We start from the raw sequence: 115,343 nt of genomic DNA, 5'->3' as shown, positions 1-115,343 counted from the left end.
GCCGCCAGGTGCCGGAGTCGCCCCGCTGGCTGCTCTCCCGGGGCCGGGTCGCGGAAGCCGAACAGGTCATCGCCCGGATCGAGAAGGACGTGGCGAGGTCGACCGGAGCCCCGCTCCCCGAGCCCGGCCCGGCGACGGCCGTCGAGACCTCCCGGGGCGGGCTGCGGGACCTCTTCACGGGCCGCTATCTGCGACGCACGGCCGTGGTGTCGGCGCTGTGGTTCGTCGCGTACTACGTCAACCACGGCATCGCCACCTGGCTGCCCTCGCTCTACACCAAGGAGTTCGGCCTCGATCTGCGCACCGCGCTCAACTACGCGCTGCTCAGCAACGTGACCGGCCTGATCGGCTGTCTGCTGGTCGCGCTCGTCATCGACCGGGTGGGACGCCGGGTGTCCCTGACCGTCGGTCTCGGCGGTGCGGCCGTCGCCCTGTTCTCGCTGGCCGTCTCCGGTGCCTCCTCCGGCGGCCAGGTGGCCGTGTGGGCCTCGGTCACGACGCTCTTCGTCTTCGCCACCAACGTCAGCCTCTACCTCTACACGCCCGAGCTCTACCCGACCCGCAGCCGCGCACGCGGGGCGTCGTTCGGCGGGGTGTGGAACCGGCTCGGAGTCATCCTGGGACCGATCGTGGTCGGCGCGATCATCAGCTCGGGCGCCGGTCTGACCATGGTCTTCACCCAGCTGGGCTGTGTGGCGGCGATGGGCGCGGTGATCGCCCTGTTCGCCGTGGAGACCAAGGGCAGGACGCTGGAGGAGCTCAACAGCTGACTCCTGCCCGTACGGCTCCGGCCGGGACCGCGTGACAGCGGTCCCGGCCGGAGCCACGGGGACGGAGGGAGCTCTCAGCCCCGGTCGTACGCGGAGATCAGCTCGCTGCACCGCTTCACATCGGCGGCCATCGCCACGAGCAGATCGTCGATCGAGTCGAACTTCAGCATGCCGCGTACGTACGCGAGGAAGTCCACGGCGACGTGCAGGCCGTACAGGTCGAGACCGACGCGGTCGATCGCGTACGCCTCCACCGTCCGCTCGGTGCCGTCGAACTGCGGGTTGGTGCCGACCGAGATCGCGGCGGGCATCGCCTCGCCGTCCACGTGCAGCCAGCCCGCGTACACGCCGTCGGCGGGGATCGCGGTGTGCGGCAGGGTCTCCACGTTCGCGGTGGGGAAGCCGAGTTCACGTCCCCGCTGCGCACCGCGGACGACGATGCCCTCGACACGGTGCGGACGGCCGAGGATCTCCGCAGCGCCGGCCACGTCGCCCTCGGCGACCAGGCGCCGGGTCAGGGTCGAGGAGAACGGTTCGCCGCCACCGGCCTCGCCGCGCACCCGCAGGTCGATGACCTCGACGCGGTAGTCGTAGGTGTCACCGAGCTCGGTGAGCAACTGCACGTTCCCGGCCGCCTTGTGGCCGAAGCGGAAGTTGGGGCCCTCGATGACCAGCTTGGCGTGCAGCTTGTCGACGAGCACCTTCACGATGAAGTCGGCCGGAGCGAGCTTCGAGAACTCGGTGGTGAACGGCAGGATCAGCACCGCGTCCACGCCGAGCTCGGCCATCAGTTCGGCACGGCGGTGATGCGGCGCGAGCAGCGGCGGGTGGCTGCCCGGCCGGACGACCTCGCTGGGGTGCGGGTCGAACGTCACGACGACCGACGGCACCCCCAGCTCGCGGGCACGCTCGACGGCCCGGCCGATGATCAGCTGGTGTCCGCGGTGCACCCCGTCATAGGAGCCGATGGTGACGACGCTGCGTCCCCAGTCCTGGGGGATGTCCTCCAAGCCACGCCAGCGCTGCACTCTGACCGCTCCTCGCCCGAACCTGTGTACGTGGGTTTGTCTCTTACGCAGGTCTAAGACTGCCATGCTCACGCCCTGCGGCCTGCATCGGCATGGTCATCGGGGCTCCCGGGGCGTCCCCGAACCCCTCCACCGTGTGCCGTGCGCTGGGGCCGATGGCCGCCGCCCACTCCTGCGGGGCGTCGGCCAGCCACGTGACGACCAGGGCGCCGAACCCGGGCACGTCCCGGGCGAGCGCGACCAGCAGCCGGTCGAACAGGCGGGCCCCCTCCGGGGTACGGAGCAGCAGCATCCCGGTGCGGTGCACCAGGGCCCGGGTGCGGACCGGCGGGCGCCCGGCGCAGCCGGTCGCGGCGGCCCGCAGCAGGGCCTCCAGCACGATCGGGTCCCGGCGGCCGCCGCCCTGCTCGAAGTCCAGGAGCACTTCCAGCAGGGTCTCCCGCAACGGCTGGGAGGCGGGGCTGCCGGGCGAGGCCAGGACCCCGGCGAGCGCGCCCCGGACCGGCGGGGACGCCGGACGGTCCCGGAGCAGCCCGGTCAGCAGGGGAAGGAGCAGCGCCCGGGCGGCGGGTCCGTGCTCCAGCCTGCGGTCGAGGTACGCGGCGGTGTGCGTGGTGTCCCCGGGGTGGCTGTCGACGTAGGCGCGGACCAGTCCGGCGGTGTGCAGCGCCAGCGCGGGGGCGTCGATCCCGGCGAGCGCGCGGAGCACCTGGCCCGCGCCGTCCCCGGGCTGTACGAGCCGCTCCCGGTACGCGGCCAGCACCGGCTCGGGATGGGTGGGCAGCGCGACGGCGAGCGCGGCGGCGGACACTTTCGGCCCGTCCGCGGCGAAGGCCCGGAGCGCCTGCGGCAGATAGCGGTCCCGGGTCTGCGGATCGGCCACGAGCAGGGCGAGCACGGGGCCGTGCAGATCGGTGTCGGCCGGGCGGGCCAGCAGCGCGAGCGCGGACCGGCGCAGCAGGGCGCGGTCCGTGTCCTCGGTCAGCTGCGGGGCGACGAGCGCTCCGTACGAAGCCGCGGCGATCCGGCGGGCCCGGCGGTCGTCGTCGCGCGACCACCGTTCGACGGCCCGGCAGAGCGCCGCCGGTTCGTCCTCGGCCAGCGCGGCGAGCAGTTCGTCGGCGCGGGGGTGGCCGGACGCGACGAGCGCGTCGGCCAGGTCGTCCACGGCCAGGTCCCGGCGGGCGTGGAGGAGCGCTTGCGCGGCCGCCGCGACGGTGGGCCGCGGCACGACGTCCGGCCCGGCCGCGAGCGGGCGCTCGTCGGTGAACCAGGCACACAGGAGCGGCTGGAGCGTACGCGGATGGGCGGCGAGCCGACGTGCCACGGCGTCCAGGAACCGCTCGCCGTCGCCGTCGGTCTCCGTTTCGGCGCGCGGTGGCCCGTCGGCGGGAACGAGACGCCGGAACAGATCCGTCCGGTCCGCCTCGGGCAGCCGGAGCCGCCGCCAGAACCACGGCCCGAACTCGGCGTACACCCCCCGTGCACCGCAGCCGCCTCCATCGACGGAACTGCGGACGATACGTCCGGCGAGCAGCCGGAGCACCCCGAGGTGCGGCCGGGCGTCGGGGACCCGCAGCAGCGTCTCGGCCAGCAGGTGCCCGGCCCACCAGCGCGCGTCGTGGAAGGGCACACCGGTGTCGCCTCCCACGGCATGGCCGGGCTCGGCAACACGGCCGGGCTCGGCAACACGGCCGGGCTCGGCGGCACGGCCGGGATGCGGCGACCGGTCGGTCCCCGTGGCGCGTCCGGCCGCGGCCGATCGGTCGGTGTCCGCGGCTCGTCCGGCCTCCGCCGCTCGACCGACCCGCGCGCTCCGTCCGGCCTCCGACGGCCCCCCAGGACCCGCCGCTCGCCCGGCACCCGCGGCCTGTCCGGCCTCCGCCGCTCCCCCGGCACCTGCGCCCTCCCCGTCCCCCGCCGCTCGCCCTGCCCCCGCGGCCTGTCCGGTCTCCCCCGCCGCCCGCCCTGCCCCCGCGGCCTGTCCGGTCTCCCCCGCCGCCCGCCCTGCCCCCGCGGCCTGTCCGGTCTCCCCCGCCGGCAGCCGGTCCAGCGCCTCGATCAGGTCGGCCAGCCGGTGGGCCAGTGCGGCCGGGCCCTGGCGGCGGCCCAGGAGGAGGAGTGCCTGGATCACCGGGCCGATCCGGTGGCGCGGCACGGGAAGGGTGTGGGGCCGCTCCGGCGCGGGCGCCTGAGGTGCGGCCGGCCCGCCCGGCCGGCGCGGATGCGGTACCCGGTCCCCGGCCTCCCCCGTCGCCGCGCCGGCTTCCGCGTCCGCATGCCACCGGTGCACCAGCGCCCGCAGCGCCGCGTCCAGGTCCAGATGCGCCCCCTGGACCCAGTCGCCCAGCTCCTCGTGGGCGAACCGGTAGCCCGCTCCCGCCGGGACCAGCAGGCCCTCCGTCAGCACCGCCGACGCCCAGCCCGTGCGCCACGGGAAGACCTCCTCGAACGCGGCCCGGTCCAGCTCCCCCTGCCCGGGCCCCAAGCAGCGCCGGGCCGCCTCGTGGACCTGGCCCGCCACCCTTGCCGCCAGCCGCCGCACCGCCGAGCCGTGCGGCGCGGGACGCCATTGGGCGGCGATCCGGACCGCGATGCGCAGGCACATGAGGTCCAGATGGGCGCCGAAGACCTCTTCGGTGCCGGGGCGCCCGGGGGCGTCGGCCGGCAGGGCCTGGCGTACTTCCGCGAGCAGCCGCAACGTGAGCGGATGGCGGTCGTGGCCGACGGCGAGCGCGTCGGGCGGAAGGCCGTACCGCTCCCTGGCCCGTTCGGCCTGGCCCACGGTCAGGTCACCGATGCGGACCGCCGAGGGCAGCCGCCTGGCGGGGCGGGCCGGGCGGTGCAGCGCGTCCGGCGGACAGAGCGCTCCCGCGGTCTCCCAGTGCTCGGGCCGGCAGGCGACGACCAGACGCGCCCCGTGCGCGCGCAGCCAGTCGACCGTGCCCGTCGTCCACCGGGCCAGCCGGTGGGCCAGGACGGGCGGCATCTCCTCGGGGCCGTCCAGCAGGACGAGCAGCGGGCTGCCCGCGTCCGCGGCCAGCCCGGCCACCCGCTCCGGGGTGGCGGCCGCCATGTCGCCCATGGCTCCGGCTGCGGTGACGATGCGCCCGGCCTGCCGGAGCGTGCGGGCGATCGCGTCGGCCACGGAGGTGTCGTCGGCCAGCAGATCGGCGCCGCGCAACCACAGCGTGGGCGCGGGCACCGGGCCCCGGGTCCGCCGGGCGGCGAGCGCGGCGAGTTCCGTGGTGCGGCCGGTGCCCGGCGCCCCGACCAGGCCGAGGACCACCGGGGCCCCCGCTCCGGCCCCGTCGCGGCCCGCCGCCGCGAAGTCGTCGAACTCCGCGAGGGCGTCGGGCCGTTCCACCGGGTCGGGCCAGGCGCACGGGCCGCCCGCGGAGCCGACCGACATGGCGGTGAGCTGGAGCGCCCCGGCCACGTTCAGATCGGTTCCGTATCCCGGTACCTCCGTCGCGTTGCGCCGCAGCAGCGCGCCCAGCGGGCCGTCCCGGTCCGGGCCGGCCAGCGGCACCGCGCAGCCGGCGGCTGCGTGCCCGGTGCGCAGGGCGGTGCCCAGGACCGCGAGGACAGCACCGCTGTCCGGGTCGAACACGGGCCCGCCCACGGCCGCGCCGCGGAGCCGGAGCGCATCGCTGCCGTCCGTACCGAGGGCCAGCTCCAGGGTCCGGCCGATCGTGTGGGTACGGCCGCCCGCGGTGTAGGCCGCCTCGGTCGCGCCCAGGACGCGTGCCTCGCGCAGGCCGTGCGCGGCGATCGTCACGTACGCGCCGGCGTCGATCCGCTCCCGCGGGGCGATCGGCAGGGGCGGCACGCCGAGCACGTCCGGTCCGCCGGTGGGCAGGAGCGCGAGGTCCAGTTCCGGCAGTGCGGTGATGTCCTGGGCCTCGACCCGGCAGCTGCGGCCGTCCGCGCCGTGCAGCTGGAGGTACGGGAGGCCGTCGACCGCCTCGTGACTCGTCACCACCGTGCCGCGGCCGTCCGCGACGAAGCCCGTCCCCCGCGGCCGGCCCGCCGGATCGCACAGTTGTACCAGCGTCGCCCGGTCCCCGCATCCCATGATCCGACGGTAGGGCGACGTGATCGGCACGCGGAGCAATCAAGGTGAAAGCGCCCCGTTTGCACCCCCGATTCACTCCGAGCGCCTGCCCGTTGGGGTGAATCAGAGGCGTTCGCCGGACAGAATCCGGTGGGGGTTGTGGAGCGGGCACAGGGGCCCTGCCCGCTCCACCACAGGGCCACGACGGGCCCCGGTTGTCAGGCGAAGACGGCGAGGCTCTTGGCCTTGCCCTTCTCCTCCTCGACGAGGACCAGGAACGTCCCGTCGGGTCCGAAGACCGCGACCGGACCCGGCGGATACGCGGGCATGTCGAGCCGTACGCCGTTGAGCAGCAGCTTGGCCCGCCGCTCATCGACGTCCCAGCGGGGGAACGCCGAGTCGGCGGCCTTGGCCACCGGCATCACGACGAGCTCCTCCTGGTGCTGGTCGAGCGTCCGCGCGGCGTCGAGGCCGTACGGGCCGACCCGGGTGCGCCGCAGAGCGGTCAGATGCCCGCCCACGCCGAGCCCGGCGCCGAGGTCGCGGGCGATGGCCCGGATGTACGTACCGGAGGAGCAGACCACCGAGACGACCAGGTCGACCACCGGGGTCCCGTCCTCGGCGACCGCCTCGCGTACGTCGTAGACGTGGAAGGACGAGATGGTCACCGGACGGGCCGGGATCTCGAACTCCTCGCCGCCGCGCACCCGCGCGTAGGACCGCTTGCCGTCGATCTTGATGGCGCTGACCTTGGACGGCACCTGCATGATGGCGCCGGTCAGGGCCGCGACCCCGGCGTCGATGCCCGCGCGTGAGACGCCGGAGGCGTCGGTGGACGAGGTGATCTCGCCCTCCGCGTCGTCCGTGACGGTGTCCTGGCCGAGCCGGATCGTACCGAGGTACTCCTTCTCGGTCAGCGCGAGATGGCCCAGGAGCTTGGTGGCCTTCTCGACGCCGAGCACGAGCACGCCGGTCGCCATCGGGTCCAGCGTGCCGGCGTGGCCGACCCGGCGGGTCCGGGCGATACCGCGCATCTTGGCGACGACGTCGTGCGAAGTGAAGCCGGACGGCTTGTCGACGATGACCAGGCCGTCCGGCGTTTTGTTCTGCGTCATGCGGAAGGTGAGTCCTCGTCCTCGTCCTCCGGCTTGCGGTACGGGTCCGCGTCGCCCGCGTACGTGGCGCCCGAGGACGCCTCGCGCACCTTGGCGTCGGAGGCCCGGGCGCGGTCGAGGAGGTCCTCGATCGCCTTGGCGTTCTCCGGCAGCGCGTCCGCCACGAAGGAGAGGGTGGGGGTGAACTTCGTCCCCGCCGCCGAGCCGACCGCGGAGCGCAGGATGCCCTTGGCGCTCTCCAGGCCCGCCGCGGCGCTCGCCCGCTCCTCGTCGTCGCCGTAGACCGTGTAGAAGACCGTGGCCTCCCGCAGGTCACCGGTGACGCGGGTGTCCGTGATGGTCACGTGTGTACCCAGACGGGGGTCCTTGATCCCACGCTGCAGTTTCTCGGCGACCACCTCCTGGATGAGGTCCGCCAGCTTCTTAGCCCGCGCGTTGTCGGCCACTGGTCCGTCTCCTTCTCACTTTGGACCCGGCCGGGACGGGGGCGGCGTCGCCCGCCCCACGATTCCCGGTCGGTCCTGCTCAATCGTCTTCGTCGCTGTGCAGCCGCCGTCGTACGGACAGCAGCTCCACTTCCGGCCGGCCGGCGACCATACGCTCGCACCGGTCGAGCACGTCTGTGAGGTGTCCGGTGTCCCCGGAGACCACGGCGAGGCCGATCTCGGCCCTGCGATGGAGGTCCTGACCGCCCGTCTCCGCCACGCTCACCGCGTACTTGCGCTGGAGCTCGGCAACGATCGGACGGACTATGGAGCGCTTCTCCTTCAGCGACCGTACGTCGCCGAGAAGCAGATCGAAGGACAGTGTCCCCACATACATGTATGTCCGGATGTCCCGCCGGTTCGGGTTCGCGCCCCGCCGTTGATTGGCAGGGACACAAGAACCGTACACGGAACGGCCGGGGCCGATCGACGGAAATACGTCCCGTCGACCGGCCCCGACTGTTGAGGTACGGGTCAGCCTCGCGGCTTCTCGCGCATCTCGTACGTCGCGATGACGTCGTCGATCTTGATGTCGTTGAAGTTTCCGAGGTTGATACCGCCCTCGAAGCCTTCGCGGATCTCGGTGACGTCGTCCTTGAAGCGGCGCAGACCGGAGATGTTGAGGTTCTCCGCGATGACCTTGCCATCGCGCAGCAGGCGCGCCTTGGTGTTGCGCTTGACCTCGCCGGACCGGACCAGCACACCGGCGATGTTGCCCAGCTTGGACGAGCGGAAGATCTCGCGGATCTCCGCCGTACCGAGCTCGACCTCTTCGTACTCCGGCTTGAGCATGCCCTTGAGGGCCGCTTCGATCTCTTCGATCGCCTGGTAGATGACCGAGTAGTACCGGACGTCCACACCTTCGCGGTCGGCCATCTGCGCGGCACGCCCTGCGGCGCGCACGTTGAAGCCGATCACGATGGCGTCGGAGCCGGTCGCCAGGTCGATGTCCGACTCGGTGACCGCACCCACACCGCGGTGCAGGACCCGGATGTCGACCTCTTCACCGACGTCGAGCTGGAGCAGCGAGGACTCGAGAGCCTCCACCGAACCGGACGCGTCGCCCTTGATGATGAGGTTGAGCTCCTGGACCAGACCGGCCTTGAGCGCCTCGTCCAGGTTCTCCAGGGAGAACCGGACACCCTTGCGGGCGAAGTTGGCGTTGCGCTCACGAGCGGCACGCTTCTCGGCGATCTGACGGGCCGTACGGTCCTCGTCGACCACCAGGAAGTTGTCGCCGGCACCCGGGACGTTGGTGAGACCCAGCACGAGGACGGGGGTCGAGGGACCCGCTTCCTCGACGTTCTCGCCCTTGTCGTCGAGCATCGCGCGGACTCGGCCGTACGCGTCGCCGACCACCATCGTGTCGCCGACCCGCAGCGTGCCTCGCTGGACCAGGACGGTCGCGACGGCACCGCGGCCGCGGTCGAGGTGGGACTCGATCGCAATACCCTGCGCGTCCTGCTCCGGGTTGGCCCGCAGGTCGAGCGAGGCGTCGGCGGTGAGGACGACGGCCTCCAGGAGAGCCTCGATGTTGAGGCCCTGCTTGGCGGAGATGTCGACGAACATCGTGTCGCCGCCGTACTCCTCGGCCACCAGACCGAACTCGGTGAGCTGACCGCGCACCTTGGTCGGGTCGGCGCCCTCGACGTCGATCTTGTTGACCGCGACCACGATCGGCACGTCGGCCGCCTTGGCGTGGTTCAGCGCCTCGATCGTCTGGGGCATCACACCGTCGTTCGCCGCCACCACGAGGATCGCGATGTCGGTGGACTTCGCACCACGTGCACGCATGGCGGTGAACGCCTCGTGACCCGGGGTGTCGATGAAGGTGATGCGGCGGTCCTCGCCGTTGACCTCGGCGCCGACCTGGTACGCACCGATGTGCTGCGTGATGCCGCCGGCCTCGCCCGCGATGACGTTCGTCTTGCGGATGGCGTCCAGCAGCCGGGTCTTACCGTGGTCGACGTGACCCATGACGGTCACGACCGGCGGACGGGAGACCAGGGCCTCTTCGCCGCCCTCGTCCTCGCCGAACTCGATGTCGAAGGACTCGAGCAGCTCGCGGTCCTCCTCCTCGGGGCTGACGATCTCGAGGACGAAGTTCATCTCGTCCGCGAGGAGCTTCAGCGTCTCGTCGGAGACGGACTGCGTGGCAGTGACCATCTCGCCGAGGTTCATCATCACGCCGACGAGCGACGCCGGGTTGGCGTTGATCTTCTCGGCGAAATCGGTGAGGGAGGCACCGCGCGACAGCCGGACGGCCTGTCCGTTGCCGCGAGGCAGCATGACGCCGCCCACCGACGGGGCCTGCATGGCCTCGTACTCCTGGCGCCTCTGCCGCTTCGACTTGCGACCACGACGCGCGGGACCGCCGGGGCGGCCGAAGGCGCCCTGTGTGCCACCACGGCCACCGGGGCCGCCGGGACGTCCACCGAAGCCGGGACGACCGCCGAAGCCGCCGCCACCACCGGGACGGCCTGCGCCGCCACCGCCACCGCCGCCACCGGGACGACCGGCGAAACCGCCGCCGCCGCCACCGGGACCGGCCGGACGGCCTGCGAAGCCGCCGCCACCGGGACGGCCTGCGCCGCCGCCGCCGGGACGACCGCCGCCGCCACCGGGACCACGGCCACCGCCGGGGCCACCACCGGGACGCGGGCCGGCAGCGGGACGCTGCGGCATCATGCCCGGGTTCGGACGGTTACCGCCGGCGCCGGGGGCGCCGCCGGGACGAGGAGCCTGCGGGCGCGGCATGCCGCCCGGAGTCGGACGTGCGCCGCCCTGACCCTGACCCTGCGGACGCGGGGCGCCACCGGGGCCGCCCTGCGGACGCGGGGCGCCGGGACGCTCCGAGCCGCCACCGGGGCGCGGGGCGCCGCCGGGACGGGGCGACTGCGGACGGGCCATGCCCGTCGAGCCACCGGAGGTGAAGGGGTTGTTGCCCGGACGGGGACCGGCCGGACGGGCGCCGCCGGGGCGCGGGGCGCCCTGGCCCGCGGGGCGTGCGGGACGCTCGGCGCCACGCTCTCCGCCGCGGCCGCCGTCACGCTGGCCACCGTCGCGCTGACCGCCGGCCGGAGCCGGACGGGAAGCGGCGGGACGGGGACCCGGGGTGGCACCCGCGGGACGCGGGGCCTGCTGCTGCGGTGCTGCCGGCTGCGCCGGAGCCGGAGCCGAGAACTCGGCCGCGGGCACCGGGGTGACCGGGGCGGCCTTCGGCGCGGGCTTGGGACCCGGACGCGGGCCCGCCGACGGCGCGGAGGGCGCAGCGGGGGTGGTGCTCGCCGGAGCCTCGGCAGCGGCCGGCTTGGGAGCCGGTGCGCCGGGCTTCGGGGCAGCGGGACGTGCCGCGGCGGCCGGGGAGGGCGCTGCGGGCTTCACAGGGGCGGCCTTACGGGGCGCGCCAGGCTTTGCAGCGGACTTGCCGGCGTTGCCGCCGGGCCCCTGCAGTGCGTCAGTCAACTTGCGTACAACCGGCGCCTCGATCGTCGAGGACGCCGAACGTACGAATTCACCGAGTTCTTGGAGCTTGGCCATGACGACCTTGCTCTCAACCCCGAACTCCTTGGCGAGTTCGTATACCCGGACCTTAGCCACTTCGCTCCTTTTAGGTCCGGGTTACCGCCGGACCGTCGCTACTTCATGGGCGTACTCATCGCGTACTCATCGAGTGCTCATCGCAATCTCGACCTACTTCCAACTCGCGAGGTACCTGACCGCACGGGGACCCGTGCCGTTCAATTTCTTACGGTGTCACCCGCTCGACGAACCGCTGCACCGCAGCGGGGTCGAACGGCCCCTTGGCCTTGAAGGCCCGAGGGAAGGCCCGGCGGCGAACCGCCAGGTCCAGACAGACGGAGGCGGGGTGTACGTATGCACCCCGGCCGGGCAGCGTACCGCGAGGATCAGGAACGCATGCGTCCCCGTCCACCACGATGCGCAGCAGCTCGCTCTTGGCCGCTCGCTCCCGGCATCCCACACAGGTTCGCTCGGGGCAAGCGCGGGCGTGCGTCCGGCCAGACACGTTTAAGTCTACCTCCCCGCATCGACCTCACCCCTTTGGGGCAAAAATCGAACGGATGTTGTCGTGATCTCAGCGGCGCGCCGACGAGATCTATTCCTTGTCGTCCTGTCGGGCCCGGTGCGGACGCGGTCCGTCCGGGCCCTCGGGACCGTCGTCGGGTCAGCGCCGCTCGGAGCGCTCCCGGGCCCGTTCGGCCCGCTCACGGTCCGCGACGTCGCGCTCGGCGTCGGTCTCGGTGTCCGGGCGGATGTCGATGCGCCAGCCCGTCAGACGTGCTGCCAGACGGGCGTTCTGCCCTTCCTTGCCGATCGCCAGCGACAGCTGGTAGTCGGGCACGGTGACCCGGGCGGAGCGCGCGCCGAGGTCAACGACCTCGACCTCGCTCACCCGTGCGGGGGACAGCGCGTTGGCGACCATCTCGGCCGGGTCGTCCGACCAGTCCACGATGTCGATCTTCTCGCCGTGCAGCTCGGCCATGACATTGCGCACACGGCCGCCCATCGGGCCGATGCAGGCGCCCTTGGCGTTCAGACCCGAGCGGGTGGAGCGGACGGCGATCTTGGAACGGTGGCCGGCCTCGCGGGCGATCGCGCAGATCTCGACGGAACCGTCGGCGATCTCCGGGACCTCCAGCGCGAAGAGCTTCTTCACCAGGTTGGGGTGGGTCCGCGACAGGGTCACGGACGGACCGCGGACACCCTTGGCGACGCGGACGACGTAGGTACGCAGCCGCAGGCCGTGGGTGTACTCCTCGCCCGGCACCTGCTCCTGCACCGGCAGGATGGCTTCCAGCTTGCCGATGTCGACCAGGACGTTCTTCGGGTCCTTGCCCTGCTGGACGACGCCGGTGACGACATCCCCCTCGTGACCCGCGTACTCGCCGAACGTCCGGTCGTCCTCGGCGTCGCGCAGACGCTGCAGGATGACCTGCTTGGCGGTGGTCGCGGCGATCCGGCCGAAGCCCGACGGGGTGTCGTCGAACTCCTTGGGCTCCTGGCCCTCCTCGAGGTCGGCCGGGTCCTCCTTGGCCCACACGGTCACGTGGCCGCGCTCGTCCAGCTCCACACGTGCCCTGCGGTGGCTGCCGTCCGTACGGTGGTACGCGATGAGGAGGGCCGACTCGATCGCCTCGACGAGCACGCCGAACGGGATCTCCTTGTCCTGCGCCAAGCCCTTCAGAAGCTTCACATCGATGTCCACGGCTACGCCTCCTCTTCCTTCTTGTCCTTGCGGTTGAATTCCAGCTCCACGCGCGCCTTGGCGATCTCGGCGAAGGCGATCCGGCGGGACGTGGGCTTGCGGCCCTTGACGCCCGGCACCTCGAGATCGAGGCCCTCTTCGTCGACCGCGAGGATGCGGGCCACGAACTCTTCGCCCTCGACCGGCGTCAGCCGGGCCAGGCGGCCCGTGGCACGTACGTAGTGGCGGTGCTCCGTCAGCGGGCGGTCGGCGCCGGGAGAGCTGACCTCCAGGACGTACTCGTCCTCGCCCATCACGTCGGTCTCGTCGAGCTCGGCGGAGATCGCGCGGCTCAGATCCGCACAGGCGTCGAGCTCCACGCCCTCCTCGGAGTCCACGATGATCCGCAGCACCCGGCGACGGCCGGCCCGGGACACTTCGATCTCTTCCAGATCCAGCTGCTCGGCGCTGACGAGCGGTTCGACCAGCCCGCGCAGCCTCTCGCTCTGGGTGGTGCTCATCCGGGTGACTCCTCGGCCGCGTGTGCTGTTGTGGGGATCGTCGCGTGTCTGGTCAAAGGGTATCCGGTCCCAAGGGGTGTTGCTGTCCGCCTGCCCCCGGGGCGCGGGTACGCTCGCCAACGCGTGATCACTTCCGGACAGATCCAGTCAAGACAGGTCCAGGCCCGAAGGAGAACAAGTGCGGCGCACGGGGACGACGCGCAGGGGCGCGCTGACCGCGACGGGAGCGATCGCCATGGGGGCGGTGCTGGCCGGATGCGGCAGCGGCGGGGACGACGAGAGCGCCGGACGCAAGGGTTCCGCACGGGCCGGCGCACGGACCGCGGCCGACCGCTCGTCGGCGGAGCGGGCGGAGACCTCCCTGCGGGCCCAGGCCCGCAGCGTGAGCGCCTCGCTGTTCGCCCAGTACGAGACCGTCGTGCGGACCCATCCGGCGACCGCGGCCGGACTCACTCCGCTGCGGGACGCCGTCCGCGCCCACCTCACGGCCCTCGGCCCCGGCGACTCGCTCGGCCTCGTCCGGACCCGGCCCGGCACCGGTGACGCCCGGGCGGCGGTCCGGGAGCTGGCCGCCGCGGAACGCCGGGCCTCGGTCTCGCACACCCAGGCGCTGATGAAGGCCCCGCCGGAACTGGCCCGGCTGCTCGCGTCGGTCGCGGCGGCGGCCTCGGCCCACGCCCATCTGCTGACCGAACTGGCCAAGGAGACGAAGGCATGAGCGAGGACGGGACGCTGGAGGCCGCGCAGGCGGCGCTGGCCGCCGAGCACGCGGCCGTGTACGGGTACGGGGTGGCCGGCGGCCGGGTCGCCGCGGACCGCCGCTCCGAGGCCACCGCCGCGCACCACGCCCACCGGGCGCGGCGCGACGCGCTGGTGCGCACGGTGCGCGACCTGGGCGGTGAGCCGGTGGCCGCGGGTCCCGCGTACGCTCTTCCGTTCGCGGTCCCGGACGCCGCCTCGGCGGTGCGCCTGGCCGCCGTGCTGGAGGACCGGGTGGCGGATGTCTACTCCGACCTCGTACGGGCCTCGGAGGGGCCGTTGCGCCGCTCGGCGGCGGACGCGCTGCGGGAGGCCGCGGTGCGCGCGGTCCGCTGGCGCGGCAGCGGCGTACCCTTTCCCGGGCTCGCCGAGCGGGCCGCGGACGGGTCCCGTACCGACGAGACGACCGGGGCCCGCGCGAAGGCCGGGTCCGACGCGCAGGCCACAACCGGCTCGACGCACTGAAGCAGGCTCTGAAAGGGAACACGGCACGTATGGGTTTTGAACCGCCGCAGCGTCTGGTGCGAGCGCTCGGCGAGTCGTACGGGGATACGGCCGCCGGGGACTGGCTCGCGGAGCTACCCGGGCTGACCGAGCGGGCGCTGGCCGCGGCCGGGCGGGAGCTGACCGTCGAACGGGTCGCCGCCCCGGGCGGGCGCAGCAGCCTGGTCCTGCTGGTACGGGACGCCGACGGCGAACCGGCCGCGCTGAAGCTCGCCCCCGCCGGGGCGGCCCCGGAGCTGGAGAGAGCGGCGCTGGCGCACTGGAACGGCTGGGGCGCGGTCACGCTGATCGCTGCCCCCGACGGGGCGGCTCCGCCGGAGACCACGGGTGGCGCGCTGCTGCTGGAACGGCTGCATCCCGAGGTGTCGCTGCGCTCGCTCCCGGAGGCGAAGGCGCTCCTGGAGGCGGCCGGCACCGTGCGGCGGCTCTGGGTCGAACCGCCACCGGAGCACGCCTTCGAGACGGTCGCGGGGCGGACGGGGCTCCGGATCGACGCGATGCGGGCCTCCGCGGCGGACGATCCCGCACTGGAGCCCCTGGTCTCGGCGGCCCTGGCCGCACGCGAGGAACTGGTCGCCCACTCCCCCGAGACCCTGTTGCTGCACGGCAACTTCCGGCAGAGCAAGGTGCTCTCGGGTGAACGCGCGCCCTGGCTGACGGTCGGCCCCGAGCCGGTGGTGGGCGAGCGGGCCTACGATCTGGCGCGGCTGGTGCGGGACCGGGTCGAGGACCTGATCGCCTCGCCCGGCGGTGCGATGACCGCCCGGCGCAGGATCAAGAAGCTCGCGGACGCCCTGGACGTGGACCGGGAGCGGCTGCACGGCTGGACGCTGTTCCGTGCGGTGGAGTCGGGCACCCGGGCGCTGGCGGCCGGGCGCCGCCAGGAGGGCGAAGTGACGCTGGAGTTCGCGGGCTGGCTGTAGCGGCTGTCCGGCGGATCACGGCCGGGGCCACGACGCCCGGCAACGGCGCCTCGCGGCACTGCCGGACCGACCGGATGGCTCCGCTGCCGGAACCGTCCGGCCTCTTACGACGCACCGCACCGGACGCCGCGCCCTGTCCTGGTCCGCCGGACAGCCCCGGGACCCCGCGCATGGCGAAGGGCCCCGGCACGGAGATCCGTGCCGGGGCCCTTCGCCATGCGGGCGGAGCGGTCAGCCCTGCTCGGTGAGGCGGGCGATCGCCTCGTCGACCGTGAGCTCCTCGCGCTCGCCGGTGCGGCGGTCCTTCAGTTCCAGGACGCCCTCGGCCGAGCGGCGGCCGGCGACCAGGATCTTCGGGACGCCGATGAGCTCGGAGTCGGTGAACTTGACGCCGGGCGAGATGCCCGGACGGTCGTCGACCAGGACGCGCAGGCCGGCGGCGTTCAGCTTCTCGGAGACGTCCAGGGCGAGCTCCGTCTGGAGCGCCTTGCCCGCGGCGACGACGTGCACATCGGCCGGGGCGATCTCGCGGGGCCAGCACAGGCCCTTGTCGTCGGCGGTCTGCTCGGCGAGTGCGGCCACCGCGCGGGAGACACCGATGCCGTACGAGCCCATCGTGACGCGGACGGGCTTGCCCTGCTGGCCGAGCACGTCGAGGGAGAAGATGTCGGCGTACTTGCGGCCGAGCTGGAAGATGTGGCCGATCTCGATGGCACGGTCCACCTGGAGACCGGCGCCGCACTTGGGGCAGGGGTCGCCCGCCTCGACGACGACGACATCGAGGTAGTCGGTGACCTCGAAGTCACGGCCGGCGACGACGTTCTTCGCGTGCTTGCCCTCCTTGTTGGCACCCGTGATCCACGCGGTACCGGCGGCGACGCGGGGGTCGGCGATGTAGCGGACCTTCTCCAGACCCTGCGGGCCGACGTAGCCGCGGACCAGGTCGGGGCGGCCCACGAAGTCCTCGGCGGTGACGAGCTCGACGACGGCCGGGGTGAGGTGCTCGCCGAGCTTGCCGAGGTCGACCTCGCGGTCACCGGGCACGCCCACGGCCACGATCTCGCCGTCGACCTTGACCAGCAGGTTCTTCAGGGTGGCGGAGGCCGGGACGCCGAGGTGGGCGGCGAGGGACTCGATGGTCGGGGTGTCGGGGGTGTCCAGCTCCTCGACGGGGCCGGTCGCCGAGCCGTCGACGGAGGTGGCGTTGAACGTCACGGCCTCGGTGTTGGCGGCGTAGTCGCAGTTCGGGCAGTCGACGAAGGTGTCCTCACCGGCGGGCGCGGGGGCCAGGAACTCCTCGGAGGCGGAGCCGCCCATGGCGCCGGAGACCGCGGAGACGATGCGGTGGTCGAGGCCGAGCCGCTCGAAGATCCGGATGTAGGCGCCGCGGTGCAGCTGGTACGCCTCGGCGAGACCCTCGTCGGTGGTGTCGAAGGAGTACGAGTCCTTCATCTGGAACTCGCGGCCGCGGAGCACACCGGCGCGGGGGCGCGCCTCGTCGCGGTACTTGGTCTGGATCTGGTACAGGATCACGGGCAGGTCCTTGTAGGACGAGCACATGTCCTTGACGACCTGGGTGAAGACCTCTTCGTGCGTCGGGCCGAGGAGGTAGTCGGCGCCCTTGCGGTCCTGGAGCCGGAACAGCAGGTCGCCGTACTCGTCGTACCGGCCGCTCGCCTCGTACGCCTCCTTGGGCAGGAGCGCGGGGAGCAGGACCTCCTGGCCGCCGATGGCGTCCATCTCCTCGCGGACGACGCGGGTGATGTTCTCCAGGACCTTCTTGCCGAGCGGCAGCCAGGACCAGATGCCGGCCGCGGTGCGGCGTACGTATCCGGCGCGGACGAGGAGCTTGTGGTTGAGCGTCTCGGCGTCCGCCGGGTCGTCGCGCAGTGTCTTGATCATCAATCGGGACATGCGCTGGACCTGGGCCATGATGAACTCCTGCTCGGAAGGGTGATGTGCAGGAGGTTAGCCGGGCGGCACCGGCGGGCGGAAATCGATTGCGTCAGGGATGCCCGGTGCGGAGCAGCGGAAGGGGCGCTCCCATGACCGCGTACGGCATGGGAGCACTGGGGAAATGCACCTGCCGGGCGAGGTCCCGGTAGCCGAGCGAACGGTACAGACCGCGCGCCGGGCTCTCCGTGTCGATGGCGGAGAGGATCGATCGGGGCTGGTCGACGGCGTCCGTGATGGTGGTGATGAGGCCGCGGCCGACGCCGCGGTTCTGGAACTCCGGGTGGACGTGGAGTTCGGTGATCACGAAGGAGTCGTCGAGCCAGCCCACCGAGCCGGTGGCCCGCAGATGGGGCTCGACGACGGTGGACCACCAGTGGCCGCGTTCGTTGGGCATGCCGTAGACGAACCCGACGAGGCCGCCGTCCGGGGTCAGGGCGCCGAGCGCGCGGGCGCAGGGATGGTCGAGGTGCCGGAGGACGATGTGGCGGCGCACTTCGATCTCTTCGGGGCCGAGTCCGAAGGCGACGGCCTGCACGGCGAGCGCCTCGTCCACGCGTGCGGCGAGATCGATCGGTCCGATCCGGACGCTGGGTGTGTGGGGGCCGCCCCCGGAAGCTGCTGCCATGAACCGACCCTACTGTCCATGGCGGGGTGCGGGGTACGGGCCGGCGGCGGGATCAGAACAGCACGCTCATGAACGCGCCGGTCTCACGGAAGCCGATGCGCCGGTACGCCTTGCGCGCGGGGGTGTTGTAGTCGTTCACGTACAGGCTGACGATCGGTGCGACGTCGGCCAGCGCGTACCGCAGGACGGCCGCCATGCCGGACTCGGAGTGGCCCAGGCCGCGGTACTCGGGGGCGACCCAGACTCCCTGGATCTGGCAGGCCTGTGCGGTGGTGGCGCCGATCTCCGCCTTGAAGACGACCTTGCCGTCGTCGATCCGGGCGAAGGAGCGGCCGGCGCCGATGAGCTCGGCGACGCGGGCCTGGTAGAGGAGTCCGCCGTCGCCGGCGAGCGGGGAGATGCCGACCTCTTCGGTGAACATGGCGACGCAGGCCGGCATGAGGACGTCCATCTCGTCCTTGCGGACGCGGCGGACCAGGGGGTCGGGGGCCACGTCGGCGGACGGGCTCTCGGTGACCATGAGCGGCTGGTTGGCCCGGACCTCGCGGGCGGGGCCCCAGCCCGGTTCGAGGAGCCGCCACAACAGTGCGGTGGGCTCGGACGGTCCCACGATCGAGGAGCAGCGCCGGCCGGCCCTGCGGGCGCGGTCGGCGAAGGCGCGGACGGCCTCGGGGGTGGCGCAGATGGGGACGAGGTTGGCTCCCGAGTAGCAGAGCGACCGCAGGTGGCCGTCGGCGTACCAGCCCCACATCTCGCCGCCCAGGCGCCAGGGGTCGAGGCCGGCGATCTGGACCCGGGAGGTCACGAAGGCGTTGGCTACGGGTTCGCTCTCCAGCACCGCGAGGGCGGCGCCGAGGTCGCTGGGTTCGAGGACCCGGGTGGTGGTCTGCGTCAACACGAGGGGGCCTCACCATGCGGTCTGCTGATTTCCGCACTGTACCCAAAGAGGCTGTGGCACGCCGCTCGTGGCCGTGAACAACCGCTGCGATCCCCGGTGACCTCGCTCACGGGCAGCGCCCCGCGCGGAGGGTTCCTCCGGCGGGGCGCTGTCGTGGAAGGCATGGGATCAGCTGATGGAGACCTCGGGCTCGCCGGAGGCGATGCCGTCCTTCTCCATCTGCTCGGCGATCTTGAGGGCTTCCTCGATGAGGGTCTCGACGATCTTCGACTCGGGCACGGTCTTGATGATCTCGCCCTTGACGAAGATCTGTCCCTTGCCGTTGCCCGAGGCGACGCCCAGGTCGGCCTCGCGGGCCTCGCCGGGGCCGTTGACGACACAGCCCATCACGGCGACGCGCAGCGGGACCTCCATGCCCTCGAGACCCGCGCTCACCTGGTCGGCCAGCTTGTACACGTCGACCTGCGCACGGCCGCACGACGGGCAGGACACGATCTCCAGCCGCCGCTGCTTCAGGTTCAGCGACTCCAGGATCTGGAGCCCGACCTTGACCTCCTCGGCCGGCGGTGCCGACAGCGAGACGCGGATCGTGTCGCCGATGCCCTCGCTCAGCAGGGCGCCGAAGGCGACGGCCGACTTGATGGTGCCCTGGAACGCCGGGCCGGCCTCGGTCACGCCGAGGTGCAGCGGGTAGTCGCACTGGGCGGCGAGCTGCCGGTAGGCGTTGACCATCACGACGGGGTCGTTGTGCTTGACGGAGATCTTGATGTCCCGGAAGCCGTGCTCCTCGAAGAGGGAGGCCTCCCACAGCGCCGACTCCACCAGCGCCTCGGGCGTCGCCTTGCCGTACTTCTTCAGCAGTCGCGCGTCCAGCGAACCGGCGTTCACGCCGATCCGGATCGGCGTGCCGGCGTCGTTCGCCGCCCGCGCGATCTCCTTGACCTTGTCGTCGAACTGCTTGATGTTCCCCGGGTTCACCCGCACCGCGGCGCAGCCGGCGTCGATCGCGGCGAACACGTACTTCGGCTGGAAGTGGATGTCGGCGATCACCGGGATCTGCGACTTCGAGGCGATCGTCGCCAGCGCGTCCGCGTCGTCCTGCGTCGGGCACGCCACGCGCACGATCTGGCAGCCCGAGGCCGTCAGCTCCGCGATCTGCTGGAGGGTCGCACCGATGTCCGACGTACGCGTCGTCGTCATCGACTGCACCGAGACCGGCGCGTCCCCACCGACCGCCACCGACCCGACCTGGATCTTGCGGCTGACCCGCCGTACGGCGAGCTGGGTCGGAACGGTGGGCATTCCGAGAGAAATCGCAGTCATGCGCTGAGCATCCCCAAGGTGTGGATCGAGGTCCCGAAGTCGGCGGGCTCCGGCCTTCGAGGTTACGGCACCGAGCACGGCGTGAAGCACACCGCGTCCGGGAACCCGGGCAAAATATGGGGTCCCGGACGCACCGTGCGCATCCGTCGTCACTCGGGGTACAGGCGTCCCCGGGACGGCCCGGTCAGGAGATCTTGACGGGGTTGACGACGTCGGCGACCAGGACGAGCAGGGTGAAGCAGATGAACACCCCGGCGACCACGTAGGCGACCGGCATCAGCTTGGCCACGTCGAACGGGCCGGGGTCGGGGCGCTTGAAGAGCCGCGCGGCGTTCCGTCGCAGGGCCTCCCACAGCGCTCCGGCGATGTGGCCGCCGTCGAGCGGCAGCAGCGGCAGCATGTTGAAGAGGAACAGCGAGAGGTTGAAGCCGGACAGCAGGAACAGCATCATCGCGATCTGGTTCTGCGCCGGCACGTCCAGGTTCATCACCTCGCCGCCGATCCTGGCCGCGCCGACGACGCCCACCGGGGAGTCGTCCGCGCGCTCGCCGTCCGAGAAGGCCGCGTCCCACAGGGCCGGGATCTTGGACGGCAGGGCGATGATCGAGTCCACGCCGTTCTCGATCATGTCGCCCATGCGGACGACGGAGTCGCCGAAGGAGAGCGGGACGATCTCGCTCTGGGCCGCGAAGCCGAGGTAGCCGGCGGAGACGTACTTCCCCGGGATCACCTCGCCGTCGGAGTCCTTCTTCAGCACGGCGTTCTTCTTGAGCACCGCGTGGAGCGTCTTCTCCTGCCCGTCGCGCCGGACCGTGATGGTGGCGGGGCCGATCGTGTCGCGGATCTTGTCGGAGAGGACGGACCACTCGTCGATCTTCTGGCCGTTGAACGCGACGATCTTGTCGCCCACCTTCAGGCCGGCGGCCTGCGCGGGCGAGACCGGGTCGGACTTCTCGCAGGTCTCCCGCTTCTCGCTCTGGGAGATCACGCACTTCTGGACGCCCGCGACCTCGGTCGTCTGGGTCTGGAAGCCGAAGGTCATGGCCACGCCGAGGAAGATCGCCACGGCCAGGATCAGGTTCATGAAGGGGCCGGCGAACATGACGATGACGCGCTTCCACGGCTTGCGCGTGTAGAAGAGGCGCTTCTCGTCGCCTTCCTCGAGTTCCTCGAAGGCGGCGGACCTGGCGTCCTCGATCATGCCGCGCCACGGCGAGGTGGAGCGGGCCTCCAGCCTCCCGTCCGGGCCCGGCGGGAACATCCCGATCATGCGGATGTAGCCGCCGGCCGGGATGGCCTTGATCCCGTACTCCGTGTCGCCCTTCTTCCGCGACCAGACGGTCGGGCCGAAGCCGACCATGTACTGGGGGACGCGGATGCCGAAGAGCTTCGCGGTCGACAGGTGGCCCAGCTCGTGCCAGGCGATGGAGAACAGCAGGCCGACGGCGAAGACGGCGATGCCGAGAATCGTCAGCAGGATCGTCGTCATACTCATGCGCGCGCCTCCGCGGTGGCCTTGGCCGAGAGTTCCCGGGCCCGGGTCCGCGCCCAGGCTTCCGCTTCAAGGACGTCCGCGACCGTGAGGGAAGTTCCCGTCGCGGGCGTTCCGTGTTCTTCCACCACCGCGGTGACCGTGTCCATGATGCCGTTGAACGCCAGCCGGCCGTCCAGGAACGCGTCCACGCACTCCTCGTTCGCCGCGTTGAACACCGCCGGGGCGGTGCCGCCGAGCGTGCCGACGTGCCGTGCGAGTCCGACGGACGGGAAGGCCTCCGTGTCGAGCGGGAAGAACTCCCACGTGGAGGCCTTCGTCCAGTCGAAGGCGGGCGCCGCGTCGGGGACGCGCTGCGGCCAGCCGAGGCCGATGGCGATCGGTCCGCGCATGTCGGGCGGGGTGGCCTGGGCGAGGGTGGAGCCGTCGGTGAACTCGACCATGGAGTGCACGTACGACTGGGGGTGGACCACGACCTCGATCCGGTCGAAGGGGATGTCGTAGAGGAGGTGCGCCTCGATGACCTCCAGCCCCTTGTTGACCAGGGTGGCCGAATTGACCGTGATGACGGGGCCCATGGCCCAGGTCGGGTGGTTGAGTGCCTGCTCGCGTGTGACGCCGGCGAGCTCGCTCCTGGTCCGTCCCCGGAACGGGCCTCCGGACGCGGTGACGACGAGCTTGCGGACATCGGCGCGCTTGCCGGCCGCGAGCGCCTGGAAGAGCGCGGCGTGCTCGGAGTCGACCGGGATGATCTGGCCGGGCGCGGCGAGCGCCTTGACGAGGGGGCCGCCGACGATCAGCGACTCCTTGTTGGCGAGCGCCAGCGTGCGGCCCGCCTTCAGCGCGGCCAGCGTGGGGGCGAGCCCGATCGAGCCGGTGATCCCGTTCAGCACGGTGTGGCAGTCGCTGCCGGCCAGCTGTGTGGCGGCGTCGGGTCCGGCCAGGATCTCGGGAGGCTGTTCCCCTGTTCCGTACTCCTTGCGCAGCGCCTCACGCAGCGCCGGTACCGCGTCGGGAGAGGCGACGGCGACCGTGCGCACCCTCAGCCGGCGCGCCTGCTCGGCGAGGAGGGCGACCCGGCCGCCCGCCGCGGAGAGCGCGGTGACGCGGAAGCGGTCGGGGTTGCGCAGCACCAGGTCGATGGCCTGGGTACCGATGGAACCGGTGGAGCCGAGGATGACGAGATCCCGGCGGCCTTCCACGGCATCGAAGACGAGGTGCGGGTCGGCGAGGGGGGCGGGGCTGTCGCTCATGCCCCCCATTGTCACCGCACCGGCTGTGTGCACGGACAGCGCGCCCCTCGCGCCGCGTGACGGCTGCTCGCTCACGAGCCCTCAGCCCTTCGCCGCGCGGAACTTGGCCCACTGGGCGGCCATCACCTCGGGCGGCACTCCGCCGATGTCCTCGGTGGAGGTGATCTCCGCCCGGAAGGAGAGGGTCGTGGAGCCGGAGCGGACGACGGTGAGGTACTCGTACAGCTTCTGCTGCCCCTTCACATCGAGGATGGTGAAGCGGTACGCCTTCGCCTCGTCGGCCTCGGCCGCGAAGGCGGGTGCCTGGGCGGGCTCGGCCTTCAGGTACTTCGCGGCCGCGACGGCCCGCTGCTCGGTGAAGCCGCCGGCGCAGTCACGGCCGGCCTTGTCGAGGGCCTTCATGACGGTGGCGGCGCCGCCCTTCGCGTAGCTGCGCAGGGTGACGTCGACGGTGACGCCGAGCATCTCGTCCGGGACGTCGACCTTGCGCTGGACCTGGGCGGCCGGGTCCGGGTCGCTGACCTCGCCGGAGAGGCTGACCAGCGGCTGGCAGCCGTCGGGGACGGCGGTGTACGCGTCGCCGAGCGGGCCGTCGAGGACGTACTCGGACGCCGTGTACGTGCCGACCTTCTCGCCGTCGGTGAAGGACGCGGCCTTCAGGCGTGCCTCGTCGGGTGCCGCGGGCGCGGAGGACCCGGCCGACGCCTTGCCGTCCTTCTTCGCACCGGCGGAGCCGGCCGGGCCGTCGTCGTCACTGCCGCAGGCGGACATGCCCAGCGCCATGGCGGCCACCATTCCCACGGCCGCCAGCCGGCGCCGTCGGCCCCGCAGGTTCCTCACCCCGTACATGCCTGCTCCCATTTCCTGGTCCCCGTTTTCCTGGTGCTTCGTCGTGTGCGCGGGCCGGTGCCCGATCGTGCCGCGTCCCGTCGGCCGTGGCCACCGGCCGGCCGGCTCAGAAATGTGTCGCCACACCGAACTTCCTGCGGAGCAGGTCCATATCGTGCAGGTCGGCTTCTCCGGGCTCGTACCCCTGATGGAACTCGGCCTGCTGCCCGGCCGAGATGCAGCGCACCCGCGTCCCCCCGATGGTGCCGGTGACGAAGCACTGGGCCGGGTAGTGGAAAGGCTCCTGCGGATCGAGCGAGGACTGGGTCGCCGACCCGTCGGGGGCGAACCGCAGAGGATGCAGGTCGATTTCCGGCCCGGCCGGGTGGCTGAGGACGAACCGTACGGGGCGCCAGTCGAGCGTCTGCACGTATCCGGCCGACGTCAGGGCGGCGACGAGAGCGGGTTCCTGCTCGTGGCGGTGCAGCAGATCGAGATCCTTGTGGCCGCGGGTCTCCTCGCCGAGCAGCGCATCGACGCCCCAGCCGCCCGCGATCACCACATCCGCACCGGCCTCGCGCGCCAGGGAGAGGACGGACAGTACATCGGAGGCGGACATCATGCCGCGCAGCCTAGCGGCCCCGCACCGGCTCGTGCCCGGAGGCCGTCGCGGCCCGGAACCCTATCCGCTGACGAGGTCCGCGAACCCGGCGAAGACCTCGTGGAAGCGGGGGAACGTCTTGCGTACGCAGCCGGGGTCGTCGTACGTGATGCCGGGCGTCCGCAGAGCGTTGACGGCGAAGGACATGACGATGCGGTGGTCGCCGTGCGTCGTGATCTCCGTGGGACGCGGGGTGCCCGGCAGGATCTCGATCCAGTCCGGACCGGTCGTGACCGTGATGCCCATGCTCCGCAGGTTCCCGGCGCACGCCTCCAGCCGGTCGCACTCCTTGACCCGGGTGTTGCCGACGTCCTCGATGCGGACCGGGCCCGAGGCGAAGGGGGCGATCGCGGCCAGCGTCGGCATGGTGTCGGAGATGTCGCGCATGTTGACGGTGAGGCCTTGGAGCCGGCCGGCGGAGCGGACGGTCGTGGCGTCGGACGTCATGTGCACCTCGGCGCCCATGCGGCGCAGCACGTCGACGAACCGCAGATCCCCCTGGAGGGCGCCCTGCCCGAGGCCGGGGACAGTGACCTCGCCGCCGGTGAGCGCCGCCGCCGCGAAGAAGTAACTGGCGGTGGAGGCGTCGGGCTCGATGGCGTACGTGGTGGCCCGGTAGCCGCCGGGCGGCACCGTGAAGACGGTGTCGCCGGGGCCGCCGCGGGCGACCTCGACGCCGAAGCTCCGCATCATCGCGAGGGTGATCTCGATGTACGGCGCCGAGACCAGATCGGTGACGGTGATCGTGAGCCCTTCGGCCGTCAGTGGTCCGAGCATCAGCAGTGCGGTCAGGTACTGGCTGGACTGCCCGGCGTCCAGGGTCAGTTCGCCGCCCTTGATGCCGGCGGCCTCGATGCGCAGCGGGTGGTGGCCCTCGGCGGCCTCGTGACGGAGGTCGACGCCGAGGGTGCGCAGCGCCTCGGTGAGCGGGGCGAGGGGGCGGCGGCGCATCTGGGCGGAGGCGTCGAACCGGTAGCTGCCGCGGGTGCCGGCCGCCGCGAGGGTCGGCAGGAACCGGGCGGTGGTCGCGCCGTCCCGGCAGTAGACGTCGGCGTCGGTGGCGGCGGGCCCGGACGGGCGGCCCGTGATGCGCCACTCCTCCGCGCCCCGCTCCACGGCGTAGCCGAGGGCGGTGAGTCCTTCCGCGAAGCCTTCGGTGTCGTCCGAGCTCAGCGGGCGTACGAGGGTGCTGGTGCCGTTCGCGGCGGCGGCCAGGAAGAGGGCGCGCGCGGTGACGGACTTGGAACCGGGGACATGGATGACGGTCACAGGCGCCCATCCTGCCGTGTCGGGCGCGCGGCGGCGGGGCACGTCCAGCGCGTGGACGTGCCCCGCCGTTCCGGCTTCACGGGCTCAGCGGATCGGCCGGTGCACGTTCTCCCGGTCCGAGGGGCCCGGGGTGGCGTCGGCGATCCAGGGGCCTTCGCCGCTCGGGTCGACGATGCCCTCCTCCAGCCAGGTGTACGTACCCGCGAGGACTCCGTCGACGACCTTGCGGTCGAGGTCGTCGGTGTTGGACCAGAGCCGGGTGAAGAGCTCCTCGATCCTGATGCGGGACTGGCGGCAGAAGGTGTCGGCGAGCTGGTACGCCTCGCGGCCGTGGTCGTTCTCGGCGCGCAGGTGTTCGGCGCGGACGCAGGCGGCGCTCATGGCGAAGAGCTCCGCGCCGATGTCGACGATCCTGCCGAGGAAGCCCTGCTTGGTCTCCATCCGGCCCTGCCAGCGGGACATGGCGTAGAAGGTGGAGCGGGCCAGTTTGCGCGAGGCCCGTTCGACGTAGCGCAGGTGCCCGGACAGATCGGCGTGGCCGGCGGGGTGGAAGTCCCCGTAGGTGCGCGGGAGCTGGCCCGGTCCGGCGACGAGCTTCGGGAGCCACTTCGCGTAGAACCCGGCGGCGTTCGCGCCCGCGCGGGCCTTGGCGGAGAGCGGCTTGTCGGGGTCGATGATGTCGCCCGCGACCTTGAGGTGGGCGTCGACCGCCTCGCGGGCGATGAGCAGGTGCATGATCTCCGTCGAGCCCTCGAAGATCCGGTTGATCCTCATGTCCCGGAGCATCTGCTCGGCGGGGACGGCCCGTTCGCCGCGGGCGGCGAGGGAGTCCGCCGTCTCGAAGCCCCGGCCGCCGCGGATCTGGACCAGCTCGTCGGCCATGAGGCAGCCCATCTCGGAGCCGTAGAGCTTGGCGAGGGCCGCCTCGATCCGGATGTCGTTGCGGTCCTCGTCCGCCATCTGTGAGGAGAGGTCGACCACGGCTTCGAGGGCGAAGGTGGTCGCCGCGATGAAGGAGATCTTGACGCCCACGGCCTCGTGCCGTGCCACGGGCCTGCCCCACTGCTCACGGACGGCCGACCATTCGCGGGCGATCTTCAGGCACCACTTCCCGGAGCCGACGCACATCGCGGGCAGGGAGAGCCGGCCCGTGTTGAGGGTGGTGAGGGCGATCTTGAGCCCGGCCCCCTCGGGACCGATGCGGTTCGCCGCGGGGACACGCACCTGGTGGAAGCGGGTGACGCCGTTCTCCAGACCGCGCAGTCCCATGAAGGCGTTGCGGTGTTCCACGGTGATGCCGGGGGCGTCGGCCTCGACCACGAAGGCGGTGATGCCGCCCTTGCTCCCCTCCGACTTCGGTACGCGCGCCATGACGACCAGCAGGTCCGCGACGACCCCGTTGGTGGTCCACAGCTTCACCCCGTCGAGGACGTAGTCGTCCCCGTCCCGGACGGCCGTGGTCGCGAGCCTCGCCGGGTCGGAGCCCACGTCCGGTTCGGTGAGGAGGAACGCCGAGATGTCGGTACGGGCCAGCCGGGGCAGGAAGGTGTCCTTCTGCTCCTGGCTGCCGAAGATCTTGAGGGGCTGCGGCACGCCGATGGACTGGTGGGCCGAGAGCAGGGCGCCGATCGCGGGGCTGGCGGAGCCGGCCAGGGCGAGTGCCTTGTTGTAGTAGACCTGCGTCAGTCCGAGGCCGCCGTACTTCACGTCGATCTTCATGCCCAGCGCGCCGAGTTCCTTGAGGCCGTTCACGACCTCGTCGGGGATCCTCGCCTCGCGCTCGATCAGGGCCCCGTCGACCCGGGTCTCGCAGAAGTCGCGCAGCCGGGCGAGGAACTCCTCGCCGCGCCGCACGTCCTCGGCGGCGGGCGTCGGGTGCGGATGGATCAGATCGAGCCGGAAACGGCCCAGGAAGAGTTCCTTGGCGAAACTCGGTTTGCGCCAGTCCTGCTCGCGCGCTTCCTCGGCCACCTGCCGCGCTTCGCGTTCGGTGACCTTGGGCGTGTGCGGTTGTGCGGACGGACGTTGTGCGGATGGTGCGGACATGAGGAGCTCACCTCGCCGCTTCGTCGGGTGGGGGTCGTCCCGGCAGGTCCGCTGCGGCCGGGGTCCGGTCCGCCCTTGCGTACCTATCGGTTCTACTCGTCCGTATGTACCCGATTCCTGCCACTGTCACCAGCCTTCGGGCGCCGATCGGGTCGGTCACCACTCCACTGCCCGCTACGGCGTGCGGCATGCCGGAACGGCTGGAGCCCCCCGCACAGTGGGGCCCCAGCCGTCGTTCCGCCGCCCGTGGAGTTACAGGGCGAGGCCGGTGAGGACCAGGACGCGCTCGTAGGTGTAGTCGTCCATCGCGTAACGGACGCCCTCGCGGCCGACGCCGGACTGCTTGGCACCGCCGTACGGCATCTGGTCGGCGCGGTACGAGGGCACGTCGCCGATGATCACGCCGCCGACCTCCAGCGCGCGGTGGGCGCGGAAGGCGGTCTGCAGGTCATGGGTGAACACGCCTGCCTGGAGCCCGTACTGGGAGGAGTTGACGGAGGCGAACGCCTCGGCCTCGCCGTCCACCTTCTGGACCGAGAGGACCGGTCCGAAGACCTCCTCGTGGGAGAGGGTGACACCGTCGGGGAGCTCGGCGAGTACGGTCGGCGCGTACGTCGCCCCGTCGCGCTTGCCGCCGGCGAGCAGCCGGGCGCCGGCCTCGACGGCCTCGTCGACCCAGGACTCGACGCGCTTGGCGGCGTTCTCGTCGACGAGCGGGCCGACGTCGGTGGCGGCGTCGGACGGGTCGCCGGTGACCTGGGCCTCGACGGCCGCGACGATCTTCGGCACGAGCCGGTCGTAGACGGCGGCGTCCGCGATGACGCGCTGCACCGAGATGCAGGACTGGCCGCCCTGGTAGTTGGAGAAGGTCGCGATCCGGGTCGCGGCCCAGTCCAGGTCCGCCTCGGAGGCGTAGTCGCCGAGGACGACCGCGGCACCGTTGCCGCCGAGCTCCAGGGTGCAGTGCTTGCGCGGCACCGAGTCCATGATCGCGTAGCCGACCGGGGCGGACCCGGTGAACGAGATCACGGGGAGGCGCTCGTCCTGGACGAGGGCGGGCATGCGGTCGTTGGGGACCGTCAGCACCGACCAGGAACCGGCGGGCAGGTCGGTCTCGGCCAGCAGCTCACCCAGGATCAGCGAGGAGATCGGGGTGGCCGGGGCGGGCTTCAGGATGATCGGGGCGCCGACGGCGATGGCCGGGGCGACCTTGTGGGCGCTCAGGTTCAGCGGGAAGTTGAACGGGGCGATGCCGAGGACCGTGCCGCGCGGGAAGCGGCGGGTCAGGCCGAGCCGGCCGGTGCCGCCGGCGTCGGTGTCCAGGCGCTGGGCGTCACCGCTGTTGAACCGGCGGGCCTCCTCGGAGGCGAAACGGAACACGGAGACGGCGCGGCCGACCTCGCCGCGCGCCCACTTGATCGGCTTCCCGTTCTCGGCGGAGATCACCTGGGCGATCTCCTCGGTGCGCTCCGTCAGGCGCCGGGCCACGTGGTCGAGTGCGGCGGCGCGGACGTGGGCCGGGGTCGCGGCGAACTCGTCGCGTACGGCGTGTGCGGCGGCGACGGCCTCCTCCACCTGGGCCTCGGTGGGCACGCTGACGGTGCCGACGAGTCGCCCGTCCCAGGAGTTGGTGACGTCGAAGCTTTCCTCGCCGGTGGCCTCGCGGCCGGCCAGCCAGAAGGCGTGGGTGGAGGTCATGGAGGTTCCGGCCCTTCGATGTCGTGGGTGTTCCGTCCCCACCGTAGGGCCGCCATGTCCGCCTGGCGTTTGTCCGGCGTGGAGCACAGGCGGGGTGCGTTGCGCCGGTTTGTCGCAGGCGGAAGATGGGTTTACGACGCCGTGGGAGGGTTCGCGACCTTGAGGGCGAGCCACAGCTCCATCCGGACGTCCGCGTCGTCCAGCGAACGGCCGAGGATCTCCTCCACCCGGCGCATGCGGTAGCGCAGGGTGTGCCGGTGCACGCCCAGGTCCGCCGCGGCCGCGTCCCACTGGCCGTGGTGCGCGAGCCAGGCCCGCAGGGAGGCCACGAGGTCGCCGCGGCCCTTGGCGTCGTGCTCGTACAGGGCGCGGAGCATGCCGTCGGCGAAGGCCCTGACCGCGTCGTCCGCGAGCAGCGGCAGTACGGAACCGGCGGCCAGTTCCTCGTGCTCGACCAGCGCCCTGCCCCGGCGGCGGGCGACCGAGAGGGACTGCTCGGCCTGCTTGTACGCGGCGGACACCGCGATGGGCCCCGCGGGGGCGGAGAGCCCGACGACCACCTCCGCGTCCGGTGCCGCCGGATCGCGCGGGGCGGCGGCCTCCTGCGCCTCGGCGTACGCGGCGCAGGCGGCCACCGCGGCGCCTCCGTCGGCGGCCAGCACGACGAGGCGTTCGCCCTCGGGCACCATCAGCAGCGTTTCGCCGGAGCGGGCGGCGGCGGTCTCCATGGCCTCGCTGAGTGGTGCCGTGGTCGACGGTTCGGCGGCCTCGGCGATGAGCAGCCGGAACGGCGCGTCGAGCAGCCCGCCGTACAGATCCCCGGCGACGCCGCGCGCGTGGTCGGGCTGGCCGGCCAGGAGCATGCGCAGCACCGCGGCGCCGAGCCGCTGTTCGGCGCCCTGGAGCGAGCGGGAGCGGGCCGTGGTGAGGGTGAGGAGGGCGACCGCCGAGTGCACCGCGTAGCGCTCCGCGGTACCGAGCGCCGCCCCGGTTCCCACGGCCAGTGCGCCGCGTACCCGCCGGCCGGTGCCCAGGGACTGGAGCTCGACGCGGTCGTCGGTGTCGCCCACGACGACACTGGCCGGCGCCGGGCGTTCCCGCAGGCGCTCCACGTCGGGGGTGAGCCGGGCGGCTCGGCGGGCCGCCCAGTCGGGCGCCGCGGCCACGACGGCGCCGGAGGCGTCGTACAGCGCGGCCCAGCCGTCGACGTGCGCGGCGAGACGGATCAGGAGTTCGGCGGGGCCGTCCCCCGCGAGAGCCGCCCTGGTCAGTTCCCGCTGCGCCTCGAAGCCCGCGGTGACGGCCCGGTACTGGTCGGCGGCGATCTCGGAGGACACGGCCTTGGCGATGGCGAGGAACGGGGTCCGGCGCGGCACTTCGAGCAGGGGCAGCCCGGCTTCCTCGGCGGCGTGGACCAGCGCCTGCGGTACGTCGTCGTAGGTGACCCCGACGGCGAAGCCGAGCCCGACCACCCCGGCCCCGGCCAGCCGTCGCACGTACCGCCGCATGACATCCGGGTTCTCCGCGTCGAGGTTGGTCGCGGTGACCAGGAGCAGCTCGCCGCCCTCCATGTAGGGGACGGGGTCGGCGAGCTCACTCGCGTGAGCCCACCGCACGGGCGCGTCGAGCCGGTCCGCCCCCGCACGCACCGTGAGTTTGAGCGCCGAGTGCTGGACGAGCGAGGCGAGTGTGGGCGGCATGGGATCGGGGGACCTTTGGGAGGGGGCGATTTCGCCGTCCCGTATGAACGGCTCGGAGCGATTCTGCCAGGGTGGCAGAGTCCCCGTCACCGTCGCCCACACCCTTGCAGCCTCCGTCAGCCGCCGAGCCGCACCAGGAGCGGGGGCGCGTGTTCGCCGTCGACCGTGGTGAGGGAGAGCACCGCGTGACCGACGGGCAACTCGTACGCGAGTCCGGAGGCGGACCACCGTTCCCGTTCGACCTGGCGCACGGTCACCGCGTCCGTGGTGACGGCCTTGCCGGTGGCCATCTTCCGCAGGGCGTGCAGGGCGCGGGTGAGCGGCTGGTCGGCGAAGACGCCGTGCTGGGCGACCTCGCGGACCTCGACCCATTCCTTGCCCCAGGTCTCGGCGAAGCGTTTGCCGTCCCAGGTCGTGACGCCGGGGAAGGCCATGGTGCAGCCGACCGCGCCGAGCAGTGGCGTGTGCAGGTCCTCGGGCACGTCGTCCAGGGTGCGCAGGGCGAGGACCGCCCCGGCGTTGACGGAGCGCAGCCGGCGGATGCCCCGGACGGTTTCGGCGGTGACGGTGTGGGTCGCGTCGTCCAGGACCAGGCAGACGAAGAGGGAACGGTCGGCGCGGGCCGCGGTGATCGCGTTGAACTGGGCGAGGATCAGACGGGCCAGCAGCCGGGACGCCTCGGCATGGGCGCGCTCCGGCAGGTCGACGCGTACCCGCAGCGGATGCTGTTCCAGGGAGCGCAGGGAGAACGGACGGGCGTCCGGTCCGGTGGCGAAGAACCCGGCGAAGGCCGGCCGGTCGAGCACGGCGATCCGGTCGGCGAGTACGGCCGCCGGGTCTCCGGCACCGCCCGCCTGGCGCTGCCGCGCGTCGAGCTCGCGCAGCATCGCGTGGTGTCCGGCCGCCTCCAGTGCCTGCCGCAGGCCGGTCAGTGCGGTGGCGGAGCCTTCGAGGAGTTCACGGAGTTCGGGTACGGCGGGGAACGTGCCGTGAACGGCACGGTACGGGCCGAGCAGCTGGCCGAGCGCGGTCGCCGCGCGCCGGGTGTCCGGGGCGGGGAGGTCGCCGGCCAGGCCCTCCGCGAGAGCGGCCGCCGCCTCGTCGGGGTCGGTCGTGCCGCCGTACAGGTCGAAGTCGTGCAGGGACGCGGGGTCGCCGATCCTGACGACGACGTCGTAGGCCCCGTCCGGGCCGAGCCGGTCGCCGCTCCCGCCGACGGCGAGCACCGCCGCCTGTCCGGTGAGTGCCCGCAGGGCGAGGGATTCGACGACGGGCCGCACCACCCGTTCCGTCTTCCCCGAGCCGGGCGGTCCGACGACCAGCAGCGAGGTGCCCAGGGATGCGGGTTCCAGCGCCATGCCCGAGCCGCGGCGGGCGTACGGGTTGCGCGGGTCGTCGGCGCAGGCGCCGATCCGGACCTGGCCGGTGAGCGGGTCGTGCACGGCGGTCCGCCGGGGCAGGTCCCGGCGGCCGGAGGGATGCAGAAAGGCCTCGGCGCCCTTGCGCAGCACGGTGTCGGTGAAGGAGGCCCGCCGGTCGGGACGGTTCCGGGCGGCTCTCCAGGCGTGGCGCAGCCGTACGCAGTCGATGTCGTTCATCCGGTCGGCGTGGACGGCTGCGGTGAGGGCCTCCGCGGCGTCCGTGCTGCCCGCGGCCCTCAGTTCGGGCCAGTGGGCGAGGTCCTCCCCGGCCTGCACCGGAGCGGTCCGGGGCTGCTGCGGGCCGGGTACGCCGCGTCCGCGGAGAGGGGCGAGCCCCGCCTGCCACTGGCCGATCCTGGCGAAGGGCCACACGATCGCGGTGCCGATCAGGGCGTAGGCGATGAGCGAGACGAGGAGCGCCGCGTACTGGTTGCCGCCGCCCTGCATCCAGCTGGTCGGAACCGCGGGCAGGATGATGTCGGCGAGCGGTACCCGCCGGGTCCAGACCAGCCATACGGTCACCACCGCGCCGGACACCGAGAGCAGCAGCCTGGCCCGGCCCAGCCGGGGACCCGCGAAGTAGCGGAAGACATGGGCCCAGCCGCCGATCCGGGCGGCCCAGAAGCCCAGGCCGAGGACCAGGACCTGGTAGTAGAGGGTGGTGGAGTTGACCACCAGCGCCGGCGCGTCCTCCCTGAGACCGCCGAAGGACCACCATTCGGGACCGGTGATGATCTCGATCGGCTTGGAGACGTACGGGACGGCGCGCTCGGTGAGCAGCAGCCAGAGCAGGAGCCACAGGACCAACGTCGCCAGCGGGCCCACCAGGGAGGGGCGGGGCGGGCGCTCGTCGGGCCGTGGCACGTGGGCGTACCGCCACACCCCCGGCTCGGTCCTGGGGCGTGGCGCGTTCAGCCATTCGGCCGTGTCCGACCGCGCCCCGGCCGGCCGGGTCCGGCCGGGAGCGGTCGCGGGCCGGTTCGGGACGGCGGGCGGCACGGCGGGCGGCACGGAGGGCGGCGGGACCGTCGGGGGGAACACGGGCGGGGCGGCGGGCGGCGGGCCGGCCGGATGCGGCACGGAGCTCGCGGGTCGGCCGTCGGGCGGCTGCGCGCCCCGCGTGCCCCGGGTGCCGTGCGTGCCTTCGTTGTCCATGAACCGTTGCCCCCTGACCAGCCTGGTCCGACCGCTGCACCGGCCAATCTAGTGCGCGCACACGGTGAGTTCAGCAACGCGCCCGGATAGTGACGGGTCCGGGGGGCGGCCGCGTCCCGTACGTCGCTCGCGCCTCCCGCTGTCCGTGACGGACAGAACCGCACACGCCCCCGCCTCTCCTTCTGTCCGTCACGGACAAGGACACGCGCCCCACCACTCCCGATCGGAGCATGCCGCAGCCCCGCCCCCACCCCTAGCCTGCAGAAAGAGAAGCGTCCGAAACACCCCCAGGAGCCCCGCATGACCGCAATTCCGCAGGAGCGCCGCGTCGTCACTGCCATTCCCGGCCCGAAGTCCGTGGAGCTGCAGGCCCGCCGGCTCGCGACGGTCGCCGCAGGTGTGGGCTCCACCCTGCCGGTGTTCACCGCCCGCGCGGGCGGCGGAATCATCGAGGACGTGGACGGCAACCGTCTGATCGACTTCGGTTCCGGCATCGCCGTGACCTCGGTCGGCGCCTCCGCCGAGGCCGTCGTGCGCCGGGCCTCCGCCCAGCTCGCCGACTTCACCCACACCTGTTTCATGGTCACGCCGTACGAGGGGTACGTCGAGGTCTGCGAGCAGCTCGCCGAGGTCACCCCCGGCGACCACGCGAAGAAGTCCGCCCTGTTCAACTCCGGCGCCGAGGCCGTCGAGAACGCGGTGAAGATCGCCCGTGCCTACACCAAGCGCACCGCGGTCGTCGTCTTCGACCACGGCTACCACGGCCGGACCAACCTCACGATGGCGCTGACGGCGAAGAACATGCCGTACAAGCACGGCTTCGGTCCGTTCGCGCCCGAGGTCTACCGCGTCCCGGTGGCGTACGGCTACCGCTGGCCGACCGGTGCCGAGAACGCCGGCGCGGAGGCGTCCGCCCAGGCGATCGACCAGATCACCAAGCAGATCGGCGCGGAGAACGTCGCGGCGATCATCATCGAGCCGGTCCTCGGCGAGGGCGGCTTCATCGAGCCGGCGAAGGGCTTCCTGCCGGCGATCTCGCAGTTCGCCAAGGACAACGGCATCGTCTTCGTCGCCGACGAGATCCAGTCCGGCTTCTGCCGTACCGGCCAGTGGTTCGCCTGCGAGGACGAGGGCATCGTCCCGGACCTGATCACGACCGCCAAGGGCATCGCGGGCGGCCTCCCGCTCTCCGCCGTGACGGGCCGCGCCGAGATCATGGACGCCGCGCACGCCGGCGGCCTCGGCGGCACCTACGGCGGTAACCCGGTCGCCTGCGCCGGTGCGCTCGGCGCGATCGAGACGATGCGCGAGCTGGACCTGAACGGGAAGGCGAAGCGCATCGAGGAGGTCATGAAGGGCCGGCTCGCCGAGATGCAGTCGAAGCTGCCGAACGGTGACCTCATCGGTGACATCCGCGGCCGCGGCGCGATGATCGCGATCGAGCTGGTGAAGGCGGGCACGAAGGACCCGAACCCGGAGGCCGCAGCCCGGCTCGCGAAGGCCTGCCACGCCGAGGGCGTGCTGGTCCTGACCTGTGGCACGTACGGCAACGTCCTGCGCTTCCTGCCGCCGCTGGTGATCGGCGAGGACCTGCTGAACGAGGGCCTGGACGTCCTGGAGCAGGCGTTCGCGGGAGTCTGATCCGCCGGATGCCCGGTGGCGGCGCGCGCCGTTTTCTCCTCGGATGCCCGGCGCCCGCGTGAGGGCCTGTGAAGAAGGTGTGCGGGGGCGATGGCGGGATACCGTTCACGCTGTCGGTCCCCCTGTCGCCTGACGTACGGTTTCCGCAGATGAGAGAAACACCCCGCCCGCAGGGGACTGCGGGCGATGCCGGGCCGGAGCTCCCCCAGCGCCGTCCTGGTTGTGCCTTCGCGCACACCACTGGAGCCTCCGGCTCCGGAACTCCTCACCGATCGGATGGCCGCCCGCCCCACACCCCCCGGGGCGCGCGGCAAACCGATCCCACCGTCCGGCCCGGAACAACCCCCCCTGTCCCGGGCCGGACGGCCCTTTTCCTCTCGGTGGTGTCGGGCCTGTCGGCCCTGTTCGCACTCACCACCTGGCAGATCGTGGCCGACGGCCCGCTGCGCCGCCTGGACGAGCGCGCCGGCCGGGCCCTCGTCGGGCACGGACCCGAGCGGCTCACCGAACTCCTCGCCGACCTCGGCAACATGCAGGTCGCGCTCCCGGTGCTCGGCTGCGCGATCCTGTGGACCCTGGTGCGCGGGGAGCGGCGTGCGCCGCTCGCCGCAGCTCTGGCCATGGCGGCGGTGCCGCTGCTCGTGGTCCCGCTCAAGGACTGGATCGCCCGCCCGGGGCCGCTGACCGATGCCACCGGCTACTACCCCTCGGGCCACGCCGCGACGGCCGCCGTGGCGTACGGCGCCACGGCCCTGCTGCTCGCCCCGTACGTGCGGCACGCATGGATGATGCCCGTCGCCGCCGTCCTGATGACGGTGGCGACGGGCATCGGTCTGGTGCTCCGCGGCTACCACTGGCCTCTCGACGTGGCCGGAAGCTGGTGGCTGTGCGGGGTACTGCTGGTGGCGCTGCGGGTGCTCAGCCGCCGAAGTAGGCGTCGAAGTTCTTCGAGAACTCCCAGTTGTTGAAGCGGTCCCAGTTGACGGACCACGTCATCAGCCCGCGCAGCCCCGACCAGGTGCCGTGGGTGGCGTACGAGCCGCAGTCGGTCTTCTTCGTCAGGCAGTTCAGCGCCTTGGTGACCTCGGCGGGCGAGGTGTGTCCATTGCCCGCCTGCGTGGAGGCCGGCAGGCCGATCGCGACCTGGTCGGGACGGAGCCCGGGGAAGATCTTGCTCTGGTCGCCCGCCACCGGGAAGCCGGTCAGCAGCATGTCGGTCATCGCGATGTGGAAGTCGGCGCCGCCCATGGAGTGGTACTGGTTGTCCAGACCCATGATGGAGCCCGAGTTGTAGTCCTGGACGTGCAGCAGCGTGAGGTCGTCGCGCAGCGCGTGGATCACCGGCAGATAGGCCCCGGCGCGCGGGTCCTGGCCGCCCCACGGCCCGGAGCCGTAGTACTGGTAGCCGAGCTGCACGAAGAAGGTCTCGGGGGCCATGGTGAGGACGAACTTCTCGCCGTACTTGGCCTTGAGCGACTTCACCGCGGAGATCAGGTTGACGACGACGGGCGTGGTGGGGCTGCGGAAGTCGGTGTCGCCGGTGTTCAGCGAGAGGGAGTGGCCCTCGAAGTCGATGTCCAGGCCGTCGAGACCGTACTCGTCGATGATCTTGCTGACCGACGAGACGAAGGTGTCACGGGCGGCGGTGGTGGCGAGCTGCACCTGGCCGTTCTGGCCGCCGATGGAGATCAGCACCTTCTTGCCCGCCGCCTGCTTGGCCTTGATGGCCGCCTTGAACTCGGCCACGGACTCGACGTTCGGGCACTCGGTGACCGGGCAGAGTGAGAAGCGGATGTCGCCCGAGGTGACGGAGGTCGGCTCGCCGAAGGCCAGGTCGATGACGTCCCAGGAGTCGGGTACGTCGGCCATGCGGGTGTACCCGGAGCCGTTGGCGAAGCTGGAGTGCAGATAGCCGACGAGCGCGTGCGCCGGCAGGTCGGAGCCACCGCCGCCTCCGCCGCCGCCCGCGGTCGTGGTCGCGGAGACAGCGGCGGACTTCGCGGACTCGCCCGCCTCGTTGGTGGCGGTGACCTGGAAGCTGTACGCGGTCGAGGCGGTCAGGCCCGTCACGGTCGCCGAGGTGCCGGTGGCGGAGAGGACCAGCGCACCGCCCCGGTAGACGTTGTAGCCGGTGGCGCCCGTGGCGGCGGTCCAGGACAGCGGGACCGAGGACGAGGTGGGTGTGCCGGCCTTGAGGCCCGCCGGGACCGCCGGGAGCACGACCGGGGCGCCGCCGGGACCCACGAGGGTGAGGTCGTCGGCGTAGTAGGCGGGGGTGCCGTACCAGCCGTGCGTGTACACGGTGACGGAGGTGGTCGAGGCGCCGGTCCTGAAGGTGGTGGTCAACTGCTTCCAGGCACCTGCGGACTGCGTCCAGGTCGACACGTCGGTGGTGCCGGTGCCCGCCGCGCCCAGGTAGACGTAGCTGCCCTGCACCCAGGCACTCAGCGTGTACGTGGAGTCGGGCTTGACCGTCACGGTCTGGGAGCACTTGGCGTTGTCGCTGCCGGCCGGGGTCGCCTTCAGCGCGGAGGTGCCTCCGTGTACGGGCGTGCTGACGACGGCTCCGCTGCCGCCCGTACAGTTCCAGCCGGTCAGACCGGCCTCGAAAGTACCGTTGCGGGCCACATCGGCGTCGGCCGCCGCGGCGCTCGGCGCCGTCGCGGCCAGGCCGCCGACGGCCAGGAGGGCGGCCGAGAAGGCCGCCAGAAGTCCGGTCATGCGGGCGGGGGGTCCCGTGCGTTCCACAACGGCCTCCGTGCAGGGGGGAATTGAGTGGTGGCGCACAACATGGTCCAGACCAATCAGGTTGTCAAGACCTCTGGCACCCGCCCTGCCCGTCTCGCCGTGCCGCCACGGCCTCGTGCATCGCCAGTTCCAGCAGCGTGGCGTCGGTGAGCGTGCCGGATCCGTCCGGCGGAATCAGCCAGCGCACCTTGCCGACGACGGCCCGCCCCGGGTGGGGCACGACGATCCAGGTCCCCCGGCCCGCGCCCCGCACCCCCGTGCCCACCCAGCGGGCGGCCGTGCCCGGCGGCACGAAGAAGCCCATGCGGGCATCGCCGAAGCCGGCGAGGACCGGCCCCGGCCGGTCGATGAGCCGGGTGAGCACGTCGAGCGTCGGGTGGCCCAGCTCCCCCGGAAGAATCAGCACGTCCCAGCGCCGGCCGGCGGGCAGGAGCACGATCCCTCGCGGATCGCGCTCCCATTCCCACCGGCAGGCGCCGGGATCCGGTGCCACCGATGCGAGCCACTCGACTGCTGCCCCGACCCCCGCGCCCGTCATGACCGGCCTCCGTTCCGTGTGGCACCGGCAGGAGGCGCCGGTGCGTTCACCCGTTGAGAGAGCGGTCGGGCCGATTCATGACGCGGGTTCGGCTACTCATCGGTAGTGATCTGGGTCACCCCGGAACGGTGCGGACGACAGCTGCCGGATCCGGGGCCCACGCAGCCCGTGGCCAGCTGTCGGAACCGAGGCCCGCACGGCCCGTGGGCCAGGCGTCGGAACGGGCCCCCGCAGCCCGTGGGCCGGCCATCGGAGCCGAGGCCCACACACGCCATGGGTCAGCTGTCGAAACCGAGGCCCATCCGGTCCATCGTCCGCAGCCACAGGTTGCGGTGGCCACCGTTGTCGTCGGCCCTGGCCAGCGACCGCTTCGTCAGCTCGATCCCGGCCCAGGCGAGGGGCTCCGGCGGGAACGGCATCGGCTTCGACCGCACCATCTCCAGGGCGGTCCGCTCGGTGGGGCGTCCCGCGAGGAGGTCGAGCATGACGTCGGCGCCGAAGCGGGTGGCCCCGACGCCGAGCCCGGTGAATCCGGCGGCATAGGCGACCCGGCCCTGATGGGCCGTACCGAAGAAGGCCGAGAACCGGGAACACGTGTCGATCGCGCCGCCCCAGGCATGGCTGAAGCGCACGCCCGCCAATTGCGGGAAACACTCGAAGAACTGTCCGGCGAGTTTCAGGAACGTCTCGGGCCGCTGGTCGAGTTCGGCGCTGAGCCGGCCCCCGTACGGATAGATCGCGTCGTATCCGCCCCACAGGATCCGGTTGTCCGCGGAAAGCCGGAAGTAGTGGAACTGGTTGGCGCTGTCCCCGAGCCCCTGCCGGTTCTTCCAGCCGATGGAGGCGAGCTGGTCCTCGGTCAGCGGCTCGGTCATCAGTGCGTAGTCGTAGACCGGGACGGTGTACGGGCGGACCCGCTTCACGAGGGAGGGGAAGATGTTCGTCCCCAGCGCGACCCGGCGGGCGAGGACCTTTCCGTACGGCGTGCGGACCGCCATTCCGGTTCCGGTTCTGGCCAGTTCCAGCCCGCGGGTGTGCTCGTAGATCCGCACACCGAGGTCGAGGCAGGCCTGCTTCAGGCCCCAGACCAGTTTCGCCGGGTGCAGCATCGCGACGCCGCTCCGGTCCCAGAGGCCGCCCAGGAAGGTCGGTGAGTCGACTTCGGCGCGCAGCGCGTCCCGGTCGAGGAACTCGGACCCGCCGAAGCCGTGCCGTTCGGCCTCCTGGTGCCATTCCCGCAGCTCTTCGAGCTGATGGGGCTGGGTGGCGACGTCGATCTCGCCGGTGCGCTCGAACTCGCAGTCGATGGAGTAGCGGGCCACGGCCGCCTCGATGGCGTCGAGGTTGCGTGCGCCCAGCTCCTCCAGCTTCTTGATCTCGCCGGGCCAGCGCTCCAGTCCGTTGGGCAGGCCGTGGGTGAGGGAGGCGGCGCAGAACCCGCCGTTGCGTCCCGAGGCGGCCCAGCCCGTCTCGTGGCCCTCGATCAGGACGACATCGCGTTCCGGTTCGCGCTCCTTGGCGAGCAGCGCGGTCCACAGTCCGCTGTAGCCGCCGCCGATGACGAGCAGATCGCAGTGCTCGTCACCGGTGAGGGCGGGAAGTGCGCCGGGCCTGCCGGGGTCGTCCAGCCAGAACGACACCGGCTTCGCGTCGGCGAGTGATTGTGCGGCAGTACGCATGGCAGCTGGGGCCATGGTTTCCAACTCCTTCGAGACTTTCAGGGTCGTGCTTTTTTGCGCCGGTTCGCGATCAGCTGACCGGCGAGAACCACCAGTACCGCAATGACGAACATCGCGGTGCCGATGACGTTGATCTGTACGGGTGTGCCGCGCTGTGCCGAGCCCCAGACGAACATGGGGAAGGTGACGGTGGAACCCGCGTTGAAATTGGTGATGATGAAATCGTCGAAGGAGAGCGCGAAGGCGAGCAGCGCTCCCGCGGCGATTCCGGGGGCGGCGATCGGCAGGGTCACCCGCACGAAGGTCTGTACCGGTCCCGCGTACAGATCCCGGGCCGCCTCCTCCAGCCTCGGGTCCATCGACATGACGCGCGCCTTGACGGCCGTCACGACGAAGCTGAGGCAGAACATGATGTGGGCGATGAGGATCGTCCAGAAGCCCAGTTGCGCACCCATGTTGAGGAACAGCGTGAGCAGGGACGCGGCCATGACGACCTCGGGCATCGCCATCGGCAGGAAGATCAGCGAATTGACCGCGCCGCGCGCCCGGAAGCGGTAGCGGACCAGGGCGAACGCGATCATCGTGCCGAGCGCGGTCGCGCCGACCGTCGCCCAGACGGCGATCTGGAGCGAGAGCGAGAGCGAGCCGCACATGTCGGCGACGCCGCAGGGATCCTTCCAGGCGTCGGTCGAGAAGCGCTGCCAGGAGTAGTTGAAGCGCCCGTTGGGCTTGTTGAAGGAGAACACCATCACGACGATGTTCGGCAGGATCATGTAGGCGAGGGTCAGCAGACCCGCGATGACGATCAGATGGCGTCGCAGCCAGCGCAGTACGGGCATCAGACCAGGTCCTCCGTCCCGGAGCGGCGGATGTAGAAGGTGACCGCGATCAGGACGACCGCCATGAGGATGAAGGAGAGCGCGGCCGCCGTCGGATAGTCGAGGACGCGCAGGAACTGGGTCTGGATGACGCTGCCGACCATCTTGGTGTCGGTGGAGCCCAGCAGTTCCGCGTTGACGTAGTCGCCGCTGGCCGGGATGAAGGTCAGCAGCGTCCCGGAGACGACACCCGGCATCGAGAGCGGGAAGGTCACCTTGCGGAAGGTGGTGGCGGGCGTGGCGTACAGGTCCCCGGCGGCCTCGTGCAGCCGGCCGTCGATCCGCTCCAGCGAGGTGTAGAGCGGCAGGATCATGAACGGCAGGAAGTTGTACGTGAGACCGCAGACCACCGCCATCGGCGTGGCCAGGACACGGTTGTTCTCGGTCCAGCCGAGCCAGCTGGTGACGTCCAGGACGTGCAGCGTGTTCAGTACGTCGACGACCGCGCCGCCGTCCGCGAGGATCGTCTTCCAGGCGAGCGTACGGATCAGGAAGCTGGTGAAGAACGGTGCGATGACCAGCACCAGGACCAGGTTCCGCCAGCGGCCGGCCTTGAACGCGATGAGGTAGGCGAGCGGGTAGCCGAGCAGCAGGCACAGGATCGTGGCGGTGCCCGCGTACAGCAGGGACCGGACGAACTGCGGGTAGTAGTCGGCCAGCGCGTCCCAGTACGTCTGGAAGTGCCAGGTGACCTCGTACCCCTGCTCCAGGGATCCGGTCTGTACGGAGGTCGAGGCCTGGTAGACGAGCGGCAGCGCGAAGAAGACGACGAGCCACAGGATTCCGGGAAGCAGCAGCCAGTACGGCACGAGGCGCTTGCGGGTGGAGGGCTTGCGCAGGACCGGCTCGGCGGCGGGGGCCGGTGGCGCCTCCTTGGTGAGGCTCACGCCGCGTCCTCCACCGTCTCCACGCCGGCGTCGATGTCCTGGGCGGCGTCGAGACCGAAGGTGTGGTCCGGGTTCCAGTGCAGGACGACCTCGGCCCCGGCGGTGAGCCGCGCGCGCCTCTCGACGTTCTGCTCGTAGACCTGGAGGGACTTGCCCGCCGGGCTCTCCACCACGTACTGCGTGGAGACGCCGATGAAGCTGGAGTCGATGATGCGGCCCGTGACCCGGTTGCGGCCCTCGGCTATCTCGTCCGCGTCGTCGCGGTGGGTGAGCGATATCTTCTCCGGGCGGATGCCGAGGAGCAGCCGGCCGCCGTTCGCGGTCGGCGCCGGACAGCGGTCGGCGGGCAGCCGCAGCTTGCCGCCACCGGCCGCTACGACGATGTCCGTGCCGGTGGAGACGACCTCGCCCTCGATGAGGTTCGAGGTGCCGAGGAAGTTGGCGACGAAGGTGGTCCGCGGGTTCTCGTAGAGGTCCGCCGGGTCGCCGAGCTGCTCGACCCGGCCCGCGTTCATCACCGCGACGGTGTCGGCCATGGTCATGGCCTCCTCCTGGTCGTGGGTGACGTGGATGAACGTGATGCCGACCTCGGTCTGGATCCGCTTGAGTTCGAGCTGCATCTGGCGGCGCAGCTTGAGGTCGAGGGCGCCCAGCGGTTCGTCGAGGAGCAGCACCTGCGGGTGGTTGATCAGGGCGCGGGCGACGGCGACGCGCTGTTGCTGGCCGCCGGAGAGCTGGTGGGGCCTGCGCCTGGCGAAGTCGCCGAGCTGGACGAGCTCCAGCATGTCGTCGACCTGCTTCTTGACCGACTTGATGCCGCGCCGGCGCAGTCCGAAGGCGACGTTCTCCGTGATGTCGAGGTGCGGGAACAGCGCGTAGCTCTGGAAGACGGTGTTCACGGGCCGCTTGTACGGGGGGAGGCCGGTGATGTCCCGTCCGCCGAGGGTGACGGTGCCGGTGGTGGCCTCCTCCAGGCCCGCGATCATCCGCAGGGTGGTGGTCTTGCCGCAGCCGGACGCGCCGAGCAGCGCGAAGAAGGAGCCCTGCGGGACGGTCAGATCGAGCGGTTGGACGGCGGCGAAGGAGCCGTACGTCTTGCTGATCCCGGTGAGGCGGACGTCGCCGCCTGTCTGCTGCTGTGTCATGGATCGCAGTCCCAGTGGTGTCAGAGGGAGATCAGGGGAGGGAGGGCGTGGCGTGGTCGGTCAGGCGCCGATGAGCTTGGCGAACTTCTCCTCGTACGCCGTCTCTTCCTCGGAGGTCAGGGAGCGGAAGGCGTGCGACCTGGCGGCCATCGCCTTGTCCGGGAGGATCAGCGTGTTGGCGGCCATCGCCTTGTCGATCCTGGCGAGTTCCTCGCGGACCCCGTCGACCGGGCAGACGTAGTTGATGTACGCGGCGAGCTGGGCGGCGACCGGGGGCTCGTAGTAGTAGTCCATGAGCTTCTCGGCGTTGGTCTTGTGCCGGGCCTTGGCCGGGACCAGCATGTTGTCGCTGGAGGTGATGTATCCGGCGGCCGGGATGGCGAACTTGATGTCCGGGTTGCCGGCCTGGAGCTGGATGATGTCGCCGGCCCAGGCGACGCAGGCGGCGATGTCGCCCTTGTCGAGGTCGGCGGTGTAGTCGTTGCCGGTGAAGCGGCGTATCTGGTTCTTGTCGACGCCCTTCTGCATCCGGCCTATCGCGGCGTCGTAGTCGGCGTCGGTGAACTTCCCCGGGTCCTTGCCCATGTCCAGCAGGGTCATCCCGACGGAGTCGCGCATCTCGGAGAGGAACGCGACCCGGCCCTTGAGGGTGGGGTCGTCGAGCAGCTGCGTCACGGAGTCGACCTTGCGGCCGCCGGTCGCCTTGGAGTTGTACGCGATGACGGTCGGGATGCCGGTCCAGGGGTAGGAGTAGGCGCGGCCCGGGTCCCAGTCGGGGGTGCGGAACTGGGGCGAGAGGTTGGCGAACGCGTGCGGGAGGTTCACCGGGTCGAGCTTCTGGGCCCAGCCGAGCCGGATGATGCGGGCAGCGAGCCAGTCGGTGACGATGATCAGGTCGCGGCCGGTGTCCTGGCCGGCCGCGAGCTGCGGTTTGATCTTCCCGAAGAACTCGACGTTGTCGTTGATGTCCTCGGTGTACTTCACCTTGATCCCGGTGCGTTCGGTGAACGCGTCCAGGGTGGGCCGGTGCTTCTCGTCCTCGCTGACGTCCATGTACTCGGTCCAGTTGGAGAAGTTGACCTGTTTCTCCTTGGCCGAGTGGTCGTCCGAGACGGCAGCCGCGTCGCCCTCGCGTCCGGCGGGCGGGATCCCGCACGCGCTCAGCGTCCCCAGACCGCCGATGGCGAGGGCGCCCATGCCGGAGGCGCGCAGCAGCGATCGGCGGGTGAGGGCTCCCCTGCCGCTGGTCAGACTCCGGCGCATCGCGGCCAGCTGGACCGCCGTGAGTCGCTCGGGCTCGTACTGCTCCATACGCGTTGCCCTTTCGGGTGGGTATGCGGCCGGACCGGGCCGGACGGTTCTATCGGTCCCCGAAGATCGTGCGGTGCCAGTCCTTCCGGGCGACCGCGGTGTTGTCGTACATGACGTGCTTGACCTGCGTGTACTCCTCGAAGGAGTACGACGACATGTCCTTGCCGAAACCGCTGGCCTTGTATCCGCCGTGCGGCATCTCGCTGATGATCGGAATGTGGTCGTTGATCCACACGCAGCCCGCCTTGATCTCGCGGGTGGCGCGATTGGCCCGGTACAGGTCGCGGGTCCATGCGGAGGCCGCGAGTCCGTAAGGGGTGTCGTTGGCGAGCTCGATGCCCTCGTCGTCGGTGTCGAAAGGCAGCACGACCAGGACCGGGCCGAAGATCTCGGCCTGGACGATCTCGCTGTCCTGGGCGGCTCCGGCGACCAGCGTCGGCCGGTAGTAGGCACCCTGCGCCAGTTCGCCGCCGGGGGCCTCGCCGCCGGTGACGACGGTGGCGTAACCGCGGGCGCGCTCGACGAAACCGGCGACCCGGTCGCGCTGGGCGTGGCTGATCAGCGGGCCGAGGTCGGTCTTCGGGTCGAACGGGTCACCGAGGCGGACCGTCTCCATCAGCGCGGCGACGTCCTGGACGAAGGCGTCGTAGAGCGGGCGCTGGACGTAGGCACGGGTGGCCGCCGTGCAGTCCTGGCCGGTGTTGATGAGGGATCCGGCGACGGCCCCGTTGACCGCTGCCTCCAGGTCGGCGTCGTCGAAGACGACGAAGGGGGCCTTGCCTCCGAGTTCGAGGTGGAGGCGCTTGACGGTGGAGGTGGCGATCTCCGCGACGCGCTTGCCGACGGCGGTGGAGCCGGTGAAGGAGGTCATCACGACGTCCGGGTGGCCGACGAGGTGTTCGCCCGCGTCCTTTCCGGCGCCGGTGACGATATTGATCACGCCGTCCGGAATGCCCGCCTCGGTGGCCGCCTGCGCGAACATCAGCGAGGTCAGCGGGGTGATCTCGGCGGGCTTGAGCACGATGGTGTTGCCCGCGGCGATGGCCGGGAGGACCTTCCAGGCGGCCATCTGGAGCGGGTAGTTCCAGGGGGCGATGGAGCCGATGACGCCGATCGCCTCACGCCGTACGTACGAGGTGTGGTCGCCGTCGTACTCGGCGGCCGACTTCCCTTCCAGATGGCGGGCCGCGCCGGCGAAGAAGGAGGTGTTGTCGACCGTGCCCGGGACGTCGAACCCGCTGGACAGCTTGACCGGCTTGCCGCACTGGAGGGACTCGGCGTACGCGAAGTCGTCCGCCTGCTCGGCGAGGACGGCGGCGAAGCGGTGCATGGCCTCGGACCGCTCGGCCGGTGTGGCTCCGGACCAGCCGGGGAATGCCTCGCGTGCCGCGGCGACGGCCGCGTCCACGTCGGCGGTTCCGGCCAGCTCGTAGGTGTAGACGGTGTCGCCGGTGGCCGGGTTCACCACCGCCTGGCTGCGTCCCGATGTGCCGGACCGCAGCCTTCCGCCGATGTACTGCGCGCCGTCCTCGAAACGGTCCTGCACCTGGAAGCTGTTGCCCATCACGCTCTCCTCCGCCACTTCCCCGCAGACCGGGGGCGGCGTAGCTTCTGCTCGATTTGAGTGCCGATCCTGGCAGAGGTGACCGAGCCCAACAAGTGATTCCGTTGTTGCCTTTTGGTTACGCGACGGAATCTGTCGACCATGTGTCGTGTCGGTGCGGACTTCCGCGTACGGAGTGTCAGTGGCGGATGCCAGACTCGCGTGTCATGGAACACATCGGGGATGTCCGGGATGTCGGCGGGCTCGTATCGCGGGCCGCCGAGGGCGACAGGGTGAAGTACCTGCTCTTCTGGGGGCACCGGCCGCGTCCGGACGGCCGCATCGGTGCGAGCTGCCTCAGTCAGTGGTGGCCCTCGCCGTTCACGGTCGACGGGGTGACGTACGCGTCGGCCGAGCACTGGATGATGGCCGGCAAGGCGAGGCTGTTCGGTGACGCGGAGGCCGCGGAGCGGGCAGTGGCGGCGAAGAGCCCGGCCGAGGCGAAGAAGGTGGGCCGGCTGGTCCGCGATTTCGACGGGGCCGCGTGGGAGCGCGAGCGGTTCGCTCTGGTGGTCGCGGGCAGCGTCCACAAGTTCGGCCAGAACGCGGAGCTGGGCGGATTCCTGCTGGGTACGGGCGACCGGGTGCTCGTCGAGGCGAGCCCGATGGACCGGATCTGGGGCATCGGGCTCGCGGCGGACGACCCGCGCGCGGAGGACCCGGCGACGTGGCGGGGCCTGAATCTGCTGGGGTTCGCGCTGATGGAGGCGCGGGCCGCGCTGCGGGACGCCGCGGACGGCATATGAGAGGGGCCCGCGGGGGGGTGTGGGATGTGCTCCACACCCCCCGCGGGCCCCGTTTCCCGGCCGCTTGCCGGGTTACCGCCCGGGCCGGGGATGCCGCGCCCGCGACGGCGAAGGACGTCACCGCGCGACCGCGACAAGAGGGACGTCACGTCACCGCGCGTCCTCGATGACGAGCGAGGTCCCGTAGGTGTTGTCGTCGTTGTAGGTGGTGTCGTCGTCGAACTCATCCGCGTGCGTGGCGAAGAGCCAGATGAGGCCACCGATGATGATGACGCCGATGGCGATGCCGATGGACCCCAGGATGAGCCCGGCCAGCGCCTGGCCGGCGTTGTCCGCCTCCCCGCGCGAGGCCCGCTTGCGGCCGATGATGCCGAAGATCAGCGCGAGCGTGCCCAGGATGAGACTGGGGATGCCGTAGATGCAGAAGAGGCAGACGGCGAGGATCCCCAGCACCATCGACGCCGTACCCATGCCGTTGGAGGGGCCGGCGCCCCACGCCGGCTGGCCGCCGTAGCCCGGGTAGCCGCCGTACTGCGGGGCCGGCGGGACCGGGTAGCCGTACTGCGACTGCGGCGGAGCCGGGTAGCCGTACTGCCCCGCGGGCGGCGGGACAGCCTGACCGGGACCGTTCGGTCCGACCGGCGGGGGCGGCACCGTCCCCGGGTCCTGCCAGGGGCCGGCCGGCGGGCCCTGACCGGGCGGCGGGCCGAACCCGGCCGTGGGTATCGGACCGGTCCCGGAGTTCGGCATCGACGCGACCGTCTGCTGGTCGTGCACGGGCGGCGGGCCCGGGTTCCCGGTGCCCCCGTCCGTCTGCGGACGGGTGTCGCCGGCGTTCTTGGCCAACGGCACCTTGGTGTCCGGTGGAGCCCACGGATCGCGCGGCGCGGACCCGTCCGCGGGCCTTTCTGAGCTGTCTGACATGGGCCTCCCCCATCGTGATGCCGTCATGCTACGGGCCGCCCCGTCCTACGATGGCTCCCGTCCCCTGCCCGGTTCCCCGACGCACCGGCGCCCGCACCACCCCTGCCACCAGAGGATCCGATGACCGATCTGCACCCCTTCATCGCGGGGCTGCCCAAGGCCGAGCTCCATGTCCACCATGTCGGCTCGGCCTCGCCCCGCATCGTCGCCGAACTGGCCGCGCACCACCCCGACTCCAAGGTCCCCACCGCACCCGAGGCGCTGGCCGACTACTTCACCTTCACCGACTTCGGCCACTTCATCGAGGTGTACCTCTCGGTCGTGGACCTGATCCGCACCCCGGAGGACGTCCGGCTGCTGACGTTCGAGGTCGCCCGGGACATGGCGCGGCAGAACATCCGTTACGCGGAACTGACCGTCACCCCCTTCTCCTCCACCCGCCGCGGCATCCCCGAACAGGCCTTCATGGAGGCCATCGAGGACGCCCGCAAGGCCGCCGAGTCCGAGCTCGGGGTCGTCCTGCGCTGGTGCTTCGACATTCCGGGCGAGGCGGGGCTGGAGGCCGCCGAGGAGACCACCCGTCTCGCTGTGGACCTGCGGCCGGAGGGTCTCGTCTCCTTCGGTCTCGGCGGCCCGGAGATCGGCGTGGACCGCCCGCAGTTCAAGCCGTTCTTCGACCGGGCCATCGCCGAGGGCCTGCACTCCGTGCCGCACGCCGGGGAGACCACGGGACCGCAGACGGTCTGGGACGCGCTGACCTCGCTGCGGGCCGAGCGCATCGGCCACGGCACCAGTTCGGTCCGCGACCCGAAGCTGCTGGCCCATCTCGCCGAGCACCGCATCGCCCTGGAGGTGTGCCCCACCTCCAACATCGCGACCCGCGCGGTCACGGACATCGAGCAGCACCCGGTGAGGGAGATGGTCGAGGCCGGTGTCCTGGTCACCATCAACAGCGACGACCCGCCCATGTTCGGCACCGACCTGAACAGTGAGTACGGGGTGGCGGCCCGCCTCCTGGGCCTCGACGAACGGGGACTCGCGGCGCTCGCGAAGAACGCCGTCGAGGCGTCCTTCCTCGACGCGGCCGGCAAGCGCACGCTGTCCGCCGAGATCGACACGTACACGACGGACTGGCTGGAGCGCACCGGCCGGTGAGCCCCCGGGTCTTTCGTTTGGATCAGGCTGGATCAGGGAGCGGGGTCCGGTGCGTGCGGCTGCGAGGCGGCGGAGCCAGTCGCCGCGGAGCATGGGCGACCGACGGCAACGCGGCAGATGTGCGCACCGGGCCGCGCGAGCCCGGCATGATCCAAACGAGAGGCCCGACGTGGTGACAATGGACCCATGGCCATCCCTGTCGCTCCTGTCGCCTCCGTCACCGCTGTCGCACACCGCGGAGATCCCTACCGCGTGCGCGAGAACACCCTCCTCTCGATCCGCTCCGCGCTCGACCGGGGGGCGGACGCGGTCGAGATCGACGTCCGGGTCACCCGTGACGGCGTACCGGTCCTGCTGCACGACGCCACGCTGGAGCGGCTGTGGGGTCATGACGTGCGGCTGGACCGGCTCACGCACCAGGAGCTGACCGAGCTGACCGAGGGCGCGGTGCCCACCCTGCGCGAGGCGCTGCTCGTCGCCGGGGCGCACCGCGTCATGGTCGATCTGCCCGGGTCCACGGCCGATTCCGTACGGAGGACCGTCGGTGTGGTCCGTGAGTGCGGGGCCGGTGAGCGCGCCTACTACTGCGCCGGGCCCGAGACGATGCTGCGGGTGCGGGCCGCCGACCCGTCCGCCGAGATCGCGATGACCTGGACGACACTGGCCCCGCCCCGAGCGGCCCTGCTGGACGTGGTGCGGCCGCGCTGGCTGAACTACCGGTTCGGCCTGGTGAGCCGGGAACTGACGGACCGCAACCACCGTGACGGGCTGCTGGTTTCGGCGTGGACGGCGGACACCGGCCGCACGATGCGCCGGCTGATCCGGCTGGGCGTCGACTCGATCACCACCAACCGGATCGACGTCCTGCACAAGGTGATCCTCAACGCCACGACGGCTCAAGGATCTTGACCGGTCCGGCATCATGGACGGGACCTCATCGTCCCGATGCCAGGCCGGCGCCAAGGAGCCAGACGTGACCGCCCCCCGCAGCAGTTCCCTTCCCGCCCGCGTCCGTTCCGACGTCGCCCACAACGCCCGGGTATGGAACTACTGGCTGGGCGGCAGAGACCATTTCCCGGTGGACCGGACGGTCGGTGACCAGGTCACCGGCATGTATCCGAGCATCGGCGAAGTGGCCCGGGCCGACCGGGCGTTCCTCGGCCGGGCAGTGCGGTATCTGGCCGGTGACGCGGGCATCGGCCAGTTCCTGGACATAGGCACCGGCCTGCCGACGGCGGACAACACCCATGAGGTGGCCCAGCACACCGCGCCCGATGCCCGCGTCGTCTACGTCGACAACGACCCGATCGTCCTGGCGCACGCCCGCTCGCTGCTCACCAGTTCGCCGGAGGGCGCGACGGAGTACATCGAAGCGGACGCCCGGCACCCGGACCGGATCCTGCGGGCCGCGCAGCCCACTCTGGACCTGGGGTGCCCGGTCGCGGTCATGCTGCTGGGCATTCTGAACTTCGTGCCCGACACGGACGAGGCGTTGCGGATCGTCCGGCAGCTGATGTCCGCGGTGCCGTCCGGCAGCTACCTGGTCCTCACCCACCCCACGCTGGAGCTGGGCGGCGAGGGCAACGAGGCGGCGATGCGGTTCTGGAACGAGAACGCCACTCCCCCGATCACCGCCCGCGGCCGTTTCGAGTTCGCCGCGTTCCTGGACGGGCTGGACATCGTCGATCCGGGCATCGTCTCGTGCGCGCGCTGGCGTCCCGGTCCCGGCCCGGCAGGGGCGGAGGTCGCCCAGTTCGGCGCGGTGGCGCGGAAGCCCTGATGTCTCCGCGTGACCTGGCGGCGAGAGCGCGCGGGGCCGGCCCCCGCACCGTCGACCTCCTCATCGCTCTGCTGGTCCAGGCCGCCATGACCATGCCGTTCGTCGTGCCACGCGCGCCGGATCTGCCGGAGGCGACGTGGACGTCGTACGGGCTGACGACCCTGATGGTGCTGCCGCTGGTCGCCCGCCGCCGGGCGCCGGTCGCGGTCCTCCTCGCCGTGCTCGTGACCGGCGGACTGTACAGGTTCACCATCGACGGTCCGGGCCAGCCGCTCCCGTACACCGGCCTCGTGGCGTTCTACACGGTGGCCGAGCTCTCCTCCCCGCCGAAGCGGAGCGGGATCGCGGTGCTCACGGCGCTGGCGGTCCTGTTCTCGGTCGGGTTGGACAGCGACGCGCTGAGGGAGCTGCTCTTCTCCCTGTTCGTGTTCGCCGCCGCCTACGCCTTCGGCCGGCTCGCCGTGACACGCAAGGCGTATCTGCGGGCGGTGGAGGACCGGGCCCGTCAGCTGGAGCTGACGCACCTCATCGAGGCGGAACAGGCCGCGGCCCGCGAACGGGCCCGGATCGCCCGGGAGATGCACGACGTCCTGTCCCATGCGGTGAGCCTGATGATCGTGCAGGCCGAGGCCGGCCCGGTGGCCGTCCGTACGGCTCCGGAACGTGCCGAGGCCGCCTTCGACGCGATCTCGGAGACCGGCCGGGACGCGATGGTGCAGCTGCGCCGGATGCTCGGCGTGCTGCGTGACGGCGAGGATGAACCGGATGCGCCTCGCGAGCCCCAGCCCTTGCTGGACGGGGTACCCGGTCTGGTGGAGCGGGTGGGTACGGGCGGTCCCGAGGTCTCGTACGAGGTCACCGGTGACGGCCTGCCGCCCGGCCTGGCGGTCGAGGCCACCATCTACCGGATCGTGCAGGAAGCCCTGACGAACGTCGTCCGGCATGCGGAGGCGTCCTCGGTCCGGGTGCGGCTGGAGCACGGGCACGATGCGCTGACCGTGACGGTCACCGATGACGGACGCGGCCCCGGCGGTGGATCGGGGCTGGGGCTGACCGGCATCCGGGAGCGCGCCGCCGCGCACGGGGGTACGGCCCGCACCGGCCCCGGTCCGGGCGGGCGCGGCTTCCGGGTCGCGGTGACGATCCCGCGCGCCCGGCCGGAATCCGCGGCGGAACGACGGACAGGGGTGGTGCGGTGACGATCCGGGTGGTGGTCGCAGACGACCAGGAACTGGTGCGCAGCGGCTTCGCGATGATCCTGGACGCGCAACCGGACATCGAGGTAGTGGCCGAGGCGGCTGACGGCGCCGCGGCAGTCGAGGCCGTGCGGCGGCTGGCCCCCGAGGTGGCGCTGCTCGACATCCGGATGCCCGGCACGGACGGCATCGAGGCCTGCCGCGCCATCACGGCCGGGAGCGGTTGCCGGACGGTCATGCTGACCACGTTCGACTCGGACGAGTACGTCTACGAAGCTCTGCACGCGGGAGCGAGCGGCTTCCTGCTCAAGGACGTCCGCCGGGACGATCTGGTGCACGCGGTACGGGTGGTGGCGGCCGGGGACTCGCTGCTGGCGCCCTCGGTGGCCCGTCGGCTGATCGCCGAGTACACCTCGCGGCCGCCCGCCGTGGCCGTGGAACCGTCGCCGCGCCTGGACGTGCTGACCGGGCGCGAGCACGAGACCCTGCTCCACCTGGCGCGCGGGCTGTCGAACGCGGAGATCGCCGCCGCGCTGGTCGTCAGCGAGCACACGGTGAAGACGCATGTCGGCAACGTGCTGTCCAAACTGGGCCTGCGCGACCGGATCCAGGCGGTGATCTGCGCCTACGAATGCGGTGTCGTGACTCCCTCTGCGGAGGGAGGGCCCGCCGGCCCCTCCCCCGCACAGGGGAGGAAGCCTCCCCCGGGGAAACCCCCGCTCGGGTGATCCGCCCGGACGCGTGGATCAACAGGATGGATTCCGAGAGCAGTTGAGGACTCCACCGGATCCCACGCCCAGGAGGCACCGGACATGAACGCCCGCACGTCCCGCACCGTCATCGCAGCCGCCCTGCTGCTCGGCATCGCCGCCGGCCCGGCTGCCCCACCGGCCCTTGCGGCCGCCGCGGGCCCGGCGGCCCGGCAGTCATCGCCCGTCGGGACACCCGAGGCCGAGGCGCTGCGGGCAGCGATCGGCGGGCTCCCGTCGGACGACGCCACGGCCGCGCTGGTACGCGTCTCGGGCACCGGGGGTGTCTGGCGGGGCAGCGCCGGGGTCCACGACCTGGCGTCCGGGCGGCCGGCGGACCCGGCCGGGCGCTTCCGGGCCGGATCGGTCACCAAGGTCTTCACGGCGGCCGTGGTCCTCCAGCTGGCCGGGGAGGGCAGGATCGGCCTGGACCGCCCGGTCCGGAACTACCTGCCCGACCTGATCCCGGAGACGTACGGGAAGGTCACGGTGCGCCAGCTGCTGAACCACACGAGCGGCCTCCCGTCCGTCGACCCGGGCAACGGCGACACGGTGGAGGACTGGTACGCGCACCGCTTCGACGTGACCGACCCGGCGGAGGTGGTGCGCGAAACCACCGCGCACCGGCCGGACTTCGTGCCCGGCACCCAGCAGCACTACGCCAACATCGGCTACACCGTGGCGGGCCTCCTGATCGAACGGGTCACGGGTGACACGTACGCCTCCCAGGTGTCACGCCGCGTCCTGGAGCCACTGCGTCTCAAGGACACCTACTTCCCCGGCACCGACCCGTCGATACGCGGCCGCCACAACCACGGCTACCAGATATTCGGTACGGAGGGCGAGCTGCGCGATGTGACGGTGTGGGGGGCGAGCGACGCCTGGGCGGCGGGAGACCTGATCTCGACCACCGCCGACCTTGAGCGGTTCACCCGGGCACTGTTCGGCGGACAGGTGGTGCGCGGTCCGCTGCTGGAGGAGATGTTCACGCTGCCCGGCGCCTCGGTGCGGGAGTACGGCACGGGCAAGCCCGCCGCGTACAGCGCGGGTCTCTCCGTGATGACGCTGGGCGGACGCGAGGTCTGGGGGAAGACGGGCGGTCGCTGGGGGTACAACACGGCCGTGGCGGCCACCCGTGATCTTTCCCGGACTCTCGTCTACAGCGTCAACGCGACGGACGCGAAGGGCCTGGACATGAATGCCACGGCGCTGGACATCGTGGTGGCCGCCTTCGGCGCCCCGTCGGGAAGGTGACTCAGGCCGCGGGGGCGGGCGCCTCGGCCGGCACCGGCTCCGGTGTCCGCTCCATGGCCTCCAGCCGCTTGATCTTTCGGTGGACGATCAGCAGCGGAATGACGCCGAAGACACCGAACGACATGTCGATGACCGACCACCAGAAAGGGATGTCGCGGATCGGTCCGCAGATCAGGGCGAGCGGGATGATCCCGGCGCAGGCGATCATGCCGAACTCGATGACCCAGATGTTGCGGACCGGGTCACGGTAGGGGCCGTAGAAGGCGACCGCGATCACGAGATGGGCGAAGGCCAGCCAGTCGGTGCCGTAGAGCACGAACGGGTACTCGGCGTCGGCCGTGTCGATCCCGGTGCGGACACGGGTGATCCACTCCATCAGTGCCGGGAAGTGCTCGGGGACGGGCGAGGCCGAGGAGCTCAGCAGGTCCTCGGCCCAGCGCAGTTCGTGGACGAGCGGAAAGGCGGTCAGTCCGCTCAGAACCAGACAGACGATGAAGACGGCCAACCACACGCGTATACGCCTCCGCAGGGCGCTTCGCTCGCTCATGTCCGCAGCGTACGCCCGGGTTTACCGGCCTCTTGCGCCACCCCCGGCAGGGCATCACAACCCGACGACGGTGTTCCACTTCTTGGCGAATTCCGTGCGTTCCTCGGACGTGATGTCGCGGGCGATGGCCAGCCTCTTGCGCATGTCGGCGTCGGGGAAGATCAGCGGGTCCTCGGCCAGCGCGGCGGTCTCCTCGTCCTTGGAGGAGGCGAGGACGTCCCTGGCGGCGGGAACGGGGCAGACGTAGTTGACCCAGGTGGCGAGCTCGGCGGCGACCTCGGGCTCGTAGTAGTAGTCGATGAGCTTCTCCGCATTGCGCTTGTGGCGGGCGAGGTTGGGGATCATGAGCGACTCCGCCCAGAGCTCGGCCCCCTCCTCGGGCACCACGAACTCGATGTCGGGGTTGTCCGCCTGGAGCTGGATGACGTCACCGGAGTAGGCCTGGCACGCGAGCACGTCTCCGGTGGAGAGGTCCTTGATGTAGTCGTTGCCGGTGAAGCGGCGGATGTGCCTGGTCCTCACCAGCTTCTCCACCTGGTCGCAGATGTCGTAGAAGTCGTCACGCTTCCAGCGGGTGATGTCGACGCCGTTGCCCTGCATCAGCAGGGCGAAGGACTCGTCGAGCCCGGACAGCAGGGTGACCTTGCCGCGCAGGTCGTCCGCCCACAATTCGCTCGTGTGCCTGATCTCCCGGCCGAGCCTCTTGCGGTTGTACGCGATTCCGGTGATGCCGGACTGCCAGGGCACGCTCTGCATCCGGCCCTTGTCGAAGGCGGGCGAGCGCAACTGCGGGTCGAGGTACTTCGCCACGTTGGGCTGCTTCGCCCGGTCCATCTCCTGGACCCAGCCGAGCCGGACGAACCGCGCCGCCATCCAGTCGCTGATGACGATCAGGTCCCGGCCGGTCTGCTGGTGGTTCATCAGGGCCGGGCTGATCTTGCCGAAGAACTCGTCGTTGTCGTTGATCTCCTCGGTGTACGTGACGGAGATCCCGGTCCGCTCGCTGAACGCGTCGAGGGTGGGCCGCTTCGACTCGTCCTCGTCGTCGGTGTCGATGTAGAGGGGCCAGTTGGCGAAGTGCAGGGTGTGATCGCCGGCGGAGTAGTCGCGTCCGGCGCGGTCACCCGGCTCCACGAAGGCGGCGGGGACTCCGCAGCCGGCCAGCGTGACGCCGGCCGCTCCCGCCCCGAAGGCGCGGAGCAGGGACCGGCGGGACATGGGGTGGTTCGGGATCGCTCGCACCTGCGCAGGATGCCGGGCGGCCGGTGCGGCGGGCAATGGACCAACCGTCCAGCGCAGCCCGCCCGCTGCGCACACCTTGTCGAGGGTCCGGCGCGGGGACGGGGCACGGATACGGCCCCGGGCACTCGCACAGTGCGCCCGGGGCCGTATCCGTGACGGACGGAGCGAAGGTCAGCCGTCGAGCGAGGTCATGACGTGCTTGATGCGGGTGTAGTCCTCGAAGCCGTAGGCGGAGAGGTCCTTGCCGTAGCCGGACTTCTTGAACCCGCCGTGCGGCATCTCGGCGACGAGCGGGATGTGGGTGTTGATCCACACGCAGCCGAAGTCGAGGTTCTTGGACATCCTCATGGCGCGGCCGTGGTCCTTGGTCCACACCGATGAGGCGAGCGCGTAGTCGACGCCGTTCGCCCATTCCAGGGCCTGGGCCTCGTCCGAGAAGGACTGGACCGTGATGACGGGGCCGAAGACCTCGTTCTGGATGATCTCGTCGTCCTGCTTGAGCCCGGAGACGACGGTCGGGGCGTAGAAGTAGCCCTTCTCGCCGACCCGGTGGCCGCCGGCCTCGACCTTGGCGTGGGCGGGGAGCCGCTCGATGAAGCCGCTGACCTGCGCGAGCTGGTTGGCGTTGTTGAGCGGGCCGTAGAGCACGTCCTCGTCGTCCGGCAGGCCGGTCTTCGTGTCGGCCGCGGCCTTGGCCAGCGCCGTGACGAACTCGTCGTGGATCGACTCGTGGACGAGCACGCGGGTCGCGGCCGTGCAGTCCTGCCCGGCGTTGAAGTAGCCGGCGACCGAGATGTCCTCGACGGCCTTGGCGATGTCGGTGTCCTCGAAGACGACGACGGGAGCCTTGCCTCCGAGCTCCAGGTGGACCCGCTTGACGTCCTTGGCGGCGGACTCGGCGACCTGCATGCCGGCCCGGACCGAACCGGTGATGGAGGCCATGGCCGGGGTCCGGTGCTCGACCATCGCGCGGCCGGTGTCGCGGTCGCCGCAGATGACGTTGAAGACGCCCTTGGGCAGGATCTGCCCGATGATCTCGGCGATCAGCACGGTGGACGCCGGGGTCGTGTCGGACGGCTTGATGACGACGGTGTTGCCCGCGGCGAGCGCCGGAGCGAACTTCCAGACGGCCATCATCATCGGGTAGTTCCACGGCGCGACCTGCGCGCAGACACCGACCGGCTCGCGGCGGACGATGGAGGTCAGTCCCTCCATGTACTCGCCGGCCGAGCGGCCCTCCAGCAGCCGGGCGGCGCCCGCGAAGAAGCGGATCTGGTCCACCATCGGCGGGAGCTCTTCGGTGCGGGTCAGCCCGACCGGCTTGCCGGTGTTCTCGGACTCGGCCGCGATGAGGTCCTCGGCTCGCTCCTCGAAGGCGTCCGCGATCTTCAGCAGGGCGCGCTGGCGCTCGGCGGGCGTCACGTCGCGCCACGCGGGGAAGGCGGCAGCGGCGGCGGCCATCGCGGCATCGACGTCGGCCTCGCCGGACAGCGGAGAGGTCGCGTAGACCTCCTCCGTCACCGGATTGACCACATCGATGGTCCGCCCGTCGGCAGCGTCCCGGAACTCGCCATTGATGTAGTTGCGCAGACGGCGCACCTCGGTGGTCACAACCACCCCTCCTGTCGACACGTCCAATGGGTGAGACGTCCAGCCTAGTCGCATGGGTAACGGTTTCGACATACCCAACCGCCGCGAACTTCGGATTCAGTGCGATCAGAGCTCTTCAACAACGAATTTCATCGATTAAGGGTTGCGAGACAGACGAGTCCCGGTGCAGAGTGGCTCTGTGGCCAGTCGCAGCGCAGACTCCAGGACCGGGAACGGATCGTCCCCAGCGGTCGATGCCGTGTCCCTCGCAATCATCGAGCAGCTCCAGGAGGACGGGCGTCGCCCGTACGCCGCGATCGGCAAGGCCGTCGGCCTCTCCGAGGCGGCCGTGCGACAGCGCGTCCAGAAGCTGCTCGACCAGGGCGTGATGCAGATCGTCGCCGTCACCGACCCGCTCACCGTGGGGTTCCGGCGCCAGGCCATGGTCGGAATCAACGTCGACGGGGACCTCGACCCCGTCGCGGAAGCACTGTCGGCCATGACCGAATGCGAGTACGTGGTGATGACCGCGGGCTCCTTCGACCTGATGGTGGAGATCGTCTGCGAGGACGACGACCACCTGCTGGAGACGATCAACAAACGCATCCGGGCCATACCCGGCGTGCGCTCCACCGAGAGCTTCGTCTACCTCAAGCTCAAGAAGCAGACCTATATGTGGGGAACCCGATAGCCGTGAGCAAGGACCTCAGCCGGACCGCGTACGACCACCTGTGGATGCACTTCACCCGCATGTCGGACTACGAGAACGCAAGCGTTCCCACCATCGTGCGTGGCGAGGGCACCTACATCTACGACGACCAGGGCAAGCGCTACCTCGACGGCCTGTCCGGCCTGTTCGTCGTCAACGCCGGCCACGGCCGGCACGAGCTCGCCGAGGCCGCGTACAAGCAGGCCCAGGAGCTGGCCTTCTTCCCGGTGTGGTCCTATGCCCACCCGAAGGCCGTCGAGCTGGCCGAGCGCCTCGCGGACTACGCCCCGGGCGACCTCAACAAGGTCTTCTTCACCACCGGTGGCGGCGAGGCCGTCGAGACCGCCTGGAAGCTGGCCAAGCAGTACTTCAAGCTCAAGGGCAAGCCGACCAAGTACAAGGTCATCTCGCGTGCGGTCGCGTATCACGGCACCCCGCAGGGCGCCCTGTCCATCACCGGCCTGCCGGCCCTCAAGGCCCCCTTCGAGCCGCTGGTCCCCGGCGCTCACAAGGTGCCGAACACCAACATCTACCGCGCCCCGCTCTTCGGCGACGACCCGGAGGCCTTCGGCCGCTGGGCCGCCGACCAGATCGAGCAGGAGATCCTCTTCGAGGGCCCGGACACCGTCGCGGCCGTCTTCCTGGAGCCCGTACAGAACGCGGGCGGCTGCTTCCCGCCGCCGCCCGGCTACTTCCAGCGCGTCCGCGAGATCTGCGACCAGTACGACGTGCTGCTCGTCTCCGACGAGGTCATCTGCGCCTTCGGCCGCCTCGGCACGATGTTCGCCTGCGACAAGTTCGGCTACGTGCCGGACATGATCACCTGCGCCAAGGGCATGACCTCGGGCTACTCGCCGATCGGTGCCTGCATCATCTCGGACAGGCTCGCCGAGCCGTTCTACGAGGGCGACAACACCTTCCTGCACGGCTACACCTTCGGCGGCCACCCCGTGTCCGCGGCGGTCGGCCTCGCCAACCTCGACATCTTCGAGCGCGAGGGCCTCAACCAGCACGTCCTCGACAACGAGAACGCCTTCTTCACCACACTGCAGAAGCTGCACGACCTGCCGATCGTCGGCGACGTCCGCGGCAACGGCTTCTTCTACGGCATCGAGCTGGTGAAGGACAAGGCCACCAAGGAGACCTTCACCGACGAGGAGACCGAGCGCGTCCTGTACGGCTTCCTCTCCAAGGCGCTGTACGACAACGGCCTTTACTGCCGGGCCGACGACCGCGGCGACCCGGTCGTCCAGCTCGCCCCGCCGCTGGTCTCCGACCAGTCCACGTTCGACGAGATCGAGGGCATCCTGCGGTCCGTCCTGACGGAGGCCTGGACGAAGCTCTGACCGATAGGCCGGACGGCCGAGCGGCCGGCACCGGCTTGACCACCGCTTGACCGTCCCCCGACGGCACTCCAGCGGTCATTTCATACGGTCCACGCGGCCCGGATGCGCCCATTCGAGTGGGAAGAAGCGCACCCGGGCCGCGTGCTGTGCGCACACCGCGGTCCGAATCCCTACGGTGCCGAGTGACCGATCGGCCCCGCCTTCGTTCCCCCGTACGGGGGAACGGGATATCTGATCTGAACCGAGGTGTACGCCATGGTGGCCCCGCCGGACAACGACGTGATCTGGGCACGTTCCCTGCAGCACTCCCACAACGGTTCACCCGCGCTCGGCGGGGTCTCCCTGGGGATCCGCGACGGCGAGATCCTCGCGGTGACCGGTCCGCGCGGCAGCGGCAAGACGACCCTGCTGCACTGTCTCTCCGGCCAGCTGGTCCCCCAGCAGGGCGAGGTGTGGTTCAACAGCGTCCCCGTCCACACCATGGGTCCGCGGCTGCGGGAGCGGCTGCGCCGCGACAAGTTCGGCTGGATCGCCCCCGAACCCCAGCTCGTCCCGGAACTGAACACCTGGGAGAACACCGCCCTGCCCCTGCTGCTGCGCGGCACCGGTCACCGGGAGGCCAAGAAGGCCGCCATGGAGTGGCTGGAACGCCTCGACATCGGCATGTGCGCCCGGAAGCGGCCGCACACACTTCAGCAGAGCCAGCGGCAGCGGATCTCGGTCGCCCGCGCACTGGCCGCCGCGCCCTCGGTGATCTTCGCCGACGAGCCGACCGCCACGCTGCACCGCACCGACCGCGCTCACGTCCTGCGCACCCTCACCAGCGCGGCCCGCTCGCACGGCATCACGGTGGTGCTCGCCACGCACGACGCGGAGATCGCCGCGCTCGCCGACCGTGTGGTGCCGCTGCTGGACGGGCGCCGGGTCGCCACGGTCGCCCTGCCCGCCGAGGCCGATACGGAGGGCCGCGCGGCGTGCTCGCTCTCCGTCTAGCCCGCGGTTCCCACCCACTGGTCCTGATGCGGCGGCTGCTGGTGGCGGCCGCCTCCGCAGGGGTCGGCTTCCTCCTGCTGTGCACGCTCGGCTACGCCTCCGGGCATCCGGCACACTCCGCCGGTTCCGTACTGCGGCTGCTGTGGTGCTTCGTGCCGCTGGCCGCCACGGTGCAGTTCGCGGTCGCGGTGGCGCGTACCGACCCGAGCACCCGCCCGCGCGCCGGACTGTCCGCGGTCGGCCTCGGGCCCGTGCGGCTCAGCGCGCTCGCCGCGGTATCCACCGCCGTCTCCTGCACCCTCGGCTCGATGGTGGCGCTGCTCTTCTTCCTCCACCTGCGCGGCGACCTGTCCGGGCTGCCGTTCGACGGCGCCGCGGCCGGCCTGCTCGGCGCCGGGGCACCGCTGCCCCTGGCCGCCGCCCTCGTCCTGCTGACCCTGGTGCCCGCGGCCGCCGCGACGGCGAGCGCGCTGGCGCTGCGCACCGCCCCGGTGCGGGCCACCGGCACGCCGGAGGACGCGGACGACCTGCTGCCCGAGGAGCAGGTCCCGGCTCCGGCCGCGCCGCCCGCCGGGCTGCCCTGGGGCGTCGCCCTGACCGCCGCCGGACTCGCCGTCGAGGCGTACGCGAACCGCGGTTCGTCCGGCAGCCCCTTCCCGCTCCCCGGCAAGCTCGACTCCACACCCGCCTGGGTCCTGGTGGGATGGACCCTGACCGCGATCGGTCTCGCCACGGCCGGCCCGGGACTGACGTATCTGTGCGGGCGGCTGCTCCAGGCGGTGCGTCCGGGAGCGGTACGACTGCTTGCGGGCCGCGTCCTGATGAACGAGGCGCACCGGATCGGCCGGCCGCTGGGAGTCGTCTGCGCGGTCCTCTCCGCGGTCATCGCCGCGTTCGCGCTGTACGGGACGGGGCCGCGGCCCTTCGGCCCGCTCACCGCACTCGGCGCCGTACTCGTCATCGGCTGCACCACCGCGACGCTGCTGACCTCCGCGCTGGAGGCGAAGCAGGCCCGTGCCGAGACGGCTCGGGCGCTGCTGCGGCTCGGCGCCCCGGCCTCGGCGCTGCGCGCGGCGACGGCGCTGCGCGCTGCCGCCCTGCTTCTCGTGTTCGCTCCGCTGACCTGGGCGATCGCCGAGCTGGCCGCGCTGCCGCTGACCGCCTGAACGGGTTCCGGCCGGGGCATGCTCCCCGGCCGGTCCGCAGCATGACGGTGTACGGAACCCGCCAGAGCATCCCCGCCGCTGCCGGTGGCCACCGACAGCGGGCCGGGCGCGGTAAAGGCGGCGAACCTCGGCGCCTGCACGGCCTCGCATCCCGACGCGATGCTGGGCAAGGGCCCGTGAACTCCTGGGCACGGTCTCCTCGTTCACAGATCTTCGACAGCCGGCGGGCCCAGCAGGCAACCCAGCACTCGTGCCGAGGTGGCTCACCGGCTGCGGGCGGCCTCACCGCTGCGCGCGCCCGGCCAGGAGCCCGGCCAGCCGCTCGTACGTCGCGTCCCAGCCCCACTCCGTCCGCACCCACTCACGCCCTGCCCTCCCCATCGCGGCGGCGGCGTCCCGGTCGCGCAGGAGGCCGATGAGCCGGGCGGCGACGGCCGGTACGTCACGTCCGTCGACCACATGTCCCGTCACCCCGTCGCGCACGGTGTCCGCCGCACCTCCCGAGTCCCCCGCCAACACCGGCAGGCCTGCCGCCGCGGCCTCCAGGAAGACGATCCCCAGGCCCTCCAACTCCAGACCGTGGCGCCGGGTGCGGCAGGGCATCGCGAAGACGTCGGCCGCTGCGTAGAACCCCGGCATCGTCGCGTGCGGGTGCCCGCCCGCCAGTACGACCGCGTCCCCGAGTCCGGCCGCGGCCGCCGTACGACGCAGGGTCGCCGCGTGGGGGCCGTCGCCGACCAGCAGGAGGGTCGCGCCGGGCACCGCGCGGCGAACCGCCGGCAGCGCACGCACCAGGGTGTCCTGGCCCTTGCGGGCCACCAGTCGCGCGGCGCAGAGGATCACTGGCCGCCCGGCCAGTCCGTAGCGTCGGCGGACGGCACTCGCCCCGGAGCGGGAGCGGAAGGCCTCGGCGTCCACGCCGGGCACCAGGCGCACCATCCGACGCGCGGCGACCGGCCCGAGGGCGGTGGCGACAGGTATCCGGGTCGCCTCTCCCAGATGAGTGACCGTGTCCGTGACCGCCCCGATCCGCCGCAGGAGGGCGCGGGTGCCAGGGACGCGGGCCCACCACACCTCATGGCCGTGGGTGGTGGCGACGATCCGACGCACTCCGGCTTCCCGGCGCAGCCGCTCCGCCATCAGGGCGAGGGGCGCGGCCGCCCCGAACCAGACCCGGTCACAGCCGTACCGCCGGGCCAGGTCGACGGCCCGGCCCGTGGCATACGGCGTGGGCAGCAGCATGCGGGCCCTGTCACGGATCACCGGATACGGAAGCGAGGCGTCGTACGCGGCGCCTCCGGGTTCGGACGAGGTGTAGACGATCACGGAATCGTCGGGAAACCGGCTGGTCATGGCATGAACGAACGTCTCGATGCCGCCCTGGCGGGGCGGAAAGTCATTGGTGACGACGAGCGTGCGGGTCATCGGGGCGCTCCTTGGGGCCGTGCCGCCGCGTCGTGCGGTGCCCGGTCGCGCTGCGACACGGCCCAGACGGTGAGGACGAGCGGATAGACGAGGTAGCCGAACCGGGTGGCGGGCATGAGGGCGATCGCCAGGCACAGGCCGAGGGCCAGCCGAAGCGCGGCGTCGGACGCCGTTCCGGGTGGCCGGACGATCAGCGAACCGGCCACCGCCAAGGCGCAGCAGAGCAGCAGCACGAGGGCGACCGTCCGGCCTCCGGGCACCCCGGCCGCGAGCAGATGTCCGGGGAAGGGGCTGGCGGCCGGTGAGAGGGCATCGGTCAGTCCCAGCGGGTAGGCGACCACGTGCTCGGCGAAGGACGACGTATCGCGCAGGGCGACCGGGAGCACGAGCGCCGCCGTGAGGGACATCGCTACGAGGGCGCAGCGCAGCGCCGCACCCTTCTGCCGCATCGACACCAGGAGCGCGACGGCCACCGGAAGCGCGGGCCAGGCCGTCCATTTGAGAGCTGCGGCGAATCCGATCGCCAGCCCTGCAGCGACGGGCCTTCCCCGCCCGGCCGACGAAAGGCCCAGACACATCGACGCGACCACGGGAAGATCGACGCCGCCCACCGCCAGCGGCAGGGCGACGACGGGGCAGGCGGCCAGGACAAGCAGCGACGACGACCGCCCGGCGCAGAGCGCGAGCGCCCCCAGGAAGGCGGCTCCGGTCCACAGCCGGGGATCGGTCAACGGGCCCGCGCCGAGAAGGGCCTGCGGGATCCCGAAGACCGACATGGCGGGGAGATACGGATCGAAGTCCGCCACCGCCACCGGATCGGGGGCGTACGGGGAGCCGGTCGCGAGCAGCGCGTGCGCCGAGCGCGCGACGACCTCGACCTCCAGCTGCGCCCGTTCCATGAGGACGAGCATCAGCAGCGGCAGCCCCACGGCGAAGCCGGCCGCGCCCACGACCGCCGCACGACGCCGCCCACGGGCGGCCGCCCACGCGGCCCCGGCGTACCCCACGGTGGCCGGCACACCCCAGATTCGGTGCGGGGCCAGGCCGGAGCACAGTGCAAGGAGCAGGGCCGCCGCCGCACAGCCCGCCCACACGCCCGCCCCGGGCAGCGCGCCCTGGCCGAACCGCTCCGCACGGGTGCCGTGCCGAGCGGTGACCGCGGCGTCGGCAGCCGTCACGGAATCAGCTGTTGCGTCCATGATCCCGAGGCTAGGAACGGCACACGCGCGGCGCGTCACACCGGGATCCGGTGTTCGCTCTCAACCCGTGGCATGACGGACGAGGTCGAATTCCACCCCTGATCCGATGCGCCCAGAGGCCTGCGTGCCGAACAATTCCCGGTATGAGCAGCACGATCACGTCCCGCGCCCGGGTCCAGCAGATCCGCCTGCGCGTGCGCGGGTGGGCGTCCGCGCCTGTGTATCCCTGGCTGACGGGAGGTGCGCTGACGCTGTTCGCGGCGGTCGAGCTGATCACCGTACCGGGATCGGCCATCACCTCGTTCGGGGTGCTGGTCTGCACAGCCTCGCTGATGTGGCGGGTCGCCCGGCCCGCCGTCGCGTTCCTGACGGTGGGCGCGGCCCTGCTCAGCTTCGGGACCGACGGCAACATGGCGTACGCGACCGTGGCCGGCACCCTGATCGGCAGCTACACCCTGGGCCGCCACCGCGTGCAGCACCCGGCCCTGCTCGTGGTCGGCGGTGCGCTGGCTTCGCTCACGGTCAACCTCGTGCACATCGACCACTGGGCACGCGACGGATCGCCGGGGCTGCCCGTCCTCCAGGGCGCCGACCGGTTCAGCCTCGGGCTGTACGCCGAGACGCTGGCCCTGACGGTGGTGATCCTGGGCGCGGTGAGCATGGGCGACGCGGTGCGCGCCCGGGAGGAGACCCGGCGGGAGCGGGCGGCCGCGCAGTCCCGCTTGCTCATGATGGAGCGCCGGCAGGCGGCCGAGGCGGAGCGGGCCGCCATAGCCAGGGAGTTGCACGACATGATCGCCCACTCCGTGTCCATGATCGCCGTGCAGGCCGAGGGGGCGACCTACACCACCCCCGGGCTCTCCCCGCAGGCCAGGGACGCCTTTCAGCAGATCGCGGGGACGGCACGTGCGTCGATGACCGAGTTACGACGGATGCTCGGTGTGCTGCGGACCGACCGGGAGCCGGGGACGGCGACGGCTCCGCAGCCGACGCTGGCCGGGCTGGGCGGTCTGGTGGACCAGCACCGGGCGGTGGGCGGCACGGCCGAGCTGCGCATCAGCGGAAGGCAGCCGGAGCTTCCCCCGTCCTGGGAGCTGTCCGCCTTCCGTATCGTGCAGGAGGCGCTGACCAACGTGCGCCGCCACGCCCCGGGGGCACGGGCCGTGGTGGAACTCGCCTACGGAACCGATCTGCTGAGGCTCAGGGTCGGTGACGACGGGCCGGGGCCGTGCGGACCGCCGGGCGGGTGCACCGGGCACGGGCTGGTGGGGATGAACGAACGGGCGGCCCTGCTCGGCGGGAGCCTGACCGTTGGCCGGGGTCCCGCCGGCGGCTTTCTCGTCGAGGCGGAACTCCCGTGGTGATCCGGGTGGTGGTGGCCGATGACCAGGCCGTCGTGCGAACCGCTTTCGCGGGGCTGCTGGCCACGCAGCCCGATATCGAGGTGGTCGGCGAGGCGGAGGACGGGGCGTCGGCCGTCCGGATCGCCGCCGAGCAGCGACCCGACCTGGCGCTGCTCGACATCCGCATGCCGGGGCTGAACGGCATCGAGGCGGCGCGGGAGATCATCGCCTCCTCCGACGGTGCCACCAGGGCCCTGATGCTGACGACGTTCGGGCTCGACGAGTACGTGTACGAAGCCCTGACGGCCGGGGCCAGCGGATTCCTGCTGAAGGACGCGACGTTCCCCGAACTACTGCATGCTGTGCGCGTCGTGGCGGAGGGGCAGGCCCTGCTGTCCCCTCACATCACCGGGCGGCTGATCGCTGAGTTCACCCGGCAGCGGATCGCCGCTCCTCCCGCACGCTCCGTCGAAGGCCTGACCACCCGGGAGGTCGAGGTGCTCGTCCTGATCGCCCGGGGTCAGTCGAACGCGGACATCGCCGACCGGCTCACGATCACCACACACACCGTCAAGACACATATCAACCGGCTGTTCGCGAAGATGGAACTGCGGGACCGGGCTCAGGCAGTGATCCTCGCGTACGAAATGGGGCTGGTCGTGGCCGGGTCCGGTGCGGCCGGGATGCGGCCGCCACGTCCCCGTTCGGGCCGGTGAGTGAGCGGAGCCGCGTCACCGTACGGCAGGCAGCACGACGCTCTCCGCCGCGGCGAAGGCGACCTTGACCTGCGCGCCCTCGTCCGGAGTGCTGTCCAGCGCGCACTCCGCGTCCAGGACGGGGCCGCGCTCCGGGTGCAGTTTCACCGCGACGTGGTTGCCGCGGAAGGTGCGCGCGCCCACGGTGCAGCGCAGGCCGTTCTGCGGGCCGCCGATCAGGACTCCGGCGGGCCGCACCAGCAGATCGCACGCCCCTTGGGGCGAGCCCGCCGGCACCGGCACCTTGCCCCATTCCGTGATCGCGACGTCGCCGGTGACCATGGCGTCCACCACGTTGTCGAAGCCGAGGAACCGGGCGACGAAGGCCGAGGCGGGGCGCCGCCAGACCTCCAGGGGCGTGCCCACCTGGGCGATGCGCCCGTCACGCATCACGACGACGCGGTCGGCGAGGGCGAAGGCCTCGCCCTGGTCGTGGGTGACGGCGAGCACCGTCGTGCCCAGGCGGCCGAAGAGCGTGCGCAGTTCGACGACGAGGCGTTCGCGCAGACTGCGGTCCAGTTGGCCCAGGGGCTCGTCCAGCATCAGGAGCTTGGGGCGGGGGGCGAGGGCCCTGGCGAGGGCGACGCGCTGCTGTTCGCCGCCCGAGAGCGCGGCGACGGCGCGCCGTTCGGCACCGGGAAGACCCACCAGGTCGAGGAGTTCGGCGACCCTGCGGTCCTGCTCGGTGCGCTTCACGCCGTGCATCCGCAACCCGAAGGCGACGTTGGCGCCGACATCGCGGTGGGGGAACAACTGGTGGTCCTGGAACATGAGTCCGAGGCCACGCCGGTGCACCGGGACGCCGTCCTGGTCCGCTCCGTCGAGCAGTACCCGTCCACCGTCGGCCTGCTGGAGTCCGGCGACGATCCGCAGCAACGTGGACTTCCCGCTGCCGCTCGGCCCGAGAACGCAGACGATCTCGTGCTCGGCGACCTCCAGGTCCACTGCGTCGAGCGCCGCGCGGTCACCGAAGCGTACGGTGGCCGATTCGAGTGTCAGCATCTCTAGAACTCCCCGGATCGGTCGGTGCGGATACGTTCGAGCAGCAGCAGCGAGACCGCGCACACGAGCATCAGGATGGTGCTGAGGGCCATCGCCTGGCCGTAGTTGAGCTCCCCGGACCGGCCCAGCAGGCGGGCGACGGCCACCGGGAGCGTCGGGTTGTCGGGCCGTGCGATGAAGACCGTGGCGCCGAACTCGCCGAGCGACACGGCGAACGCGAAACCCGCCGCGACCAGCACCGCCCGGCGCACCAGCGGCAGGTCCACCTCACGCCAGGCCCGCCACGGCGAGGCACCGAGCACCGCGGCCGCCTCGCGCAGCCGTTCGTCCACTGCTCGGAGGACCGGCAGCATGGTGCGTACGACGAAGGGCACGCCGACCAGGGCCTGGGCGAGCGGCACCAGAATCCACGAGGTCCGCAGATCCAGCGGCGGCTCGTCGAGAGTGATCAGGAAGCCGAAGCCGACGGTGACGGCGGAGACGCCGAGCGGCAGCATCAGCAGCGCGTCGAACCCCCGGACGAGCCGGCCCGCCTTCCTGGTCAGGGCCGCCGCGGCCAGCCCTCCGACGACCAGCGCGATCAGGGTGGCGACCAGGGCGTAGCGCAGCGAGTTCCCGATCGCCTCGATGGGGGCGACCAGGAACGTACCGCTGTTCGCCTCCGCCGATCCGAGCGCACGGTAGAAGGCGAAGCCGTGGCCGCCGGACACGTCGAGCGACCGTTCCACCAGGACGGCGAGCGGCAGCAGGATCAGTACCAGCACGGTCAGCAGCACGCCGCCGAGCAGCGCCCACTGCCCCGCGCCGCGCGGCCTGCGGGCGGTCTGCGCCGGGTCGACGAGTCTCAGCGCCGTCTCCCGGCGCCGTACGGTCCACGCGTGCACGGCGAGGACGGCTCCGACCGCGACGAACTGCACCAGGGTCAGTACGGCGGCGGTGGGCAGGTCGAGCAGTTGCGCGGTCTGCCGGTAGATCTCCACCTCCAGCGTGGAGAAGCCGGGGCCGCCGAGGATCTGGACGACGCCGAAGGAGGTGAAGGTGAAAAGGAAGACCATGAGGGCGGCAGCGGCCACGGCGGGGCCGAGCGCGGGAAGGGTGACCCGGCGCCAGGCGGCGAACCGTCCGGCGCCCAGGACCCGCGCGGCCTCCTCCTGCCGGGGGTCGAGCTGCGACCAGAGTCCGCCGACGGTGCGCACGACGACCGCGTAGTTGAAGAAGACATGCGCGAGCAGGATCGCCCACACCGTGGTGTCGAGCCGCACCCCCCACAGTTCGTCCAGGAACCCGCCGCGGCCGAGCAGTGCGAGGAACGCGGTGCCGACCACGACGGTCGGCAGCACGAACGGCACCGTGACGACCGCCCGCAGCAGTTGCTTGCCGGGGAAGTCGAACCGCGCGAAGACGTACGCGCCGGGCAGCGCGAGCAGCAGCGTCAGTGCGGTCGAGGCGAGGGCCTGCCAGAGCGTGAACCAGAGGACGTGCTGGATGTCCGGCCGGCTCAGCACCTCGCCGAACCGCCCGAACTGCCACACGCCGCCGTCCTTGAGCCCGCGTCCGACGATCGCGACGACGGGATAGGCGAAGAACAGCGCGAAGAACGCGACGGGCACGGCCATCAGACCGATCCGCACCGCTCCCCCGCGCAGCAACCGGGCGCGCGCGGACTTCCCGCGCGCGCCCGGTCCGCGTACGGGAGTCTTCGCTACTTCACTACGAGCGAGGACCATGACTGGACCCACTGCTCACGGTTCTTGGCGATCTCGTCCGGGGCGACGGTCGACGGCTCGTCGACCGTGGCACCGAACTCCGTGAAGAGGTCCGGCACCTTCGCACCCTTGTTGACCGGGCTGACGAACATGTTGAGCGGCATGTCCTCCTGGAACTTCTTGCCGATCAGGAAGTCCAGCAGGGCCTTGCCGCCCGCCTCGTTCTTCGCTCCGTCGAGCAGGCCGGCGAACTCGATCTGCCGGAAGCACGTCCCGGTGGCGACGCCGGTCGGGGCGGTCTTGGGCTGCGGGTCCGCGTACAGCACCTCGACGGGCGGGCTGGAGGCGTAACTGACCACGAGCGGGCGGTCGGCCTTGGCCTTCTTGCCTCCCGCGGAGCCGGAGAACTCCTCGTTGTACGCCTGCTCCCAGCCGTCGACGACCTTGACGCCGTTGCTCTTCAGCTTCTTCCAGTAGTCCTGGTAGCCGTCCTCGCCGTACGTGGCGACGGTGCCGAGGAGGAAGCCGAGGCCAGGCGAGGAGGTTGCCGCGTTCTCGGTGACGAGGAGGTTCTTGTACGCGGGCTTCGCCAGGTCGTCGAAGGTCTTCGGCGGCGCGAGCTTCTTGTCGGCGAAGTACTTCTTGTCATAGTTGATGCAGATGTCGCCGGTATCGACCGGAGTAACCCGGTGCTTCTCTGCGTCCAGCTGGACATCGGCGGCGACCTGGTCAAGTCCCTTGGCCGCGTACGGCGTGAACAGGCCGTTGTCGAGGGCGCGCGACAGCAGGGTGTTGTCGACGCCGAAGAACACGTCACCGCGCGGCGAACCCTTGGTCAGGATCTCCTGATTGAGGGCGGCACCGGCGTCACCGCTCTTCAGTACCTTGACGGTGTAGCCGGTCTCCGCGGTGAACGCCTTCAGTACGTCCTTGGAGGCGTTGAAGGAGTCGTGGCTGACGAGGGTCACCGTCTTGGACCCGGAGCCCCCGGTGGAGCCGGACGCCGAGTCGTCGGAGCTTCCGCAGCCGGCCAGCGCGGTGGCGCCGAGCGCGGCGGCGACGGCCGTCCCCGCGATCTTCTTGGTGGTGCTCATGTGATTCCTCCTGGAGTGACCAGGAAGAGACGCGGCCCTGCCCGCACCGGTCGGAACCGGAAGCGGGCAGGGCGCAACAGCTTGAGTAAGGTCCGAACTTCCTACCCGGAATGACCCGGGCGAGGTTCAGAGGGTCTGCGGCCAACCTGTCCTTGGTGCCGCACTCTCAGCGCTGTGGCGCTCCCCTGTCGGAATATGAAGTTGATTTCGAGCCCAGGCTACACGGCCGTTTCCGGCCTCAGCGCTCGGATGCCGCCAGCTGCCCGCAGGCCCCGTCGATCTCCTGACCGCGGGTGTCCCGGACCGTGACCGGCACCCCGTGGGCGGCGATCGCCTCGACGAAGGCCTTCTCGTCCTCGGGCCGCGAGGCGGTCCACTTCGAGCCGGGGGTCGGGTTCAGCGGGATCAGGTTGACATGGACCCGCTTGCCCTTGAGCAGCCGGCCGAGCCGGTCGCCACGCCACGCCTGGTCGTTGATGTCGCGGATCAGCGCGTACTCGATGGAGATGCGACGGCCGGACTTCTCCGCGTACTCCCACGCGGCGTCCAGCACCTCGCGGACCTTCCAACGGGTGTTCACCGGTACGAGGGTGTCGCGCAGCTCGTCGTCCGGGGCGTGCAGCGAGACGGCGAGACGGCACTTGAAGCCCTCGTCGGCGAACCGCAGCATGGCGGGAACGAGGCCGACGGTGGAGACCGTGATCCCACGCTGCGAGAGCCCGAGACCGTCGGGCTCGGGGTCGGTGAGACGGCGGATCGCACCGACCACGCGGTTGTAGTTGGCGAGCGGCTCGCCCATGCCCATGAAGACGATGTTGGACAGCCGGGCAGGGCCGCCCGGAACGTCACCGTCGCGCAGGGCGCGCATGCCGTCGACGATCTGGTGGACGATCTCGGCGGTGGAGAGGTTGCGGTCGAGACCGGCCTGGCCGGTGGCGCAGAACGGGCAGTTCATGCCGCAGCCGGCCTGCGAGGAGATGCACATCGTGACGCGCTCGGGGTAGCGCATCAGGACGGACTCGACCAGCGTCCCGTCGTGCAGCTTCCAGAGGGTCTTGCGCGTGGTGTCGTTGTCGCAGCTGATGTGGCGGACCACGGACATCAGGTCGGGGAACATCGCCTCGGCGAGCTTGTCCCTCGATCCGGCGGGGATGTTGGTCCACTCCGCCGGTTCGTGCGCGTACCGCGTGAAGTAGTGCTGCGAGAGCTGCTGGGCGCGGAACGGCTTCTCGCCGATCGCGGCGACGGCTTCCTTGCGCTCGGCGGGCGTGAGGTCGGCGAGGTGCCGCGGGGGCTTCTTGGCTCCGCGGGGCGCGACGAAAGTGAGTTCTCCGGGCTTAGGCATGGTTCTTCCAGTGTCGCAGACGCGCTGTGGTCCTCGTGGTCGTCGCCCGCTCCGCCGGAACCTGCGCTGTTGCCGCGGACCCGCATCGGCCGCTGCCGGCCTGTCCCTGCGGCCATCGGGCCACTGCGTCCGGCAGCACCGTCGTGACGGATCGCACCATGAGCCGGGGCCGGACCCTCCGCCCTGCGGGCATCGTCCACCCCGCAGGAACCGAGTGGCCGGACGGCGACCGTCCTCCGTATCGGCCGCCTCCGGCGGAAGGGTGGCGTGCAGCGCGGCGAATGTGGGCCTGTGCGGCCGGTCATGCGCGCGCCGGCCCGGCCGCACGGTGACGCGGGTGCCCGCCTGGTCGTCCCGTTCGGCCGGCTCCGCCACCGCAGACAGCAGTGAGGGTCCGCCGTCCTGTGGACGGCGGACCCTCACTCACCCGGTTACGGGGCGTTCTTCTCAGCCGGTGCCGACGAAAATCACCATCAGCAGCCAGACCACCGGCGCCGTCGGCAGCAGCGAGTCCAGCCGGTCCATGATCCCGCCGTGCCCCGGGAGGAGCGTGCCCATGTCCTTGATCCCGAGATCCCGCTTGATCATGGACTCGCCCAGGTCGCCGAGCGTGGCGCTGGCGGCGACCGCGAAGCCGAGCAGCAGACCCTGCCACCACGTGCCGTCGTCGATCAGGAACTGCATGCACAGCGCACCTCCCACCATCGCGAAGGCCACGGCTCCGAAGAGGCCCTCGCGGGTCTTTCCGGGGCTGATGCGCGGTGCGAGCTTGTGCTTGCCGAAGCGCCAGCCGACGGCGTACGCCCCCGTGTCGCTGACCACGGTCAGCAGCAGGAAGGTCAGCACCCGCTGCGGCCCGTCGTCGGCGGTCAGGAGCAACGCGACGAAGGTCGCCAGGAACGGCACGTAGAACGCGGCGAAGACGCCGGCCGTGACGTCCTTGAGGTAGCCCTCGGGCGGCTCGGTCATCCGCCAGACCAGCACCGCCAGGGCCGTCAGGGCCATGGCGATCCAGGCACCCTCCGCACCCCGCGCGTAACCGGCCACGACCATGGCGGCGCCGCCGATCGCGAGCGGCACGAGGGGCGCCTTGATGCCCTTGCGCTCCTCCAGCCGGGAAGTGAGCTCCCAGAGGCCCACGACGACGGCGACCACGATCACACCGACGAAGACGGCCCGGACGATGAAGAGCGAGACGACGACTACGGCCCCGAGCCCCACGCCGACCCCTATGGCGGCTCCGAGATCACGGCCCGCACGCTTCTTCTGCGGGGGTGGTGGCGCGGTGGACATGGGCTCCTGCGGCTTCTCGTCGCGGAACAGGGGGCCGCCGCTCAGGCGTCCGGCCCCCTGGTCCCGGTCATCACGGTCTTCAGCGTCTCTACCTGCGTCGGGAACGTCCGGCACGATGGGCATGGGCCGAGTCTGCTGGGCGTCATGCACATTGTATGCAGGACCCGCCGGAGCGGCCCGCATCTCGGGCGCAGCCCGATGACCGACGCCCTGCGGGACGCCCCAGGAGGAGTCGTTCATCAGACTTCGAGCAGCTCGGCTTCCTTGTGCTTCAGCAGCTCGTCCACCTGTGCGACGTACTTCGCGGTGGTGTCGTCGAGCTCCTTCTCGGCGCGACGGACCTCGTCCTCGCCGGACTCCTTGTCCTTGACCAGCTTGTCGAGCGTCTCCTTGGCCTTGCGGCGGACGGCCCGGATCGAGATCTTGGAGTCCTCGGCCTTGGTCTTCGCGACCTTGATGTAGTCGCGACGACGCTCTTCGGTGAGGTCGGGGAAGTTCACCCGGATGATATTGCCGTCGTTGCTCGGGTTGACGCCGAGGTCCGAGTCGCGGATGGCCTGCTCGATGTTGCGCAGCGCGCTCTTGTCGAACGGCGTCACGACGGCCATACGGGGCTCGGGCACCGAGAACGAGGCCAGCTGGTTGATCGGGGTCAGCGCGCCGTAGTAGTCGGCGACGATCTTGTTGAACATCGCCGGGTGCGCACGGCCGGTGCGGATCGCGGCGAAGTCCTCCTTCGCGACCACGACGGCCTTCTCCATCTTCTCCTCGGCCTCGAGGAGGGTTTCTTCGATCACCACGTGCTCCTGCGTGTCTTGAGTGGGCCCGGCGTGCTCGGGCCCGGCGGATCCTGCGTCGCGTCCTCACCTGCACGGTGTCCGACCGGCAGGCCGTTGTCCATCTTCCGGGGGCGCCCCCGGGACCTCACCGGGTCGCCCCGGTACGGTCCCCCGGTTGTCAGGCCCGGGTTCCCCGGTCACTCACGAGCGTGCCGATCTTCTCACTCTTGACGGCGCGGGCGATATTGCCCGCGGTGGTCAGCTCGAAGACGAGGATCGGCAACTGGTTGTCGCGGCAGAGCGTGATGGCGGTGGCATCGGCGACCTTGAGATCGCGGGCGAGCACCTCGCTGTACTCCAGCGCGTCGAACTTCACCGCGCCGGGGTTGGTCTTCGGGTCGGAGTCGTAGACCCCGTCCACGCCGTTCTTCCCCATCAGCAGTGCTTCGGCGTCGATCTCCAGGGCGCGCTGTGCCGCGGTGGTGTCGGTCGAGAAGTAGGGCATGCCCATGCCGGCGCCGAAAATGACGACGCGGCCCTTCTCCAGGTGTCGTACGGCGCGCAGCGGAATGTACGGCTCCGCGACCTGGCCCATGGTGATGGCCGTCTGGACGCGGGAGTCGATGCCTTCCTTCTCCAGGAAGTCCTGGAGCGCGAGACAGTTCATGACGGTGCCGAGCATGCCCATGTAGTCGGACCGGGCCCGGTCCATGCCGCGCTGCTGGAGCTCGGCACCGCGGAAGAAGTTGCCGCCGCCGATGACGATCGCGATTTCCGCGCCGTCGCGGACGACGGCCGCGATCTCGCGGGCGATGGCGTGCACGACGTCGGGGTCGACACCGAGACCTCCGCCACCGGCGAACGCCTCTCCGGACAGCTTCAGCATGAAGCGTCCGCGCACCTTGCCGTCGTCGCGCTTGTGGTCACCTGTTGCGGCGTCCGCGCCCTTGTTCATGGAGATTCTCCTCGTGCACATACGAAGAAGGCCATTGCCGGTGGGTCTGGTGTCCCTCAGCGGCAATGGCCTCCTCGTCAGATCTGCGGTCGTACGGCGGAGTGCGGCCGTCGACTGCACCAGACCCTATCGGGGTCCACCGTTTTTCGCGGACGGACTCAGATGCCGACCTTGATGCGCGCGAAGCGCTTCAGGGTGACACCGGCCTCGTCCAGGACCTTCTGGACGGACTTCTTGTTGTCCAGCGCGTACGGCTGGCCGAGGAGGGTGGCCTCCTTGAAGAAGCCGTTGACGCGACCCTCGACGATCTTCGGGAGCGCGGCCTCGGGCTTGCCCTCGGCGCGCGTGGTCTCCTCGGCGACGCGGCGCTCGGCCTCGACGACCTCGGCCGGGACGTCCTCGCGGGACAGGTACTTCGGCGCGAAGGCGGCGATGTGCTGGGCGATGCCCTTGGCCAGCTCGGCGTCGGCCTTGTCCAGCTCGACCATGACACCGATCTGCGGCGGCAGGTCGGGCATCGTGCGGTGCATGTACACGGAGACGAAGGCACCCTGGAACTGCGCGAAGCGGTCCAGGACGATCTTCTCGCCGAGGTTGGCGTTGGCCTCGTCCACGTACGCCTGGACGGTCTTGCCGGGCTCGATCTCGGACGCGAGCAGCGCCTCGATGTCGGCCGGGGAGGTCGCGGCGACATGGGCGGCGAGCGCGTTGGCGACAGCCTGGAACTTGTCACCCTTGGCGACGAAGTCCGTCTCGCACTTCAGCTCGACCAGCACGCCGGACGTCTTGTCCTCGGAGACGAGGGAGACGACCGCGCCGTTCTCGGCAGAACGGCCTTCGCGCTTGGCGACGCCCTTCTGGCCCTTGATACGGAGGGCTTCGACGGCTCCGTCGACGTTGCCGTCGGCCTCGTCGAGCGCCTTCTTGCAGTCCATCATGCCGGCGCCGGTGAGCTCACGGAGCTTCTTGACGTCAGCGGCGGTGTAGTTCGCCATGAGTCTGTATTTCTCTCTCGAAGTCTGAAAGATCTACGGGTGAACGGCGGGGGCGGTGCCTGTGGCACCGGCCCCCGCCGTCTTCAGCCGTGACGGATGTCAGGCCTGCTCGGCGTCCGCGGCCGGAGCCTCGGCAGCGGGGGCCTCGGCAGCAGCCTCGGCGGCGGGGGCCTCGGCGGCCTCCGCGTCCGCGACCTTCTCGGTCTCGGCGGAGGTCTGGACCTCGGCGTCAGCCTTCTTGTCGCCCTCGAGCAGGTCGCGCTCCCACTCGGCGAGCGGCTCGCCGGCGGCCTTCTCGCCCGGCTTCGAGTCGCCGGTCGCGGCGCCGGAACGGGCGATGAGGCCCTCGGCGACGGCGTCGGCGATCACGCGGGTGAGCAGGGTGACGGAGCGGATCGCGTCGTCGTTGCCCGGGATCTTGTAGTCGACCTCGTCGGGGTCACAGTTGGTGTCGAGGATCGCGACGACCGGGATGTGGAGCTTGCGCGCCTCACCGACGGCGATGTGCTCCTTCTTGGTGTCGACGATCCAGACGGCGCTCGGCACCTTCTGCATCTCGCGGATACCACCGAGGGTCTTCTCCAGCTTGGCCTTCTCGCGGGAGAGAACCAGGAGCTCCTTCTTGGTGAGGCCGGAGGCGGCCACGTCCTCGAAGTCGATGAGCTCGAGCTCCTTCAGACGCTGAAGGCGCTTGTAGACGGTGGAGAAGTTGGTGAGCATGCCACCGAGCCAACGCTGGTTGACGTACGGCATGCCGACGCGCGTCGCCTGCTCGGCGATGGCCTCCTGGGCCTGCTTCTTCGTACCCACGAACATGATGGAGCCGCCGTGGGCGACGGTCTCCTTGACGAACTCGTAGGCGCGGTCGATGTACGACAGCGACTGGAGCAGGTCGATGATGTAGATGCCGTTGCGCTCCGTGAAGATGAAGCGCTTCATCTTCGGGTTCCAACGACGGGTCTGGTGACCGAAGTGGACGCCGCTTTCCAGCAGCTCCCGCATCGTGACGACGGCCATGGCCGTACTCCTTGAGGTGCTCGGTTATCGCGACCGCAGGTTTGCTGTCGCGCCTGACGCCCCGACGCGCCGTGCCACGAAGGACCGAGGAGCGCGGCCACCTCCGCAGAGAAGGAGGTGGCGGGGCGTGCGAAGTCGACCCGGTGACCCGGATCGCCAGAAGAAGTGTACGGGACCGGCCGGGTGCCGGGTGACGGCGCTGTCCACAACCGGCCGGTAGTCCACAGATCCGCTTCATGATCCCCGCGGATCCCCGGGGCGGGGGACGGTGGGCGGCATGCGATTCACATCGGTACGTGGGCACCAGCGGATCCGGTCCGGCCACCGCACTGCCGCGCGCCACGGTGCGCCGGACACCGGGAGCGGGTGGCGCGCCGGCGCTCGCGGGTGGCGGCCCGGCGCTCACGGGCGGCGGGCCTGCGGGTTACGGGTCTGCAGCTCGCGGGTCTGCGGCTTGCGGGTCTGCCGGGCCGTGGCGGCTGTCTCGGGGGTGCTGCTCCTGGGGCTGCTCGCGATGGGGAGCGGCGAGCTGTACGCCCGGGCTGCGCAGCGGCCGCCGCCGGGCCCGGCTGGGGCCGTGGGTCAGGTGGTTGCTCCCGGTACGGCGGACGGCCGGGCGGCCGTCCCGGTGGAGCCGGGAGCCGGGCGGAGCTGGCCTCTGGAGGGGAGGCCCCCGGTCGTACGGGGGTGGGAGCCGCCGGCCACCGAGTACGGGCGCGGGCACCGTGGGGTCGACCTCGGCGCCGGACCGGGCGCGCGGGTGCTCGCGGCCGCGGCGGGCCGGGTGTCCTTCGCGGGCGGCGTGGCGGGGCGCGGAGTGGTGGTGATCGAACTCGCCGGGACGGGCGATCCGCCGCTGCGGACCACCTACGAGCCGGTGCGCCCGGTGGTCGCGAAGGGTGACGAGGTCGTGGCGGGCCAGGTGGTGGCGGTCCTGTCGGCCGGGGCGTCCCACTGCGCGTCCGGCTGTCTGCACTGGGGCCTGCGGCGCGCGAAGGCGTATCTGGATCCGTTGTCGCTGCTGCCGCCGTCCCTGCTGCGGCGCGGGCCCTCGCGGCTGCTGCCGGTGTGGGGCGTGCCCGCACCCGCTCCCCCGTAGGCCTCGCCAGGGACGCGCCCTGGCCTGGTCTCGTGGCGCGGGGGTCAGCTCTGGTCGTCGCGGATACCGCGGACGCCGTTCAGGACCATCGCGACGGCGGTGTCCGCGATCACGGCGGGCTCCTCCGCCACGCTCAGCTCGATGCGCCGGACCGCCGCGTCGACGGAACCCTGGAGCAGCATGGCCGCCAGCCGGGGCTGATCATGTCCGAGATCGCCGAGCGCCTCCACGATCATGGTGATCAGACCACCGTGCGCCGCCCGGATCTTCTCGCGCGCACCCGCGTCCAGTTCACTCGCGGAGATCGCTACGACGGCCCGGTGGCGACGGTCCCCGACGAGGTCGAGCTGACGCCGGACGTACGCCTCGATCTTCTCCTCGGGCGTCCCCGCCCGCTCCATCGCACGCTCGACCTCCGCCGCCCACACGGGGAAGTCGACGGCGCAGAGCTCCTCGACCACGGCGGCGCGGGAACGGAAGTACTCGTAGACGGAGGACCGTGCGAGGCCAGTGCGTTCGGCAAGGGCGGGGAAGGTCAACGCCTCCGTGCCGCCCTCGGACAGCAGGGAGCGCGCTGCGTCCAGGAGGGCGCCGCGCTGCATGGTCCGGTGCTCGGCCACGGAGGCCGCTCGAATCCTGGGCACACGACCACTCTACGGCGGCCGGTGCCGGAGAGGGGGCGGCCGGCCCCGATCGTTGGCCGAAGCGTCCCTGCGGGGGCAGCCCGGGCCCGTTCACGTCTGCCGGGGGCCCGTACAGGGTCGGACTCGAAGCCTGTTCGCCTCGGCCGGGGCCCGCACGGGGTCTACATGGAGCTGTTCGCCTCCGTCGGAGGTCCGTCCGGGGTCTACCCGGAGCTTGTTCGCCTGGGCCAGGGCCCGCACGGGGTCCGCCCGGAGGCTGTTCGCCTCCGTCGGAGGTCCGCACGGAGCGGCGTCCGGGGTGCGTCCGGAGCAGCGTCCGGGTCCGTCCGGGCCGTCTCAGCGCGTCCAGGGCAAGCACGGGGTCTGCCCGGAGCCTGTTCACGTGCGTCGGGTCCGTCCGGAGCGGCGTCCGGGGTCCGTCCGGGCCGTCTCAGCGTCCGGCGTCGGCCAGCTTCGCACGCAGTTGCAGCACCGACTTGGTGTGGATCTGGCTGACCCGGCTCTCGGTGACCCCGAGGACGTTGCCGATCTCGGCGAGGGTGAGGCCCTCGTAGTAGTAGAGCGTCACGACCGTCTTCTCACGGTCGGGGAGGGTGTTGATCGCGCGGGCCAGAAGCCGTCTGAGCTCGCGGTCCTCCGCCACTTCCACCGGATTGTCGGCGGCGGTGTCCTCCAGTGTGTCCATCAGGCTCAGCCGGTCACCGCCCTCGCCGCCCACATGGAGCAGCTCCTCCAGCGCGACGACGTTGGCGAGCGACAACTGGCTGAAAACCGCGTGCAGTTCTTCCAGCGCGATGCCCATCTCGGCGGCGACCTCCGCCTCCGAGGGCGTGCGTCTCAGCTGTGCCTCCAGCGTGGCGTACGCGCGCTCCACCGCCCGCGCCTTCTGGCGTACGGACCGCGGAATCCAGTCCAGCGCCCGCAGTTCGTCGATCATGGCGCCCCGGATGCGGGTGATCGCGTACGTCTCGAACTTGATCGCGCGCTCGATGTCGAACTTCTCGATCGCGTCGATCAGCCCGAAGACGCCCGACGAGACGAAGTCCGCCTGCTCGACGTTGGACGGCAGGCCCACGCTCACCCGGCCGGCGACGTACTTCACCAGGGGCGAGTAGTGCAGGATCAGCTGCTCTCGCAGCCGCCCGTCGCCCGTGGTCTTGTACGAGCGCCACAACTCGTCGAGCGAGGAGGGCGCGGGCGGGCGCACAGTGCCACGCGCAGCCGGTGGTACTGCCGCGCGGTCAGACCCGGAGGTGTGCTGGGGCATGTGGTGCCTTGAGCCGTTCTGCCGTGAAGTGCTGGGGGACTTGTCGTCTGGGCCGGAATCCTTGTGAGCGTAGCGTGACTGAAGTGTCGCGGTCCGCGCAGGATAAGGGATCGGTGCTGTGGGCTTCCCGGCGAACGGACATGAAGCAGGGCGCGGCGGCGGACACGACTGCGCACCTGGGCGAGGACATGACGGGCGTCCGTGGCCGTCGCGTCACGCGCCGGCCACGGAGGCGCCGCCGAAGGATCCACCGAGGTCATCGGCCTCACCTTTTCACCCGAATGCCCCAGGTCAAGAACCGCCTCGCCGCGCGTCGTCATTGCATGTCGGCCGCTTCGTCAATCTCCATCCGTCGCCTTCGCGTTCGACGAACCCCAGTGAGTGCAGTTCGTACAGCTTGCCGAGTGCCTCGTCCTCGCTCGTCGCCGCCGCTCGCGCCACCTCCCGCCCGTTGACGGAACCGTGGGCCGGCAGCGCGTCAAGCACCCTTCCGCAGACGGGATCCAGGTAGTCGCGCGGCAGCATCGGACCGTGTCTCGGCGGAGCCAGATCCCCGATGTCACCGACCATTTCCGCGACTTCCGCGGCATCCGTCACCAGGACGCCCTCGCCACGCAGGAGTTCATGGACACCTGCCGACAGGCCGCTGGTGGCGGGACCCGGCACTCCCATGGTGTGACGGCCGAGCCGTTGCGCGCATCGGGCCGTGACCAGTGATCCGCTGCGGTACTCGGCCTCGACGACGACGGTGCCCCGCGTCAACGCGGCGATCACCCGGTTCCGAAGGATGAATCTGGTGCGGGTGGGGTGATCGGCGGGTGGCAGTTCACCGAGTACGAGCCCTTGTTCGACGATGCGTCCGATCAGTTCGGCATGGCCGCGGGGGTAGGCGACGTCCACCCCGCAGGCCAAAACCGCCATGGTCGCGCCGCCGGCTGCCAGGGCGCCCCGGTGAGCCGCCCCGTCGACGCCGAAGGCCGCGCCCGAGACGACCACCCATCCCCGCTCCGCGAGACCCGCGCCGAGCGACGTCGCCATGTGGGCTCCGTACGGTGTGCAGGCCCGGGCCCCGACCACGGCGACCGAGCGCAGCGCCCAGAGCCGCAGATCGGGCTTCCCGCGCACCCACAGGCCCGTCGGCCGGGCGTCCCCCAGGTCGTCCAGCTGGCTCGGCCACTCCCGGTCACCGGGGCAGACGAAGCGTCCGCCGGCATCGGCAGCCGCCGCCAGGTCCCGCTCGGGCTCGACGGTCCGGGCCCGCAGCCGGTAACCGGCCAGCCTTCTCGCCGTCATCCCGCTCAACTGCTCGGCCGAGCCGTCCGGGGTGGTGATCCGGCGCATCAGCTCCGCACCACCACATTCCCGCAGCCAGCGCCCGCCGCGCACATCCCCCGGCTCCAGGACCCGGGTCAGCGCCGCCCGGGCCAGCCGTTCCCCGTCGCCCACCCCGCCGCGGGGGCCCGTGCGGCCGGGCATCCGCCGGTCATCGGCCAGCCGTCCGCGCGGCCCGTCCGCTCCCCCGGCGGCGTCCGGGCAGCTCCCTGCCCCCTGCCCGGTCATGACGCCCCCGCCCCCATCGGGGCCCCGCGCGGGATCCCGGTGCGCAGCTCCAGGGCCACCCCGATGTCCGAGGCTTCCGGGCGGCCGGCTCCGCGCAGATCCGCGACGGTCCACGCCACCCGCAGCACCCGGTCGAGGCCGCGCGCCGTGAGCATGCCCCGCTCCATGTCCCGCTCGGCCGCCATCAGCGCCCCCGGTGCCGCGGCCAGCCTGGTACGCAGCTCATGCCCCGGCACCTCACTGTTCGTGGTCCACGGAGTGCCGGCCAGCCGCTCCGCGGACCGCGCCCGGGCTCTGAGCACCCGGGCTGCGACCGCCTCGGTCGACTCGCCCCGGCCGCCGCGCCCCATCAGGTCCTCGCGTCTGACGGGGTCGACGGTCACCCGCAGGTCCACCCGGTCGAGCAACGGTCCGGAGAGCCTGGCCTGGTACCGGCGGACCGCCGATGGCGGACATTCGCACCCGGCCCCGCTCAACGTGTGCCGCCCGCACGGGCAGGGGTTCGCGGCGAGCATCATCAGGAACCGGGCCGGCAGCCGGACCACACCCGCGCTGCGGGCCACCACCACATGGCCCGACTCCAGCGGCTGGCGCAGCGCGTCCAGCGCCTTCACCGAGAACTCCGGCGCCTCGTCCAGAAAGAGGATTCCGCGATGCGCCAGCGAGACCGCGCCGGGCCGCGGCAGCCCGTTGCCGCCGCCGACCAGCGACTGCATGGTCGCCGAGTGGTGCGGGGCGCAGTAGGGCGGGCGGGAGACCAGCGGTTCGCCCGGCGGCAGGATACCGGCCACCGAATGCACCGCGGTCACCTCAAGGGATTCCTGCCTGCTCAGCGGCGGCAGGATGGCGGGCAGCCGCTCGGCCAGCATGGTCTTGCCCGCTCCCGGTGGTCCCGACAGCAGGAGGTGGTGTCCGCCCGCCGCGGCGACCTCCAGGGCCATGCGCGGCCGCTCCTGGCCCGCGACGTCCGCCAGATCCGGCCGGCCGCCCTCGCCCTGCGCCGAGCCACGGGCGATCCCCGTGCCCATACCGGCGCCCGGCACCATCAGCCCGGCCAGCATCGTGTCGGGGCGGCCCTCGTCGTGGGCCGCCGTCTCCTCGGGCACCGGCTCGTCGCAGAGCACGGCGATCAGCTGCCGCAGGCTGCGGACCCCGAGCACGGACACCCCGGGGACCAAGGCCGCCTCGCCGGCGGTCTGCTCGGGCACGACCACCTGCCGGTACCCGGCCTCCGCCGCGGCCAGGACGGCGGGCAGCACCCCGCGTACCGGCCGCACCCTGCCGTCCAGCCCGAGTTCCCCGATCATCACCACGTCGGCGATCGACGCGGGGGCGATCCGCTCGGCGGCACCGAGCACCGCGCACGCGACGGCGAGGTCGAACCCCGAACCTCCCTTGGGCACCGAGGCCGGCGACAGTCCCACCGTGAGCTTCTTCTGCGGCCACTCCGCCCCGGAATTGACCACGGCTGCCCTGACCCGGTCCCGGCTCTCCACCAGGCTCTTGTCCGGCAGTCCCACCAGGGTGAACGCGGCGACCCCGGCCTCCAGGTCCGCCTGGACCTCCACCACCACGCCCTCGACACCGACCAGGGCGACCGAGCAGGCTCGCGCGAACGCCATCACGCCACCCCCCGCGCGTGCTCGGCCAGGGGCGCACCGCGCCTGGGCAGCACCACACCGACCAGGTCGATCCGCACCCCGCCCGGCGGCGGGCCGCCGTGCCGGGCCAGCCAGAGCCCGGCCAGCCGCCGCAGGCGTTCCGCCTTGACCGGGGTGACCGCGGCCATCGGGTGCTCGAAGGCCCCCGCCCGGCGCGTCTTCACCTCACAGATGACGAGCGCGTCACCGTCCTTGGCGACGATGTCGATCTCACCGGCGCGACAGCGCCAGTTCCGTTCCAGTACGGACATGCCGGCATCGGCCAGCAGCCGTGCTGCCACGTCCTCGCCGTACCGCCCGAGTGCCCCCCGTGCGTTCATATCGGCACCACCTCCGGCACCGACTCTGACGCGTCCGCCCCCAACTAGTGGATCTTGGTGGACAACTCGGCCGTTGTGGAGAACTCAGCCACCCGGAAGCTCGAGATCGCTCTTGTTGAGCTCCTCGATGTTGACGTCCTTGAACGTCAGGACCCGTACCTGCTTGACGAAACGTGCGGGCCGGTACATGTCCCAGACCCAGGCGTCCGCCATGGACACCTCGAAGAACACCTCGCCCTGGACCGAGTGCACCTGCATCTCGTAGTCGTTGGTGAGGTAGAAGCGCCGTTCGGTCTCGATCACATATTTGAACAGACCGACGACATCGCGGTACTCCCGGTAGAGCTTCAGCTCCATCTCGGTCTCGTACTTCTCGAGGTCCTCGGCGCTCATTGGCATGTTCCCCTTCAGCCGTGCGTCCCCCCATTGTGCGCCAGGGGTCCGGCGTCCCCGGTCGCTCAGGCGATTTCGGGGGCGAGAACCAGCGGCGTACGCGGAGGACCCTCGTCGAGCAGCGTGCGCAGCAGCCCGGCGAGTCTGGTCGGGTACACCGTCTCACGCGCCGCCGACAGTTCGGCGGAGGTCCACCACCTCAGACCCGCGACACTGCGGCGTTCCAGCCCGGTCTGCCCGCTGGTGTCCGTCGCGGTCTGCGTCGTGCGCGCCAGGAAATACCACTCGTCCTGCTCCCAGCGCCGGCCGTCGAACGGGAAGGAGCACATGCGCTGCCAGAGCACGGGGCCCAGCTCGACGTCCGTGATCCCCGTTTCCTCGGCCAGCTCGCGCAGGGCGGCCTGCTCGCGGGTCTCGTCCCCTTCGAGGCCGCCGCCCGGGGTGAACCACCACGTACTCTCCGGGTCCTCCGGTTCGAACCCGTGCATCAGCAGAATGCGGTCCTCCGGATCAAGGAGCACCAGGCGGGCGACCTTGCGAAGCTCAGCGGGCATCTGCGGCCTCCAGTCCCTATTTGTTCCGCTTCGCCTTCGACCGGGCGGAGCGCGCCGCGACAGGCCCGTACACCGCACCGCCCAGAATGAGCAGCACCCCCGCCGCCGCGGCCCCCAGCTGGAGCTTCAGCGGCCCCTCCGACGAGATGCCGCCGGGCAGTGCGGCAAAGGACTGCGGCCGGCCGATCATGCCGTCCAGCGGCCAGGCCACGGCGTCCACCCTGGCCTGTACGGCGCTGCGCGGCACCGAGCCCTGTCCGGCCTCCTCCAGGTGGACCCGGGAATCCTGCGAGACCTGGCGGTCATCGCCCAGGAGGAAGAGGCTCCCCTCCGGCACCGCGGCCGTGAACGCGGTCATCGAGACAGAGTTGTCCGCCTGGAGATACGGTTCCTCGACGCGTTTGCCGTTGACCGTGAGCCGGCCCTTGTCACAGCAGACGATCCTGTCGCCGCCGGTCCCGACGACCCGCTTCACCATCGGCATGTCGCCCCAGGCCTTGTCGGTGAACACCACGACATCGCCCCGGCGCACCTCGCCGCCGTCCACCCGCTGCGCGAGGACCCGGTCGCCGGCGTTCACCGTCGGGGTCATCGACCCGGTCGGCACCGTGTACGGCCGGTACACCACGGCCGCCCAGGCGAAGCCGCCGAGGAACAGCACACAGCCGACGGCCACGGCCAGCCCCGACAGCCTGCTGCCGAGCCGGCCGCGGCCGTCTCCCGTACGTCGTATTGCACTCATCGCAGCGTCCCCCATCGGAGATCGACAATCGCTGATCCGAGTCGGCACCCTACCCGGCGGTAGGCCCGCTGGTCAGCCTCCGCCGACGCCAGAACACGAGGGGCAGTGCACCCGCTACACCCAGTGCTCCGGGTGCCACTCCCAGGGCGGCGTTCAGCCCCGGCTGGTCGAAGGTCTTCGGAACCGACAGGACCGCCCAGCGGTTGACCGGCCATGCGATGACCACAGCCCGGCCTACTACGTCGTCCACCGGCACGAAGCCCTTGTTCGCGTCGTTCATGTGGTAGCGCGAGTCGGCGGAGTCCTGCCGGTGGTCGCCCATCACCCAGATCTTGCCGTCGGGGACCTTGAACGGGCCGAACGGCATGTCGTCGCACGGGGTCCCGCCCGGGAAGATGTACGGCTCGTCGAGCGCCTTGCCGTTGACCTTGACCGGACCGCCCTTCTTGCACTCCACCGTGTCACCGCCGACCGCAATGGTCCGCTTGATCAGGTCCTTCTCCTCGGCCGAAGGCATCAGGCCGATGAAGCTGAGGAACTTCTGCACCACGTTCGTCTCGGGTGTCTCGGTGTCCGTCAGCCAGCCGCCCGGGTCGTGGAAGACGACCACTTCGCCCCGCTCGGGCTCCGAGCCGAACCACGGCGTCAGCTTGTCGACCAGCACCCGGTCGCCCCGCTGAAGCGTGTTCTGCATCGAGTCCGACGGGATCGAGAACGCCTGCACCAGGAACGTCTTGATCAACAGGGCGAGAACGAGCGCGATGCCGATGAGCAGGGGCAGCTCCTTCCAGAAGGAGCGGGGCTTCTTCTGCGCCGTGCTGCCGCTGCCCTGGGAGCCGCTGTCACTCTCCGTCGAGTCCGCCGCCGTCCCGCCGTTCGCCGGGTTCTCCGGCCGATCCTCGGGTTCGTCGTGTCCGGATCGTGCGCCGACCGCCAAATCCCCCACATCCACTCCTTATTCCGTGCCACCGCCTGCGCCTTGCCGGCACAGGCCCACCACTCCCCTAACGAGCGGGGGTTCCCCAGGAATCGGGAGCGGGACCATCCCGTAGCGATCGCGAAAGTACACACTATTCGACCGGGTCATTCCCCCGGCACCTCCGCCGCGCCGCGCCCTTGCTCTCGCACCGCCCGCTCCGCCTTCGGCGAACTACCCGGCTCCTCGGTGCCTGCGCCTGCGCCCCAGCCGGTGCAGGCCCACCACTCCCGCGAGGAGCGGGAGCTCCGCGGGGGCGGGCAGACGGGACGATCCGTGCAGTTCCCGGGACACACGCTTCGACGGCCGGGGGGCAGCCGCCGCGGCGCCTGCGTCCGGGACCGAGGAGAAGGCGGACCGCTCCTCCAGTTCGCGCCAGTGGCCGAAGGGCCAGGCGATCACCACGGCGCGGCCCACCACGGCGTCCTCGGAAACCGTGCCGTCACCCGTCTTGTCCAGGTGGAACCGTGAGTCGGCGGAATTGGAGCGATGGTCCCCCATCACGAAGATTCTCCCGGCCGGAACCTTTACCTCGAATTTGATCGTGGAGGGCGAATCGCCGGGATAGATGTAGGGCTCGTCGATCGCCATCCCGTTCACGATGAGCCTGCCGTCCTGCTCGCAGCACTTCACCGTGTCGCCGCCCACGGCGACCACCCGCTTGATCAGATCCTGCTCGTCGTCGGAGGGCAGCAGCCCGATGAAGGTCAGCACCTCCTTCACCTGCTTGATGACGACGGGAGACTCCTTGGGAGCCTCCACCGGGTTCGGCGGCGGCCAGTCGGAGGGGTTCTTGAACACGACGACGTCACCGCGCTCCGGCTTCGACCCGAACCAGGGCGTCAGCTTGTCCACGAGGACGCGGTCACCGATCCGGATGGTCTGTTCCATCGACCCCGACGGGATCACGAAGGCCTGCACCAGAAAGGTCTTGAGGACCAGGGCGATCAGCAGGGCCACGGTGATGAGCAGGGGTATCTCCTTCACCGCCGACCTGCGCCGCTTCCGCTTCACCTTGCGGGCGAGCTTGCGCCGCTCCGCGCGGGTGGGCAGCGAGCGCGCGGCTGTCGGCCGGGTGCCGGTGGGCAGCGGAATCTCCGGATCCGCGGCGCCTTGCCTCCGCCCGCGGTTACCCATGCGCCGAACCGGGGGCGGGTACGCCGTCGAACGCCGCGGTGTCCGGAACGGTCCCGAGACGGCCCAGCGGCCAGCCGAACCAGTCGGCCCGGCCGATCACCTTGCCGACGGGCACCATGCCACCGCCCGGTTCGCCCAGGTGGTCGCGGGAGTCACGGGAGTTGCTCCGGTGGTCGCCCATCATCCAGAGCGTGCCGTCGGGCACGACGATGTCGAAGGGCGCCCGGGACGGCGCGTCCCCCGCGAACAGGTAGTCCTCGTTCACCGGCCGGCCGTTCACCTCGACCCGCCCGCGCTTGTCGCAGCAGACCACCCGGTCGCCCCCCACGCCCACCACCCGTTTCACGAAGTCGGTCTCGGCGGGCTCCACGAGCCCCAGGGAAGCCGCCGCGCCGTGCAGCAGCCCGGTCACGGGGTTCTCCGGCGGCGACTCCTGGACGAAGGATCCGGTGCCGTCGAAGACCACCACGTCGCCGCGCTGGGGTACGGAGCCGAAACGGTACGCCAATTTGTTGACGAGCACCCGGTCCCCGATCTGCAGAGTGGACTCCATCGAGCCACTGGGAATCAGGAAGGGCTGCACCACGAAGGTGCTGAAGAGCAGCACGCCGGCCGAACAGACGGCACCGAGCGCAAGGGTGCGCCGCCACGACACCGTGGCGGCGAAACGGCTCGTGACACGCGAGAAGCGCGACCCCTCCTCCGTCCCCGTAGTGGGTGCGGAGGAGCGGTCGCGCTCCAGGTGCTCTGCTTCCGTGTCCATCGGGGCCAGAGCTTATCCGGCCGTCCTGTGGACCAGTCAGTCAGCTCAGCGGTCGCGCTTCTCCTTGATCTTCGCGGCCTTGCCGCGCAGCTCACGGAGGAAGTACAGCTTGGCGCGACGCACGTCACCGCGGGTGATCAGCTCGATCTTCTCGAAGATCGGGCTGTGCACCGGGAAGGTGCGCTCGACGCCGACCTGGAAGGAGACCTTGCGGACCGTGAAGGTCTCGCTGATGCCCGCGCCCTGGCGGCGGATGACAATGCCCTTGAACTGCTGGATACGGGAGCGGTTGCCCTCGATCACGCGGACGTGGACGTTGACGGTGTCGCCGGGGCGGAACGCCGGGACGTCGGTACGCAGCGAAGCGGCGTTGACGTCATCGAGCAGGGAAGCCATGGTGTCTGCTTTCTTCGCCGATGCCACAGGTCATCGACGGGAGAGTGTGATGAGTTCGGATTGCTGATCGCGTCGGACGGGCGTCGTTCCCCCTGTGGCAGGGGCGCACGCGGACGTACAGCAGCGGCTTATTCTTCCACGGCCTGGGGCCTGCGCCAAAATCGGCCGCCGGGCTCGGGTGACCAGCCGAGGATGGAGAGCATCTCGCGGTCCTTCTTGTCGAAGGCGCTCGCCTCGCAACGCTCGATCAGATCGGGCCGGTTGAGTGCGGTACGGCGGAAGGCCTCGTCCCGGCGCCAGCGCGCGATCCGCCCGTGGTGGCCGCTGAGCAGCACGTCCGGGATCCCCCGGCCCCGCCACTCGGGCGGCTTGGTGTAGACGGGGCCCTCCAGCAGATTGGCCATCGCGCCCGGCGCGAAGGAGTCGTCCCGGTGCGACTCGGCGTTGCCGAGGACACCGGGCAGCAGCCGGGCCACCGCCTCCGTGATGACCAGCACGGCGGCCTCGCCGCCGGCCAGCACGTAGTCGCCGATGGACACCTCGACGACCGGCATCCGGGTGGCGTACTCCTCCGTCACCCGCCGGTCGATGCCCTCGTAGCGGGCCGGGGTGAAGATCAGCCAGGGCCGCTCGGACAACTCGACGGCGAGCTCCTGGGTGAACGGCCGGCCGCTCGGGGTGGGGACCACGAGCACCGGGGAGTGCGCCCCGGACTCGTACCCGTCCGCCAGGGCCTCGTCCAGGGCGTCACCCCACGGCTCGGTCTTCATGACCATGCCGGGGCCGCCGCCGTAGGGGGTGTCGTCGACCGTGTTGTGGCGGTCGTACGTCCACTCCCGCAGATCGTGCACCTGTACGTCGAGGCGCCCGCGGGCGCGGGCCTTGCCGACGAGCGAGACGTTCAGCGGTTCCAGGTACTCGGGGAAGATCGTGACGACGTCGAGGCGCATCAGGCGTCTTTCCCGGCTTCGGCGGAACCGGTCCGCGAGGAGCCGTCCTCGGCGGAGTCCGCTTCCTCGTCGCGCGTCGACACCACGATCGCCTCGCTCTCGTCGATCAGCCCGGGCGGCGGCGTGATCACCGCGCGCTGCTCCTCCAGGTCGATCTCGACGACGATCTCCTCGACGAACGGGATCATGACCTCGGTGCCGTCGGGACGCTCCACGATGAAGAGGTCCTGGGACGGCAGGTGCGTGATCTCGGTGATCCGGCCGATCTCGGTGCCGTCGGCGAGGACGACGTCGAGGTCCATCAGCTGATGGTCGTAGAACTCCTCGGGGTCCTCCGGGAGCTCCGCCGGGTCGACCTCGGCGATCAGCAGCGTGTTGCGCAGCGCCTCGGCGGCCGTACGGTCCCGTACTCCCTCGAAACGCAGCAGCAGCCTGCCGCTGTGCACCCGGCCGGTCTCGATCGTCAGCGGCCCCGTGGAGGCCGGCTCGGTGGCCAGCACGGCGCCGGGTCCGAGCCGGAGCTCCGGCTCGTCCGTGCGCACCTCGACGGTGACCTCGCCCTTGATGCCGTGGGCGCGACCGATCCGCGCGACTACCAACTGCACCTTGTGTCTCTCCTGTCGTACGACGACGGGCCGGGGTGGGCGCATGGCCCTCCCCGGCCCGTGCCGGTGTTCAACTCTGTCAGCGAACCTGGTCCACATCGACGAGGTCGACGCGGATACCACGGCCGCCGATGGCGCCCACGACGGTTCGCAGCGCGCGTGCGGTGCGGCCGTTGCGGCCGATCACCTTTCCGAGGTCATCGGGATGGACCCGAACCTCGAGCACACGACCACGACGCAGGGTGCGCGAGGCGACCTGCACGTCGTCGGGGTTGTCGACGATGCCTTTCACGAGGTGCTCGAGAGCCTCCTCGAGCATGCTCAGGCCTCGGTCGACTCGGCGGGCGCGGCGGCGTCAGCAGCCTCGTCCGCCTTCTTGTCGGCCTTCTTCGCCTTCTGCGTGATGGCCTCGCCCTTGGACTCCTCGCCGGCGTCCTTGGTGAGGGCCTCGAACAGAGCGCGCTTGTCAGCCTTGGGCTCCGGCTGCAGCAGCGGCGCGGGGGCCGGGAGGCCCTTGTGCGCCTGCCAGTCACCGGTGAGCTTCAGGATGGCGAGAACCGGCTCGGTCGGCTGGGCGCCGACGGACAGCCAGTACTGCGCACGCTCTGCGTTGACCTCGATGCGCGAGGGGTTCTGTACCGGGTGGTACAGGCCGATCTCCTCGATGGCCCGGCCGTCACGGCGGGTACGGGAGTCGGCGACGACGATGCGGTAGTGAGGCGAACGGATCTTGCCCAGACGCTTCAGCTTGATCTTGACTGCCACGGAAGTGGTGTCTCCTGGTCTATGACGTGGTTGGGCACAACTAGATGCCACGTGGGGTTGCGGTACTCGGAGTGCCCGATGGACGCGTCAGCCGGAGGAGAGAGGGGTCCTATGCGACTGTCGAGTACAGCTAGCCATTGTGCCACACCACGCCGCCTCACCCCACCGCGACCACTGCCTCCGGGATCCGGAACGGCTTTCCGCAGCCGCCGCAGACGATCGGGGCCTGCGCGAGGACCGACGGGACGACGCGCACGTTGCGGCCGCAGTCACAGACGGCCTTGACCCGCACGCCTCCTCCGGAGGAGCCGTGCCGGGCCGCGGGCCCGCGGAAGGAGCGCTTGGTATCGGCGGCGGTGGCCACGGTGTGCGCCTTGAGGGCGCGCTGCAGCCGCTCCGTCGTCGGCCGGTACCGGCGCTTGGCTTCGGGATTGAGCGTGACCAGCGAAAAGCCACTGCTGGGGTGGGGTTCCTCGGCGTGATCGAGGCCCAGCTCCTCGGCGATCGCGAGGAATCGACGGTTGTGGTATCGGCCGGCGCGCGAGGTGTCACGGACACCTCGGGCGGCGGCAATGCCGTGGACTGCCTCATGGAGCAGTCGCTCGAAGGAGAGCTCGGCGCCACAGGCGGACGAGGACTCTCCGATCAGGGACTCGGGCGCGGCAAGATCGGGCAGCTCGGGGTGGTACCGCTGAATGTCGGCCCACGCCTGTGCCAGCTCTGCGGCAAGTACAGGTGGTGTCGTGCTCACGTCGTGACCAACGAGCGCGGGGCCCTCGGTGTTCCGATTCCGGGCCATCCCAAATATTTTGCACGTACCAGTCAGTTGCCGTTCATGCGTCCTGACGAGGGCGGGTGCGCTGATCTGCGGAGAAGACGCACAGCTCACACCAAGGTGGTACGTAGCGCCGGGTACGCCCCGGCGCGTAGACGGTGCGTACGCCCGCCCGCCGATGGCGGGGGCGCCGGGCCCCGACCCCGACACTACCCGCGGCCCGCCGCCCGCGCCGCACCCCTCCCCCGAGCAGCTCCGGGGCGCCGCCGGGCCCGGCCCGGAGCGCTCGACGTGCCCGCCCCCGCGCGCCGGGTGAGACTGGACCGCAGCACGCGAAAGCGGAAACGCCGGGCACCCCTGTCCACGGGCGCCCCGGCTCCGGGCGCATCCCGTGCCGCCACTGCGGGCAACCATTGCCCGTAGACCCCTGGACGCGGCGGCGGATGCGCAGTTCTCTGGCATACGGGGGAAGCGCGGACGTACGACCACGGGGAGATCGTCCATTCAGGCTCGACCGATCGGTACGGCCGACCGGTACGACCGGCATCTCGGCGGATTGGGGCGCATTCCATGACACCAACGCTCGTCCGGCACCACACGCAGGCGGAGCCGTCCGCGTCCATGGACACCGGTTCCCGTGCCCGCGACTGGGCCGAGATCCAGGAGCGGATGCTCGCACCGCTCTACGAGGCGGTGTACACACGGCTCGAAGCCGGACCCGCCACACGCATGCTCTCGCTCGGCTGCGGATCCGGCCTCGCGCTGCTGATCGCGGCCGGCCGCGGTGCCCACGTCACGGGTGTCGACCCCGACCTGGAACGCCTGTCGCTCGCCCGGATCCGGCTGCTGCCCGGACCGGAGGAGGCAAGCGGGCCCGGATCCGCCGAGCCCCAGCTCCTGGAGTCCGTTCCGGCCCCGGTGCCCGGCCGTGAGCCGTACAACCTGATCACCGCCTTCACCCCGATCGGCTGCTCCCCCGACGACGGGGAGGAGCTGGTGAGGACGCTCGGCGCCGCGGTGCCCCTCGCCGGCCGGCGCAGCACGGTCGTCCTGACCGGCTGGGGGCCGCCCGAGCGGTGCACCACCGATGCCGTGCTGCGGGTGGCCACGCGGCTCGCGGAGGGCCCCGGCACGGCGCGCGGCACGGGCGGGCGCGGGGCGCGGCGGGACGACCTGGAGAACGTGGCGTTCCGCTCCGGTCTGAAGCCGGACGGCTCGGGGCGGGTGGCGTGCCCGTTCGGCTACGCGGACGTGGACAGCGCGGTACGGGGCCTGCTGTCGACGCGGCTCTTCGACGCCGCGGTACGGGCGACGGACCGGTCCCAGGTGGAGAAGGAGGTCGCGGAGGCCCTGCAACCGCATCTGCGCCGGGACGGCACGGTGTGGATGCCGAACGTGTTCCGCTACCTCGTCTGCACCACGTAGGACGTCCACGGCGCCGGCCCGCGTGCGGGCCCGCGCCTTCACCCGCTACTTCACCGGCCGGGTGATCCCGGCCGCCCGGTAGGCGTCCGCTTCGTCGAGCGTCTCGTTCGCCAGCAGCGCCGCGGACAGCGCGTCCAGCCGGTCCCGGTTCTCCCGCAGCATCCGGCAGGCCGTCTCGTAGCACTCGTCGACGATGCGGCGCATCTCACCGTCCACCGCGTCCAGTGTCGCGGGCGCCGCCGACAGGCCGTACGCCTGCTGGGCGTCGGCCGGGACCGCCGTCAGCCGGCCCACCTTGTGGCTCATGCCCCACCGGCCCACCATGCCCCGGGCGAGCTGGGTGACCTGCTCCAGATCGCTCTCCGCGCCCGTGGTGATGACCCCGAACACCACCTGCTCGGCCGCCATACCGCCGAGCGCACCGATGATCCGGCCGCGCAGATACTCCTCGGTGTACGCGTACTTGTCGGCGTCCGGCGTCGAGAGCGTGACGCCCAGCGCCCGGCCGCGCGGCACGATGGTCACCTTGCGGACCGGGTCCGCGCCCGGCTGGAGCATGCCCAGCAGCGCGTGCCCGCTCTCGTGGTAGGCCGTCCGGCGGCGCTCCTCGTCCGACATGACGAGTGCGCGCTCCGCCCCGAGCTGGACCTTCTCCAGCGCGTCCGAGAAGTCGGCGCCGCCGACCTCCGGCCGCCCGCGCTTGACGGCGAGGAGCGCGGCCTCGTTGGCGAGGTTGGCGAGGTCCGCGCCGGTCATTCCCGGAGTCGTACGGGCCACCTGGGCCAGGTCCACGTCCGGGGCCATCGGGATCTGCCGGGTGTGGATCTCCAGGATCGCCTCCCGGCCGTTCTTGTCCGGCGGGCTGACGTGGACGATCCGGTCGAAGCGGCCGGGCCTGGTGAGCGCCGGGTCGAGCACGTCGGCGCGGTTGGTCGCCGCGAGCACCACGACGCCCTCCGACCCGGAGAAGCCGTCCATCTCCGTGAGGATCTGGTTGAGCGTCTGCTCGCGTTCGTCGTGCCCGCCCATGCCCGATCCGCCGCCGCGGACCCGTCCGATGGTGTCGATCTCGTCGATGAACACGATGGCGGGGGCGACCTTGCGCGCCTCGGCGAACAGCTCCCGGACCCGGCCGGCGCCGACCCCGACGATCATTTCGATGAACTCGGAGGCCGAGGCGGAGAAGAACGGCACCCCCGCCTCCCCCGCGACCGCCCTCGCCAGCAGCGTCTTCCCGGTGCCGGGAGGGCCCGCGAGCAGTACTCCTCCGGGCATCCGGGCCCCCATCTTCCGGTAGGCGTCCGGATTCTTCAGAAAGTCGACGACGTCGTTGAGCTCACCCGCGACCTCGTCGATCCCCGCCACGTCCTTGAACGTCGTACGCCGGTTCCCCTCCAGCTCCACCGGCTTCGGCGGGGCCTTGCGGCCGAAGCCGCCCATGCCGCCGCCCATCCCGCCGCGCGACATCCGCCGGGCGATGAACACCCACAGCAGGACGAGCAGCAGCATCGGCGCGAGCGAGATCAGCAGGTTGGCGAGGAAGCTGCGTTCCTTGACGACCGGCTCCGCGGTGACCGTGACGTCGTCCTTGACGAGCTCGGCCCAGAGGTTGTCATCGGCGAAGGCGGGCCGCTGGGTGACGAACTTGGTGTACGTGTCGTCGCTGCCCGGGACCTTCGCCTTCTTCTTCAGCTGCCCCTGGATGGCATCGCCCTTGGAGTAGATCTTGGAGACGTTGCCCGAGGTGACCTGCTTGCTGAACTCCGTGTACGCGATCGTCGGCTCGTCGTCGCCGTTGAAGAAGGAGAGCACCAGATTGGCGATCAGATAGACGGCCAGCGCGGTCAGCAGAAGACCGCCCCAGCCTCCCGGCATCTTCCGGCCGGGGGGCGGGGGCTTCGGCGCACCCTCGGAACGCCAGGGCTGGTCGGTGCGGTCACGGGGAGGTACGGGATTGGTCACGCGGTCTCCTCTGCCGACAGCCATGGAGCCGACATTAAGGGAGAAATGCAGGCAAAGCCCTCGGAGCGATGGACCGCTGGGCCCATGGAGGGACCACACGACCCGCGTTCACGCCCGAGAGGACCCGCGCCACCCCGCACGCACGCCCGAGGGGGCGCCCGCCGTGAGACGGGCGCCCCCTCGGGAACGTGGGACAGCCGGATCGCGACCCGGCGGGCTGCTCAGCCCATGAACTTCTTGAACTCGTCCGGCAGCTCGAAGTTCTTGTCTTCCTGACCGGCCGGCAGACCGAACGCCCCGCCCTGCGCCGCCTGCTCGCGGCGGGCCGCCTCGGCCGCTTCCTCGGCCTTGCGCTTCATCGGGTTACCGCTCTTGCGCTTGCCCTTGGCCTGCTTGACCTGCTTCTTCTGCCGGCCGGGACCACCGCCCATGCCCGGCATCCCGGGCATCCCCGGCATGCCGCCGCCCTGCGCCATCTTCGACATCATCTTGCGGGCCTCGAAGAACCGCTCGACCAGGTTCTTCACGGCGCTGACGTCGACACCGGAACCCTTGGCGATACGGGCCCGCCGCGAGCCGTTGATGATCGTCGGCTCGGCGCGTTCCTTCGGGGTCATCGACTTGATGATCGCGGCGGTGCGGTCGACGTCGCGCTCGTCGATGTTGTTGATCTGGTCCTTGATCTGCCCCATGCCGGGCAGCATCCCGAGCAGCTTGGAGATGGAGCCCATCTTCCGGACCTGCTCCATCTGGGCCAGGAAGTCGTCGAGCGTGAAGTCCTTCCCGCCCTTGCTGGACGCCAGCTTCGAGGCCATTTGAGCGGCCTCTTCCTGGCTGAAGGTCTTCTCCGCCTGCTCGATCAGGGTGAGCAGGTCACCCATGTCGAGGATGCGGGAGGCCATGCGGTCGGGGTGGAAGGCGTCGAAGTCCTCGAGCTTCTCACCGTTCGACGCGAACATGATCTGCTTGCCCGTGACGTGGGCGATCGACAGGGCCGCACCACCGCGGGCGTCACCGTCGAGCTTGGAGAGGACGACACCGTCGAAGCCGACGCCGTCGCGGAAGGCCTCGGCGGTGTTGACCGCGTCCTGGCCGATCATCGCGTCGACGACGAAGAGGATCTCGTCGGGGCTGACGGCGTCGCGGATGTCCGCGGCCTGCTGCATCAGCTCCTGGTCGATACCGAGGCGGCCGGCGGTGTCGACGACGACCACGTCGTACTGCTTGGTCCGGGCGTACTCGATCGAGTCCTTGGCGACCTGGACCGGGTCGCCCACGCCGTTGCCCGGCTGCGGCGCGTACACGGCGACGCCGGCGCGGTCGGCGACGACGCTCAGCTGGTTCACGGCATTGGGGCGCTGGAGGTCACACGCGACGAGCAGCGGGGAGTGGCCCTGGCCCTTGAGCCAGACGCCGAGCTTTCCGGCGAGGGTCGTCTTGCCGGCACCCTGGAGGCCGGCCAGCATGATCACGGTGGGCGCGGTCTTGGCGAACCGCAGCCGACGCGTCTCGCCGCCGAGGATGGAGACGAGCTCCTCGTTGACGATCTTGACGACCTGCTGGGCGGGATTCAGCGCCTGGGAGACCTCGACGCCGCGCGCCCGCTCCTTCACATTGGCGATGAAGGCCCGGACGACGGGCAGCGCGACATCCGCTTCGAGCAGGGCGATACGGATCTCGCGAGCCGTGGCGTCGATGTCCGCCTCGGACAAGCGGCCCTTGCCCCTGAGGTTCTTGAAAGTCGCGGCAAGGCGGTCGGAGAGAGTATCGAACACGGCGCTCGTCGGTCCTCAGGGTCGGGGGCGGGGTCGGGTAATCGTCCCCCAGGGTATCCGGACGCCGGAGAACGCAAAGCCCTCGCCCGGTTCTCGTGACGGACGAGCGGGGTGACGAGGCTCAGCCGAGCGCCTTCTCGACCTCCCGGGCCAGTTCCGCGGCCCGCTCGGCAGGCAGCGGCTCGCCCTCCGGGTCCGTGACGTAGAAGGCGTCCACCGCGTTCGCCCCCAGCGTCGACACATGCGCGCTGCGCACCCGTACCGCGCTCTGCTCCAGCGCCCGGCCGATCCGGTGCAGCAGTCCGGGGGCGTCCTGGGCGCGTACCTCGATCACCGTGGCCAGCTGCGAGCCGGCCGCCGCGACCGTCACCCTCGGCGGCGGGGCCTTCACTCCGCGGCGCCGGGGGTAGGCCGCCTCCCGCTCGGCCAGACGGGCGCTGATGTCCAGCGAGCCGTCCAGGGCGCGGACGAGGTCGGCGCGCAGCCGGGCGGCCTGGGGCAGGGAGCCGTACTCGGCCGCGACCCGCCAGCTGAGCAGCAGCAGGTCCGCCCTCTCGCCCAGTTCCGTGGGGAGCTCGACGGCCCTCAGGTCGGCGGCGCGGACGGTGAGGCGGTGCAGGGCGAGGACCCCGGCGGCGGCGGGCAGGACGCCGGGCCGGTCGGGAAGGGCGATGAGGAGTTCGACGCCGACGGGTTCGGGCCCGCCGTCCTCCTGCGAGGCCTCGGTCTGGGTGTGCAGGGCGAGGACGGGTTCGCCGGTGCGCAGGGCCTCGATGGCCAGGCGCTCCTGCTCGGCACCGGGCGCCTCGGGTGCGGGTTCCTCGGGCGCCTCGCCGGCGAGGACGGCCGCGACGCGCTTGACGAGGTCGGCGACGAGGGAGGCGCGCCAGGTGGACCAGGCGGCGGGCCCGGTGGCGAGCGCGTCGGCCTCGGTGAGCGCGTGCAGGAGCTCCAGGGTGGCTGCGCTGCCGACGGCGGTGGCGACGGAGCGGACGGTGGCCGGGTCGTCGAGGTCGCGTCGGGTGGCGGTCTCGACGAGCAGCAGATGGTGGCGTACGAGGGTGGCGATGACGCCCACGTCGTGCTGGTCGAAGCCGATCCGGGCGGCCATGTCGCGGGCGATGACCTCGCCGGCGACAGAGTGGTCGCCGGGCCAGCCCTTGCCGATGTCGTGGAGCAGGGCTGCGACGAGCAGGAGGTCGGGGCGGCCGACGCGGCGGGTGAGGGAGGAGGCGCGGACGGCCGCCTCGACGAGGTGGCGGTCCACGGTCCAGGTGTGGACGGGGTTGCGCTGGGGACGGCAGTGGACCCGTTCCCAGTCGGGCAGGAGCCGGGTGATGAGCCCTTCGGCCTCCAGCGCCTCCCAGACGGGGACGGTGGCCTCGCCCGCGCCGAGGAGGGTGACGAGTTCCTCCCGGGCCTCGGCCGGCCACGGCACCGGCAGCGGTTTGGCGGCGGTGGCGAGGTGGCGTACGACGTGACGGGAGAGCGGGAGTTCGGACTGCGCGGCCGCCGCGGCGGCCCGCAGGACGAGGACCGGGTCGCGTTCGGGCCGGGCGGTGCGGGCCAGGACGACCTCGCCCTCGGCCTCGACGACGCCGTCGGCGAGCGGGGTCCGGTCGGCGGCCGGGGCGCGGCCGCCGCCCAGCATCGCGCGCAGCCTCGGCCGGGCCGAGCGGGCGCGCAGCACCCGGTTGACCTCGCGCCAGGTGACGTCGGTGGCGTACGAGACGGTGCGGGCGGCTTCGTAGACCTGGCGCAGCAGGGCGTCGGCGTCCAGGAGGCCGAGCGCGGCGGCGACCTGGTCCTGTTCCTGGAGTGCGAGGCGGTCGGTGGCGCGGCCGGTGGTGAGGTGGAGTGCGTCGCGGGTGTCGAGGAGGACGCGGCGGGCCTCGGCGAGGCCCTCGCGGGGGGCGTCGGCGACCCAGGAGGCGGCGACGGCACGCAGGGCGGTGGCGTCGCGCAGTCCGCCCCGGGCCTCCTTGAGGTCGGGTTCCAGGAGGAACTGGAGCTCGCCCTGGCGCTCCGCCCGTTCGCGGCAGAGCTCGTCGAGTGCGGGCAGGCGCTTGGGGGCCTGGTTGCGCCAGTCGGCGAGGATCGCGGTGCGCAGCGAGGCGACGAGGCCGAGGTCTCCGGCGACGGGCCGGGCGTCAAGCAGTCCGAGCTGGACCTTGAGGTCCTCGCCGGCCGTTCTGCGGGCTTCGGCGGGGGTGCGTACGGAGTGGTCGAGGGCGAGGCCCAGGTCCCAGACGGGGTACCAGACGCGGTCGGCGAGGGCGGCGACCGCTGCGGCGTCGGCGCTGCCGTCGTGCAGGAGCAGGAGGTCGAGGTCGCTGCGCGGCGAGAGTTCGCCGCGGCCGTAGCCGCCGACTGCGACGAGGGCGGCGCCCCGGACACCCGCGTGCTCGGCCGCGGCGTTGAAGAGGCCGGTCAGCCACGCGTCGGTGAGCGTGGCGAGGGCCGCACGGCGCGGCGGCCCGGACTGCGCCTTCTCCTGGAGAAGGCGCAGCCGGGCCGCCGCGTAGCCGCTGGGTCCCGATTCCTCGGATTCGGTGGTCACTTCGGTGCTCGTCACCCAGCTGCCTTTCCGTGTGCGGGACAGTCGGTCAGAGTGCGTCCGGGCCGCGTTCGCCGGTGCGGACCCGGATCGCGGTCTCGACCGGGACGCTCCAGACCTTGCCGTCACCGATCTTGCCCGTCCGGGCGGCCTTCACGACGACGTCGATGAGCTGTTCGGAGTCCTCGTCCTCGACGAGGACCTCGATGCGGATCTTCGGGACGAGGTCGACGGTGTACTCGGCGCCCCGGTAGACCTCGGTGTGGCCGCGCTGACGCCCGTAGCCGCTGGCCTCCGTGACCGTGAGGCCCTGGACGCCGAAGGCCTGGAGGGCCTCCTTGATCTCATCGAGCCGGTGGGGCTTCACGACTGCGGTGATGAGCTTCATGCGTCCACCTTCTTGTTCGTCGGGGCTGCCGTGGTGCCGGGCGCGGGAGGTGTGGAGCGCGAGGACGAACCGCCGCCCGCACCGCTGAAGTCGTACGCCGTCTCGGCGTGTTCGACCTGGTCGATACCGGAGATCTCGTCGTCCTCCTCGACCCGCATCCCGATCGTCTTGTCAACCAGGAGGGCGAGGATCGCGGAGACGACCAGAGAGTACGCGAGGACCGCGAAGACACCGACGGCCTGCTTGCCGAGCTGGTCGAGTCCGCCGCCGTAGAAGAGGCCCTTGGCATCGGACTGGACCCCGCCGGTGGCGAAGAAGCCGACGAGCAGCGATCCGGCGATACCGCCGACGAGGTGGACGCCGACGACGTCCAGGGAGTCGTCGTAGCCGAACTTGTACTTGAGACCGACCGCCATGGCGCACAGCACGCCGGCGATGGCGCCGACCGCGATGGCGCCGAGCGGGCTGACCGCGCCGCCCGCGGGGGTGATGGCGACGAGTCCGGCGACGGCGCCGGATGCGGCACCGAGCGTGGTGAAGGAGCCGTGGCGGAGCTTCTCGTAGCCGAGCCAGGCGAGCATCGCGGCGGCGGTGGCGACCTGCGTGTTGACGAACATGACCGCGCCGACGCCGTCGTCGTTGCCGAGCCACGAGCCGGCGTTGAAGCCGAACCAGCCGAACCAGAGGAGACCGGCGCCGAGCATGACGAGCGGCAGGCTGTGCGGCCGCATCGGGTCCTTCTTGAAGCCGACGCGCTTGCCGATGACGAGGATCACGCCGAGGGCCGCGGCACCCGCGTTGATGTGGACGGCGGTACCACCGGCGAAGTCGATGACGCCGAGCTCGAAGAGCCAGCCGCCGGCGCCCCAGACCCAGTGCGCGACCGGGAAGTAGACGACGGTGACCCAGAGGGTGATGAAGAGCGCCCAGGAGGTGAACTTGACCCGGTCGGCGAGCGCGCCGCTGATCAGGGCCGGGGTGAGCACGGCGAACATCAGCTGGAAGACGGCGAAGACGTACACCGGGATGGTGTAGCCGTCCCACAGCTCCGTGACGCCGATCCCGCTGAGGCCGACGAAGTCCTGGCTCCATCCGATGATCGAGCCGGTGTCGGTACCGAAGGCGAGGCTGAATCCGTAGAGCACCCACAGGATCGTGACGATCCCGAGGCTGATGAAGCTCATCATCAGCATGTTGAGGGTGCTCTTGACGCGGACCATGCCTCCGTAGAAGAAGGCCAGGGCCGGGGTCATGAGCATCACCAGGGCCGAGCAGATGAGCATGAACCCGGTGTTGGCGGCAGACAGCGTCGGGGCGTCTGCTGCAAGCGTCGTGATGCCTGGGGGCATCGGCGTCTCCTCGTCGTCGGTGCGGCCGCGTGCGGGGGCGGTGGGGACGTATCCACGTGCGGGACCACTGGGGAAAAGGTGCGGGCCGGTTATGGGCATGAGATTCGCCCAGCGCCGTTTCCGCCGATGCCACACGATGTTTCGCCGCAGTGACTAAGAGGACCGTCGTGTTACGTCGCCATGAACCGCCCGTGCCGTACCCGCGCTCGGGCCTACTCTGCGGCCGGAGCCGCATACGGTGCGGTTACGACGCTCCGGCAGGGGAACGACCACACGAACCGGCCACGACGACCACCCACTGACCAGGCAATCGGGGGAGCCGAAGTCGGTCGGTGCGGGGTGGCCGTCGTGGCCGGGGCAGAGGTGCCGCTCAGACCGCTTCGGCGGTCTCGGGCAGTTGTTCGGTGAGGAGATCGGTGAGCCGGGCGACCTCGGGAATGTCCCCGAAGTCCCTGGCAGCGGTGTCGACGGTCTTGCGCAGCCGGGTGTTGACCCGCTCCGAGCGGACCTTCTTGGCGACGCGCAGCGCCTTCTCGGCCAGCACGGTGGACTGCTCGGGCTCGCGCTTGAGGAGGTGGACGGTGGCGAGGCCGACCAGATTGAGCGCGTACGAGCGCTGGTGCTCGTCGTCGTCGCTGAAGAGCTCGACCGCCCGCTGCATGACGGGTTCGGCGAGCGAGGCGTACGTGGGGCTGCGGCCCGCCACATAGGCCAGGTCGCGGTAGGAGTGGGAGTTCTCGCCGTTGAGCTCGGCCTCGGAGAAGAAGCGGATCCAGTCGGGCTCGGGCTCGCCGTCGATCCCCGCGTCGAGGAAGGTGTCCTCGGCCATCCGAACGGCACGCTTGCACTTGCTGGGCTGGCCCATGTTGGCGTAGGCGCGGGCCTCCATCGCATACAGCATGGCCTGGGTCCGCGCGGTGGCGCAGTCGCGGCTGCCGTACTGCGCGAGGTGGATGAGTTCGAGCGCGTCGTCGGGGCGGCCGAGGTGGATCATCTGGCGGCTCATGCTGGACAGGACGTACGAGCCCAGCGGCTTGTCGCCGGCCTCCTTCGAGGCGTGCAGGGCGAGCACGAAGTACTTCTGTGCGGTGGGCTGGAGGCCGACGTCGTAACTCATCCAGCCCGCCAGTTCGGCCAGTTCGGCGGCGCAGCGGAAGAGGCGCTTCGCGGTGGCGGCCGGTTGCGGCTCCTGGAGCAGGTCGGTGACCTCGTGGAGCTGGCCGACGACGGCCTTGCGGCGCAGTCCGCCGCCGCACTGGGCGTCCCACTGGCGGAACATCGCGGTGGTGGACTCCAGCAGGTCGAGCTCGGGGCCGGAGAGACGGGACGGGCGGTGGGCGGCGGCGTCCGGCTCCGGCTCGACGGGCGCGCCGCCGGCCACGGGGACCAGCCAGCGCTGCATGGGTTCGATGAGGGCGGGTCCGGCGGCGAGCGCGAGGGAGCTGCCGAGGAATCCGCGGCGGGCCAGCATCAGGTCGCTGCGGGAGAACTCGCTGAGCAGGGCGACGGTCTGAGGACCGGCCCAGGGCAGATCGACGCCGGCCACGGAGGGTGCCTGGTGGGCGGCGCGCAGCCCCAGGTCCTCGACGGCGACGACGGAGCCGAAGCGTTCGGAGAACAGCTCGGACAGGATGCGCGGGATCGGTTCGCGCGGCTGCTCACCGTCGAGCCAGCGCCGCACCCGTGAGGTGTCGGTGCTGATGTGGTGGGCGCCCATCTGGCGCGCTCGGCGGTTCACCTGCCGGGCGAGCTCGCCCTTCGACCAGCCGCTGCGCACGAACCAGGATCCCAATTGCCCGTTGGGGCGCTTACCGGCATTCGAATCGCCTGCGCCGCTGCCACTCACTGGAACGCCCCCATCCGCCGAATACTGTCGCGCGAACCTCTATCAGAATGCCGTGAACCGATGCTGCTCGTATGCAGGTTGCCCGCCATCGAACAGAAAATCGGGTTGCCTCCGGCATACCCACGGGCGCACATACTTCCATGGTTCGTGTACCGACGGTAATCCTACGATCACCCCCTCGGCGAGGCCGTTTGCAGAAACGCCACCATTCGCCACCCCTTCGAATGAACGCCACCCCGGCCGGGCGCGATTCACTTGACAGACAGCGACCAACGACAGGCGCAGAGATGCATTCAGGGGCGCGCGCGAGGTCTCGCGCCCCGGGGGCGCACTCCGTGCCCACATCGGTCGCCCGGAACGGCGGAGCTTCACACCGGCGCTCCGGTTCGTAACCACCGGCGCGTTGGACCCGTTGGAGGGGGCATGGGCTTCACGATCGGCGGCATCCGCGAGAGGCGGTCCGGCGCGCGACGCCGCGGCCGTCCGGCCGAGGGCACCGCGGTGGCCGAGTACACGGGACTGTGGGGCTGGGCGGTCGTGCCCGGCGCACGCGCCGCGGACGGCAACTGCTCCTGTGGGCAGGCGGGCTGCCCCTCCCCCGGCGCCCATCCGCTGGACTTCGCGCAGGAGGTCCCCGCCGGGGCGACGCTCGACACGGCGGCACGCGCGTGGGCCGAGGTGCCCGGGGCCTCGATGCTGCTGCCCGTGGGCCGCAGCTTCGATGTGCTCGACGTCGCGGAGGAGGCCGGGCGGCGGGCCCTGGTACGGATGGAGCGGATGGGGCTGCCGCTGGGCCCAGTGGCGGTGACCCCGGCCGGCCGGGCGCAGTTCTTCGTCGCGCCGGGCGCGGCCGCCGACCTGCCCCAGCTGCTGTACCGGATGGGCTGGGACGACGCGGGCCTGGACCTGCGGGCGTTCGGATCCGGCTCCCACATCACCGCGCCGCCGTCGGACCAGGGCGGCCTCGGCCCGGTCCGCTGGCTGCGCCCACCGGCCCTGGGCACCGCGGCGGCTCCCCCGCAGGCCCGGTTGCTGCTGGGCACACTGGCGTACATCTGCCACCGGCTGGCTCCCTGCGGCTGACGGCACTCGCAATCCGCGCTCCGCCGGCCGGCAGCACAGCCGTCGGACGGTACGGGCACTACAGCGAGGAGCCCGGCCGCGCAGTGCGTGCGGCCGGGCTCCTCGCTGTAGCGGTACGAAGGGTTCAGTCCCCGATCAGGGCGTCCACGAACGCCTCCGGCTCGAACGGGGCCAGGTCGTCCGGACCCTCGCCGAGCCCGATCAGCTTCACCGGTACGCCCAGCTCGCGCTGGACGGCGATGACGATGCCGCCCTTGGCGGTGCCGTCGAGCTTGGTGAGGACGATGCCCGTGATGTCGACGACCTCGGCGAACACCCGCGCCTGCACCAGGCCGTTCTGGCCGGTGGTGGCGTCGAGGACGAGCAGGATCTCGTCGAGCGGCCCGTGCTTCTCGACGACCCGCTTGACCTTGCCGAGCTCGTCCATCAGCCCGGTCTTGGTGTGCAGCCGGCCCGCCGTGTCGATGAGCACGACGTCGGCGCCCTCGGCGATGCCTTCCTTCACGGCGTCGAAGGCGATCGACGCCGGGTCGCCGCCCTCGGGTCCGCGCACGGTGCGGGCACCGACGCGCTCGCCCCAGGTCTGGAGCTGGTCGGCGGCGGCGGCGCGGAAGGTGTCGGCCGCGCCGAGCACGACGCTGCGGCCGTCGGCCACGAGCACCCGGGCCAGCTTGCCGGTGGTGGTGGTCTTGCCGGTGCCGTTGACGCCGACGACCATGACGACGCCGGGGGTTTCGGCGCCGCTCTCCGTCTTGACCGCGCGGTCGAAGTCGGTGCCGAGCAGGGTGAGGAGCTCCTCGCGCAGCAGCGCGCGCAGTTCCTCGGGGGTGCGGGTGCCGAGCACGCGGACGCGCTCGCGGAGCCGTTCGACCAGTTCCTGGGTGGGAGCGACGCCGACGTCGGCGGTGAGGAGGGTGTCCTCGATCTCCTCCCAGGTGTCCTCGTCGAGGTTGTCCCGGGACAGGAGCGTGAGCAGCCCCTTGCCGAGGGAGTTCTGCGAGCGGGCGAGCCTGGCCCGCAGCCGTACGAGACGGCCGGCGGTGGGCTCGGGGACGTCCAGCTCGGGGACGGCGGGCGCCTCCGCCTCCGCGGTTTCCGGGGCCTCCTCGGGCGGAAGGCCGACCTCCTCGATGGTGCGGCGCGAGGTGTCGCGCGGCGTCTCGGCCTCCTCGCCGACATGGGGCTCGGCGGGAGGAGTGATGGTCGGCGTGCTCGACGGTGCCGGGGGCAGCTGCTTCTTCTTGCGGCTGCTGACCACGAGCCCGCTGATCACGCCGACCGCGACCAGGGCGATGACTACAGCAAGGATGACGAATTCCATAACCCACCCAGTATCGGTCACGCGTGGCGGCGAGCGAGGGATGCACGGTCCGCCAGGGGGCCGAGTGCGCAGAGCGTTACGCGCCATTTGCCGGAAAAGGTACGATCCTGGCCGTGGAGACCCGTGGGCTGGACCCCGTGCCCGACAGCGAGCGGACCGGCCGGGTCCGGGCCCTGTTCCCCACCTGGATGGCGGCCAACATGACTGTGCTGCTGCTCACCATCGGGGCGGGGCTCGTCGTCCTGGACGGACTCGGCCTCTGGCAGGTGCTGGTCGTCGCGGTCGCGGCACCGGCCGTCTCGTTCGGACTGGTCGGACTGGTCTCGGTCGCGGGGCGCAGCGGCGGCGCCCCCGGCATGGCCCTCTCCCGGGCCGTCTTCGGCCAGCGCGGCAATCTGGCGCCCGGCGCGCTGATCTGGGTGGCCCGCTGGGGGTGGGAGACGGTGAACGCGGTCACCGGCACGTACGCGCTGCTGGCCGTGCTCGGTCTGCTCTTCGGCATCCGGAGCACCTCGACGCTGGTCGTGGTGACGCTGCTCGCCTTCGTCGCGGGCAGCTTTCTGCTGTCGGGAATGGGGATGGGGGCGCTGCGACGGTGCTGCACCTGGTCCGCGTGCCTCTTCGGCGGGTTCAGCGTGCTGGTCCTGGTCCATCTGGCCGGGACCACGGCCTGGCCCGCCGTACTGGACCGGCCGCCCGGTCCGACGTCGGCGATGATCGCCGGGATCGGCACCCTGGCGGCCGGCGGCATCAGCTGGGCTCCCGCCGGGCCGGATTTCACCCGCTACCTTCCGCGCACCGCGTCCGGGCGGACGATGGTCGCGGCGACGGTGGGCGGCGCGGGAGTCGTCTTCCTTCCGCTGGTGCTGATGGGGGCGGTGATGGCGGTCGGTACGCCGGAGCTCGCCGTCACCCGCGATCCGGTCTCGTTCATCGGAGTGCTGCTGCCCGACTGGATCTCGGTTCCGTATCTGTTCGTCGCCGTGCTCGGCATGGTGCTGATCAACGCCATGTCGATGTATTCGGCCGGATTCACCGCACAGACCCTGGGATTCAGGATCCCGCGCGCCTGGGCCGTCGGCGTGAATGCCGCGATCAGCCTGTTCCTGGGATCGCTGCTGATGCTCGTGGCGAGCAGTTTCGTCGATTCGTTCGTCTCTTTCCTGAATCTGCTCGCGGTGACGTTCTCGGCCTGGATCGGCGTCTTCGGCGTGGATCAGCTGCGGGGGCGCACATACGACCCGGAGGCGCTCATGGACACCACGTCCACCAGCGCCTACTGGTACGCGGGCGGCTTCGCGTGGACCGCGATGGCGGCCTGGGCGGCCGGCCTGGCGGTGGGGCTGCTGTTCACCGGCGTGCAGTGGTTCACCGGCCCGCTCGCGACGACCTGGACGGGGCGCAACGGGCTCGGCTGGGCGGTGACGATCCTCGTCTCCGGCGGCCTGTACGCGGCACTGCCGCGTCCCGCGGCGCGACGGGCGGCCGCACCCCTACACTTCTGACGCTGCGTCAGCTAAGGTCCGGCCTCGCCCAGCCCGCCCGGCAGGACCCAGGAGGACAGCGTCATGGCCTTCACCGTCGTCCGGTTCAACCTCGTCGACCCCGACGCCACCCCGGGGTCCCTCTCGGCCCGCTACCGTGCGGCGCTGGACATGACCGCCTATGCCGACGAGCACGGCGTCGACACCGTGCAGACCGAGGAGCACCACGGGGCCGCCAACTCCTGGCTGCCGTCCCCGTTCGTCCTCGCCGGGGCCGTCTTCGGGGCCACCCGGCGGATCGCGGTCACGGTCTCCGCGGTCATCGGGCCGCTGCACGACCCGCTGCGGCTGGCCGAGGACATCGCGGTGCTCGATCTGCTGAGCGCGGGCCGGCTGGTCACCGTCGCGGGGATCGGCTACCGGCCCGAGGAGTACGAGCGGGCCGGCGTCGAGTGGGGCAGGCGGGGCCGGCTCCAGGACGAGGCGCTGGAGACCCTGCTGAAGGCGTGGACGGGCGAGCCGTTCGAGTTCCGCGGCCGCACGGTCACGGTCACCCCGCGTCCGTACACCCGCCCGCATCCGCTGCTGCTGGTGGGAGGCAGCTCGCGGGCGGCGGCCCGGCGGGCGGCCCGGCTGGGGCTGCCGTTGTTCCCGAGCGCGCATCTGCCGGAGCTGGAGGCGTACTACCACGAGCAGCGCGCGGAGCACGGTACGGAGGGCTTCTGCATGATGCCCTCGGCCGAGACACCGTTGCTGCATGTGTCCGAGGACCCGGACCGGGCCTGGGCCGCGTACGGGGAGCACTTCCTGCACGAGGCGCGTACGTACGCCTCCTGGCAGTCCAAGGACATCCGTTCCGCCGTCCGCTCGGCGGCGACGACGGTGGCGGAGCTCCGGGCCGAGGGCGTCTACCGGATCGTCACACCGCAGGCGTGCGCCGCGCTCGCCGGAGAGCTGGACAGCCTGGTGCTGCACCCGCTGTGCGGCGGGATGCCGGTCGAGGAGGGCTGGCGCAGCCTGCGGCTGTTCTGCGGGGCGATCGGGGGGTGAACGTGCGTAAGGCCTCGTCCCGCGGGCGCGGGACGAGGCCTTACGTCTTCGAGGAGACTTGGCAGCGGGGATCAGCCCATCTCCTCCAGCGCCTTGCCCTTGGTCTCCTTCACGAACTTGATGACGAAGGGGATCGAGAGCGTGGCGAAGCAGGCGTAGATGATGTACGTGCCCGACAGGTTCCAGTCGGCGAGGCTCGGGAAGCTCGCGGTGATCGCCCAGTTGGCGATCCACTGCGCGGAGGCGGCGACGCCCAGCGCGGCGGCACGGATCCGGTTCGGGAACATCTCGCCGAGGAAGACCCAGACCACGACGCCCCACGAGAGGGCGAAGAACAGCACGAAGACGTGCGCGGCGATCAGCGCCACCAGGCCCTGGGTGTCCGGCAGCTTGCCGTCGACCAGGTCGGCGGAGAAGGCCCAGGCCTCGAAGGCGAGGGCGAGGGCCATGCCGCAGGAGCCGACGAGGGCCAGCGGGCGACGGCCCACCCGGTCCACCAGGACCATCGCGATCACCGTACCGATGATGTTGATGATCGAGGTCGTGAACGAGTAGAAGAACGAGTCGGTCGGGTCGATGCCGACGGACTGCCACAGCGTCGCCGAGTAGTAGAACGCCACGTTGATGCCGACGAGCTGCTGGAACACCGACAGGCCGATACCGACCCAGACGATGGGCAGGAAGCCGAACCGGCTGCCGAGCAGGTCCCTGAAGCTCGACTTGTGCTCGCGGTGCATCGCCGTCTCGATCTCGGTGACGCGGGCGTCGAGGTCGACGTTCTTGCCCTCGACCTCTTCGAGGATCTTCCGGGCGCGGTCCTTCTTGCCGACGGAGATCAGGAAGCGGGGGGACTCCGGGATGGCGAACGAGAGCAGCCCGTAGAGCACGGCGGGCACGACCATCACACCGAGCATCCACTGCCAGGCTTCGAGGCCGCCGATCTTGCCGCGCTGATCGCCGTCGGCGATCTGCAGGATGCCGTAGTTGACCAGCTGGGAGATGGCGATGCCGATGACGATCGCCGCCTGCTGGAAGGAGCCGAGCCGGCCGCGGTAGGCGGGCGGCGAGACCTCGGCGATGTAGGCCGGGCCGATCACCGACGCCATACCGATGGCGAAGCCGCCGATGATGCGCCACATCGCCAGGTCCCAGAGCGCGAACGGGAGCGCGGAACCCACGGCGCTGATGGTGAAGAGCACCGAGGCGATCTGCATGCAGCGGATGCGCCCGATGCGGTCGGCGATCCGGCCCGCCGTGGCGGCGCCGATCGCACAGCCGATCAGAGCGATGGCGATGACCTGGGCGAGCGTGCCGGAGCCGATGTCGTACCGGTCACGGATCGCCTCGACGGCACCGTTGATGACGGAGCTGTCGTAGCCGAAGAGGAAGCCACCCATCGCAGCGGCAGCGGTGATGAAGATGACATGGCCGATGTGTTCCGGATGGGCCGCCCGGGCGGACTCTGGTCCCTGCGATGTGCTGGTCACGTGAACTCCTGGGGCCTGGCCGCAACGTCAGGCGTGGGGGGTGAGCTCTTCTCAGTGGCGCACAACTTCACGACTGCCACCACTTGAAGGTAAAAACGACGTTGCAGAGAATATGCGTTCAACTTATGAAGTCAAGACACGAGTACAGCCCCGCCATGGCTCCACATCTACCCAGGAGCACCCAAAAGGTACGTTGAAGTCTTGAAGATTAGGTAAAGGCTCAGTGCAGCCGCTGACTGATCACCTTGGACACGCCGTCGCCCTGCATCGAGACGCCGTACAGCGCGTCGGCGACCTCCATCGTCCGCTTCTGGTGCGTGATCACGATGAGCTGCGAGCTCTCCTGGAGCTCCTCCATGATCCGGATCAGCCGCTGCAGGTTGGTGTCGTCGAGCGCCGCCTCGACCTCGTCCATCACATAGAACGGGCTCGGCCTGGCCTTGAAGATCGAGACCAGCAACGCCACGGCCGTCAGCGACCTTTCCCCGCCCGACAGCAGGGAGAGCCGCTTCACCTTCTTGCCCGGCGGCCTGGCCTCGACGTCGACGCCGGTCGCCAGCATGTTGTCCGGATCGGTCAGGATCAGCCGCCCGTCACCGCCCGGGAACAGGCGCGAGAAGACGCCTTCGAACTCCCTGGCCGTGTCCCGGTACGCCTCGGTGAAGACCTGCTCGACCCGCTCGTCGACCTCCTTGATGACCTGCATCAGATCGGCCCGGGTCTTCTTCAGGTCCTCCAGCTGCTCGGAGAGGAACTTGTGCCGCTCCTCCAGTGCCGAGAACTCCTCAAGGGCGAGCGGATTCACCTTCCCGAGTTGCTGATACGCCCGTTCGGCCGACCTCAGCCGCTTCTCCTGCTCGGCCCGGACGAACGGCTTCGGCTGGTTGCGCGGGTGCTCCGGATCCTCCGGCAGCTCCTCCCCCTCGGCCGCGGGAGACGGCGGGACGAGCTGGTCCGGCCCGTACTCCGCCGCCAGGCCGGCCGGCTCCACGCCCAGCTCCTCCAGGGCCTTCGCCTCCAGCTGCTCTATCCGCAGCCGCTTCTCGGCGCCGAGCACCTCTCCCCGGTGGACCGAGTCCGTCAGCTTGTCGAGCTCGCCCTTGAGCTCGCGCCCCCGGTGGCGTTCGGCCGCCAGCTCCCGCTCCCGCTCGGCCTTCGACGCCTCGGCTGCCGCCCGCTCCTCCTCGGCCCGAACGACGGACACCTCGACGTGGGCGAGCAGCTGACGGGCTCCGGACGCGACGGCCGAGGCCACTGCGGCCTCGTGGCGCAGCCGGGCGCGGCGCTGCTCGACACGGGCGCGGGCCTCGCGTTCGGCGCGGGCGCCCCGGTCGAGGGAGTCGGCGCGGCCGGCGAGGGCCTTGACCCGTTCCTCGTGGGTCCGGACCTGGAGCCGGGCCTCCATCTCGGTCTGGCGGGCGTTCGCGCCGTCGGCGGCGAGCCGGTCGCGCACAGCGGTGTCCGGCTCCTCGTCCGCCCCGTCCTGCGCGGCCTCCTCGGCCACCAGCAGCCGCTCGGCCAGCTCCTCGGCCTCCTGGGTCGCCCGCTCCAGGGCCTCCTCGGCGCGGGCGGCGGACGCGGTCATCCGCTCGGCCTCCCCGGCAGCGCCGCGCGCCTGTCCGGCCAGCCGGCCGAGCTGCTGGGCCACCCCGGACTTCTCCCGCTCCGCGGTCCGGCGGCGCTCCCCCAGCTCCTCGACGAGCGCCGCGCAGTCGCCGCGCCGCTGTGCCGCGATCCGCTGTGTCCCGGTCAGCTCCGCGCACCGCACGGCAAGTTCGGCGAGCTCCGCCGCGGCCTCGTCCACGGAGGCCTGGACCTCGAGAAGGCTGGGCGCTCCTGCCGAGCCGCCGTGCGCGAAGTGAGCCGAGAGCACATCTCCCTCGCCGGTCACCGCTGTCAGTTCCGGATGGGCGGCGACCAGGTCCTCGGCGTCCTCCAGCGTTCCGACGACCACCATGGCCCGCACCATCCTGCGGACCGCGGCCATCAGTTCGACGGGACCGCTGACGAGATCGGCGACTGCGGACGCGCCCCGGCCGTCGTCGAGGACCAGCGCGGTGCTCCGTCCGGCGGGCGCGGCCTCGGCATCGGCCGGCCCACGGGATGCCGGAGGCAAGGCGACCCCCGGCGCCGCCTCGGCATCGGCCGGCCCACGGGATGCGGGAGCCGGGGTGACCTCCGGCATTCCCGGCGCGGCCTCGACGGCCTGTCCCGGGACGTGCGCGACCGCGGCGCGCGGCGCCGGGCACGCCTCCGGGCTCTGGCCCGGTACGTGGCCCCTCGTGTCGGACCCGCCGACGTCCACAGCCCCGGCTCCGCCGCCGAGCAGCAACGACGCGCGTCCCGCGTCCTGCTTGCGGAGCAGCCGGATCGCCTCCGCGGCCGTGGCCGCGTCCGTCACCGCGACCGCGTCCGCCGCAGCGCCCAGCGCCGCCGCGACCGCGATCTCGTGGCCCGGGGCCACCGTGAGCAGTTCCGCCGCCGGTCCGAGCAGACCCGTCAGCCGGTCCCGGGCGCCGAGCAGCACACCCGTGCCGTCCTTGCGGCGCAGTCCGAGGGCCAGTGCGTCATGGCGGGCCGCGACCGCCGCGCGCTCGCGTTCGGCGCTGGTGAGGTCGTCCCTGGCCGTGGAGAGCACCCCCTCCGCCTCCTTCAGTTCCCGCCGGGCTGCCTCGTGCCGCTCGCCGAGTTCCGTGTCCCCGGCGTCCAGGCCGTCGACCTCGGCCTTCAGCTGCTCGTACTCCTCCTGGGCCCGGACCGCCCGCTCCGTGGCCTCGTCGCGCGAGGCGGCCAGCCGGTCGATCTCCGACTGCGCCGAACCGGCCCGGCTGCGGGCCGCGTTGACCTGGCCGTTCAGCCGGGCGAGCCCTTCACGGCGGTCGGCGAGCGCGCGGGCCGCGTCCTTGAGCCTGCGTTCCTCGGCCGCGAGTTCCCGTTCCAGTTCGGCCCGGTGGGACGCGGTGTCCTCCAGCGCGTGCTCCGCCGCCTCCAGTGCCGCGGTCAGTTCCGCCTCCTGCTCGCGGATCCGGGCGGCCTCGCGCTCCATGTCCTCGGGGTCGCGTCCCCGTCGTTCCTCCTCGGGCGGCGCGGTGGCGCTCTTCACCCGGGCGTCGGCGAGCGAGACGGTGCCGCGTACGCGTTCGGCCAGCTGCGACAGTTCGTACCAGGTCTGCTGGGCCCGCTGGAGCCGGGGGGTCAGCCGCCGTACCTCGCCCTCCAGTTCGGCCTCGCGTCCGAGCGCCGCCTTCAGTTCCGTCTCGGCCGCCTCGCGGCGCTGCTTCAGGGCCGCCTCGTCGGCGATCTCGCTGCGCAGGGCGGTGTGCAGGCGCACCAGGTCATCGGCGAGGAGACGCAGTCGGGCGTCGCGCAGATCGGCCTGGATGACAGCGGCCCGGCGGGCCACCGCGGCCTGCCGGCCGAGCGGTTTCAACTGCCGCCGCAGTTCGTCGGTGAGGTCCTGCACCCGGGCCAGGTTCGCCCCCATCGCGTCCAGCTTCCGCAGCGCCTTCTCCTTGCGCTTGCGGTGCTTGAGGACTCCGGCGGCCTCCTCGATGAAGGCCCGGCGCCCCATCGGGTCCGCGTGGAGCACGGAGTCCAGCTGGCCCTGGCCGACGATGACGTGCATCTCCCGGCCGATACCGGAATCGGAGAGAAGCTCCTGGATGTCCAGCAGCCGGCAGGTGTCGCCGTTGATCTGGTATTCACTGCCGCCGTTGCGGAACATGATCCGAGTGATCGTCACTTCGGCGTACTCGATGGGCAGTGCGCCGTCGGAATTGTCGATGGTCAGCGATACTTCCGCCCGGCCGAGCGGTGGCCGCCCCGTGGTCCCGGCGAAGATCACGTCTTCCATCTTGCCGCCGCGCAGGGATTTGGCGCCCTGCTCCCCCATGACCCAGGAGAGCGCGTCCACCACATTGGACTTGCCCGACCCGTTGGGGCCGACCACACAGGTGATCCCGGGTTCGAACCGCAGGGTGGTGGCGGAGGCGAACGATTTGAAACCACGCAGGGTCAGGGCCTTGAGGTGCACGCCGCCGGACTCTACCTTTCACTCTCGGTTTCGCTGATGAAGGTGCAGGGCACATCAGACGGTAAGGGAAGGGGTGTACGTCCGGGGCGGGACGGGCGCGGTTCGGAGGGGAAAAGAAAGAAGGGACGCCGAAGCGTCCCCTGCAAATCTTGTGCAATGCTGCTGAGTCGTGCGGTGTCGCATCGACGGATCCGCCGCCTCCGTGAAGGCGCGCGTGCCCGGATCAGTGACGAGGCACATGAAGAAGCAGATCAAAAGCAATTGATCTTCAATGATCCGGTGACGATCCGGCGATGATCCCGTGCGGCTGACGCGTGCAGCCCGACCGGCCCCTGGGGGCCATCGGTCAGGTCAGCGCCGGCTCCGCCTGAGGTACGTCGATGTCGATGCTGTCGAGCAGCGACTCTTGGTGCTGGGCGGCGGCGTTGAGCGCGTCGTTCTCGTCCTGAATCCGTACGAGCTCGGACTCAAGATCCTGGACGCGCTGCTGAAGCCGTCGCATCTCGGCGAGGAGTCGCGGATCGGAACCGCCGACGTAACCGAGAAGCGCCTTTGCCATGATGGATGGTCCTCCACACTGAGTGACCGACCGATGCGGTGTGGGTCGTGAGGGAATCGCACCCGCGGTGCTCGGCAGTGCTCTGTGTTCACTGCTGTTCTGCTGCCAAACAGCTCTGCCGAACAGCTAAGGTGCGCGGGGATTTCAGCGTCTCACCAAAAAGTTTGACGGTCAACACGATCACACCCTGTAGAGGCGGGCGTCCCGGGGGCGCGCGGCTTGACGATCATGCGGCGCGACTCTCCAGCGGGGCCCTCAGGGGCACGGAGATCATCCTTACTGCCGCAGCCTGGCACGGCAACCGAATCTTGGCAACCACCGGGTCATTCCGCAGGTCATTTCATGTGTACGCATGACCGCGGCCTTCGCCGTCACCCCTCGCCGCGCATCGAACACGGCCCGAACACGAGCCGCGTTCCTCCCCCTCCCCGGGACCGGATCAGCGGATCTCGAATCCCTCATAACCACCCCGCGGCGTGTCCCAGATCTCAGTGACTCCGTCAACGCGGCCGGGTGTGTCGTCCGAGCGCAGCCAATCCAGCAGACGGTGGCAATTCTCACGCCCCCCTTCCGCCACAACCTGCACTCTGCCGTCGTCGAGATTGAGGGCGAATCCGGTGAGGCCGCCGATCTCCAAAGCGTTTGCCCTGGTGAACCAGCGGAACCCTACTTGCTGTACTCGGCCGCGTACCCAGGCGGTGAGCCGTACATCTTCGTTCATGCCCGAACGCTAACCGGCCAATTGCTCTCGGAGCACTTCTCGTCGAAACGCGATGGCGTACAGTCCCCTCGCAATAGCTTCACTCGATCGGGTGAGCCAGGGTGCGCCGACAACGGCGTCCAGATCGTCAGAAGGGCACAGCAGATGGGACGCCATCGACGCTCCGCCGCAGCTCCCGCCGCTGAACAGACCGCGGAGGGAACCGCAGGCCGGAATCAGGGGGCGCGCCGCAGGAAGCGGGGCGGCCTGCCGGTACGTACGGGACTGATCGGCGTCTCCGCGGCCCTGGCCGTCGGAGCGGTCGCGGTGGCCTCCGGACTGGTGCCCGGCGGCGACAACTACAACGTGAGCGGCGGCCCGGCCGCTGATCAGGTGCGCTCCGAGGGGACCCCGGACCTGCTGACGCAGGGCGGCTCCACGACCGCACCCGCCGACCGCGGTTCCGCCTCGACCGCCGCCAGCCGCGGCAGCGAGCGCCCCGAGGCACCCACGAAGTCCGCTTCCCCCAAGGCCGGCACCCCGTCCGCGTCCCCCTCCCTCACGTCCGAGCCGACGCGGGCGAAGACGAAGGAGGCGGCGGCCACCGCCACGGAGCAGGCACGGCGCTCCGCCTCGAAGACCCCCGCCGCCGAACCCACCAAGAGCTCGGCGCCCACTTCCGCGCCGGCCCCGGCCCCGGCCAAGCCGACGGCCAAGCCCTCGACCTCCGCGCCGGCGGCACGCAAAACCACCGCACCGGCAGCCGCCACCTCGGCCCAGGCCGCCGTGCTCGCCCTGGTCAACCAGGAGCGTTCCAAGGTCGGCTGCAGTCCGGTGACCGCGAGTTCCTCGCTGGCCTCGCTCGCCCAGAACTTCAGCGACGACATGGCGGCCCGCGGGTTCTTCGACCACACCGACCCGGACGGACAGTCCCCGTGGGACCGTGCCGCGAAGGCCGGGGTCTCGGGTCTCGGCGGCGAGAACATCGCCCGCGGCCAGGCCGACGCCGAGGCCGTGATGGAGGCCTGGATGAACAGCGAAGGCCACCGCGCGAACATTCTCAACTGCGACTACAAGACGCTGGGCGTCGGCGTCCACTTCGGTTCCGGCGGTCCCTGGTGGACCCAGGACTTCGGCTTCTAGGAATTCCGCAGGCCGGCGACCTGTCAGCATGTCCGGGCCCGGGGGGGGGGGGGGGGGGGGGCCCCGGGGGGGGGGGGGGGGGGTGGGGGGGGGCCCCCCCCCCCCCCCCGGCCCGGGCCCCCCCCGGGGGCGGGGCGGCAACCGGG

Annotated in this window: 98 protein-coding genes, 1 pseudogene and 1 riboswitch (1 of these 100 cut by a window edge); of the genes and pseudogenes, 25 read left to right on the top strand and 74 right to left on the bottom strand. The window is 71.3% G+C overall.

Annotated elements, in window-relative coordinates; genetic code table 11:
* Positions 1–770 carry the 3' portion of an MFS transporter gene (locus tag ACIQMX_RS30175; RefSeq protein WP_363071792.1) on the top strand. Its footprint begins 595 nt before the window's first position, so 770 of the gene's 1,365 nt are visible here — the last part of the coding sequence; its start codon lies beyond the left edge, outside the window; the stop codon is at positions 768–770.
* Positions 771–844: 74 nt separating this feature from the next.
* On the opposite strand, the gene ACIQMX_RS30170 is transcribed toward ACIQMX_RS30175, so the two are convergent.
* From ACIQMX_RS30170 to rimP, 9 genes are all read right to left on the bottom strand, one after another.
* The gene (locus tag ACIQMX_RS30170; protein WP_219571896.1) at positions 845–1,798 is read right to left on the bottom strand and encodes a bifunctional riboflavin kinase/FAD synthetase; all 954 of its coding nucleotides are present in this window, start codon (positions 1,796–1,798) and stop codon (positions 845–847) included.
* A 43-nt stretch (positions 1,799–1,841) separates the two neighbouring features.
* Complete coding sequence (locus tag ACIQMX_RS30165) at positions 1,842–5,876, bottom strand: trypsin-like peptidase domain-containing protein (protein ID WP_402482765.1); 4,035 nt, start codon at positions 5,874–5,876, stop codon at positions 1,842–1,844.
* Positions 5,877–6,073: 197 nt separating this feature from the next.
* The gene (gene truB / locus ACIQMX_RS30160) at positions 6,074–6,970 is read right to left on the bottom strand and encodes a tRNA pseudouridine(55) synthase TruB (protein ID WP_363071796.1); all 897 of its coding nucleotides are present in this window, start codon (positions 6,968–6,970) and stop codon (positions 6,074–6,076) included.
* The gene (rbfA, locus tag ACIQMX_RS30155; protein WP_326739191.1) at positions 6,967–7,416 is read right to left on the bottom strand and encodes a 30S ribosome-binding factor RbfA; all 450 of its coding nucleotides are present in this window, start codon (positions 7,414–7,416) and stop codon (positions 6,967–6,969) included. The genes truB and rbfA overlap by 4 nt, the downstream gene beginning before the upstream one ends.
* Before the next feature lie 79 nt (positions 7,417–7,495).
* Positions 7,496–7,792: a DUF503 domain-containing protein gene (locus tag ACIQMX_RS30150; RefSeq protein WP_363071799.1), complete on the bottom strand. Its 297-nt coding sequence runs from the start codon at positions 7,790–7,792 to the stop codon at positions 7,496–7,498.
* Positions 7,793–7,929: 137 nt separating this feature from the next.
* Entirely contained in the window at positions 7,930–11,055 is a 3,126-nt protein-coding gene (gene infB, locus ACIQMX_RS30145; protein ID WP_363071801.1) for a translation initiation factor IF-2, read from the bottom strand.
* Between the two features lie 148 nt (positions 11,056–11,203).
* Complete coding sequence (locus tag ACIQMX_RS30140; RefSeq protein WP_359542541.1) at positions 11,204–11,482, bottom strand: YlxR family protein; 279 nt, start codon at positions 11,480–11,482, stop codon at positions 11,204–11,206.
* A gap of 159 nt (positions 11,483–11,641) precedes the next feature.
* Positions 11,642–12,682 carry a transcription termination factor NusA gene (gene nusA, locus ACIQMX_RS30135; RefSeq protein WP_363071805.1) on the bottom strand — a complete coding sequence of 347 codons (1,041 nt, stop codon included), beginning with the start codon at positions 12,680–12,682 and terminating at the stop codon, positions 11,642–11,644.
* Positions 12,683–12,684: 2 nt separating this feature from the next.
* The gene (gene rimP / locus ACIQMX_RS30130) at positions 12,685–13,182 is read right to left on the bottom strand and encodes a ribosome maturation factor RimP (RefSeq protein WP_363071807.1); all 498 of its coding nucleotides are present in this window, start codon (positions 13,180–13,182) and stop codon (positions 12,685–12,687) included.
* Between the two features lie 178 nt (positions 13,183–13,360).
* Here rimP and ACIQMX_RS30125 point away from each other — a divergent pair, with 178 nt between their 5' ends.
* From ACIQMX_RS30125 to ACIQMX_RS30115, 3 genes are read left to right on the top strand one after another with little or no spacing between them, the layout of a single operon-like run.
* Positions 13,361–13,900: a hypothetical protein gene (locus ACIQMX_RS30125; protein WP_363071809.1), complete on the top strand. Its 540-nt coding sequence runs from the start codon at positions 13,361–13,363 to the stop codon at positions 13,898–13,900.
* Positions 13,897–14,406, top strand: a complete 510-nt coding sequence (locus tag ACIQMX_RS30120; protein WP_363071811.1) for a ferritin-like domain-containing protein — start codon at positions 13,897–13,899, stop codon at positions 14,404–14,406. The genes ACIQMX_RS30125 and ACIQMX_RS30120 overlap by 4 nt, the downstream gene beginning before the upstream one ends.
* Positions 14,407–14,435: 29 nt before the next feature.
* The gene (locus ACIQMX_RS30115; RefSeq protein WP_402482758.1) at positions 14,436–15,368 is read left to right on the top strand and encodes an aminoglycoside phosphotransferase family protein; all 933 of its coding nucleotides are present in this window, start codon (positions 14,436–14,438) and stop codon (positions 15,366–15,368) included.
* A gap of 231 nt (positions 15,369–15,599) precedes the next feature.
* On the opposite strand, the gene ACIQMX_RS30110 is transcribed toward ACIQMX_RS30115, so the two are convergent.
* The 13 genes from ACIQMX_RS30110 to ACIQMX_RS30050 form a co-directional block, all read right to left on the bottom strand.
* Positions 15,600–17,300: a proline--tRNA ligase gene (locus ACIQMX_RS30110; RefSeq protein ID WP_363071815.1), complete on the bottom strand. Its 1,701-nt coding sequence runs from the start codon at positions 17,298–17,300 to the stop codon at positions 15,600–15,602.
* A 73-nt stretch (positions 17,301–17,373) separates the two neighbouring features.
* Entirely contained in the window at positions 17,374–17,949 is a 576-nt protein-coding gene (locus ACIQMX_RS30105; protein WP_363071817.1) for a GNAT family N-acetyltransferase, read from the bottom strand.
* A gap of 52 nt (positions 17,950–18,001) precedes the next feature.
* Complete coding sequence (locus ACIQMX_RS30100; protein WP_402482820.1) at positions 18,002–18,844, bottom strand: GNAT family N-acetyltransferase; 843 nt, start codon at positions 18,842–18,844, stop codon at positions 18,002–18,004.
* Positions 18,845–19,015: 171 nt separating this feature from the next.
* The gene (ispG, locus tag ACIQMX_RS30095) at positions 19,016–20,170 is read right to left on the bottom strand and encodes a flavodoxin-dependent (E)-4-hydroxy-3-methylbut-2-enyl-diphosphate synthase (protein WP_219571918.1); all 1,155 of its coding nucleotides are present in this window, start codon (positions 20,168–20,170) and stop codon (positions 19,016–19,018) included.
* A gap of 184 nt (positions 20,171–20,354) precedes the next feature.
* Positions 20,355–21,665, bottom strand: a complete 1,311-nt coding sequence (locus tag ACIQMX_RS30090) for a M50 family metallopeptidase (RefSeq protein ID WP_402482753.1) — start codon at positions 21,663–21,665, stop codon at positions 20,355–20,357.
* The gene (gene dxr, locus ACIQMX_RS30085) at positions 21,662–22,915 is read right to left on the bottom strand and encodes a 1-deoxy-D-xylulose-5-phosphate reductoisomerase (protein ID WP_402482750.1); all 1,254 of its coding nucleotides are present in this window, start codon (positions 22,913–22,915) and stop codon (positions 21,662–21,664) included. Before dxr ends, ACIQMX_RS30090 begins: the two co-directional genes overlap by 4 nt.
* An 81-nt stretch (positions 22,916–22,996) precedes the next feature.
* A complete protein-coding gene (locus tag ACIQMX_RS30080) occupies positions 22,997–23,764 on the bottom strand; it encodes a hypothetical protein (RefSeq protein ID WP_402482747.1) in 768 nt (255 codons plus the stop codon).
* Between the two features lie 106 nt (positions 23,765–23,870).
* On the bottom strand, positions 23,871–24,365 hold the full coding sequence (locus ACIQMX_RS30075) for a nucleotidyltransferase domain-containing protein (protein ID WP_402482744.1): 495 nt from the start codon (positions 24,363–24,365) through the stop codon (positions 23,871–23,873).
* Positions 24,366–24,425: 60 nt separating this feature from the next.
* Entirely contained in the window at positions 24,426–25,673 is a 1,248-nt protein-coding gene (gene aroA, locus ACIQMX_RS30070; protein ID WP_402482741.1) for a 3-phosphoshikimate 1-carboxyvinyltransferase, read from the bottom strand.
* Positions 25,674–25,757: 84 nt separating this feature from the next.
* Complete coding sequence (locus ACIQMX_RS30065; protein WP_363071824.1) at positions 25,758–27,719, bottom strand: acyl-CoA dehydrogenase family protein; 1,962 nt, start codon at positions 27,717–27,719, stop codon at positions 25,758–25,760.
* Positions 27,720–27,971: 252 nt separating this feature from the next.
* Positions 27,972–29,417 (bottom strand): aldehyde dehydrogenase family protein, encoded by a 1,446-nt coding sequence (locus ACIQMX_RS30060; protein WP_402482738.1) that lies wholly within the window; start codon positions 29,415–29,417, stop codon positions 27,972–27,974.
* A 131-nt stretch (positions 29,418–29,548) separates the two neighbouring features.
* Positions 29,549–31,117: a PucR family transcriptional regulator gene (locus ACIQMX_RS30055; RefSeq protein ID WP_402482735.1), complete on the bottom strand. Its 1,569-nt coding sequence runs from the start codon at positions 31,115–31,117 to the stop codon at positions 29,549–29,551.
* A 116-nt stretch (positions 31,118–31,233) separates the two neighbouring features.
* The gene (locus ACIQMX_RS30050) at positions 31,234–33,693 is read right to left on the bottom strand and encodes an ATP/GTP-binding protein (protein WP_402482732.1); all 2,460 of its coding nucleotides are present in this window, start codon (positions 33,691–33,693) and stop codon (positions 31,234–31,236) included.
* A 300-nt stretch (positions 33,694–33,993) separates the two neighbouring features.
* On the opposite strand from ACIQMX_RS30050, the gene gabT reads away from it, so the two are divergent.
* A complete protein-coding gene (gene gabT / locus ACIQMX_RS30045) occupies positions 33,994–35,334 on the top strand; it encodes a 4-aminobutyrate--2-oxoglutarate transaminase (RefSeq protein WP_402482729.1) in 1,341 nt (446 codons plus the stop codon).
* A 149-nt stretch (positions 35,335–35,483) separates the two neighbouring features.
* Complete coding sequence (locus ACIQMX_RS30040) at positions 35,484–36,302, top strand: phosphatase PAP2 family protein (protein WP_402482727.1); 819 nt, start codon at positions 35,484–35,486, stop codon at positions 36,300–36,302.
* Here the strand turns inward: ACIQMX_RS30040 and ACIQMX_RS30035 are convergent.
* The 8 genes from ACIQMX_RS30035 to ACIQMX_RS30000 all read right to left on the bottom strand — a co-directional run bounded on the left by ACIQMX_RS30035 (position 36,253) and on the right by ACIQMX_RS30000 (position 46,084).
* The gene (locus tag ACIQMX_RS30035) at positions 36,253–38,082 is read right to left on the bottom strand and encodes a glycoside hydrolase family 18 protein (protein WP_363071836.1); all 1,830 of its coding nucleotides are present in this window, start codon (positions 38,080–38,082) and stop codon (positions 36,253–36,255) included. The two genes, ACIQMX_RS30040 and ACIQMX_RS30035, sit on opposite strands and share 50 nt — an antisense overlap.
* A gap of 64 nt (positions 38,083–38,146) precedes the next feature.
* On the bottom strand, positions 38,147–38,620 hold the full coding sequence (locus ACIQMX_RS30030; RefSeq protein WP_402482723.1) for a hypothetical protein: 474 nt from the start codon (positions 38,618–38,620) through the stop codon (positions 38,147–38,149).
* Between the two features lie 278 nt (positions 38,621–38,898).
* A complete protein-coding gene (locus ACIQMX_RS30025; RefSeq protein WP_402482720.1) occupies positions 38,899–40,314 on the bottom strand; it encodes an NAD(P)/FAD-dependent oxidoreductase in 1,416 nt (471 codons plus the stop codon).
* Between the two features lie 23 nt (positions 40,315–40,337).
* Positions 40,338–41,138: an ABC transporter permease gene (locus tag ACIQMX_RS30020; RefSeq protein ID WP_363071842.1), complete on the bottom strand. Its 801-nt coding sequence runs from the start codon at positions 41,136–41,138 to the stop codon at positions 40,338–40,340.
* Positions 41,138–42,064: an ABC transporter permease gene (locus ACIQMX_RS30015; protein WP_363071844.1), complete on the bottom strand. Its 927-nt coding sequence runs from the start codon at positions 42,062–42,064 to the stop codon at positions 41,138–41,140. The genes ACIQMX_RS30020 and ACIQMX_RS30015 overlap by 1 nt, the downstream gene beginning before the upstream one ends.
* The gene (locus ACIQMX_RS30010) at positions 42,061–43,209 is read right to left on the bottom strand and encodes an ABC transporter ATP-binding protein (protein WP_363071846.1); all 1,149 of its coding nucleotides are present in this window, start codon (positions 43,207–43,209) and stop codon (positions 42,061–42,063) included. The genes ACIQMX_RS30015 and ACIQMX_RS30010 overlap by 4 nt, the downstream gene beginning before the upstream one ends.
* Before the next feature lie 60 nt (positions 43,210–43,269).
* A complete protein-coding gene (locus ACIQMX_RS30005) occupies positions 43,270–44,520 on the bottom strand; it encodes a spermidine/putrescine ABC transporter substrate-binding protein (RefSeq protein WP_363071848.1) in 1,251 nt (416 codons plus the stop codon).
* Between the two features lie 49 nt (positions 44,521–44,569).
* Positions 44,570–46,084 (bottom strand): gamma-aminobutyraldehyde dehydrogenase, encoded by a 1,515-nt coding sequence (locus ACIQMX_RS30000; protein WP_402482714.1) that lies wholly within the window; start codon positions 46,082–46,084, stop codon positions 44,570–44,572.
* A 206-nt stretch (positions 46,085–46,290) separates the two neighbouring features.
* On the opposite strand from ACIQMX_RS30000, the gene ACIQMX_RS29995 reads away from it, so the two are divergent.
* On the top strand, positions 46,291–46,869 hold the full coding sequence (locus ACIQMX_RS29995) for an NADAR family protein (protein ID WP_402482711.1): 579 nt from the start codon (positions 46,291–46,293) through the stop codon (positions 46,867–46,869).
* Between the two features lie 150 nt (positions 46,870–47,019).
* Here the strand turns inward: ACIQMX_RS29995 and ACIQMX_RS29990 are convergent, their stop codons facing one another.
* Positions 47,020–47,793 carry a DUF4190 domain-containing protein gene (locus ACIQMX_RS29990; protein ID WP_402482708.1) on the bottom strand — a complete coding sequence of 258 codons (774 nt, stop codon included), beginning with the start codon at positions 47,791–47,793 and terminating at the stop codon, positions 47,020–47,022.
* A gap of 120 nt (positions 47,794–47,913) precedes the next feature.
* Between ACIQMX_RS29990 and ACIQMX_RS29985 the strand changes: the two genes are divergently transcribed.
* The 6 genes from ACIQMX_RS29985 (at position 47,914) to ACIQMX_RS29960 (ending at position 53,927) form a co-directional block, all read left to right on the top strand.
* Positions 47,914–48,948: an adenosine deaminase gene (locus ACIQMX_RS29985; protein WP_363071856.1), complete on the top strand. Its 1,035-nt coding sequence runs from the start codon at positions 47,914–47,916 to the stop codon at positions 48,946–48,948.
* A gap of 186 nt (positions 48,949–49,134) precedes the next feature.
* Positions 49,135–49,857, top strand: a complete 723-nt coding sequence (locus ACIQMX_RS29980; RefSeq protein WP_402482705.1) for a glycerophosphodiester phosphodiesterase — start codon at positions 49,135–49,137, stop codon at positions 49,855–49,857.
* Positions 49,858–49,921: 64 nt separating this feature from the next.
* Positions 49,922–50,728, top strand: coding sequence for an SAM-dependent methyltransferase (locus ACIQMX_RS29975; RefSeq protein ID WP_402482702.1), 807 nt, complete (start codon positions 49,922–49,924; stop codon positions 50,726–50,728).
* A complete protein-coding gene (locus ACIQMX_RS29970) occupies positions 50,728–51,927 on the top strand; it encodes a sensor histidine kinase (protein ID WP_402482699.1) in 1,200 nt (399 codons plus the stop codon). Before ACIQMX_RS29975 ends, ACIQMX_RS29970 begins: the two co-directional genes overlap by 1 nt.
* Entirely contained in the window at positions 51,924–52,652 is a 729-nt protein-coding gene (locus tag ACIQMX_RS29965) for a response regulator (protein WP_402482696.1), read from the top strand. Before ACIQMX_RS29970 ends, ACIQMX_RS29965 begins: the two co-directional genes overlap by 4 nt.
* A gap of 84 nt (positions 52,653–52,736) precedes the next feature.
* A complete protein-coding gene (locus tag ACIQMX_RS29960) occupies positions 52,737–53,927 on the top strand; it encodes a serine hydrolase domain-containing protein (protein ID WP_402482693.1) in 1,191 nt (396 codons plus the stop codon).
* Position 53,928: 1 nt separating this feature from the next.
* Here ACIQMX_RS29960 and ACIQMX_RS29955 read toward each other — a convergent pair whose 3' ends face one another.
* From ACIQMX_RS29955 to ACIQMX_RS29945, 3 genes are all read right to left on the bottom strand, one after another.
* Positions 53,929–54,474, bottom strand: coding sequence for a hypothetical protein (locus ACIQMX_RS29955; protein ID WP_402482690.1), 546 nt, complete (start codon positions 54,472–54,474; stop codon positions 53,929–53,931).
* 54 nt (positions 54,475–54,528) lie between these two features.
* On the bottom strand, positions 54,529–55,692 hold the full coding sequence (locus ACIQMX_RS29950) for a PotD/PotF family extracellular solute-binding protein (RefSeq protein WP_402482818.1): 1,164 nt from the start codon (positions 55,690–55,692) through the stop codon (positions 54,529–54,531).
* 195 nt (positions 55,693–55,887) lie between these two features.
* Complete coding sequence (locus ACIQMX_RS29945) at positions 55,888–57,327, bottom strand: gamma-aminobutyraldehyde dehydrogenase (protein WP_363071870.1); 1,440 nt, start codon at positions 57,325–57,327, stop codon at positions 55,888–55,890.
* Between the two features lie 178 nt (positions 57,328–57,505).
* On the opposite strand from ACIQMX_RS29945, the gene ACIQMX_RS29940 reads away from it, so the two are divergent.
* The 4 genes from ACIQMX_RS29940 to ACIQMX_RS29925 all read left to right on the top strand — a co-directional run bounded on the left by ACIQMX_RS29940 (position 57,506) and on the right by ACIQMX_RS29925 (position 61,520).
* Positions 57,506–57,997, top strand: coding sequence for an Lrp/AsnC family transcriptional regulator (locus ACIQMX_RS29940; RefSeq protein ID WP_361452509.1), 492 nt, complete (start codon positions 57,506–57,508; stop codon positions 57,995–57,997).
* Positions 57,982–59,361: an aspartate aminotransferase family protein gene (locus ACIQMX_RS29935; protein ID WP_363071872.1), complete on the top strand. Its 1,380-nt coding sequence runs from the start codon at positions 57,982–57,984 to the stop codon at positions 59,359–59,361. The genes ACIQMX_RS29940 and ACIQMX_RS29935 overlap by 16 nt, the downstream gene beginning before the upstream one ends.
* Positions 59,362–59,616: 255 nt before the next feature.
* Positions 59,617–60,354 (top strand): ATP-binding cassette domain-containing protein, encoded by a 738-nt coding sequence (locus ACIQMX_RS29930; protein WP_363071874.1) that lies wholly within the window; start codon positions 59,617–59,619, stop codon positions 60,352–60,354.
* Positions 60,336–61,520 carry a hypothetical protein gene (locus ACIQMX_RS29925; protein WP_363071876.1) on the top strand — a complete coding sequence of 395 codons (1,185 nt, stop codon included), beginning with the start codon at positions 60,336–60,338 and terminating at the stop codon, positions 61,518–61,520. Before ACIQMX_RS29930 ends, ACIQMX_RS29925 begins: the two co-directional genes overlap by 19 nt.
* Positions 61,521–61,802: 282 nt before the next feature.
* Here ACIQMX_RS29925 and ACIQMX_RS29920 read toward each other — a convergent pair whose 3' ends face one another.
* Entirely contained in the window at positions 61,803–62,945 is a 1,143-nt protein-coding gene (locus ACIQMX_RS29920; RefSeq protein ID WP_402482685.1) for a glycosyltransferase family 4 protein, read from the bottom strand.
* Complete coding sequence (locus ACIQMX_RS29915; protein ID WP_363071880.1) at positions 62,942–64,144, bottom strand: glycosyltransferase 87 family protein; 1,203 nt, start codon at positions 64,142–64,144, stop codon at positions 62,942–62,944. The genes ACIQMX_RS29920 and ACIQMX_RS29915 overlap by 4 nt, the downstream gene beginning before the upstream one ends.
* Before the next feature lie 143 nt (positions 64,145–64,287).
* Here ACIQMX_RS29915 and ACIQMX_RS29910 point away from each other — a divergent pair, with 143 nt between their 5' ends.
* Together ACIQMX_RS29910 and ACIQMX_RS29905 are read left to right on the top strand one after the other, a co-directional pair.
* On the top strand, positions 64,288–65,508 hold the full coding sequence (locus ACIQMX_RS29910) for a histidine kinase (protein ID WP_363071882.1): 1,221 nt from the start codon (positions 64,288–64,290) through the stop codon (positions 65,506–65,508).
* Positions 65,502–66,203 (top strand): response regulator transcription factor, encoded by a 702-nt coding sequence (locus ACIQMX_RS29905; RefSeq protein ID WP_363071884.1) that lies wholly within the window; start codon positions 65,502–65,504, stop codon positions 66,201–66,203. Before ACIQMX_RS29910 ends, ACIQMX_RS29905 begins: the two co-directional genes overlap by 7 nt.
* A gap of 15 nt (positions 66,204–66,218) precedes the next feature.
* Here the strand turns inward: ACIQMX_RS29905 and ACIQMX_RS29900 are convergent, their stop codons facing one another.
* From ACIQMX_RS29900 to rpsB, 9 genes are all read right to left on the bottom strand, one after another.
* A complete protein-coding gene (locus ACIQMX_RS29900) occupies positions 66,219–67,244 on the bottom strand; it encodes an ABC transporter ATP-binding protein (protein WP_363071886.1) in 1,026 nt (341 codons plus the stop codon).
* A gap of 2 nt (positions 67,245–67,246) precedes the next feature.
* Positions 67,247–68,860, bottom strand: a complete 1,614-nt coding sequence (locus ACIQMX_RS29895) for an iron ABC transporter permease (protein WP_363071888.1) — start codon at positions 68,858–68,860, stop codon at positions 67,247–67,249.
* An 86-nt stretch (positions 68,861–68,946) separates the two neighbouring features.
* On the bottom strand, positions 68,947–70,044 hold the full coding sequence (locus ACIQMX_RS29890; RefSeq protein ID WP_402482680.1) for a thiamine ABC transporter substrate binding subunit: 1,098 nt from the start codon (positions 70,042–70,044) through the stop codon (positions 68,947–68,949).
* An 80-nt stretch (positions 70,045–70,124) separates the two neighbouring features.
* Positions 70,125–70,241: riboswitch (TPP riboswitch) on the bottom strand.
* Between the two features lie 41 nt (positions 70,242–70,282).
* Positions 70,283–71,389, bottom strand: a complete 1,107-nt coding sequence (rlmN, locus tag ACIQMX_RS29885; RefSeq protein WP_363071892.1) for a 23S rRNA (adenine(2503)-C(2))-methyltransferase RlmN — start codon at positions 71,387–71,389, stop codon at positions 70,283–70,285.
* A gap of 447 nt (positions 71,390–71,836) precedes the next feature.
* Complete coding sequence (locus ACIQMX_RS29880) at positions 71,837–72,922, bottom strand: phosphatidate cytidylyltransferase (RefSeq protein ID WP_363071894.1); 1,086 nt, start codon at positions 72,920–72,922, stop codon at positions 71,837–71,839.
* On the bottom strand, positions 72,922–73,479 hold the full coding sequence (gene frr / locus ACIQMX_RS29875) for a ribosome recycling factor (protein ID WP_030928366.1): 558 nt from the start codon (positions 73,477–73,479) through the stop codon (positions 72,922–72,924). The genes ACIQMX_RS29880 and frr overlap by 1 nt, the downstream gene beginning before the upstream one ends.
* Before the next feature lie 160 nt (positions 73,480–73,639).
* Positions 73,640–74,416 carry a UMP kinase gene (gene pyrH, locus ACIQMX_RS29870; protein ID WP_363071896.1) on the bottom strand — a complete coding sequence of 259 codons (777 nt, stop codon included), beginning with the start codon at positions 74,414–74,416 and terminating at the stop codon, positions 73,640–73,642.
* Between the two features lie 158 nt (positions 74,417–74,574).
* A complete protein-coding gene (gene tsf, locus ACIQMX_RS29865) occupies positions 74,575–75,411 on the bottom strand; it encodes a translation elongation factor Ts (RefSeq protein WP_327708609.1) in 837 nt (278 codons plus the stop codon).
* A gap of 99 nt (positions 75,412–75,510) precedes the next feature.
* Positions 75,511–76,428, bottom strand: a complete 918-nt coding sequence (gene rpsB, locus ACIQMX_RS29860; protein WP_093545017.1) for a 30S ribosomal protein S2 — start codon at positions 76,426–76,428, stop codon at positions 75,511–75,513.
* 472 nt (positions 76,429–76,900) lie between these two features.
* Here rpsB and ACIQMX_RS29855 point away from each other — a divergent pair, with 472 nt between their 5' ends.
* Positions 76,901–77,527 carry a peptidoglycan DD-metalloendopeptidase family protein gene (locus ACIQMX_RS29855; protein ID WP_402482675.1) on the top strand — a complete coding sequence of 209 codons (627 nt, stop codon included), beginning with the start codon at positions 76,901–76,903 and terminating at the stop codon, positions 77,525–77,527.
* A gap of 44 nt (positions 77,528–77,571) precedes the next feature.
* Here the strand turns inward: ACIQMX_RS29855 and ACIQMX_RS29850 are convergent, their stop codons facing one another.
* From ACIQMX_RS29850 to ACIQMX_RS29765, 18 genes and pseudogenes are all read right to left on the bottom strand, one after another.
* A complete protein-coding gene (locus ACIQMX_RS29850; protein WP_363071947.1) occupies positions 77,572–78,147 on the bottom strand; it encodes a helix-turn-helix domain-containing protein in 576 nt (191 codons plus the stop codon).
* Between the two features lie 454 nt (positions 78,148–78,601).
* Complete coding sequence (gene whiG / locus ACIQMX_RS29845; protein ID WP_328950709.1) at positions 78,602–79,438, bottom strand: RNA polymerase sigma factor WhiG; 837 nt, start codon at positions 79,436–79,438, stop codon at positions 78,602–78,604.
* A 291-nt stretch (positions 79,439–79,729) separates the two neighbouring features.
* On the bottom strand, positions 79,730–80,914 hold the full coding sequence (gene dprA / locus ACIQMX_RS29840; RefSeq protein ID WP_363071949.1) for a DNA-processing protein DprA: 1,185 nt from the start codon (positions 80,912–80,914) through the stop codon (positions 79,730–79,732).
* Between the two features lie 80 nt (positions 80,915–80,994).
* Entirely contained in the window at positions 80,995–82,620 is a 1,626-nt protein-coding gene (locus tag ACIQMX_RS29835) for a YifB family Mg chelatase-like AAA ATPase (RefSeq protein WP_363071903.1), read from the bottom strand.
* Positions 82,620–82,979: a YraN family protein gene (locus tag ACIQMX_RS29830; RefSeq protein ID WP_363071905.1), complete on the bottom strand. Its 360-nt coding sequence runs from the start codon at positions 82,977–82,979 to the stop codon at positions 82,620–82,622. Before ACIQMX_RS29830 ends, ACIQMX_RS29835 begins: the two co-directional genes overlap by 1 nt.
* A gap of 84 nt (positions 82,980–83,063) precedes the next feature.
* Positions 83,064–83,372: a DUF2469 domain-containing protein gene (locus ACIQMX_RS29825; RefSeq protein WP_003965949.1), complete on the bottom strand. Its 309-nt coding sequence runs from the start codon at positions 83,370–83,372 to the stop codon at positions 83,064–83,066.
* Positions 83,373–83,437: 65 nt separating this feature from the next.
* Positions 83,438–83,926 carry an NUDIX hydrolase gene (locus ACIQMX_RS29820; protein ID WP_402482671.1) on the bottom strand — a complete coding sequence of 163 codons (489 nt, stop codon included), beginning with the start codon at positions 83,924–83,926 and terminating at the stop codon, positions 83,438–83,440.
* A 16-nt stretch (positions 83,927–83,942) separates the two neighbouring features.
* Positions 83,943–84,668: a signal peptidase I gene (gene lepB / locus ACIQMX_RS29815; RefSeq protein WP_402482668.1), complete on the bottom strand. Its 726-nt coding sequence runs from the start codon at positions 84,666–84,668 to the stop codon at positions 83,943–83,945.
* Positions 84,669–84,717: 49 nt separating this feature from the next.
* Positions 84,718–85,605 (bottom strand): signal peptidase I, encoded by an 888-nt coding sequence (gene lepB, locus ACIQMX_RS29810; protein ID WP_363071951.1) that lies wholly within the window; start codon positions 85,603–85,605, stop codon positions 84,718–84,720.
* A pseudogene (locus tag ACIQMX_RS29805) lies at positions 85,511–85,800 on the bottom strand (signal peptidase I); the annotation flags it as partial. The gene lepB (ACIQMX_RS29810) and the pseudogene ACIQMX_RS29805, both read right to left, overlap by 95 nt.
* Before the next feature lie 18 nt (positions 85,801–85,818).
* Entirely contained in the window at positions 85,819–86,781 is a 963-nt protein-coding gene (gene lepB / locus ACIQMX_RS29800; RefSeq protein ID WP_363071911.1) for a signal peptidase I, read from the bottom strand.
* Positions 86,774–87,544: a signal peptidase I gene (lepB, locus tag ACIQMX_RS29795; RefSeq protein ID WP_363071913.1), complete on the bottom strand. Its 771-nt coding sequence runs from the start codon at positions 87,542–87,544 to the stop codon at positions 86,774–86,776. Before lepB (ACIQMX_RS29795) ends, lepB (ACIQMX_RS29800) begins: the two co-directional genes overlap by 8 nt.
* Positions 87,545–87,589: 45 nt before the next feature.
* Entirely contained in the window at positions 87,590–87,940 is a 351-nt protein-coding gene (gene rplS, locus ACIQMX_RS29790; protein ID WP_136329605.1) for a 50S ribosomal protein L19, read from the bottom strand.
* A 128-nt stretch (positions 87,941–88,068) separates the two neighbouring features.
* Positions 88,069–88,890 (bottom strand): tRNA (guanosine(37)-N1)-methyltransferase TrmD, encoded by an 822-nt coding sequence (trmD, locus tag ACIQMX_RS29785; RefSeq protein WP_148021158.1) that lies wholly within the window; start codon positions 88,888–88,890, stop codon positions 88,069–88,071.
* Positions 88,890–89,495: a ribosome maturation factor RimM gene (gene rimM / locus ACIQMX_RS29780; RefSeq protein WP_363071915.1), complete on the bottom strand. Its 606-nt coding sequence runs from the start codon at positions 89,493–89,495 to the stop codon at positions 88,890–88,892. Before rimM ends, trmD begins: the two co-directional genes overlap by 1 nt.
* Before the next feature lie 79 nt (positions 89,496–89,574).
* Positions 89,575–89,814, bottom strand: a complete 240-nt coding sequence (locus ACIQMX_RS29775; RefSeq protein ID WP_003980229.1) for an RNA-binding protein — start codon at positions 89,812–89,814, stop codon at positions 89,575–89,577.
* 2 nt (positions 89,815–89,816) lie between these two features.
* Positions 89,817–90,260 (bottom strand): 30S ribosomal protein S16, encoded by a 444-nt coding sequence (gene rpsP / locus ACIQMX_RS29770; protein ID WP_148021156.1) that lies wholly within the window; start codon positions 90,258–90,260, stop codon positions 89,817–89,819.
* A 157-nt stretch (positions 90,261–90,417) separates the two neighbouring features.
* Positions 90,418–91,011, bottom strand: a complete 594-nt coding sequence (locus ACIQMX_RS29765; RefSeq protein WP_148021155.1) for a hypothetical protein — start codon at positions 91,009–91,011, stop codon at positions 90,418–90,420.
* Between the two features lie 594 nt (positions 91,012–91,605).
* Here ACIQMX_RS29765 and ACIQMX_RS29760 point away from each other — a divergent pair.
* Complete coding sequence (locus ACIQMX_RS29760) at positions 91,606–92,460, top strand: class I SAM-dependent methyltransferase (protein WP_402482661.1); 855 nt, start codon at positions 91,606–91,608, stop codon at positions 92,458–92,460.
* Positions 92,461–92,505: 45 nt separating this feature from the next.
* Here ACIQMX_RS29760 and ftsH read toward each other — a convergent pair whose 3' ends face one another.
* From ftsH to ACIQMX_RS29730, 6 genes are all read right to left on the bottom strand, one after another.
* On the bottom strand, positions 92,506–94,422 hold the full coding sequence (gene ftsH / locus ACIQMX_RS29755; RefSeq protein ID WP_363071919.1) for an ATP-dependent zinc metalloprotease FtsH: 1,917 nt from the start codon (positions 94,420–94,422) through the stop codon (positions 92,506–92,508).
* A 221-nt stretch (positions 94,423–94,643) separates the two neighbouring features.
* Positions 94,644–96,197, bottom strand: a complete 1,554-nt coding sequence (gene ffh / locus ACIQMX_RS29750; RefSeq protein WP_363071921.1) for a signal recognition particle protein — start codon at positions 96,195–96,197, stop codon at positions 94,644–94,646.
* A 121-nt stretch (positions 96,198–96,318) separates the two neighbouring features.
* Positions 96,319–98,772 (bottom strand): [protein-PII] uridylyltransferase, encoded by a 2,454-nt coding sequence (locus tag ACIQMX_RS29745; RefSeq protein WP_363071923.1) that lies wholly within the window; start codon positions 98,770–98,772, stop codon positions 96,319–96,321.
* 31 nt (positions 98,773–98,803) lie between these two features.
* Positions 98,804–99,142: a P-II family nitrogen regulator gene (locus tag ACIQMX_RS29740; protein ID WP_136330688.1), complete on the bottom strand. Its 339-nt coding sequence runs from the start codon at positions 99,140–99,142 to the stop codon at positions 98,804–98,806.
* The gene (locus ACIQMX_RS29735) at positions 99,139–100,491 is read right to left on the bottom strand and encodes an ammonium transporter (RefSeq protein WP_363071925.1); all 1,353 of its coding nucleotides are present in this window, start codon (positions 100,489–100,491) and stop codon (positions 99,139–99,141) included. The genes ACIQMX_RS29740 and ACIQMX_RS29735 overlap by 4 nt, the downstream gene beginning before the upstream one ends.
* A gap of 370 nt (positions 100,492–100,861) precedes the next feature.
* Positions 100,862–102,337, bottom strand: a complete 1,476-nt coding sequence (locus tag ACIQMX_RS29730; RefSeq protein WP_363071927.1) for a hypothetical protein — start codon at positions 102,335–102,337, stop codon at positions 100,862–100,864.
* A 423-nt stretch (positions 102,338–102,760) separates the two neighbouring features.
* Here ACIQMX_RS29730 and ACIQMX_RS29725 point away from each other — a divergent pair, with 423 nt between their 5' ends.
* A complete protein-coding gene (locus tag ACIQMX_RS29725; protein ID WP_402482656.1) occupies positions 102,761–103,420 on the top strand; it encodes a bifunctional DNA primase/polymerase in 660 nt (219 codons plus the stop codon).
* Positions 103,421–103,544: 124 nt separating this feature from the next.
* Here the strand turns inward: ACIQMX_RS29725 and ftsY are convergent, their stop codons facing one another.
* Positions 103,545–104,741 carry a signal recognition particle-docking protein FtsY gene (gene ftsY, locus ACIQMX_RS29720; protein ID WP_402482654.1) on the bottom strand — a complete coding sequence of 399 codons (1,197 nt, stop codon included), beginning with the start codon at positions 104,739–104,741 and terminating at the stop codon, positions 103,545–103,547.
* 113 nt (positions 104,742–104,854) lie between these two features.
* Here ftsY and ACIQMX_RS29715 point away from each other — a divergent pair, with 113 nt between their 5' ends.
* On the top strand, positions 104,855–106,246 hold the full coding sequence (locus tag ACIQMX_RS29715; RefSeq protein WP_402482651.1) for a purine-cytosine permease family protein: 1,392 nt from the start codon (positions 104,855–104,857) through the stop codon (positions 106,244–106,246).
* 63 nt (positions 106,247–106,309) lie between these two features.
* Positions 106,310–107,275 carry an LLM class flavin-dependent oxidoreductase gene (locus ACIQMX_RS29710; RefSeq protein WP_363071935.1) on the top strand — a complete coding sequence of 322 codons (966 nt, stop codon included), beginning with the start codon at positions 106,310–106,312 and terminating at the stop codon, positions 107,273–107,275.
* 71 nt (positions 107,276–107,346) lie between these two features.
* Here the strand turns inward: ACIQMX_RS29710 and ACIQMX_RS29705 are convergent, their stop codons facing one another.
* The 4 genes from ACIQMX_RS29705 to ACIQMX_RS29690 all read right to left on the bottom strand — a co-directional run bounded on the left by ACIQMX_RS29705 (position 107,347) and on the right by ACIQMX_RS29690 (position 114,075).
* Entirely contained in the window at positions 107,347–108,762 is a 1,416-nt protein-coding gene (locus tag ACIQMX_RS29705) for a sugar porter family MFS transporter (RefSeq protein ID WP_363071937.1), read from the bottom strand.
* 220 nt (positions 108,763–108,982) lie between these two features.
* Positions 108,983–112,795, bottom strand: a complete 3,813-nt coding sequence (locus ACIQMX_RS29700) for an AAA family ATPase (protein WP_402482648.1) — start codon at positions 112,793–112,795, stop codon at positions 108,983–108,985.
* A 346-nt stretch (positions 112,796–113,141) separates the two neighbouring features.
* Positions 113,142–113,354 carry a hypothetical protein gene (locus ACIQMX_RS29695; RefSeq protein ID WP_018551753.1) on the bottom strand — a complete coding sequence of 71 codons (213 nt, stop codon included), beginning with the start codon at positions 113,352–113,354 and terminating at the stop codon, positions 113,142–113,144.
* Positions 113,355–113,793: 439 nt separating this feature from the next.
* Entirely contained in the window at positions 113,794–114,075 is a 282-nt protein-coding gene (locus ACIQMX_RS29690; protein ID WP_402482645.1) for an acylphosphatase, read from the bottom strand.
* Positions 114,076–114,219: 144 nt separating this feature from the next.
* Between ACIQMX_RS29690 and ACIQMX_RS29685 the strand changes: the two genes are divergently transcribed.
* Entirely contained in the window at positions 114,220–115,197 is a 978-nt protein-coding gene (locus ACIQMX_RS29685) for a CAP domain-containing protein (protein WP_402482642.1), read from the top strand.
* Positions 115,198–115,343: the final 146 nt, after the last annotated feature.

The organism is Streptomyces sp. NPDC091416, from assembly GCF_044756845.1.
In the GTDB taxonomy this organism is placed as follows: domain Bacteria; phylum Actinomycetota; class Actinomycetes; order Streptomycetales; family Streptomycetaceae; genus Streptomyces.
This window is presented reverse-complemented; position numbering and strand designations above follow the sequence as displayed.

Coding starts and splice junctions, on each gene's coding strand:
- ACIQMX_RS29735 (WP_363071925.1), bottom strand. CDS start 100,491: ATGCCCCCAGGCATCACGACGCTTGCAGCAGACGCCCCGACGCTGTCT.
- rplS (WP_136329605.1), bottom strand. CDS start 87,940: ATGGCTTCCCTGCTCGATGACGTCAACGCCGCTTCGCTGCGTACCGAC.
- ACIQMX_RS29835 (WP_363071903.1), bottom strand. CDS start 82,620: ATGGCGTTCGCGCGAGCCTGCTCGGTCGCCCTGGTCGGTGTCGAGGGC.
- ACIQMX_RS30115 (WP_402482758.1), top strand. CDS start 14,436: ATGGGTTTTGAACCGCCGCAGCGTCTGGTGCGAGCGCTCGGCGAGTCG.
- ftsY (WP_402482654.1), bottom strand. CDS start 104,741: ATGGAATTCGTCATCCTTGCTGTAGTCATCGCCCTGGTCGCGGTCGGC.
- trmD (WP_148021158.1), bottom strand. CDS start 88,890: ATGCGCCTCGACGTCGTCACGATCTTCCCCGAGTACCTGGAACCGCTG.
- ACIQMX_RS30060 (WP_402482738.1), bottom strand. CDS start 29,417: ATGACCTCCACCCACGCCTTCTGGCTGGCCGGCCGCGAGGCCACCGGC.
- ACIQMX_RS30050 (WP_402482732.1), bottom strand. CDS start 33,693: ATGGACAACGAAGGCACGCACGGCACCCGGGGCACGCGGGGCGCGCAG.
- ACIQMX_RS29980 (WP_402482705.1), top strand. CDS start 49,135: ATGGCCATCCCTGTCGCTCCTGTCGCCTCCGTCACCGCTGTCGCACAC.
- ACIQMX_RS30065 (WP_363071824.1), bottom strand. CDS start 27,719: ATGTCCGCACCATCCGCACAACGTCCGTCCGCACAACCGCACACGCCC.
- ACIQMX_RS29775 (WP_003980229.1), bottom strand. CDS start 89,814: ATGCTCGAGGAGGCTCTCGAGCACCTCGTGAAAGGCATCGTCGACAAC.
- ACIQMX_RS30000 (WP_402482714.1), bottom strand. CDS start 46,084: ATGGGCAACAGCTTCCAGGTGCAGGACCGTTTCGAGGACGGCGCGCAG.
- gabT (WP_402482729.1), top strand. CDS start 33,994: ATGACCGCAATTCCGCAGGAGCGCCGCGTCGTCACTGCCATTCCCGGC.
- ACIQMX_RS30030 (WP_402482723.1), bottom strand. CDS start 38,620: ATGACGGGCGCGGGGGTCGGGGCAGCAGTCGAGTGGCTCGCATCGGTG.
- pyrH (WP_363071896.1), bottom strand. CDS start 74,416: ATGAACAAGGGCGCGGACGCCGCAACAGGTGACCACAAGCGCGACGAC.
- tsf (WP_327708609.1), bottom strand. CDS start 75,411: ATGGCGAACTACACCGCCGCTGACGTCAAGAAGCTCCGTGAGCTCACC.
- ACIQMX_RS30165 (WP_402482765.1), bottom strand. CDS start 5,876: ATGGGATGCGGGGACCGGGCGACGCTGGTACAACTGTGCGATCCGGCG.
- ACIQMX_RS29890 (WP_402482680.1), bottom strand. CDS start 70,044: ATGAGCACCACCAAGAAGATCGCGGGGACGGCCGTCGCCGCCGCGCTC.
- ACIQMX_RS29950 (WP_402482818.1), bottom strand. CDS start 55,692: ATGTCCCGCCGGTCCCTGCTCCGCGCCTTCGGGGCGGGAGCGGCCGGC.
- ACIQMX_RS30110 (WP_363071815.1), bottom strand. CDS start 17,300: ATGGCCCAGGTCCAGCGCATGTCCCGATTGATGATCAAGACACTGCGC.
- ACIQMX_RS30120 (WP_363071811.1), top strand. CDS start 13,897: ATGAGCGAGGACGGGACGCTGGAGGCCGCGCAGGCGGCGCTGGCCGCC.
- ACIQMX_RS30040 (WP_402482727.1), top strand. CDS start 35,484: ATGAGAGAAACACCCCGCCCGCAGGGGACTGCGGGCGATGCCGGGCCG.
- lepB (WP_363071913.1), bottom strand. CDS start 87,544: ATGGACACGGAAGCAGAGCACCTGGAGCGCGACCGCTCCTCCGCACCC.
- ACIQMX_RS29880 (WP_363071894.1), bottom strand. CDS start 72,922: ATGAACGACTCCTCCTGGGGCGTCCCGCAGGGCGTCGGTCATCGGGCT.
- ACIQMX_RS30005 (WP_363071848.1), bottom strand. CDS start 44,520: ATGGAGCAGTACGAGCCCGAGCGACTCACGGCGGTCCAGCTGGCCGCG.
- ACIQMX_RS29960 (WP_402482693.1), top strand. CDS start 52,737: ATGAACGCCCGCACGTCCCGCACCGTCATCGCAGCCGCCCTGCTGCTC.
- ACIQMX_RS29995 (WP_402482711.1), top strand. CDS start 46,291: ATGGAACACATCGGGGATGTCCGGGATGTCGGCGGGCTCGTATCGCGG.
- ACIQMX_RS30010 (WP_363071846.1), bottom strand. CDS start 43,209: ATGACACAGCAGCAGACAGGCGGCGACGTCCGCCTCACCGGGATCAGC.
- ACIQMX_RS29740 (WP_136330688.1), bottom strand. CDS start 99,142: ATGAAGCTCATCACCGCAGTCGTGAAGCCCCACCGGCTCGATGAGATC.
- ACIQMX_RS30075 (WP_402482744.1), bottom strand. CDS start 24,365: ATGATGTCCGCCTCCGATGTACTGTCCGTCCTCTCCCTGGCGCGCGAG.
- ACIQMX_RS29825 (WP_003965949.1), bottom strand. CDS start 83,372: ATGAGCGCCGAGGACCTCGAGAAGTACGAGACCGAGATGGAGCTGAAG.
- ACIQMX_RS29725 (WP_402482656.1), top strand. CDS start 102,761: ATGGGCTTCACGATCGGCGGCATCCGCGAGAGGCGGTCCGGCGCGCGA.
- whiG (WP_328950709.1), bottom strand. CDS start 79,438: ATGCCCCAGCACACCTCCGGGTCTGACCGCGCGGCAGTACCACCGGCT.
- ACIQMX_RS29685 (WP_402482642.1), top strand. CDS start 114,220: ATGGGACGCCATCGACGCTCCGCCGCAGCTCCCGCCGCTGAACAGACC.
- ACIQMX_RS29820 (WP_402482671.1), bottom strand. CDS start 83,926: ATGCCCGCTGAGCTTCGCAAGGTCGCCCGCCTGGTGCTCCTTGATCCG.
- ACIQMX_RS29830 (WP_363071905.1), bottom strand. CDS start 82,979: ATGAACGCACGGGGGGCACTCGGGCGGTACGGCGAGGACGTGGCAGCA.
- lepB (WP_363071911.1), bottom strand. CDS start 86,781: ATGGGTAACCGCGGGCGGAGGCAAGGCGCCGCGGATCCGGAGATTCCG.
- ispG (WP_219571918.1), bottom strand. CDS start 20,170: ATGACTGCGATTTCTCTCGGAATGCCCACCGTTCCGACCCAGCTCGCC.
- ACIQMX_RS29990 (WP_402482708.1), bottom strand. CDS start 47,793: ATGTCAGACAGCTCAGAAAGGCCCGCGGACGGGTCCGCGCCGCGCGAT.
- ACIQMX_RS29955 (WP_402482690.1), bottom strand. CDS start 54,474: ATGAGCGAGCGAAGCGCCCTGCGGAGGCGTATACGCGTGTGGTTGGCC.
- dxr (WP_402482750.1), bottom strand. CDS start 22,915: ATGAGCGACAGCCCCGCCCCCCTCGCCGACCCGCACCTCGTCTTCGAT.
- ACIQMX_RS29900 (WP_363071886.1), bottom strand. CDS start 67,244: ATGCTGACACTCGAATCGGCCACCGTACGCTTCGGTGACCGCGCGGCG.
- ACIQMX_RS29920 (WP_402482685.1), bottom strand. CDS start 62,945: ATGACCCGCACGCTCGTCGTCACCAATGACTTTCCGCCCCGCCAGGGC.
- ACIQMX_RS29985 (WP_363071856.1), top strand. CDS start 47,914: ATGACCGATCTGCACCCCTTCATCGCGGGGCTGCCCAAGGCCGAGCTC.
- lepB (WP_402482668.1), bottom strand. CDS start 84,668: ATGAGTGCAATACGACGTACGGGAGACGGCCGCGGCCGGCTCGGCAGC.
- ACIQMX_RS30020 (WP_363071842.1), bottom strand. CDS start 41,138: ATGCCCGTACTGCGCTGGCTGCGACGCCATCTGATCGTCATCGCGGGT.
- ACIQMX_RS30025 (WP_402482720.1), bottom strand. CDS start 40,314: ATGGCCCCAGCTGCCATGCGTACTGCCGCACAATCACTCGCCGACGCG.
- ACIQMX_RS29910 (WP_363071882.1), top strand. CDS start 64,288: ATGAGCAGCACGATCACGTCCCGCGCCCGGGTCCAGCAGATCCGCCTG.
- rimP (WP_363071807.1), bottom strand. CDS start 13,182: ATGAGCACCACCCAGAGCGAGAGGCTGCGCGGGCTGGTCGAACCGCTC.
- ACIQMX_RS29930 (WP_363071874.1), top strand. CDS start 59,617: ATGGTGGCCCCGCCGGACAACGACGTGATCTGGGCACGTTCCCTGCAG.
- dprA (WP_363071949.1), bottom strand. CDS start 80,914: ATGCCCGGCCGCACGGGCCCCCGCGGCGGGGTGGGCGACGGGGAACGG.
- ACIQMX_RS30055 (WP_402482735.1), bottom strand. CDS start 31,117: ATGCCGCCCACACTCGCCTCGCTCGTCCAGCACTCGGCGCTCAAACTC.
- ACIQMX_RS29915 (WP_363071880.1), bottom strand. CDS start 64,144: ATGGACGCAACAGCTGATTCCGTGACGGCTGCCGACGCCGCGGTCACC.
- rlmN (WP_363071892.1), bottom strand. CDS start 71,389: ATGCCTAAGCCCGGAGAACTCACTTTCGTCGCGCCCCGCGGAGCCAAG.
- rpsB (WP_093545017.1), bottom strand. CDS start 76,428: ATGGCCGTCGTCACGATGCGGGAGCTGCTGGAAAGCGGCGTCCACTTC.
- ACIQMX_RS29710 (WP_363071935.1), top strand. CDS start 106,310: ATGGCCTTCACCGTCGTCCGGTTCAACCTCGTCGACCCCGACGCCACC.
- truB (WP_363071796.1), bottom strand. CDS start 6,970: ATGACGCAGAACAAAACGCCGGACGGCCTGGTCATCGTCGACAAGCCG.
- ACIQMX_RS29695 (WP_018551753.1), bottom strand. CDS start 113,354: ATGGCAAAGGCGCTTCTCGGTTACGTCGGCGGTTCCGATCCGCGACTC.
- ACIQMX_RS29895 (WP_363071888.1), bottom strand. CDS start 68,860: ATGGCCGTGCCCGTCGCGTTCTTCGCGCTGTTCTTCGCCTATCCCGTC.
- ACIQMX_RS29760 (WP_402482661.1), top strand. CDS start 91,606: ATGACACCAACGCTCGTCCGGCACCACACGCAGGCGGAGCCGTCCGCG.
- ACIQMX_RS30150 (WP_363071799.1), bottom strand. CDS start 7,792: ATGTATGTGGGGACACTGTCCTTCGATCTGCTTCTCGGCGACGTACGG.
- ACIQMX_RS29690 (WP_402482645.1), bottom strand. CDS start 114,075: ATGAACGAAGATGTACGGCTCACCGCCTGGGTACGCGGCCGAGTACAG.
- ACIQMX_RS29970 (WP_402482699.1), top strand. CDS start 50,728: ATGTCTCCGCGTGACCTGGCGGCGAGAGCGCGCGGGGCCGGCCCCCGC.
- ACIQMX_RS30090 (WP_402482753.1), bottom strand. CDS start 21,665: ATGAGTATGACGACGATCCTGCTGACGATTCTCGGCATCGCCGTCTTC.
- ACIQMX_RS30080 (WP_402482747.1), bottom strand. CDS start 23,764: ATGTACGGGGTGAGGAACCTGCGGGGCCGACGGCGCCGGCTGGCGGCC.
- ACIQMX_RS30105 (WP_363071817.1), bottom strand. CDS start 17,949: ATGGCAGCAGCTTCCGGGGGCGGCCCCCACACACCCAGCGTCCGGATC.